The sequence below is a fragment of the Marivivens donghaensis genome, from assembly GCF_011806565.1.
Lineage (GTDB): Bacteria > Pseudomonadota > Alphaproteobacteria > Rhodobacterales > Rhodobacteraceae > Marivivens > Marivivens donghaensis_A.
The window spans coordinates 1-85,062 of the sequence record NZ_JAATOP010000013.1; the positions used below are offsets into that span (position 1 = coordinate 1).

Annotated in this window: 77 protein-coding genes and 1 tRNA gene; 41 read left to right on the forward strand and 37 right to left on the reverse strand. The window is 60.4% G+C overall.

Annotated elements, in window-relative coordinates; all coding sequences use genetic code 11:
* The first annotated feature begins 504 nt into the window (after positions 1–504).
* Genes HCZ30_RS14950 through HCZ30_RS14975 form a run of 6 tightly spaced genes read left to right on the forward strand, consistent with a single transcriptional unit; the run spans position 505 to position 7,026 of the window.
* Entirely contained in the window at positions 505–1,545 is a 1,041-nt protein-coding gene (locus tag HCZ30_RS14950; protein WP_167639116.1) for a rod shape-determining protein, read from the forward strand.
* 14 nt (positions 1,546–1,559) lie between these two features.
* Positions 1,560–2,489 carry a rod shape-determining protein MreC gene (mreC, locus tag HCZ30_RS14955; RefSeq protein ID WP_167639117.1) on the forward strand — a complete coding sequence of 310 codons (930 nt, stop codon included), beginning with the start codon at positions 1,560–1,562 and terminating at the stop codon, positions 2,487–2,489.
* A complete protein-coding gene (locus HCZ30_RS14960; protein WP_167639118.1) occupies positions 2,482–3,021 on the forward strand; it encodes a rod shape-determining protein MreD in 540 nt (179 codons plus the stop codon). Before mreC ends, HCZ30_RS14960 begins: the two co-directional genes overlap by 8 nt.
* A complete protein-coding gene (mrdA, locus tag HCZ30_RS14965; RefSeq protein ID WP_167639119.1) occupies positions 3,018–4,961 on the forward strand; it encodes a penicillin-binding protein 2 in 1,944 nt (647 codons plus the stop codon). The genes HCZ30_RS14960 and mrdA overlap by 4 nt, the downstream gene beginning before the upstream one ends.
* Entirely contained in the window at positions 4,958–6,097 is a 1,140-nt protein-coding gene (gene rodA, locus HCZ30_RS14970) for a rod shape-determining protein RodA (protein ID WP_167639120.1), read from the forward strand. Before mrdA ends, rodA begins: the two co-directional genes overlap by 4 nt.
* Positions 6,097–7,026 (forward strand): 2-hydroxyacid dehydrogenase, encoded by a 930-nt coding sequence (locus tag HCZ30_RS14975; protein WP_167639121.1) that lies wholly within the window; start codon positions 6,097–6,099, stop codon positions 7,024–7,026. Before rodA ends, HCZ30_RS14975 begins: the two co-directional genes overlap by 1 nt.
* On the opposite strand, the gene HCZ30_RS14980 is transcribed toward HCZ30_RS14975, so the two are convergent.
* Both HCZ30_RS14980 and HCZ30_RS14985 read right to left on the reverse strand, forming a co-directional pair.
* A complete protein-coding gene (locus HCZ30_RS14980; protein WP_167639122.1) occupies positions 7,027–7,812 on the reverse strand; it encodes an SseB family protein in 786 nt (261 codons plus the stop codon). It lies immediately after the preceding gene.
* Positions 7,802–8,389, reverse strand: coding sequence for a uracil-DNA glycosylase family protein (locus HCZ30_RS14985; protein WP_167639123.1), 588 nt, complete (start codon positions 8,387–8,389; stop codon positions 7,802–7,804). Before HCZ30_RS14985 ends, HCZ30_RS14980 begins: the two co-directional genes overlap by 11 nt.
* 138 nt (positions 8,390–8,527) lie before the next feature.
* Here HCZ30_RS14985 and HCZ30_RS14990 point away from each other — a divergent pair, with 138 nt between their 5' ends.
* The 5 genes from HCZ30_RS14990 (at position 8,528) to HCZ30_RS15010 (ending at position 13,676) form a co-directional block, all read left to right on the forward strand.
* Positions 8,528–9,796 carry a Na+/H+ antiporter NhaA gene (locus HCZ30_RS14990; protein WP_167639124.1) on the forward strand — a complete coding sequence of 423 codons (1,269 nt, stop codon included), beginning with the start codon at positions 8,528–8,530 and terminating at the stop codon, positions 9,794–9,796.
* 148 nt (positions 9,797–9,944) lie between these two features.
* Entirely contained in the window at positions 9,945–10,604 is a 660-nt protein-coding gene (locus HCZ30_RS14995) for an ABC transporter ATP-binding protein (protein ID WP_167639125.1), read from the forward strand.
* Positions 10,582–12,207 carry a capsule biosynthesis protein gene (locus HCZ30_RS15000; protein ID WP_167639126.1) on the forward strand — a complete coding sequence of 542 codons (1,626 nt, stop codon included), beginning with the start codon at positions 10,582–10,584 and terminating at the stop codon, positions 12,205–12,207. Before HCZ30_RS14995 ends, HCZ30_RS15000 begins: the two co-directional genes overlap by 23 nt.
* Before the next feature lie 59 nt (positions 12,208–12,266).
* Positions 12,267–13,541, forward strand: a complete 1,275-nt coding sequence (locus tag HCZ30_RS15005; RefSeq protein ID WP_167639127.1) for a mechanosensitive ion channel domain-containing protein — start codon at positions 12,267–12,269, stop codon at positions 13,539–13,541.
* Positions 13,542–13,601: 60 nt separating this feature from the next.
* Positions 13,602–13,676, forward strand: a tRNA-Gln gene (locus tag HCZ30_RS15010).
* Positions 13,677–13,747: 71 nt separating this feature from the next.
* Here HCZ30_RS15010 and rlmF read toward each other — a convergent pair.
* Positions 13,748–14,653, reverse strand: coding sequence for a 23S rRNA (adenine(1618)-N(6))-methyltransferase RlmF (rlmF, locus tag HCZ30_RS15015; RefSeq protein ID WP_167639128.1), 906 nt, complete (start codon positions 14,651–14,653; stop codon positions 13,748–13,750).
* A 153-nt stretch (positions 14,654–14,806) separates the two neighbouring features.
* Between rlmF and HCZ30_RS15020 the strand changes: the two genes are divergently transcribed.
* A complete protein-coding gene (locus HCZ30_RS15020; RefSeq protein WP_167639129.1) occupies positions 14,807–15,631 on the forward strand; it encodes a 3-keto-5-aminohexanoate cleavage protein in 825 nt (274 codons plus the stop codon).
* On the opposite strand, the gene HCZ30_RS15025 is transcribed toward HCZ30_RS15020, so the two are convergent.
* From HCZ30_RS15025 to HCZ30_RS15085, 14 genes are all read right to left on the reverse strand, one after another.
* On the reverse strand, positions 15,632–17,230 hold the full coding sequence (locus HCZ30_RS15025; RefSeq protein WP_167639130.1) for an FAD/NAD(P)-binding protein: 1,599 nt from the start codon (positions 17,228–17,230) through the stop codon (positions 15,632–15,634).
* A gap of 59 nt (positions 17,231–17,289) precedes the next feature.
* Entirely contained in the window at positions 17,290–18,255 is a 966-nt protein-coding gene (locus HCZ30_RS15030; RefSeq protein WP_246212865.1) for a DMT family transporter, read from the reverse strand.
* A 142-nt stretch (positions 18,256–18,397) separates the two neighbouring features.
* Positions 18,398–19,192: a 5-deoxy-glucuronate isomerase gene (gene iolB / locus HCZ30_RS15035; protein WP_167639131.1), complete on the reverse strand. Its 795-nt coding sequence runs from the start codon at positions 19,190–19,192 to the stop codon at positions 18,398–18,400.
* 1 nt (position 19,193) lies between these two features.
* A complete protein-coding gene (iolD, locus tag HCZ30_RS15040) occupies positions 19,194–21,047 on the reverse strand; it encodes a 3D-(3,5/4)-trihydroxycyclohexane-1,2-dione acylhydrolase (decyclizing) (protein WP_167639132.1) in 1,854 nt (617 codons plus the stop codon).
* A gap of 11 nt (positions 21,048–21,058) precedes the next feature.
* A complete protein-coding gene (locus HCZ30_RS15045; RefSeq protein ID WP_167639133.1) occupies positions 21,059–22,972 on the reverse strand; it encodes a bifunctional 5-dehydro-2-deoxygluconokinase/5-dehydro-2-deoxyphosphogluconate aldolase in 1,914 nt (637 codons plus the stop codon).
* A gap of 142 nt (positions 22,973–23,114) precedes the next feature.
* The gene (locus HCZ30_RS15050; protein WP_167639134.1) at positions 23,115–23,405 is read right to left on the reverse strand and encodes an antibiotic biosynthesis monooxygenase; all 291 of its coding nucleotides are present in this window, start codon (positions 23,403–23,405) and stop codon (positions 23,115–23,117) included.
* A gap of 39 nt (positions 23,406–23,444) precedes the next feature.
* On the reverse strand, positions 23,445–23,765 hold the full coding sequence (locus HCZ30_RS16780) for a TIM barrel protein (RefSeq protein WP_217703064.1): 321 nt from the start codon (positions 23,763–23,765) through the stop codon (positions 23,445–23,447).
* Positions 23,672–24,388 (reverse strand): sugar phosphate isomerase/epimerase family protein, encoded by a 717-nt coding sequence (locus HCZ30_RS16785; protein ID WP_217703065.1) that lies wholly within the window; start codon positions 24,386–24,388, stop codon positions 23,672–23,674. The genes HCZ30_RS16780 and HCZ30_RS16785 overlap by 94 nt, the downstream gene beginning before the upstream one ends.
* Before the next feature lie 13 nt (positions 24,389–24,401).
* Complete coding sequence (locus HCZ30_RS15060) at positions 24,402–25,427, reverse strand: Gfo/Idh/MocA family oxidoreductase (protein WP_167639135.1); 1,026 nt, start codon at positions 25,425–25,427, stop codon at positions 24,402–24,404.
* Positions 25,428–25,438: 11 nt separating this feature from the next.
* Positions 25,439–26,338 (reverse strand): sugar phosphate isomerase/epimerase family protein, encoded by a 900-nt coding sequence (locus tag HCZ30_RS15065; protein WP_167639136.1) that lies wholly within the window; start codon positions 26,336–26,338, stop codon positions 25,439–25,441.
* 57 nt (positions 26,339–26,395) lie between these two features.
* The gene (locus tag HCZ30_RS15070) at positions 26,396–27,226 is read right to left on the reverse strand and encodes an ATP-binding cassette domain-containing protein (RefSeq protein ID WP_167639137.1); all 831 of its coding nucleotides are present in this window, start codon (positions 27,224–27,226) and stop codon (positions 26,396–26,398) included.
* 4 nt (positions 27,227–27,230) lie between these two features.
* Positions 27,231–28,268, reverse strand: a complete 1,038-nt coding sequence (locus HCZ30_RS15075; protein ID WP_167639138.1) for an ABC transporter permease — start codon at positions 28,266–28,268, stop codon at positions 27,231–27,233.
* 108 nt (positions 28,269–28,376) lie between these two features.
* Positions 28,377–29,135 carry a substrate-binding domain-containing protein gene (locus HCZ30_RS15080; RefSeq protein ID WP_217703068.1) on the reverse strand — a complete coding sequence of 253 codons (759 nt, stop codon included), beginning with the start codon at positions 29,133–29,135 and terminating at the stop codon, positions 28,377–28,379.
* Between the two features lie 208 nt (positions 29,136–29,343).
* Positions 29,344–30,375, reverse strand: coding sequence for a sterol desaturase family protein (locus tag HCZ30_RS15085; protein WP_167639139.1), 1,032 nt, complete (start codon positions 30,373–30,375; stop codon positions 29,344–29,346).
* 201 nt (positions 30,376–30,576) lie between these two features.
* Between HCZ30_RS15085 and HCZ30_RS15090 the strand changes: the two genes are divergently transcribed.
* From HCZ30_RS15090 to HCZ30_RS15130, 10 genes are all read left to right on the forward strand, one after another.
* Complete coding sequence (locus HCZ30_RS15090; RefSeq protein WP_246212867.1) at positions 30,577–31,581, forward strand: LacI family DNA-binding transcriptional regulator; 1,005 nt, start codon at positions 30,577–30,579, stop codon at positions 31,579–31,581.
* A gap of 26 nt (positions 31,582–31,607) precedes the next feature.
* The gene (locus HCZ30_RS15095; RefSeq protein ID WP_167639141.1) at positions 31,608–32,639 is read left to right on the forward strand and encodes a LacI family DNA-binding transcriptional regulator; all 1,032 of its coding nucleotides are present in this window, start codon (positions 31,608–31,610) and stop codon (positions 32,637–32,639) included.
* Between the two features lie 147 nt (positions 32,640–32,786).
* Positions 32,787–33,602 (forward strand): TIM barrel protein, encoded by an 816-nt coding sequence (locus tag HCZ30_RS15100; protein WP_167639142.1) that lies wholly within the window; start codon positions 32,787–32,789, stop codon positions 33,600–33,602.
* Between the two features lie 2 nt (positions 33,603–33,604).
* On the forward strand, positions 33,605–34,378 hold the full coding sequence (locus HCZ30_RS15105) for an SDR family oxidoreductase (protein ID WP_167639143.1): 774 nt from the start codon (positions 33,605–33,607) through the stop codon (positions 34,376–34,378).
* 12 nt (positions 34,379–34,390) lie between these two features.
* On the forward strand, positions 34,391–35,419 hold the full coding sequence (locus tag HCZ30_RS15110) for a Gfo/Idh/MocA family protein (RefSeq protein ID WP_167639144.1): 1,029 nt from the start codon (positions 34,391–34,393) through the stop codon (positions 35,417–35,419).
* A 37-nt stretch (positions 35,420–35,456) separates the two neighbouring features.
* The gene (gene iolG, locus HCZ30_RS15115; protein ID WP_167639145.1) at positions 35,457–36,449 is read left to right on the forward strand and encodes an inositol 2-dehydrogenase; all 993 of its coding nucleotides are present in this window, start codon (positions 35,457–35,459) and stop codon (positions 36,447–36,449) included.
* Between the two features lie 4 nt (positions 36,450–36,453).
* The gene (iolE, locus tag HCZ30_RS15120) at positions 36,454–37,350 is read left to right on the forward strand and encodes a myo-inosose-2 dehydratase (RefSeq protein ID WP_167639146.1); all 897 of its coding nucleotides are present in this window, start codon (positions 36,454–36,456) and stop codon (positions 37,348–37,350) included.
* Between the two features lie 69 nt (positions 37,351–37,419).
* Positions 37,420–37,896: a hypothetical protein gene (locus HCZ30_RS16840; RefSeq protein WP_348640403.1), complete on the forward strand. Its 477-nt coding sequence runs from the start codon at positions 37,420–37,422 to the stop codon at positions 37,894–37,896.
* A gap of 3 nt (positions 37,897–37,899) precedes the next feature.
* A complete protein-coding gene (locus tag HCZ30_RS16845; RefSeq protein WP_348640404.1) occupies positions 37,900–38,193 on the forward strand; it encodes a hypothetical protein in 294 nt (97 codons plus the stop codon).
* A 24-nt stretch (positions 38,194–38,217) separates the two neighbouring features.
* The gene (locus HCZ30_RS15130; protein WP_167639147.1) at positions 38,218–39,321 is read left to right on the forward strand and encodes a Gfo/Idh/MocA family protein; all 1,104 of its coding nucleotides are present in this window, start codon (positions 38,218–38,220) and stop codon (positions 39,319–39,321) included.
* On the opposite strand, the gene HCZ30_RS15135 is transcribed toward HCZ30_RS15130, so the two are convergent.
* Entirely contained in the window at positions 39,272–39,745 is a 474-nt protein-coding gene (locus tag HCZ30_RS15135) for a DUF6653 family protein (protein ID WP_167639148.1), read from the reverse strand. The two genes, HCZ30_RS15130 and HCZ30_RS15135, sit on opposite strands and share 50 nt — an antisense overlap.
* 32 nt (positions 39,746–39,777) lie before the next feature.
* Positions 39,778–40,284 carry a helix-turn-helix transcriptional regulator gene (locus HCZ30_RS15140; RefSeq protein ID WP_167639149.1) on the reverse strand — a complete coding sequence of 169 codons (507 nt, stop codon included), beginning with the start codon at positions 40,282–40,284 and terminating at the stop codon, positions 39,778–39,780.
* Between the two features lie 219 nt (positions 40,285–40,503).
* Here HCZ30_RS15140 and HCZ30_RS15145 point away from each other — a divergent pair, with 219 nt between their 5' ends.
* The 3 genes from HCZ30_RS15145 to HCZ30_RS15155 all read left to right on the forward strand — a co-directional run bounded on the left by HCZ30_RS15145 (position 40,504) and on the right by HCZ30_RS15155 (position 44,238).
* Positions 40,504–41,460 (forward strand): hypothetical protein, encoded by a 957-nt coding sequence (locus tag HCZ30_RS15145; protein WP_167639150.1) that lies wholly within the window; start codon positions 40,504–40,506, stop codon positions 41,458–41,460.
* 169 nt (positions 41,461–41,629) lie between these two features.
* A complete protein-coding gene (locus tag HCZ30_RS15150; protein WP_167639151.1) occupies positions 41,630–42,955 on the forward strand; it encodes a phospholipase D-like domain-containing protein in 1,326 nt (441 codons plus the stop codon).
* 8 nt (positions 42,956–42,963) lie between these two features.
* Positions 42,964–44,238 (forward strand): cation:proton antiporter, encoded by a 1,275-nt coding sequence (locus HCZ30_RS15155; RefSeq protein ID WP_167639152.1) that lies wholly within the window; start codon positions 42,964–42,966, stop codon positions 44,236–44,238.
* Here HCZ30_RS15155 and HCZ30_RS15160 read toward each other — a convergent pair.
* On the reverse strand, positions 44,229–45,188 hold the full coding sequence (locus HCZ30_RS15160) for a DUF2793 domain-containing protein (protein ID WP_167639153.1): 960 nt from the start codon (positions 45,186–45,188) through the stop codon (positions 44,229–44,231). The two genes, HCZ30_RS15155 and HCZ30_RS15160, sit on opposite strands and share 10 nt — an antisense overlap.
* 197 nt (positions 45,189–45,385) lie before the next feature.
* On the opposite strand from HCZ30_RS15160, the gene HCZ30_RS15165 reads away from it, so the two are divergent.
* Entirely contained in the window at positions 45,386–47,512 is a 2,127-nt protein-coding gene (locus HCZ30_RS15165; protein WP_167639154.1) for a calcium-binding protein, read from the forward strand.
* Here HCZ30_RS15165 and HCZ30_RS15170 read toward each other — a convergent pair whose 3' ends face one another.
* The 3 genes from HCZ30_RS15170 to HCZ30_RS15180 form a co-directional block, all read right to left on the reverse strand.
* The gene (locus HCZ30_RS15170) at positions 47,513–48,835 is read right to left on the reverse strand and encodes a hypothetical protein (RefSeq protein ID WP_167639155.1); all 1,323 of its coding nucleotides are present in this window, start codon (positions 48,833–48,835) and stop codon (positions 47,513–47,515) included.
* Between the two features lie 84 nt (positions 48,836–48,919).
* The gene (locus tag HCZ30_RS15175) at positions 48,920–50,038 is read right to left on the reverse strand and encodes a polysaccharide biosynthesis/export family protein (protein WP_167639156.1); all 1,119 of its coding nucleotides are present in this window, start codon (positions 50,036–50,038) and stop codon (positions 48,920–48,922) included.
* A gap of 140 nt (positions 50,039–50,178) precedes the next feature.
* The gene (locus HCZ30_RS15180; protein WP_167639157.1) at positions 50,179–51,396 is read right to left on the reverse strand and encodes a calcium-binding protein; all 1,218 of its coding nucleotides are present in this window, start codon (positions 51,394–51,396) and stop codon (positions 50,179–50,181) included.
* Between the two features lie 169 nt (positions 51,397–51,565).
* Here HCZ30_RS15180 and glf point away from each other — a divergent pair, with 169 nt between their 5' ends.
* Both glf and HCZ30_RS15190 read left to right on the forward strand, forming a co-directional pair.
* Entirely contained in the window at positions 51,566–52,714 is a 1,149-nt protein-coding gene (gene glf, locus HCZ30_RS15185; RefSeq protein WP_167639158.1) for a UDP-galactopyranose mutase, read from the forward strand.
* Positions 52,714–53,685, forward strand: coding sequence for a glycosyltransferase (locus HCZ30_RS15190; protein ID WP_167639159.1), 972 nt, complete (start codon positions 52,714–52,716; stop codon positions 53,683–53,685). Before glf ends, HCZ30_RS15190 begins: the two co-directional genes overlap by 1 nt.
* Here HCZ30_RS15190 and HCZ30_RS15195 read toward each other — a convergent pair whose 3' ends face one another.
* The 4 genes from HCZ30_RS15195 to HCZ30_RS15210 form a co-directional block, all read right to left on the reverse strand.
* Positions 53,686–56,046: an aldehyde dehydrogenase family protein gene (locus tag HCZ30_RS15195; protein WP_167639160.1), complete on the reverse strand. Its 2,361-nt coding sequence runs from the start codon at positions 56,044–56,046 to the stop codon at positions 53,686–53,688.
* Positions 56,047–56,058: 12 nt separating this feature from the next.
* Positions 56,059–57,030: a deoxyribose-phosphate aldolase gene (gene deoC, locus HCZ30_RS15200; RefSeq protein ID WP_175581061.1), complete on the reverse strand. Its 972-nt coding sequence runs from the start codon at positions 57,028–57,030 to the stop codon at positions 56,059–56,061.
* A gap of 40 nt (positions 57,031–57,070) precedes the next feature.
* A complete protein-coding gene (locus tag HCZ30_RS15205) occupies positions 57,071–57,973 on the reverse strand; it encodes a sugar-binding transcriptional regulator (protein ID WP_217703067.1) in 903 nt (300 codons plus the stop codon).
* 283 nt (positions 57,974–58,256) lie between these two features.
* Positions 58,257–58,931: a DUF882 domain-containing protein gene (locus HCZ30_RS15210; protein ID WP_167639162.1), complete on the reverse strand. Its 675-nt coding sequence runs from the start codon at positions 58,929–58,931 to the stop codon at positions 58,257–58,259.
* Between the two features lie 118 nt (positions 58,932–59,049).
* Here HCZ30_RS15210 and ilvD point away from each other — a divergent pair, with 118 nt between their 5' ends.
* Positions 59,050–60,885, forward strand: coding sequence for a dihydroxy-acid dehydratase (gene ilvD / locus HCZ30_RS15215; RefSeq protein WP_167639163.1), 1,836 nt, complete (start codon positions 59,050–59,052; stop codon positions 60,883–60,885).
* A gap of 448 nt (positions 60,886–61,333) precedes the next feature.
* Here ilvD and HCZ30_RS15220 read toward each other — a convergent pair whose 3' ends face one another.
* The 5 genes from HCZ30_RS15220 to HCZ30_RS15240 all read right to left on the reverse strand — a co-directional run bounded on the left by HCZ30_RS15220 (position 61,334) and on the right by HCZ30_RS15240 (position 66,885).
* Entirely contained in the window at positions 61,334–62,347 is a 1,014-nt protein-coding gene (locus HCZ30_RS15220) for an oligopeptide/dipeptide ABC transporter ATP-binding protein (protein ID WP_167639164.1), read from the reverse strand.
* Positions 62,347–63,312: an oligopeptide/dipeptide ABC transporter ATP-binding protein gene (locus HCZ30_RS15225; protein ID WP_167639165.1), complete on the reverse strand. Its 966-nt coding sequence runs from the start codon at positions 63,310–63,312 to the stop codon at positions 62,347–62,349. The genes HCZ30_RS15220 and HCZ30_RS15225 overlap by 1 nt, the downstream gene beginning before the upstream one ends.
* Position 63,313: 1 nt before the next feature.
* Complete coding sequence (locus tag HCZ30_RS15230) at positions 63,314–64,240, reverse strand: ABC transporter permease subunit (RefSeq protein ID WP_167639166.1); 927 nt, start codon at positions 64,238–64,240, stop codon at positions 63,314–63,316.
* A gap of 10 nt (positions 64,241–64,250) precedes the next feature.
* Entirely contained in the window at positions 64,251–65,174 is a 924-nt protein-coding gene (gene oppB, locus HCZ30_RS15235; RefSeq protein ID WP_167639167.1) for an oligopeptide ABC transporter permease OppB, read from the reverse strand.
* Between the two features lie 79 nt (positions 65,175–65,253).
* Complete coding sequence (locus tag HCZ30_RS15240) at positions 65,254–66,885, reverse strand: peptide ABC transporter substrate-binding protein (protein ID WP_167639168.1); 1,632 nt, start codon at positions 66,883–66,885, stop codon at positions 65,254–65,256.
* A gap of 337 nt (positions 66,886–67,222) precedes the next feature.
* On the opposite strand from HCZ30_RS15240, the gene HCZ30_RS15245 reads away from it, so the two are divergent.
* Positions 67,223–68,620, forward strand: a complete 1,398-nt coding sequence (locus HCZ30_RS15245; RefSeq protein WP_167639169.1) for a bifunctional enoyl-CoA hydratase/phosphate acetyltransferase — start codon at positions 67,223–67,225, stop codon at positions 68,618–68,620.
* Positions 68,617–69,771: an acetate/propionate family kinase gene (locus HCZ30_RS15250; RefSeq protein WP_167639170.1), complete on the forward strand. Its 1,155-nt coding sequence runs from the start codon at positions 68,617–68,619 to the stop codon at positions 69,769–69,771. Before HCZ30_RS15245 ends, HCZ30_RS15250 begins: the two co-directional genes overlap by 4 nt.
* Here HCZ30_RS15250 and nikR read toward each other — a convergent pair.
* Positions 69,768–70,241: a nickel-responsive transcriptional regulator NikR gene (gene nikR / locus HCZ30_RS15255; protein ID WP_167639171.1), complete on the reverse strand. Its 474-nt coding sequence runs from the start codon at positions 70,239–70,241 to the stop codon at positions 69,768–69,770. The two genes, HCZ30_RS15250 and nikR, sit on opposite strands and share 4 nt — an antisense overlap.
* A gap of 121 nt (positions 70,242–70,362) precedes the next feature.
* Here nikR and HCZ30_RS15260 point away from each other — a divergent pair, with 121 nt between their 5' ends.
* From HCZ30_RS15260 to aroQ, 4 genes are all read left to right on the forward strand, one after another.
* Positions 70,363–71,109 (forward strand): DUF4198 domain-containing protein, encoded by a 747-nt coding sequence (locus tag HCZ30_RS15260; protein WP_167639172.1) that lies wholly within the window; start codon positions 70,363–70,365, stop codon positions 71,107–71,109.
* Positions 71,109–71,714, forward strand: coding sequence for a cobalt transporter CbiM (cbiM, locus tag HCZ30_RS15265; protein WP_167639173.1), 606 nt, complete (start codon positions 71,109–71,111; stop codon positions 71,712–71,714). Before HCZ30_RS15260 ends, cbiM begins: the two co-directional genes overlap by 1 nt.
* Positions 71,711–72,178, forward strand: coding sequence for a cobalamin biosynthesis protein CbiL (locus HCZ30_RS15270; protein WP_167639174.1), 468 nt, complete (start codon positions 71,711–71,713; stop codon positions 72,176–72,178). Before cbiM ends, HCZ30_RS15270 begins: the two co-directional genes overlap by 4 nt.
* A 63-nt stretch (positions 72,179–72,241) precedes the next feature.
* Positions 72,242–72,679 carry a type II 3-dehydroquinate dehydratase gene (aroQ, locus tag HCZ30_RS15275; RefSeq protein WP_167639175.1) on the forward strand — a complete coding sequence of 146 codons (438 nt, stop codon included), beginning with the start codon at positions 72,242–72,244 and terminating at the stop codon, positions 72,677–72,679.
* 86 nt (positions 72,680–72,765) lie between these two features.
* Here the strand turns inward: aroQ and HCZ30_RS15280 are convergent, their stop codons facing one another.
* The 4 genes from HCZ30_RS15280 to HCZ30_RS15295 form a co-directional block, all read right to left on the reverse strand.
* Positions 72,766–73,713, reverse strand: a complete 948-nt coding sequence (locus tag HCZ30_RS15280) for a D-ribose ABC transporter substrate-binding protein (RefSeq protein ID WP_167639176.1) — start codon at positions 73,711–73,713, stop codon at positions 72,766–72,768.
* A 94-nt stretch (positions 73,714–73,807) separates the two neighbouring features.
* Positions 73,808–74,848, reverse strand: coding sequence for an ABC transporter permease (locus HCZ30_RS15285; RefSeq protein WP_167639177.1), 1,041 nt, complete (start codon positions 74,846–74,848; stop codon positions 73,808–73,810).
* A gap of 22 nt (positions 74,849–74,870) precedes the next feature.
* The gene (locus tag HCZ30_RS15290; protein ID WP_167639178.1) at positions 74,871–76,421 is read right to left on the reverse strand and encodes a sugar ABC transporter ATP-binding protein; all 1,551 of its coding nucleotides are present in this window, start codon (positions 76,419–76,421) and stop codon (positions 74,871–74,873) included.
* Complete coding sequence (locus tag HCZ30_RS15295) at positions 76,421–77,074, reverse strand: DUF2291 family protein (protein ID WP_228069171.1); 654 nt, start codon at positions 77,072–77,074, stop codon at positions 76,421–76,423. Before HCZ30_RS15295 ends, HCZ30_RS15290 begins: the two co-directional genes overlap by 1 nt.
* A 480-nt stretch (positions 77,075–77,554) precedes the next feature.
* On the opposite strand from HCZ30_RS15295, the gene HCZ30_RS15300 reads away from it, so the two are divergent.
* The 6 genes from HCZ30_RS15300 to HCZ30_RS15325 form a co-directional block, all read left to right on the forward strand.
* A complete protein-coding gene (locus HCZ30_RS15300; RefSeq protein WP_348640405.1) occupies positions 77,555–79,117 on the forward strand; it encodes an FGGY-family carbohydrate kinase in 1,563 nt (520 codons plus the stop codon).
* Between the two features lie 44 nt (positions 79,118–79,161).
* Positions 79,162–80,673, forward strand: coding sequence for a glycerol-3-phosphate dehydrogenase (locus HCZ30_RS15305; RefSeq protein WP_167639180.1), 1,512 nt, complete (start codon positions 79,162–79,164; stop codon positions 80,671–80,673).
* Positions 80,674–81,606 (forward strand): sugar phosphate isomerase/epimerase family protein, encoded by a 933-nt coding sequence (locus tag HCZ30_RS15310; protein WP_167639181.1) that lies wholly within the window; start codon positions 80,674–80,676, stop codon positions 81,604–81,606.
* Between the two features lie 15 nt (positions 81,607–81,621).
* The gene (locus HCZ30_RS15315) at positions 81,622–82,749 is read left to right on the forward strand and encodes an iron-containing alcohol dehydrogenase (protein ID WP_432442772.1); all 1,128 of its coding nucleotides are present in this window, start codon (positions 81,622–81,624) and stop codon (positions 82,747–82,749) included.
* Between the two features lie 36 nt (positions 82,750–82,785).
* On the forward strand, positions 82,786–83,736 hold the full coding sequence (locus tag HCZ30_RS15320) for a sugar-binding transcriptional regulator (protein ID WP_175581058.1): 951 nt from the start codon (positions 82,786–82,788) through the stop codon (positions 83,734–83,736).
* Positions 83,737–83,830: 94 nt separating this feature from the next.
* Positions 83,831–85,062 (forward strand): O-acetylhomoserine aminocarboxypropyltransferase/cysteine synthase family protein (locus HCZ30_RS15325; protein WP_167639183.1); only part of this gene is annotated, 1,232 nt, incomplete at its 3' end.

The following is an 85,062-nucleotide window of genomic DNA, read 5'->3' on the forward strand; positions in this document are numbered from 1 at the left end:
CCACCGCGCCCTAACTTGTCGGCGCGCCTCGCCAGTCCTGTCTCTAAATTTCCCGAACCGGCTAGCCTCAGTGGCCGCCCCGTCCGTCCCCGCCGCGCCTCAGCGCCGCCGGTGAGGGGCTATCTATGGATATCCCGTGGGAGCCGCAAGGCCGTTTTCCAACTTTTCTCGATTTTTCTGCACCTGCACCCTCAAGCCCCTTATTTTATGGGGTTTCGAAACAATGAAAACTTGAAGAAAGGTGTTAGGGCTTCGAAGCAGTCCCTCGCTCGAAGCACTTCGAAAGCCCTCGGCGCGGCCATCTCTGACATTATATATATACACCCCGTTTTTCGACATGCGATGAATCGATTCCGAGTGGCCGATTCACCCCTGAATCACCCTTGGCAGAATCGCGCCAAGGTGAATCGCAAGTACCCTTTCGCACAAAAGCCATCCCCCCTATAAAGCCCACGGGCCGAGCAAGAGTCGCTGGCACATCATCTGCAAGCAGGAAGGCGTAATATGGCGGGTATTTTCGGGGGTTTGTTTTCGTCCGACATGGCAATCGACCTGGGGACGGCAAACACGCTTGTCTATGTTCGTGGCCGCGGGATCGTTCTGTCCGAACCATCGGTAGTCGCATATCACGTCAAAGACGGCGTTAAGAAAGTGCTGGCGGTCGGTGAAGACGCAAAACTGATGCTGGGCCGTACGCCTGGTACCATCGAAGCGATCCGCCCGATGCGTGACGGTGTCATCGCCGACTTCGACACTGCGGAAGAGATGATCAAGCACTTCATCCGCAAGGTCCACAAGCGCACCACGTTCTCCAAGCCTAAGATCATCGTCTGCGTTCCGCACGGTGCGACTCCGGTTGAAAAGCGCGCCATCCGTCAATCCGTTCTCTCTGCTGGTGCCCGCCGTGCCGGTCTGATTGCTGAACCGATTGCAGCTGCGATTGGTGCGGGTATGCCGATCACCGATCCGACAGGCTCGATGGTTGTCGACATTGGCGGCGGTACCACTGAGGTGGCCGTTCTGTCGCTCGGCGACATCGTCTATGCCCGCTCGGTTCGCGTTGGCGGTGACCGCATGGACGAAGCCATCGTTAACTATCTGCGCCGTCAGCATAACCTGCTGATCGGTGAATCGACCGCCGAGCGTATCAAGACCTCCATCGGCACCGCACGTATGCCCGACGACGGTCGTGGCGCCTCCATGATGATCCGTGGCCGTGACCTGCTGAATGGCGTTCCCAAAGAAACCGAGATCAGCCAAGCGCAGGTTGCAGAAGCTCTTGCCGAGCCGGTGCAGCAGATTTGCGAAGCCGTGATGACCGCTCTTGAAGCGACCCCGCCGGATCTGGCAGCAGACATCGTCGACCGCGGCGTGATGCTGACGGGTGGTGGCGCGCTGCTTGGCCAGCTTGATCTGGCACTTCGCGAACAGACCGGCCTCGCGATTTCGGTTGCGGACGAGACCCTGAACTGCGTGGCCCTCGGCACCGGCAAAGCGCTCGAATACGAAAAGCAGCTTCGCCACGTTATCGACTACGATAGCTGATCGGGGTCCGGTTCGTGGCCCGCGATAACAATCGTGACGAGACCTACGGGAAGCCGCTTCGGCGGCTTCTTGTGACTTTGCTTGTCGTCGTTCTGGCCGCGACCTTCCTTGTCTGGCGTATCGACAGCCCGCGCGTGGAGCGGATGCGCCTTGCCATTGTCGACCGCATCCTTCCGCCGATGGAGTGGGTGATGGCGCCAGTCACTGGCCTTGCGACTTTGGTGACGAACTTCCAATCTTATCAGCGTCTGGCCGAGCAGAACGCCGACCTGCGACGCGAGCTCCAGCAGATGAAGGCGTGGCGCGAGGCGGCTCTCCAGCTTGAGCAGGAAAACGCGAAGCTACTCGACCTCAACAATGTCGAGCTCGACCCCAAGCTGACATATATCACCGGCATCGTGCAGGCCGATAGCGGCTCGCCGTTCCGCCAGTCGGTGCTGCTGAACGTCGGCCAGCGTGACGGCGTGATCGACGGTTGGGCCGTGATGGACGGCATCGGCCTTGTCGGGCGCATTTCCGGTATCGGTCGCAACACCAGCCGTGTGCTTCTGCTGACCGACACGTCGAGCAATGTGCCGATCATTATCCAACCGTCGGGCCAGCGCGCCGTGCTCAAGGGCGACAACAGCCGCAATCCGTTGATCGAGTTCCTTGAGGACCCCGACCTGGTGCGCCCTGGTGATCGCGTGATCTCGACAGGCGACGGCGGCGTGTTTCCTTCGGACATTCTGGTGGGGCAAGTCGCCCTCGGCTCTGACCGCCGCCTGAGGGTGCGCCTGTCTGCGGACTACGAACGCCTTGAATTCCTGCGTGTTCTGCGCAGTCAGCCGCACGAGATCATCTCGGATCAGGGTGGCCTTCTCGTCACCGATCCGATCATCGAGGAAAGCGAGTTTATTGGGCCGCGGATGCCCGCCCAACCCGCCGTTCGCAACGATGGCTGAGGCCCAGACCACCCGAAGCTGGGGCGGACGCGTCGGCTTTGCACTTCTGGCGGCCGCGATCCTTCTGGCACAGCTTCTGCCGCTTTCGACCCAACCGCCGCAGTGGGCACCGCCAGACTGGCTGCTGCTCATCACCTTGGTCTGGGTGATCCGCCGACCCGACCTCGCGCCGGTTTCGCTGATCGCGGTGATCTTCTTTATCTCCGACATCCTGCTCATGCGCCCGCCTGGTCTGCTCTCGGCCCTCATCGTTTTTGCGTCCGAAATCCTGCGCCGCCGCTCCGCCAACCTTCGTGCCTTGTCGTTCCCTGTCGAGTGGATTGCGGCGACCTCGGCGATTGTCGGGCTGACCCTCGCTTATCGCGTAATCTTGTTCATGATGGTCTTGCCACGCCCGCCTGTTATGCTGACATTCAGCCAGACCGCGACGACCGTGATTGCATATCCTCTGGTCGTACTCGCCGCCTATTTGCTGTTCGGCATCAGTCGGCCTGCGCAGGGTGAAGTGGACATTCTGGGGAAACGGATATGAGGCGACCGCCCAAAGAATCTGCCGAAAGCGCGCGTATTATCGGGCGCCGTGCGCTCGTCGTGGGTGCGTTGCAGCTAGGGTTAGCTGGCAGCCTCTTGATGCGCATGCGCTCCATGCAACTGGAGCAGGCCGAGCAATTCCGCCTGCTTGCGGACGAAAACCGCATCAACGTACATCTTCTGCCACCCGCGCGCGGTCTGATTTTCGATCGCAACGGTGTGCTGCTGGCTGGCAACGAACAATACTACCGCGTGACGATGACCCGCGAGGACGCGGGCGACGTCGAAACCGTGCTGCGCCGCCTTTCAAAGCTTGTCCCGATGACCGAAGAAGAGATTCAGGACGCCATGAAAGAGGTGTCCGAACGCTCGCGCTTTGTCCCCGTAACCATCGTGGATCGCTTGTCTTGGGAAGACATTTCCCGCGTCACCGTCAACGCCCCTGCCCTCCCCGGCATCACTGCCGAGGTCGGCCTGAGCCGGTTCTACCCGCAGGGCGCGGACATGGCGCACGTTGTCGGCTATGTTGGCCCCGTGTCGGACTATGACCTCAGCCGTACCGAAGACCGTGACCCGCTGCTGCAAATCCCGAAATTCCAGATCGGGAAGACCGGCGCAGAGAACAAAATGGAGCAGACGCTCCGCGGTTCTGCCGGTACGCTCCATGTGGAGGTCAACGCCCTTGGCCGTGTCATGCGCGAACTGGATCGCCAAGAAGGCGAGCCGGGTGCCGACATCCAGCTGACCATCGATTCCAAACTCCAGACCTATGTCGAGGCGCGCCTCGAAGGCGAATCCGCTGGCGCAGTGGTGATCGACCTCGAAAAGGGTGACCTTCGCGCCGTTGTGTCCGCGCCGTCGTTCGACCCAAACCTCTTTGTGCGCGGCATTTCGGTCAAGGATTGGACCGATCTGAACGAAAATCCCTACCGGCCGCTGGCAGCCAAAGCCGTGCAGGGCATCTATCCTCCTGGTTCGACGTTCAAGATGATGACCGCGCTTGCTGCGATCGAAGAAGGCGTGCTCGACCCCGAAGAGACAATCTATTGCCGTGGCTACACCGAAGTCTCCGGCACCCGCTTTCACTGCTGGAAGACCGCAGGTCATGGCAACGTAAACCTGCACGACAGCCTCAAGCATTCTTGCGACTGCTATTACTACGAAGTCGGACAGCGCATCGGGATCGACAAAATCTCCGAGATGGCCCAGCGCTTCGGCATCGGCGTGAGGCATGACCTGCCACTTTCCGCCGTCGCCGAGGGGCTCGCACCGACGAAGGAATGGAAACGCCGCGTGCGCGGTGAGGACTGGCGCATCGGTGATACGGTCAACGCTTCCATCGGTCAGGGCGACGTGCTGGCGTCACCGCTCCAGCTCGCCGTTATGGCAGCGCGTCTTGCAACGGGCCGGAATATCACGCCGCGCCTCGTTCACACGGTTGATGGCGTGGAGCAGGGAGCAGATGCGGACCAGCCGATTGGCGTGAACGAGAACTCCCTGCGCCGCATCCGCGCAGCGATGGATGCGGTGTCGAACAACAATCGCGGCACGGCTTACGGCTCGCGGATTTCTGAGGTGTCGATGCGCCTTGCGGGCAAAACGGGCACCAGTCAGGTCCGCCGCATTACCGCCGAAGAACGTGCGCGCGGGGTGACAAGTAACGCCGACCTGCCATGGGAGCGCCGCGACCACGCGCTGTTCGTTTCCTTCGCGCCTGTCGAAAACCCGAGATTTGCCTGCGCTATCGTCGTCGAACATGGCGGCGGCGGCTCTTCGACCGCAGCGCCCATCGCGCGCGATATCATGCTGCAAGCCCTTTACGACGGCCCGCCGCCGCTCGAGGCCTATCCGTCCAACGTGCGCAACCGCATTGAGGAGCAGCAAAAGCGGATCGAGAACCGCATCGCGCCAGGCGCCTATCCGACGAGCGACCGCGCATGAGCCTTCTGGAAAGCAGCTACAAGAATGTCCCGACAGGCATTCGCAAACTGCTCTACGTCAACTGGGCCATTGTCCTTTTGACAATCGCGATCGCCTGCGCGGGCTTTTTGATGCTCTATTCCGTGGCCGGCGGGTCGGTGGAGCCGTGGCTCGATCCACAACTGAACCGCTTCGGTTTCGGCCTGTTTCTGATGATTGCCATCGGAATGGTACCCATCTGGTTCTGGCGCAACGTGTCCGCGGTTGGCTACATCATATCCCTGCTTTTGCTGGTCGCCGTGGAGTTATTCGGCGAGGTTCGCATGGGCGCCCAGCGCTGGATCAACCTCGGTTTTATGGTGCTGCAACCGTCCGAGTTGGCCAAGATTACCTTGGTGATGTTCCTTGCCGCCTATTACGACTGGCTGCCACTGGCGAAGCGTTCGCGCCCACTGTGGATCGCGATCCCGCTTGCGGCGGTACTGGTGCCGACGTTCCTCGTGTTCAAACAGCCTGACCTCGGCACCGCGCTTTTGCTGGCAGTGGGTGGTGGCACCATCATTTGGCTGGCGGGCGTGCATTGGGCGTACTTCGCTGTCGTGGTGAGCGCGGGGATTGGCACGATCTGGGCGGTTTTCGAGTCTAAGGGCACGAGCTGGCAGCTTCTGAAAGACTACCAGTACGACCGGATCAACATCTTCCTCGATCCGTCGCAGGATCCGCTCGGCGCAGGCTATCACATTACGCAGGCCAAGATCGCCTTGGGGTCCGGCGGTGTGACTGGGCGCGGGTTCATGCAGGGAACACAGTCAGGCCTCGACTTCCTGCCCGAAGCGCACACAGACTTTATCTTCACGACCCTCGCCGAGGAGTTCGGCTTTATCGGGGCGACGACGTTGCTCGCGCTCTATCTGCTGCTGATCGGGTTCTGCTTTGCCTCGGCGCTCCAGAACCGCGACCGCTTCAGCTCGCTCCTGACGCTCGGCATTTCAATGACGTTTTTCCTCTATTTCGCCGTCAACATGGCGATGGTCATGGGGCTCGCGCCTGTTGTGGGCGTTCCCCTTCCGCTCGTCAGTTACGGCGGCTCGGCCATGCTCGTCCTGATGGTCGGCTTCGGCCTCGTCCAGAGCGCGCATATTCATAGGCCCAGATAATGACAGTAATTCTCTTCTCCGCCGAAAACCAACTTTGGGATACGTACAGCGAGCTGCTGCTTGATGCGTGCAAGGCGGAGGGGATCGAGGCCGACATCACCCGTGATGCCGATCGGTCGGATGCGGAGTTCATTGTCTATGCACCGAATGACCAGCTCACCGACTTCACGCCCTACACCGATTGCAAAGCTGTCCTGAGCCTATGGGCCGGCGTCGAGCGGATTGTCGGGAACAAAACACTCACCCAGCCGCTGTGCCGACTCGTCGATCCGGGGCTGACGCAGGGCATGGTCGAATGGGTGACGGGTCAGGTGCTGCGCCACCACCTCGGGCTGGACATGTATATCCACGGGACGAAGGGTGCGTGGAAACAGGTCGTGCCGCCGCTTTCGTCTGATCGGCCTGTGACGATCCTTGGCGCGGGTGCACTTGGCGCGGCGTGTGCGCGGTCGCTGACGAACCTTGGCTTTCCCGTGACATGCTGGAGCCGCACGCCCAAGAACCTCGACGGTATCAAAACCGTTGCGGGGATGGAGAATCTGAACAGCGCGCTCGAAAACGCGCATATTCTCGTGCTGCTACTCCCATTGACCGAAGAGACGACCAACCTGCTGAATGACGAGCGCCTTGCGCATCTGCCGACAGGCGCGTTCATCATCAATCCGGGGCGTGGGCCGCTGATCGACGATCAGTCGCTTCTGGCGATGCTCGACACCGGTCACGTCGAACACGCCACGCTGGATGTATTCCGCGTAGAGCCGCTTCCCGCCGAGCATCCCTACTGGACGCACCCGAGCGTCACCGTCACGCCGCACATCGCGAGCGCCACACGGCCTGAAACGGCAGTCAAAAGTATCGCCGCGAATATGCGGCGCGCCTTGGACGGCGAGCCGCTTCTCAACCTCGTCGACCGTAGTCGCGGTTACTGATTACTTCAGCTTCGGCGGCTTGTTCGGGTCCATGCCAGGGTTCGCACCGGGAACATGAGCGTTCTGTTCGGGCTTTGGCAGGTCGAACCGCAGACCGACACGTTCCAGCTGCGCGATGAACGGATTGTCCGAAGCGACAAAGGTCACGTCCAGCATTCCGGCGTCGATGCCCGAGAATGTCAGCGCTTCGGACACGGCGCGGGTCAGCGCAGGTTCGGCGCCTTCCTTCACACCGACAAAGCACAGGATATGCCCGTTGGTACCGTTGTCGTATTTCACGCCGGTCAGGAACGCGACTTCGGCCAGCCCGCCGGCGGTCGCCAGCTTACGGTCGATCCCAGCGATCAGCGTTTCGGGCAGTCCCTTGGGCGCGGTGATCTCGGTCGGGCGGGCGTCGGCCTCTTCGGGCGCATGGGCCAGCGTTTCGACCAACCACTCGATCGCGCTCGGCGGAATGAGGATCGAGGACGGCTGACCGAGGTTCACACCCATGCCGATCCCCTGCCCCTGAAGCATCTGCGCCAGACCGCGACCCGAGATCGATGCGTAGGACGCAAGGCGCTCGGTAAATTCCGCGAGCCGCTCTTCGCGGTCGAAGACCAGCACATACTGGACACCGTCGGCTTCGATGACTTCGGGCATGATGTCGTCATCGCCTTCCGGCTCGCCTGCCAGAAGGAGGAACAGTTCATTGTCCGCGAGGCGCTCGTAAAACCGCAGACGTGCTGCGTCGTCCTCGGGGTTGGCTTCCATCGCGGCGTGAGCGGCGTCGAGTTCAGTCTGCATCCAGTACCTCCTTCACCCGCGTTCGCAATACGGGCAGTAATTCGTCAGTGAACCAAGGGTTCTTCTTGAGCCATGCCGTATTGCGCCAAGACGGATGGGGCAAGGGGATCACGGACGGAAAATGGTCACGCCAACTCTGCACGGCCTGCGTCACGTTCCGCGTTCCGATGTGCCAACGCTGCGCATAACCGCCGATGAGGATCGTCAATCGGAGATCTTTCAGGCTGTCGATCACCGGTGCCCGCCATGTCTCTGCGCAGACCTTTGGCGGCGGCAGGTCGGAGCCCTTCGCGTCATAACCCGGAAAGCAGAACGCCATCGGCACAATAGCAATCAGCGATTTGTCGTAGAACACATCCGGCCCGATCCCGAGCCAGTCCCGCAGCCTGTCGCCCGACGGATCGGCGAACGGCCTGCCCGCTGCATGGACCCGCGCGCCCGGTGCTTGCCCTGCGATCAGGATGCGCGCGGACGGCTCGAACCATACAACCGGACGCGGATGATGGCGGGTTGCGGTTAAGGCAAAACGCTCCGCACAGATCCGGCACGCAGATATTTTTTCCGAAATTCCGTCCATTTCCATTAACATAGCCCACAGCGGAGTGGTGCAAATGGACAATCACAAGCCCAAAGGCGGTAGTCACTCTCTCCGTATCGTTGTGAATGCCGTTCACTTCCTTTATCGCATCGGTGCGTAACCAACGAGGAAAGCTGCATGTACCGCGTCTGGAACTTCGTCACGGAGTACTCGCTCCTACTTATCTTAGGTGCTCTGATTGCCCTTGGTTGGGCAAATATGAACCCTGACTCTTATCACCACTTTGTCGATTACGTACTGATCGACGATTTCTTCATCGGCCACCTCCATGATGATGGACACGGCCATGTCGTTCGCACGCTGACCCTGCACTACTTGGTCAACGACGTGCTGATGGCGTTCTTCTTTGCCATCGCGGCCAAGGAAGTCTGGGAAGCCATCATCCTCAAGGACGGCTCGCTGCGCGGTAAGAAAGCCGCCACCCCGCTGATCGCGACCGCTGGCGGCGTTATTGGTCCGGTTGCCGTCTACCTCGGCCTTGCTGCCATGCTTGGCTCGACCACCTACGACGCTGTCGCAAACGGTTGGGCGATTCCCACCGCGACCGACATTGCGTTCTCGTACCTCGTTGGTCGTCTGGTCTTTGGTGGCGGTCACCCTGCTGTGCGCTTCCTGCTTCTGCTGGCTATTGCCGACGACGCCGTAGGTCTGCTGATCCTCGCGATCTTCTACCCGTCGGGTGAGCTTGCGCCAATCTGGCTGCTGCTCTCGCTGGGCGCTGCTGTTGGCGTGTTCGTTCTGGCGAACTGGCTGCCGCGCTACCTCGACCAAGGCAAGCAGGACCGTCCGAATTCGACTTGGGTTCGCAAGTATCTGTCGTTCTGGCCGTACCTCATCGCAGCCTGCCTCAGCTGGTACGCTTTCCAGCAGTCGGGCATCCACCCTGCTCTGGGTCTGCTGCCGATCGTGCCGACGATCCCGCACGCCGACCGCGCTTTCGGCATCTTCTCGCAAGCAGAAGAGCACCTGCACGACCTGCTCAACGATATCGAGCACGCCCTGAAGCGTCCGGTTGAGATCGTTCTGTTTTTCTTCGGCCTGCTCAATGCTGGCGTCGAGTTCAGCTCGATCGGTGAGCCGACTTGGCTCGTTCTGGCCGGCCTTCTGATCGGTAAGCCGATCGGCGTTCTGATCATGGGCTGGATCGCGGCGAAACCGCTGGGCCTCGGCCTGCCGGAAGGGATGCGCATCATAGACCTGTTCGTAGTCGGCTGCGTTGCGGCTATCGGCTTCACCGTTGCGCTCTTCGTTGCTGCAGTGGCGTTCAAGGACTCGCCTGCGCATGTGCTTGATGCGGCCAAAATGGGGGCGCTCTTCAGCTTCTTTGCCGCGATCATTTCGTTGGTCGTGGGCAAGCTGACCGGCGTCCAGAAGATCAACGACTAAACCTCAAAGGCCCGCTCATTTGCGTGAGCGGGCCTTTTTTGTGGTATATTTTAACCTGCCGTTGCCACATTATAGCTCACATTCTGCGCCATAGTCGTAGAGCAAGCCCGAACAAATGGGCACCAAGAGCAGGACAACACCGCTAGCGATGCTGGAATTCGACAACGTCTCCAAGTCCTTCTGGACTGGGCAACAGCGCAAGGTGATTCTCGACCGCACGTCGTTTCGCGTCGAACTCGGGAATAGCCTCGGTATTCTTGCGCCTAACGGCACCGGCAAAACCACTCTGATCAATATGATGTCCGGCCTCGAAAAACCGGACGAAGGCGAAATCCACCGTAAATGCCGGATTTCATTCCCGCTCGGCTTCATGGGCGGCTTGGTCAACAAACACACGGCCAAGGAAAACACCCGCTATATCGCCCGCATCTACGGTCTGGACCCCGATTATATCGAGGCGTTCTGCCGGTGGCTCTGCGATATCAAGGAATACTTCGACATGCCTGTGGGCGTTTACAGCCAAGGTATGCGCGCGCGTCTGTCCTTTGCCCTGATGCTGGCACTGGATTTCGACATTTACCTGATCGACGAAGGGATGCCCCAGACCACCGACGTGGAATTCAACCGCAAAGCAGGCGGGCTTTTGCGTGAACGGCTCGAAACGACTACAGTCGTGATCGTGTCGCACCAAGCCGAAACGCTCGAGCGGTTTGCAAAATCCGCTGCGGTGATGATGGACGGGCAACTTCATATGTTCGACACTTTGGAAGAGGCGAAGCAGCTTTATGACTACCAAACTAAAGGCTAGAAAGTTTCGCATCCGCAGCGGTGAAACGCTGGGCGGCGCCCGCGCTGCTGCTGTCGATCCCGAAATCGACATCGACGCCGATCCCTCTTCCATCAAACCCGAAACACCCGGCATCGGGACGGACCAGCAGGCCAGCACCGGCTCTGACAGTGATATGGACGCGATCCGCCGCGAGGGCCTGACCGGTCGTCAACTTCGCATGGCGCGCCGCATTGCGCAGAAACACGGGCTGGCTGTGACCTCCGATTTCGACGCCGTGCGCCAGCTTCGTGCGCGCGGTATCGACCCGTTCGAACGCTCCAGCATCCTCGAACTGGTGTCGAGCAGCAACGCGCAGAGCAACCTGCCTGCCACCAGCCCCGAGCCGAGCCAGCAATTGCCGCAGACCGTCCAGCAGCAAAGCCGCGAGGTCGCCCGCCCCGACACCACCGGCGGCCCGCTGTCGGCAGAGCGCCGCGCCAGTGAAATCCAGAAGATCCAGCAGGACATCGTGCGCCGCCGTCGTCGCAAGCTGATGTCGCTATTCGCACGCCTCAGTGTTTTCGTCCTGCTGCCGACGTTTGTGATGGGCGTCTACTACTTCGTTTACGCGACCCCGATGTACGCGACAAAATCCGAATTCGTGATCCAGCAGGCCCAGTCGCAGAGCGGCGCTTCGGGCATTGCGGGCCTGTTCCAAGGCACGTCTTTGGCGACCCAAGCGGACGCGGTCGCCGTGCAGTCCTACCTCACGTCCCGCTCCGCCATGGTGCGTCTGGACGAGGAAGAGGGCTTCAAGGAACACTTTGGCCAAGCGTGGATCGACCCGATCCAGCGCCTGCCGGAGGATGCGTCCAACGAAACCGCCTACAAGGTCTACGAAAACCACGTCAAAATCGGCTATGACCCGACCGAAGGCATCCTGCGGATGGAAGTCATCGCCGCCGATCCGGAGACCAGCCAGCGGTTCTCCGAAGCGCTGATTTCCTACGCCGAAGAGCAGGTCGACCAGCTGACCCAGCGTATGCGCGAAGACCAGATGCGCGGCGCCGACCAAAGCTATGAGAAAGCCGAAGCGCGCCGCGCCGAAGCGCTGGCCCGTCTGCTGCAAATCCAAACCGAGCTTCAGGTTCTCAGCCCCGATAGCGAAGCGCAGCTCGTGCTGACCCAGATCAGCCAGCTTGAGACTCGCCGTCAGGACAAGATCCTCGAACTGTCGTCCCTGCAAAGTGTCGCGCGCCCGAATGAAGCGCGCGTCAACGCCGTACAGAACGAAATCGCGAGCCTCCAGAACTCCATCACCTCGCTGCGGTCCGAACTGACCGAGCAGGCCGATACGGGTGTGTCCCTCGCATCCAAGACTACCGAGCTGCGTACCGCCGAAGAGGACTACCAGTTCCAAGTCGGCCTTGTTCAGCAGGCGCTCACCATGATGGAAACCGCCCGTCTCGAGGCGAACCGTCAGGTGCGTTACCTATCGCTTGGCGTTGAGCCCATTGCGCCGGACGATCCGACCTACCCGCGCGCGTTCGAAAACACGCTCGTATCGCTGCTGATCTTTGCAGGCATCTACCTGATGCTTTCGTTGACGGTTTCGATCCTGCGCGAACAAGTCACGTCGTAAGGCTACCCCTTTAGCTGGGCCGCGCTATGGTTAATCCCGTATTCAACGGGGTTATCTCTATGCGTGTCGTCCTTCTCGTCCTGTCTCTGCTGCTTGCTCCGGTCATCGCCACGGCGCAGGAAACCACAATCGAGACGACGGCAACCGCCAGCGACGACGCCGCCATCGCCAACCGTATCCGCGATATCATCGCAGAGCTTGGCGGCTACGAAGACGTCACGGTTCAGGTCGCAGACGGTATCGTCACGCTTCGTGGCGAGACCACGTCCTCCACACAGATTGCCGACCTCAGCAGCCTGTCGAACCGCGTGCAGGGCGTTGTCGCGGTGAAAAACGAGGTGCTCGAGACCACCGACCTCTCGCGGCGCATCAACCCTGCCTACGAGCGCTTGAAGACCCGCCTCACCCAGATCATCGCAATCCTGCCCTTGGCGCTGATCGCACTGGTGCTGTTCGGGGTCATCGCGCTCATTGGCTATGTAGTCGCCTACCGCACGCGGATATTCGACCGGCTTGCCCCGAACCTCTTCATCGCCGACCTCTACCGTCAGGTGGTTTTCCTGCTGTTTCTGCTCGGCGCGATGGTCATTTCGCTCGACCTGATGAACGCGACCGCGCTGCTATCCACGATCCTCGGCGCCGCAGGCATCATCGGCCTCGCGCTTGGTTTCGCGGTCAAGGACACGGTGGAGAACTACATCGCCTCCGTTCTCCTTTCGATCCGCCAACCGTTCCGCCCGAACGATACGGTCGAAATCAACGGTGACGAGGGCAAGGTCATCCGTCTTACCAGCCGCGCGACGATTCTGCTGTCCTATGACGGCAACCACATTCGCATCCCGAACGCGACGGTCTTTAAAAGCCGCATCGTGAATTATTCGGATAATCCCGCCCGCCGCTTCATGTTCTGCCTGCCTGTGGACCTCAGCGCGAATTTGACCATCGCACAGCAGGTCGCCACGGATGTCCTCGAAGGGCTGGCGTTCACGCTCAAGGACCCCGCCGTACAGGTCTGGATCGACAAGACCACGCCCACCAGCGTGGAGCTTGTCTGCACCGGCTGGATCGATCAGACGATCACTTCGCTGCCCCTCGCCCGCAGTGAGGCTCTGCGACTGGTCAAGAAAGCATTCGAGGAGCGCGAGCTTGATCGCCAGCCGATCGTCCAGCGCGTCCTCATCGAAGACGGCGATGCGCCGGACCTCGTTGAAAACACGACGGAAGACCTTCCGGTAGATACATCGTCCGAGAATTCGCTCGACCGCATCGTCGAGGCCGACCGCACTGAAAACGCCTCCGCCGATCTTTTGTCGAGCAAAGCGCCAAAAGAGTGATTTTTTTTCGAAACGCCCCTTGCGCTCCCCGACAGCTAATTGTAAATCCGCCCTCGCTGCTGGGGTGTAGCCAAGTGGTAAGGCACCGGTTTTTGGTACCGCGCACCGTAGGTTCGAATCCTACCACCCCAGCCAGTAATTCCCGACATCGGAATGCAGACACTTTTCGCTAGACATAGCGAAAGTTACTGGCGTTTGCGCCAGCCCTAGAGGGCCCGCTGTTTCTTCGAATAATAGGTCCACGCCACAAAGCGGCTGGTTTTCTGGCCCTGCGCCATTTCGACGGTCTTTGTCTCGGCAACGCCGGCTTTGCTCAGCAACCTGTCGATGGTCCGCAGATTTTCCTTCTTCGACACCAACGTCGTGAACCACAGGCATTGCTCCGCGAATTCGACGCTCTGTTCGACCATGCGGCCGATGAAACCGATCTCGCCGCCGGGACACCACAGCTCGGCATTCTGGCCGCCGAAGTTCAGCTTGGTGGACGGCTCCTTGCCGAGGTTGCGCCACTTACGCTCGGTCCCCCTGCCCGCTTGTTCAAGCGAGGAGTGGAAGGGCGGGTTGCACATCGTCAGATGGAAAATGTCGCGCGGATGAATGACCCCGCGAAAGATGTTCTTCGGGTTCTTCTGATGCCGCAGACTGATGTTCAGGCCGTTCCGTTCATTGATCTGGCGCGCGGCTTTGATTGACACCTGATCGATGTCGACGCCTGTGAAATCCCATCCGTATTCGTGCTGGCCGATCAGCGGATAGACAAGGCTCGCGCCCGTCCCGATGTCGAGGACCTTGATGTCATCGCCGCCTGGGATGTCCCCTCCATTATCCTCCGCGAGAAGGTCGGCGAGCGAATGGATATAGTCCACACGGCCCGGGATCGGCGGGCAAAGATAGGTGTCAGGGAACTCCCAGAACTTCACGTCATATTGCGCCGAGAGTAGCGCGCGGTTCAGCATCCGCACGGCCTCGGCATTCGCAAAATCAATGGTCATGCCGCCCCGCGGATTGCGGGTCACAAATGGCTCAAGCTCCGGCGTCGCCTCCAACAGGCGCACAAAGTCATACCCGTCCCGATGTTGGTTGCGGGGATGCAGCATGGGCTTGGTCGCCATAGAAAACCTTCGTGTATTCCGCTGAGGGGCTTGATTGATAGTTGCCGACCTTAGTGGGTTCGGAATGCATTAGAAACACCTGCCGTTTCACTTGTCGCTGGTTCCGAACTACGGCACGTTCAAGCAAACGTAGCCGCTGGGAGGGGCGCCCGAATGACGAAACCCTGTATCATTTGTTGTGCCATTACAGGCAGCCTGCCGACCAAGGCGAACAATCCCGCCGTGCCGATCACCGTCGAAGAACAGATCGAAAGCACGCACGAGGCTTTTGAGGCTGGAGCGACGATCGTTCACGCTCACGTCCGCAACGACGACCAGACGCCCTCTTCCGATCCGGAAAAGTTTGCGCGTCTGCAAGAGGGGCTGCTGAAGCACTGCCCCGGTATGATCATCCAGTTTTCGACCGGCGGGCGCTCTGGTGCAGGGACAACGCGCGGCGCGATGCTGCCGCTCAAGCCTGACATGGCGTCATTATCCGTGGGTTCGAACAACTTCCCGACCCGAGTTTATGAAAACCCACCGGATCTGGTGGACTGGCTCGCGTCAGAGATGATGACCTACGGCATCAAGCCCGAGATTGAGGCCTTCGACCTCAGCCACATCATCAAAGCCAAGGATATGATGGACAAAGGTCAGCTAAAGGCGCCGCCCTACGTCCAGTTCGTCATGGGAGTGAAGAACGCGATGCCTGCCGATCGGGACGTGTTCGATTACTACATCCACACCGTCAAACGCCTGTTTGGCGACGATGCGCCGTGGTGCGCCGCCGGTATCGGGGCTCAGCAAATCGTCATCAACGAATGGGCCGTGTCATCGGGCGGTCACGCGCGGACAGGGTTGGAGGACAACGTGCGGATCGACAAGAACACGCTCGCTGCCTCGAATGCGGCGCTGGTGAAACGTGTGGTCGATCTGTGCGACAAATACGAGCGTCCCGTCGCGACGGCCGCGCAGGCGCGCGAAATCCTCGGCCTTTGATCAGGCGATAACGTGGTCGTGCTCTAGAATACCGCTGGAGACCCATTTCCCGAATTGCGCGCTGGCTGTCAGCCCTTGGCAGAACGGAAAACGCCCGAGCAGATACGGCGCGGCGGGAAGATAAAGCCGCCCGCGCCATTGGTCCGTGTCGACCGTAAGCTGATCTGTCACTGGGACTTCCCCGTCAGGCAGGCTCGTTGCGAGACTGGCGAATGACAGATCGCACGCGCCGAGCGATTTCTGACCGCGCGCATCGATGATCACCTTGAACTCGCGAACCTCGCCTTCGGTGGTGGTCACGCGGCTGGCGTTGCCTGTGTTTCTGATCGCGTAGTCGTTGCCGAGGCGCATGATCGTCAGCTTTCCGGCGTCGTGCAAAGCCAACATTCGGCGGATCGACGTGGGCGGTACGGCGGCGTAGTTGTCGATGAAGACACGCGCTAGCGGCTTGAAACGTGCTTGATCGGTAGCGGTCAGGTGGCCCGCGATCTCCTCGAATTTCTCATGCATATCCAGGATCGCGCAGCGCCAAGGGACGGCGTGCTGCTTGGCCGCATTTTCGTCGACCTCGGCAAGGTTGTCTCGCGCCCAGTCGAAGGGGCCGGTTGCCAGACGTGGCTTGAAGTAAGCACCCGCAAAATCTTCGGGAGAGGCCGAGGCGAGGCCCATGCGGTCGAAATACTCCCGATCTTCCAGCTTCATTTCTTGGGTAAAGAGGGCCCACATCCGATCAAGCAAGCCGTCACGCCCCTCGGCCAATGCGTTCTCGACCGCTTCATCGGTCATGACCCGTAGCGGCTTTGGCGGATAGTCGAACCAGAAGTCGGCTTCGGGAAGGATGCCCTGTCGCGACATCATCGTGATGTGCAGACCACCTGTGCGGCTGTTCGGAACGTAAGTCAGGTCGTCACCGTCCTCGGCAAAGTGGCCGTGCTGGCACGCCACGGCGAGGACCGCATCCATACCGCTAAGCGATGTGCCGATGATCCCGACGTCGATGGCCGGAACCTCTTCGTGTGCCAGACGGTCCCAAGGCGAACGGAACCGGCCTGTGCCCTCTTGATCGCTGGGCCAGACGTGGCCGGTCGCGAGGACAACGTGTGTAAAGAACTGATCGGGCACGCCGCTTTCGGCATCGAACACGAGGCGGATCTGGCTGCCTTCGGACACGACATCCTCGACCGCGACGTTTTCATGGATCGCCACCCGATGCCCTTTTTCGCGGGCCGCGTAGATCAGCGCATAAAGCTCGTCGCTGTACCATGACCCCAGCAGGATACGCGGCAGGAACATACGGTCGTGTAGTTCGTCGTGCGTGACACCATAGACTTGCAGCATCTCAGCAGACCGGCTTTGGAGCCATTCGAGATAGGTCTGCGTCAGCGGGGGGATCTCAATGCTGCCAATGTTGGCCAGCATCAACGCCTGCGCCGCATTCGGGCTGTAGGGCATGCCGAAACCGGCAAGCGACTGGGCCTCGAAAATCGTGATCATCTGCTTGACCGGCGATTTGATCAGCTCGGCAAGCGTATAGAGCGCCGTCGGGCCGGAGCCGACAATCGCGATATTCTTGGTCAGTGACGCAGAGGAGACGTTCATGATGTGTCCATGGAGGAGTTACATCAATAAACGCTGCATGGCGGCGAACGTTCCTGCGATCAGCGGTCCTGACGCACCTTGATGGCTTTGGCAGGCTGGTTGGCGCGTCTTTCGCGGTGGAAAATATAGAGGCCCGACGACAGGACCACCGCCGTACCAAGCACAGTCAGCCCATCGGGGACATCACCGAACACGAGGAACCCGATGGCCGTCGCGCCTAGGATTTCGAGGTATTGGAACGGTGCCAGCACGCTCGCCTCGGCCTGACTGAAGGCATAGGCGATCAGCGGGAACGTGGCGGCGGCGAGGATGCCCGAGAGGACGAGGCTCGCCGACAGGCCGACAGTCATCGTGTCGCGCAACGCACCGAGGTCGGATGTGAACATCATGACGGCCACTAAAGTCAGGCAAGTGAACGTGGTCGAGCCGAGCTGGAACGTCAGAGCGGAGCAATTGCGCGTGCCTTTGCGTGTGATGATCATGTTCAACGCGTAGGCCGCCGCGGATACGAGCGGGAGCAGAACCGTAGGTCCGAAGACAGAGAAATTCGGGCGCAGAATAATCAGCACGCCGATCAGACCGACCACAATAGCAGCGTAGCGATGCGGACCAGGCTTTTCACCCAGCATCAAACCCGCCAGTAGCGTGAGCAGCAGCGGCTCGACAAAGAAGATCGCGATGGCCGTGGGGAGCGGAATGGTCTTCAGCGCAGTAATCAGGCTAAGGCTGACAATCGCCACGCAGATGCCCGACGCCGCAGAGGCTTTGGTGAACGGATTGCCGCGTGTCGATTTATTCATCGCGGCGAACGCGATCCACAGAAGGCCCGCTTGGATCACAGACCTGATCGCCGCGATCTGCGACGGCTCGATATAAGCCGTCAGCGTCTTCGTCACCGAGTCGCCGATGGGCAGCAGAACCATCGCGAAAGACATCGCGGCCATGCCTATGAATGTTGACGAATTGCGGCTGGTCGGCTCGGCCATTGCGGACATAGCTTGCTCCACGATGCAACGTCGCTGCATCTCGCGGTCCGGGCGTACAGGACGAATGGTGGGGATAACGGAACGACGCCATCGCCCGCCCCTACTTGCTAGGTGGCGAGGCCGCAGCCTGTCAAGCGTCGGCCCAAAAACAAAACGGCGGAGAAAACTCCGCCGCTCGATCTTAGAACATGTGCTCGACTTCAGGAGCCGGAACGAAGCGCCAGTTCCGGCGCGGGCCTGCCATGACGTTGAGGTAGTACATCTCGAACCCGTGAGGCGCACCGCAGGGGTGGTGACCGCGCGGGACGCAGACCACATCGCCGTCGTAAACAGCCATGGTCTCGTTGAGGCTCAGGTCGTCGGTGTAAACGCGCTGGATGCCCCAACCACCTTCGGCGTTGATGCGGTGGTAGTAGGTTTCCTCGAGGTAGGTGATCCGCGGGAAGTCGTCTTCGTCGTGACGGTGCGACGGGAACGACGACCAGTGACCGGCAGGAGTGAAAACCTCGGTGACTAGCAGGCTGTCGCAGTAGTCTTCGGCTTCCATCGCGATGTTGTTGATGTAACGGGTGTTCACGCCTTCACCGCGCTGGGTCAGTTCGATGCCCTCAGGGCCGATCTTGCGCGCCTCGTGGCCGCCCTTCCCCGGAGCCTGACAGACCGCGATGGTGCAATCGGTGGTTGCGGTCGCTTCCCAGTCCTTGCCGTTCGGAACGTAAAGGCAGTGCGGCGGCGTCTTTTCAAAGACATTCATCCGCTCGCCCAGTTCGCCCCACTCCTTGCCGGCGGCGTTGATGGTCGCTTTACCTTCGACCATCACCAGTATCACCTCGCAGTCTCCCGTCGCTTCACCAACGGTTTCGCCGGCGCGGATGCGGTAGAGAGAGAAACCCACATAGCGCCATCCGGCAGACTGCGGGGTGATTTCGTGCACCTTGCCGTGGGTGCCAAACGGTTTCTTCAGAAGGTCAGCCATATCAGTTCATCCCTGTCTGCGATGCGATCTGCGTGATGTATTCGGCGTAGCGATTACGCTGCTTTTCGCGTGTTGAGGTTTGCGGAACGGCGACGTCCCAGAAATAGCCATGCTCGCCTGCGGTGGTCTCCAGTCCGGTCCCCGGGAAGTCCTTCGCGATGGTGTCGATGACGATCACGGTCGGAATGTTGCGCGAACGGGCGGCCTTGAGTTCGGCTTCCAACTCGTCAGTGCCCGCCGCTTTGACAGCGTGAGCACCCATGGAGCGGGCGTGCATGACGTAGTCGATCTCGGGCTGCACTTCGACGTTGCAGTCGACGTACATGTTGTTGAACGGCTCGCCGCCACAGCCCATCGTTTGCAGGCGGTTGATACAGCCGTAGCCACGGTTGTCGGTCAGCACGACGGTGAACGGAATGCGGCGCATCACGGCGGTCGCTAGTTCTGCGTTCGCCATCATGTAGCTGCCGTCACCGACGAAGCAGATCACGTCACGCTCGGGCGTCGCGAGCTTGATACCCATGGCACCGGCGACTTCGTAGCCCATGCACGAATAGCCATATTCCATGTGATAGCCGCCCTGGCTCGGCTGCCAGAGAAGTTTGAGAGCACCCGGCATGGTACCGGCAGCGCACATGGCGACAGCGGTTTCGTCGGTTGCACGCTGAACGGCACCGATCACCTGACCGTCGGTCGGCGCAGCAGCCTGATCGTCGGGACGTGCGCAGTATGCGTCGACAGCGCGGAGCCAGTCTTCACGCGCTTCGGGGTCGAAAGCGGTGGCTTTGTAGTCACCGAGCTTTTCCGACAGCAGATCGAGTGCGACCTTGGCATCCGCAACGAGGCTCTCCGCGCCATGCTTGGCGGCGTCGTAGCCGTGGATGTTGATCGAAACGAGCTGCGCGTCGTTGCGGAACATGGTCCGCGAGCCGGTGGTAAAGTCCTGGAAACGGGTGCCGACACCGATGACGACATCGGCGCTCGCCGACACGGCGTTCGAAGCGGCCGAACCGTCAACGCCCGAAGCGCCGAAGTTCATCGGATGCGACTGGGCGAGCGCGGACTTGCCCGCCTGCGTCTCGGCGACGGGAATGCCGTGCTTGGCGGCGAAGTCGGCCAGCGTCTGCTCGGCCTGGCTGTAGATCACACCGCCACCGGCGATGATGACGGGGTTCTTGGCCGCTTTGATCGTGGCAGCGACGCGATCGAGTTCATTCGCATCGGGCGCCGGACGGCGGATGTGCCAGACGCGCGGCTCGAAGAACTCTTCGGGGTAATCATAGGCTTCGGCCTGTACGTCCTGACAGAACGACAGCGTTGCGGGGCCGCAGTTCGCCGGATCGGTCATCACGCGCAGCGCACGCGGGAGGGCCGACAGGATGTGCTCGGGGCGGGTGATGCGGTCGAAGTAGCGGCTGACCGGCTTGAAGCAGTCATTGGCCGAGACCGTGCCGTCGTCGAAGTCTTCGACCTGCTGGAGCACCGGATCGGGCTTGCGGTTTGCGAACACGTCGCCAGCCACGATCAGAACCGGCAGACGGTTGACGTGCGCCAGCGCAGCAGCGGTCACAACGTTGGTCGAGCCCGGCCCGACCGACGAAGTCACTGCCATCGCGCGGGTGCGCTTTTTAGCTTTGGCGTAGGCGATAGCGGCGTGGGCCATCGACTGTTCGTTCTGGCCGCGCCACGTCGGGAACACGTCCTGATAGGCGTGCAGCGCCTCGCCGATGCCAGCGACGTTGCCGTGGCCGAAGATCGCCCACATGCCGTCGATAAAGCGTTCGCCGTCTTCGGTCATCTGGACCGAGAGCCATTTGATCATGGCCTGTGCGGCCGTCAGTCGGATCGTGCTCATTGCGGTATTCCTCAGTTCGCGCTGTTCGGGCGGGCCGTTTCGCGGGCCTCGTCCCAGATTGTGCACAGGCGGGTGTAACGGTCGGCCATCTGCTCGATCGCGGCGGCGTCGGACATATCGCCCTTCATCCATGCGCGGGCAGCATCACCGAAGATCGTGCGGCCGACGGCAAAGCCGCGGACCAGCGGATAGGCGGCAGCCACTTCGAAGCTGGCGCGCAGTTCTTCTTCGGGCGCATCAAGGCCCAGAACCACGATACCGCGGGTGTGCGGGTCGTTCTCTTCGATGGCCGCGATGGCGTTCTGCCATGCCGCATCGGTGGTGAACGGCTCCAGCTTCCACCAGTCCGGATAGACGCCGATCTCGTAGAAGCGGCGGATCAGGATCGCGCTGGTCTCGTCATCGACCGGCGCCACTTTGGACGGGATGATCTCCAGCAGGAATTCGAGGCGGTTGCGGCGCGAGGCTTCGAACAGGCGCTTGACGGTGTCTTCCTGCTTTGCCTGCGTCTCCGCGTCGTCGTCGGGGTGGCAGAAGCACAGAACCTTGACCACGTTTTCCTTGGCCCACTGGTTCAGGCCGCCGAAGTCGCTGCCCAGTTCCGGCTCGAGTGTCAGCGGACGCGAGCCCGGCCATTCGGTCGGACGGCCGATCCAGAGGCCCGAGCCCGAAGCCGCGTGAAGCGCGCTGCGGCCGATGCGGTTGTCGCACAGGATGCCGTAGCCGTACTTGCCGTTCTGCACCTTCTCGGCGGCTTTGAGGCAAAGCTCCTTGAACTCGCCGCCACGCTCCAGCGTGTAGCCTTCCATGTCTTCGAGCTGCATGCGGTGATCGAAGGCGAAGACGCGCATCGTGGACCAGTCGCCATGACGGTTGGTCGACCAGTGGATCTGCTCCAGCTCGGGATCGTTGCGCAGGTCTTTTTGCTTGATGCCGCGCTCGAGGAAGAACTCCAGCTCGGTCAGCGACGGATAGGCGGGGGTGCAGCCATGACGGCTGACGGCGAAAGCGCCGCAAGCGTTGGCGTACTTCAGTGCGGTCGGCCAGTCTTCGTCATCGAGCCAGCCCTTCAGCAGACCCGAGAAGAAGCCGTCGCCTGCGCCGAGTACGTTGAACACCTCGATCGGGAAGCCCGGTCCGGTCTGGCCGTCGTCGAGGCTGTCGGGGATCTCGCCTTCGAAAGCGACAGCGCCGGCAGCGCCGCGCTTGCAAACGAGGGTCGCGTTCGACACGGCGCGCACAGCGCGCAGGGCTTCGATGGTGTTGGTCGAGCCACCGGCGATGTGGAACTCTTCTTCAGTGCCGACGATCAGATCGAAGTGATGCAGCGTCGACAGGAGCTTCTCGGTCACCTTCGCGCTCTCGACGAAGCGGCTTTCGCCGTCACCGTGACCAGCCACGCCCCAGAGGTTCGGGCGGTAGTCGATGTCCAGAGCGGTGCGCAACCCGTGCTTGCGCGCCAGTTCCAGCGCCTTCATCACAGCCGCTTCGGTCTTCACGTTCGACAGGTGAGTACCCGTCACGACGATCGAACGCGCCGAGGCGATGAAGTCTTCCTTGATGTCGTCTTCGCAGAGCGCCATGTCCGCGCAGTTCTCGCGGTAGAAGATCAGCGGGAACTGTTCTTCGTCGCGGATGCCGAGGATCACCAGCGCGGTCAGGCGCTCGGGATCGGTCACGACGCCATCGGTGCTGACGCCTTCGCGGGCAAGCTGTTCGAGGATGAAGCGGCCCATATGTTCGTCGCCCACGCGGGTGATCAGACCCGACTTCAGGCCCAGACGTGCCGTGCCGCAAGCAATATTCGTCGGTGAGCCGCCGATGTATTTGTCAAAGGACCCCATGTCCTCAAGACGTCCGCCGATCTGACCGCCGTAAAGGTCAACACCCGCGCGACCGATCGTAATTACATCCAACTTGCTCATCTGTTCCTCCCTGCCCTCAACCCAGAGGTTGCCACGCAGCCGTTTACTTCGCTAGGTGCGATTTGCGATATACTGGATCACAACCTGCGCACCAATTTGTATCATTTCAGCTCACGGCGTCTTTCAAAAACGCCAAAATGGATCACTCGCCAGAGGCGACGTTGATGGTCTCGAACACCAGCTTTTCGTTGAACTGCTCGTGGTAAGCGATGAAGTCCTTGGTGTGCTGCTGTTCCATGTGGAAATCGTGCGCCGCTTGATCGACCCCCGTTTCCACGAATACCAGACGGTCCGGTTTATCCGTGCAGGCAAAGAAATCGTACTGGATGCAACCTTCCTCGGCGCGGGTGGCGGCTTGTGCTTCCGGCGCACGTTCGAGGATCTTGCCGCGCGTACCCGGCAGGCAATCAATCGAAATGATGAACTTGTACACGACAGTGTCGGGCGCGGCACGGAGCCGCGCCGCTCTCCCTTAACGGATGATCGTCGCCTGAAGCGCGCCGATCAAGGACTGGATGCCTGCGTTGGTCGACATGGTGAAATCTTTTATCTCGAGCGAAACCCAATCGTTGTAGCCAAGCATACCAACGACCGAGAAAAACTGTTTCCACCATTGCAGATCGTGACCTGCGCCAACGGCGACGTAGTTCCAAGCGCGGTTGGCCACGTCGGTGACTTCGCGCATTTCCAGCAGACCGTTCACGTCGGCCAGACCGCGCTCGATGCGGGTGTCTTTGCCGTGAACGTGGTGGATGGCATCCCCCAGAGAGCGCGTGCGACGGCGATCGGGCAAGCGCCCTTCCAGAACAGGTGCGAAGGGTCGAGGTTCATGCCGACAATCGGGCCAACTTCGTTACGCAGGCGGAACAGGGTGTCCGGATTCCAGACCAGCATGGCCGAGAAGTTTTCCAGAGCGATCTTCTCGACGCCGACTTTCTTGGCGTGATCGACGATGCCGTGCCAGTACGGGAACGCGCAGTCTTCCCACTGGTAACGGTCGCGCTCGGGCATCTCTGCGGGCCACGACTTGGTGTAGGTCAGCCAGTTCGGAACGGTGTCCTCGGGGGCCGCGGCCGGAAGGCCGGACATGCTAACGATCTTGGTCACACCAATTTCGCCCGCGAGGGTGAAGGTCTCTTCGATTTCCTTGCGGTGCTTGGCACCCAGATGACCCGGATCGAGCGGATTGCCCGAGCAGTTCAGCGCGGCGATCTTCAGACCGCGCGCTTCGATTTCCTTCAGCTTCTGCGACAGCAGGCCCTTGTCGGCCAGCAGTTCGTCAGCGCGGAAGTGCGGAGCCGGCGACCAGCCGCCTCCGGTCATTTCAACACCTTCGACGCCCAGCTCGACGCATTTGTCGAGCATATCGGTGAAGGACATGTCGCCCATCACGTCGGTGCAAATAGAAAGCTTCATCTTCTGTTCCTATTCACTCGGCCGCGACGGCCGGTGCTTCCAAGTAGAGGGCGGGTTTCTTGATCATCTTGAGCGGCTCGTACTGGCCCGATTCAGCGGCGCGGAGCGCAGCGTCGGCAGTCAGGGTCGAGGCGTAACCGTCCCATGCGCTCGGACCGGTGGCAGTGCCTTCGCCAGCGGCGATGATCCACTCGCGGAATTCCTGATCGTAAGCTTCGATAAAGCGCTCGCGCCAGTCTTCCGGCATGGCCTGACGGATGCCGTTGACGTCCGACACAACAGTCGCCGGACGGTTCGGGAGCGACGCAACACCGGTTTCGCCCGAAACTTCGCCACGGATGTCGTAGCCGTAGGTGATCGCGACCGAAATCTCGACGTCCACGATCGCACCGCTTTCCATGTGGAGAAGGACGATCACGGGGTTCTTCAGCTCGCCGCCACCAACGGTGGAGCGGCGGGGATAGCGGACTTCCACACCGACGATCTCGTCCGACAGCAGCCAGCGCGAAATGTCCGCGTCATGAACGAGCGTATCGTTCAGCGGCATGTCCGAGGTGTAGTGCGACGGCACCGACGCGTTGCGGTGGACCGAGTGATACATGAGCGGCGCACCGATCATGGCGCTGTCAACCACTGCCTTCAGACGGCGGTAGTCGGCATCGAAGCGGCGCATGAAACCGACCTGGATCAGGCGCTTGCCGTAGGCAGCTTCGGCCTCGACGATACGGATCGCTGCTTCTTCCGATGTGGTCATCGGCTTTTCGCAGAACACCGGCTTACCGGCGGCAATACAGTCGAGCAGTTGCTCTTCGTGGGCGGGACCCCAAGAGCAGATGACGATCGCATCGACATTGTCGGACTCGATCAGCGCCTTCGGGGTCTCGAAGACCTCGGCACCGTAGGGAGCGGCCTCTTTGGCGCGCTCTACATCGATGTCGTTGACGGCGGTGATTTCGACACCGGAGAGGACTTTCGTCAGGCGGCGGATGTGATCTTGACCGATCATGCCCGTGCCGATGACACCAACTTTCAAAGCCATCACATGCTTCCTTATTTGAAGTATTTGTCGATGTAGCGCTGCATCTCGTTGCGCATGAAGATGCCGGACTCGTCCGCCTTTTCTTCCCATGCGAACACGCAAGCGGTCATGATGCCGTCAAAGCCGATCTCTGCAAGGGTCTTGTAGAAATCATCCCACGGCACTTCGCCCTGACCCATGTTCAGGTGCTGGTGAACGCGCACGGTCGAACCCGGCGGGTTGATGATGTAGCGCAGGCCGCTCGATGCCTTGTGGTTGAAGGTGTCGGCGATGTGGACGTGCGCCAGAACGTCGGCACATTCGCGCAGCATCGCAACGGTGTCGTCACCGAAGTAGAAGGTGTGCGGCGTGCAGTAGAGGAACTTCACGCGGTCCGAATTGACGGTGCGGATCAGGTCGACCAACGGCTGGAGCGTTTCGACCCAGTCTTCGGGGTGCGGTTCGATGTGGATGTTGATGCCTTCACGCTCGAAGATCGGAACCAGCTCGTCCATCGAACGCCACCAAGCGTCTTCGCAGGCTTCGACCATGGAACCCGTGTGGCAGCAGTAGCAGGTGCCTTTGTCGGGGTGCGGGCCACGGCCGAACTCGGAGTTCATGGTGTCCACTTCCAGCTCGACAGCAATCTCGATCGCACGTTTCCAGTGCTTGACGGCCGCCTTGCGCTCGTCCTCGTCATTCGAGGCCCAGCGGTACATCGGCAGCAGCGTAGCGATGCCGACATCCGAGTCCCTCAGAGCTTTCTTGAAGCTCTTCACGCGGTCGGGGAACACGCGGGGAGCTTTGAACCACTCCAGAAAGTCACCACGGGGGCTGAGTTCGATCCAGTCATAGCCGAGCTCTTTGACCTTGCCTGGCAGCTCTTCGAGCGACAGGTGACGGTGCATAAACGGGTCTAGCGCGATTTTCATGCGTCTTCCTCCAGAAATAAGTTGGGTCGCGCCGCCTCCTCAACGGCGCGGACCGGATCAGTCAGCCGAAGCGACTTTGGGCGGGTGACCCTGATGGGAGTCCATGTAGCCCTCGATGCTTGCTTCGAGGTCGGCCATGGCTTCACCGCCCGCCATGAGGTCGGTGATCTCTTCGCGGGTCTTCTCGCCCTTGCGGAAGTCGGCGGCGATGGCGCCGCGGATCAGAACAGCGAAGTGGTCGCCCACGGTCATCGCGTGCATGACCTGATGGGTGATGAAGATCACCGCGAGGCCGCGCTTTTTCGCTTCGTTGACGATGCGCAGAACGTGGGCCGCCTGCTTTACGCCCAGCGCCGCAGTCGGCTCGTCGAGGATCAGAACGCGGGCACCGAAGTACACAGCGCGGGCAATCGCCAGCGACTGGCGCTCACCGCCCGACAGGCCGCCCACGAGGCGGTCACCGTCGGTGATGCGGGTGATGCCCATCTTCTGGACTTCCTCGACGGCGATCCTGTTCGCCTTGTTGCGATCGAAGACCTTGAACGGACCGAAGCCCTTGGTCGGCTCGACGCCCATGAAGAAGTTGCGGCCGACCGACATTAGCGGATAAGTCCCGCCGAACTGGTGCACGGTCGCGATGCCGCGATCGTGAGCGTCGCGCGGACCGTCGAACGTAACAGGCTTGCCGTCGACAAGGATCTCGCCGCGGATCGGTGCGTGCACACCGGCGAGCGTTTTGATGAGGGTCGACTTACCGGCGCCGTTGTCGCCCAGCAGGCAGAGCACTTCGCCTGCGCGGACTTTGAGCGAGATTTCATGGAGAACGTCGATCGGGCCAAAGCTCTTGTCGACATTCTTCAGTTCGATAACAGGTGGGTTGGAAGACACGATCTCAGGCCTTTTTCTTGGAAACGGCGCTGAGCGCCTTTTTGCGGAAGATCTCGTTCATGCCAACGGCGGCAAGAAGCATGATGCCGATGATCAGGCTGGACCAGTTACGGTCGATATCGGTGAAATAGATGCCTTGGCTCACGACGCCGAAGGTCAACGTGCCGAAGAAAATGCCCACGACAGAGCCGAAACCGCCCGTGATCAGTGTACCGCCAACGACGACGCTGACGATGACGTTGAAGATGACGTTGAAGATGATGTTCATGCCGCCCGACACCTGCGCCGAGTTGAACAGGATCGCTTGGCACATGCCGACAAACGTCGCGGCGGTGGCCGACATGATGAACAGACCGATCGTCATCTTGCGGACGGGAATACCTGCGTTACGTGCGGATTCCTTGTCGCCGCCCATGGCGAAAAGCCAGTTGCCGAACGGGCTTTTGTGGACAAAGAACCAGAACACGACAGCGAAGATGATCCACCAGACGATGATGATCTGGTGGCTGGCCGCGACGAGACGGCCAAAGATGAACTTGGACCACTCCGGTGCGTCGAGCGATACGCTGGCCGCGCCCGTCAGAACCTTGGATGCCGACAGGACCACGCCCTGCATCGCGACCAGCGTGCCGAGGGTGATGATCAGCGACGGGATCGTGGTGCGGGTCACCAGCAGGCCGTTCACGAGGCCGACCAGAAGGCCAACGCTCAGACCGCCGAAAATGCCCATCCATGTGGGCAGATCGCAATGGCCGGAAATCAGCGCGGTGGTGAGCGACGCTGCGGGCAGGACGGACCCCACCGACAGATCAAGCTCGCCCGCGATCATCAGAAGGCCGACGGGAAGTGCGATGATGCCGACTTCGGCGGCCATGTTCAGGAAGCTCGACCAACCGGGAGCGCCCATGAAAATCTCGCCGCCCATGCTGGCAAAGAAGATGTAGACGACAATCGTTCCAAGCAACGTCCCTGCTTCGGGACGGCGGATCAGACTGCCGAAGTTGATGGATGAACCACCGGAATTCGTCGTTTCAGATGACATTTCGTTCCCCCAGTGCGCCACGCACTTCATCTTGCCCCAATGCGCGGGCCTTCGTTTTGGACGGGCCGCGCAACGGATTGCGCGGCCCGATTTCGTATCGTGCGGAAATTAGCGGGTGCCCTGCGACGCGCCCGACATGGTCGACTCGATGTTCGACGCATCAACGATGCCAGGACCGGTGACGATTTCGCGGGTCGGGATGCTGAGGCCGTAGTTCACGTAGCCGTTCAGGATCGAAACGGCGTAGTAGCCCTGCTGGTAATCCTGCTGGTCGATTGCGCAGGCCTGCTTGCCGTCGTTGATGTTGGTCAGGATGGCTTCGTCGAAGTTGATACCGCAGAGCGATACAGCGCCTTCTTTGCCAGCCTGAGCGACTGCGGTCACGTTACCCTGTGCGGTTGCGGGCAGCGGCAGGACCGAACCGGTACCACCGGTGCTTTCGATGCCTTCAACGAAGCCGTTGCAGTAGTCTTCGATGTTCGCAGCGCCCGGCAGCGAGTTGATGCAAACGCCGTTCTTGCCACCGTTCGAGCCGAGGTACGCACCGCCAGCAACGCCGGCTTTGTAGTCGACTGCGCCGACGTAGTTCATCGCGCCGAGGCGGTCAGCACCTTCGATGCCGCCAGCGTTGTAGATGACGAGCGGGATGCCTGCTTCGACAACAGCTTCGAATGCGGGGTCCATGGCTTCCGGAACCCAGTCCGGACCGACGATTGCGTCAGCGCCTTGGTCGATGGCCTGACGGATCAGCTCCGCAGCGTCGACGCCGAGGTTGTCGTAGTTCTGCGGACCAAGCCAAGTGACCGAGCCACCCTGTGCTTCGACAACGAGACTGCGTCTTCGGCGCCGCGCTTGACGATCGACCAGAACGGATCGTCCGGCTTACCGCCGATAACGAAGATGTCTGCGGACATCGCGGTGGTCGCCATCATCGCAGTCGTCGCAGTCGTCGCAGCGGCGACAAAAAGGTTGGTCAGTTTCATGTTCAGTATCCTCCAATTTTTCACCGCATCAGCACGGCCCGGACATTTCGTGGTAGTCCCCGAGTCCTCCTCAGTCGTCGGGGGCGTGAGGGTCACGGTGAGGTGGCCCCTCCCGTTCCTTTGGCTCTCAGCTTTTCGCGTTTGACGCGAAAGCGGGCCTTCATCTCTTCGTCGGCTTCCTTGGAGCCGTCGTGCCATGTGCCGAACCAGCGGTCCCACGGCAGCACGCCGTCATCGCAGTAGTTCACCTCGAAGTACTTATGATGAAGGTAGTGGGCGTAGGCGTGGCTCTCGATTGCGCGGCCTTTACCCACTTCGAGCAGATCAAAACCTATACGCCCCACGATTGCTGCGAACGCGGCAAGGTTGAACCGCCACAGCACGAGGAAGGGATGCGAATACAGCGCGAGGTGAAGCGCAACCGTCCCGAAATAGAGCAGCCCTTCGACCGGATGCATCGACAGCGACGACCACGGGCTCGGGTTGATCGAGTTGTGGTGAACCGAATGCACCCACTTGTAGAGAGGCTGCTGGTGGATGAGCCAATGGATGCAGAAGAAGTGCACCTCGTGGATCATCGGGGTGATCAGCGTTAAAACAACGAGGTCGACCCAGCTATCTTCCCATCTCAGCCAGCCGAAGGCGTGGATGACGTTGGCGAAGCAATAGAGAAAGATCACTTCGATCACCGTCCAGATCGGCACGGACATGAACATGCTGCGCACGAAGTTGTCGAGGTTCTGGGATTTGAACCAGAATACGTCAGACGGGTTTTCGGACGGGAACTTGGCGTTGTACTTGAAACGGTTGTCCTGCTTGCGGCGGACGTAGAAGAACAGCTCGATCGAGCCGTACATCGCAAAGATACAAACCGCTTTGGCAGCCAGAAGCAGCGCGAAGCCGGCGAGGCTGAACGTCTGGAAAAGCGCGAGGTTCGGCTGGATCAGCAGGAACCAGGAGGCAAGCGTCATCGCCATGTGAAACGCGTTCCACGGCCACAGATAGGCACGCGCGAACTCACCGAGCATATCGAATTTGCCGGTCCAGAACGGTGCTATATCGAGCGGTTCATTGGGTGCCCAATTGCCGCGCTTGTCGCGCGTGCCGAACTTCAGATCGCCCATGACAAAACACTCCCCACAACCGCCCTGCCGTTCTCCTTAGATGGCCGAGCGAGTGGCAGAGATGGTTGACAGATTGTCGCAAGATCGATCAAGACTGATCCAATCTGTATCAAAATTTGATTTCAATTCACCTCAGGAGGAAGGTGCTTTGGAACTTTTTGAGGGAGGCAAAGGATGGTTTCGCGACCAACGATACGGGATTTGGCTGACGCGGCGGGTGTATCCGTTTCAACGGTAAACAGGGTCATCAACCAGCCAGAATCGGTGCGTCTACCGACACGAAACCGAGTCCTCCATGCGGCTGAGGATATCGGTTTCTATGGCCTCGGCTCGATCGAGACAGCCATCATGAAATCGCGCGAAACGCACACCATCGGCGTGCTTCTCCAGCAGAGCGACCGCGCGTTTTATCGCGGGCTCGGCAACGCTTTGGAACAAATTGCGGAGTCCTATCAGAACGCACGGATTGTGCTGAAATTGGAATATCTCAGCGACCTTAACCCCGAAAACGTCGCCGCCCGCATTCGCAATCTGGGCAACCAGTGCGAAGCGATTGCGGTCGTTGCCGCCGAACATCCCCGCGTCTCGCAGGCTATCAACGACGTCCAAACCACTGACACCCCGGTCATTGCGCTGATCGCGCCTCTCTCCGCCGACGGCGAGGTTGGGTACGTCGGACTCGATTCCTGGAAAGTCGGGCGCACTGCCGCTTGGGGCTTTGACAAGATGTGCCGCGAACAGGGCGAAATTGCCATTCTGGTCGGCAATCCGCGCTACCGGAATCAGGAACTGAACGAGATCGGCTTCCGCTCGTATTTCCGCGAACACGCCTCCGGTTTTACGTTGTTGGAGCCTCTCTCGACCTTCGAAAGCCTTGCGATCGCCAAGGAACTGACGACGGAATTGATCCGCGACCACCCGAACCTGAAAGGTATTTTCGTATCCGGCGGCGGCATTACCGGCGTCCTTGAAGCCATGCGACACGCACCCCACGACCGCGAACTGATCGTCATCGGATATGAACTATTCGAAGCGACGCGCAACGGCCTGATCGACGGCACGATGACGATGTCCATCTGCCATCCGATCTTCCCCTTGGCGCGCCAGACGATCCAAAGCCTGATTGATGCGAAGACCCGCGGTGTGGTCGCGGGTGCGACGACGACCCATCTGAACTTCGAAATTTACACGTCACAAAACATATGACGTAAAAACGTCAGAAAGTGTCATTGATGGCAAACCGCCCGACAATCAAAGACGTAGCTGCGGCCGCTGGCGTCAGCGCAACGACTGTTGATCGCGCCATCAACGGGCGAATGGCCGTACGCAAGGACACCTTGCAGAAGATCGTCGATGCTGCGCACCGCGTTGGCTACCACGGCAAGGGCAGCCTGATGAACCAGCTTGCGGAAAACAAGCCACGCTGCCGGCTTGGCGTCGTGCTGGTGAAGCGTTCGCAGGAGTTCTATCAGAACTTCGCCAAAGAGATCGAAGCGGCCATGGCGACCCAGCATCACGTGCGCGGCGAAGTCGTCATCCGCTATGCCGCTTCGCAGTCCCCCGACGACTTCGCGACGGAGCTTCGCGCGCTGGGCAACACCGTCGATGCCATTGCTTGCGTTGCGATCAACCACCAGAAACTCGACGAGGTCGTGCAAGAGCTGAAGGACAAGGGCGTGCCGGTCGTCGCGCTCCTCAACGACACGGCGCAGGGCATCCGCAAATACTACATCGGCCTTAATAATATGAAAGTTGGGCGTTCAGCGGCGTGGCTTCTGACACACACGATCAGTAAACCGGGTAAGCTGGCGGTGTTCGTCGGCGGCAACCGTTGGCATGGCCATGACCTGCGTGAGGTCGGCTTTCGCTCCTATATCCGCGCCGAAGCGCCGAGCTTTACCGTGCTCGATACGCTCGTAAATCTGGAGACGCGGAAGGTAACATACGAGGCAACGCTCGACCTTCTTCATCGCCATCCCGACCTGACCGGCATCTACGTCGCGGGCGGCGGAATGGAGGGTGCGATCGCTGCGCTGAGAGAAAGCCGCAGGGCCGGAGAAGTCAGTCTGATCGTCAACGAACTCACCCATGAAAGCCGCGCCGCGCTCGCTGATGGCTACGTGCAAATGGTTAATGTCACCCCCCTGCCCGAGCTATGCAGCGAGCTGGTCAAACTGGTGACGGAGACCTTCGACGAAGCATCAGAAGGCGTGCCAGGCCAGCGTTTTCTGGAACCGAGGGTCATTTTGCCGGAGATGATATAATGACGTTTTTACGTCATTATTCCCCACTAAATTTCGTCATGAATGACGCGTTATGTGCCTCGCTAAATTGACCTGACGCAGGCTTCGGCATCACGGTGCCTCTAACAGCGACCGAAAGTGGAGATTCGGACGCTTTTGAAGGACACAATGAAAAAAGTGCTGAACCAGATCACGGTTCCCCATCTCTCGTTCGAAGCTTTCCTCGATCTGGCGGCCCAGCTCGGTTGCATCGGCGTCGAAGCGCGCAATGACATGGACGCGCTGGATCGCCCGCTTTTCGACGATATGGACCCTGCCACGGCAGGCGAGATGATCCGCGCGAAGGGCCTCCGCCTTGTTGGCCTCAGCCAGGTTTATCCGTTCAACGACTGGAACGATGACCGCCGCGCGGAAGTCGCGAAGCTGGTCGAAACCGCAAAGGCCGTTCAAGCCGAAACCATCAGCCTTATCCCGCGCAACGACGGTGTCGGCATTGCGAATGGTGAACGGCAGGCAAACCTGCGGATCGCTCTCAAGGAAATCTATCCGATGCTGGTCGAGGCCGACATGATCGCGCTCGTCGAACCGCTCGGTTTCGGTCGGTCCTCGCTGCGGTCGAAGGCGGAATTGATCGAAACGCTCGACGCGCTTGGCGTTGCGGACCGCTACAAGCTGGTCCACGACACCTTCCATCACACGCTGGCCGAAGGCGGCGCGATCTATCCGGCACAGACGGGCATCGTGCACATCTCGGGCGTGAGCGACCCGTCGCTCACCATCGACGATATGGATGACGCGCATCGCGTTCTGATCGACGAGAACGACCAGCTTGGCAACATTGAGCAGATGCAGGCGTTCATCGACGCGGGCTATGAGGGTGCGTTCTCCTACGAATGCTTCGCGCCGGAAACGCAGCAGCTGAGAAATCACGCGGAAGAAATCGGCAAGTCCTTCGACTACATCGAAGCGCAGCTGAACGCTTGATGATGTCCGAGCTGATCCACCAGAACACAGCCGCGTTGGTCATTGGCGGCACCCAAGGCGTCGGCGAGGCGATGGCGCAACGCCTGATCGCCGAAGGTTGCCGCAAGATCGTCATCACCGGCCGCGATGCCGAAGTGGGTGAGGCGACCGCCCAGCGCATCGGTGCCGATTTCATGCAGGTCGACCTTTCCGACACGGTGGCGGTAATGAAGCTGGTGGATGATGCGGACGCGAAGCTCGGCGGCTTGAACGCGATGGCGATTGCAGGTGCGTCAACCGAGCGGGGTTCGATTCTCAATACGTCAGTCGAGCTTTATGACCGCATGTTCACGATCAACACGCGCTCGCCGTTCTTTGCGATCCAGCGGTTTGCGCAGAATGCCATCGACGCGGGGCGGCCTGCGTCGATCGTCAATATCCTCACGGTTTCGGCGATGGTCGGGCAGAGCTTCCTCAGCCCTTACGCCGCTTCCAAAGGCGCCCTGACGACGATTACCCGCAACGCAGCGCAGGCGCTTCGGCATAACCGCATCCGCGTCAACGGCATCAACTGCGGTTGGATGGACACGCCGGGCGAGCACAAGATTCAACGCGATTTTCACGGAGCCGATGACGATTGGCTCGCAAAAGCAGAAGCAGCGCAGCCGATGGGCACGCTGGTCAAAACGGACACCGTGGCGCGGCAGGCATCGCTGATGCTCAGCCCCGCTTCGGGCGTGATGACCGGCGCCATCGTGGACTTCGACCAGAACGTGGTCGGCGCGCTACCAGAGTAAAAGGACAAGGTTATGAAACTAGGTTTGGTAGGCTACGGATTTGGCGGTCGCGTGTTCCATGCGCCCTATATCGAAGCGGCGGACGGCATCGAAATCGCGGGCGTCGTTGCGCGCTCGGCTGACAAAATCGCCCAGATCAACGAACAGTTCCCCGGCGTGCCGGTCTATGCGAGCCTCGCCGCCATGATTGCGGCGGGCGAGATCGAGGCAGTGACCGTCACCACCCCGCCCGAAACGCACAAGCCGCTCGTCATGGAAGCCATTGAGGCGGGCCTGCACGTGGTCTGCGACAAACCGTTTGCCCCGACGCTGGAAGACGCGAAAGAGATGGTAGAAGCGGCCAAGGCGAAGGGCGTTCTGCTCAACGTGTTCCACAACCGCCGCTGGGACACCGATTTCCGCACTGTGAAAAGCGTGATCGACAGCGGCAAGATCGGCGATGTCTGGCGCGTTCACAACCGCATGGACTTCGACGACTGGGATACGCTGGAGGCTGGTCCGGGCGGCGGTCTGCTGCGCGACCTCGGCAGCCACGTGATCGACCAGATGCTTTACCTCTTCGGCCCTGCTGCTGCGGTGGATGCGCAAGTCGACTACGTTGATCTGCCCGAAGGCAAAACCGACGCCAGCTTCAACGTGCATGTCCGTCACAAGAGCGGTGTGCATTCCTACATCAGCGCGACCAAGATCAATTACTTCACCGAGCGCGAAATCCGCGTCTACGGGTCCGAAGGTTGCTTTGTCGTCAACGGCACCGACGTTCAGGCCCGCCGCGCCATCGCTGGCGAACGGCCGATCAACGACCCCGAAGGCTGGGGCGTCGAGCCCGAAGAGGCGTGGGGCACGCTCTACACCAAGGGCAGCCAAGAAATCGTCCCCTCGGTCCAGTCCAAGATTCAGGATCTCTACACCGAATTCGCCAAGGCCGCCCAATCCGGCGGCACCGGCCCCGTTCCGTCCGAAGGCGCTCTGCACACCGTTCGCATTCTCGATGCGGCGCGTGAGGCTGCGCGCACCGGCCAAACCGTTCTTATCGACTAACACCCATGGCCCGAGCGGCCACTTACAGGAGCTCTAAATGACCGTTCGTTTCGCAATTCTCGGCGCAGGCCGTATCGGGCAAGTCCACGCCCGCGCTGTGTCGTCCATCCCGTCCGCCCAGCTGGTCGCTGTAGCTGAACCCTTCGTCGAAGCCGCACAGCGCGTCGCCGACAAATACGGCTGCGAAATCCGCGAGATCGACGCGATCGCAGCCTCGGACGACATCGACGCCGTTGTCATCTGCACCCCGACCGACACCCACGCCGCCCTGATCGAAAAGTTTGCCAAGGCAGGCAAGGCCGTGTTCTGTGAAAAGCCCGTCGACCTGAACGTCGAACGTGTGAAGCAGGCACTCGCCACCGTCGAAGCCGAAGGCGCGACCCTCATGGTCGGTTTCAACCGCCGTTTCGACCCAGACTTCATGGCGCTGAAAGCCGCTATCGACAGCGGCAAGATCGGCGACGTGGAGATGGTCACCATCACCTCGCGCGATCCGGGCGCGCCGCCAGCGTCGTACATCAAGGTTTCGGGCGGCATCTTCCGCGACATGACCATCCATGACTTCGACGTGGCCCGCTGGCTGCTGGGCGAAGAAGTCACCACCGTCATGGCACGCGGCAGCGTTCTGACCGATCCGGCGATTGGCGAGCTTGGCGACTTCGACAGCGTCAACGTCATCCTGACCACCGCATCGGGCAAGCAGTGCACCATCACCAACTCGCGCCGCGCGACCTACGGCTACGATCAGCGTATGGAAGTGCTTGGCTCGCTGGGTATGGCGCACGCCCAGAACACCCATGAGAACACCGTCGAAGTCGCGGTCGAAGACGGCTACCACAAAGCGCCGCTCCTGAACTTCTTCATGGACCGCTACACCATGGCCTACGCCAACGAGATCGCGGCCTTCGTCGACTCGATCGAGAACGGCACCCCGACCCCGACCACCGGTCTGGACGGTCTGAAGGCGCTGGAGCTTGCCGAGGCGGCTCTGGAAAGCGCCAAGACCGGCAAAGCCGTGTCGCTGGGCTGATCCGATGGTTCAATTCGGCACAAACCCCATCGCTTGGGCAAATGACGACGATCAGTCGATCGGCGCGGACATTCCGACCGAGCGCATCCTCGAAGAAGCCGGTCTTCAGATCGGTTTCGACGGGATCGAGAACGGCCACCGCTGGCCCGAAGATCCGGTCGAATTGCGCGAGACGCTTGGCGCCTACGGCCTCAAGTTCATTTCGGGCTGGTACTCGACCGAGCTTCTGACCCGCTCGCTTGAAGACGAGATCGCGGCCTTCCAGCCGCACCTCGCAAAGCTCAAGGAAAACGGCTGCAAGGTCTGTGTGACGTGTGAAACCTCGAACGCGATCCACTCGGATCCGACCATTCCCGTCAACGACAAGCCCAGCCTGTCCGCAGACGAAATGGCCGCCTTCGGTGCCAAGATCGAAGAGTTCGCCAAGTACATGGAAAGCGAGGGTGTTTCGCTCGCCTACCATCACCACATGGGCACCATCGTTGAATCTCCCGAAGAGATCGACGCGTTCATGGCGGCGACTGGTCCGGCGACGAAGCTGCTGTTCGATGCGGGGCACTGCTTCTTCGGTGGTGGCAATCCCGAAGAGATGCTGGCCAAGCACATCGACCGCGTTGCCCACTTCCACGCCAAGAACGTCCGCCCTGCCGTGGCAGAGCGTGTCCGCAAGGACCGTATGTCGTTCATTCAAGGCGTGATTGCTGGCGCGTTCACCGTTCCCGGCGATCAGGAAGGCGCAGTCGATTTCAAACCGCTCCTCAGCCAATTGGCCGCCAAAGGCTATGATGGCTGGATCGTTATCGAGGCGGAGCAGGACCCGAATGTCCGCAATCCGCTGCTCTACCAGACCCTCGGCCTGGCGACGCTCAAGCGTCTGGCAAAAGAAATCGGTCTGATTTGACCGTCCGGCGCGGCGGCCCCGGCTGCCGTGCCCGCAATACCCGCGACCATCCACATCAGGGAGGATAGAATGGGCTATTTCACCAAAGACGACTGCAAGATCGAAGATTTCGCAGAACTCTGCGAACAGACCCTCGATCCGTTCGCCGTTCCGCAGGCCGACAGGATCGAGAAGAATATCCCGATTTACGACATGGCACGCTTCGGCTCTGCGCTGGGCGATACCGCGCAGCGGCGTAAGCTGATGGCGGAATGGGCAAACGTGCTGGGTAAGACCGCCGGCGTTCTGGTCATCAAGAACAGCTTTGCCGATCTGACCGTGCTGGATGACGCGACCCGCATCTACGAAGAGATCATCGCGGAGGAGAAAGCGGCGAGCGGCGGCGGTGCCGACCACTTTGCCGCTGCGGGCGCGAACGGCCGCGTGTGGAATGCGCTCCAGAAGCTGTGCCTCAAAGACCCCGCAGCCTTTGCCCGCTACCACGCCAACCCGTCCATCGACGCGGTGGCCGAAACGTGGCTCGGACGCGGATACCAGATGACGTAGCAAGTGAACCTCGTCCGTCCGGGCGCGAAGGCACAGCAAGCGCACCGCGACGCCATGGCCCGTGCGCTTTATCCCGCGCTGGCTACTTTGGATCAGTCCAAAGCAGAACAGGATGCCGCGATTGCCGCATGTGCCGAAGGGTACTCGCTCCCGACGAACCTCGACACCGATCCGCCCATCGGTGGCCTCGCGCCCAAAACCCAAGCGGTGATGATGTCGGAAATGCTGGCCGAAGGCGCGTCGCCCGAGGAGTTCAACGGCGCGCTCGACGCCTACATCGCCCGCCGCAAGCCGTAAAACAGAACGCCGGAAGGAAACCCCATGATCAGATACGCCGTCATCGGAGCTGGCTGGATTTCTCAGGAAGCCTTCCTGCCCGGCGTCCACACCACCGACAACTCCGTCGTCACCGCAATCGTGTCGGGCAACACCGAAGCCGCCGAAAAGCTCGCGGCTTTCCATGACGTGCCTTACGTCTGCGGCTACGATGGCTACGATGGCTACGACGATTTGCTCGCGAGCGGCAGGATCGACGCCGTCTACATCGCGCTGCCAAATTCGCTGCACGCGGACTATGCGATCCGTGCCGCCAAGGCGGGCAAACACATCCTCGTCGAAAAGCCGCTGGCGAATACGGTTGAAGAAGCCGAAGCGATGATCGCCGCTGCGCGCGAGGCTGACGTGTTTCTGATGACTGCCTACCGTCTGCACACCGAGCCCGGAAACCTCGATGCGCTGCGCTGCATTCGGGCAGGCGAGATCGGGAAGCCTATCGCCGTGCAGACGAACTTCTGTTTCCAGAATGCTGCCGGAAACAACCGCCTGAAAGCGGAACACCTCGGCGGTGCGTTGCAGGACGCTGGCGTTTACTGCGTCAATGCCGTGCGCCATATCTTTGGCGAAGAACCCACCGAGGCCCGCGCGCAGCACCATTGGCATGATGACGATCCGCGCTTCACCGAAGTGCCCGCGACAACGACCGCCACACTGAACTTCCCCTCGGGCGGTGTTGCGCAGTTTGTCGCCAGCTTTGCCATCCGCGAAACCGCCATGTTCCGCGTGATGGGCACAAAGGGCTGGATCGAACTCGACCCCGGTTTCCGGTTCGAATACGGCACGACGATGCGCGTCGGATATGACAATGAAATCGAGACGACGCTCTTCCCACAAGTCGACCAGTTCGGCGGGCAGACGTCCTATTTTTCTGACTGCATCAAAACGGGCAAAGAGCCGGTGTCCAATGGCGAAGAAGGGCTCGCCGATATGCGCGCACGGATCGCCATTGAGGAAGCCGCCCCCGCAGGCAAGGTCGTTCAGATCGACAGCCCCGCACGTGACCATTATCCCGAAATGAGCATGGAGCGTCGCTGCCCCGTCACCGACCGCCGTCTGGTTCTTCCGAAAGCCGCGCCATATCTCGGCTGACCCAGACCATCCGGTCAAGCAGCCACAGTTTCCCGATCATCGCCGTCACCATGCCGCTTACCGTGAGCGGCAGGTTCAACAGTGCAAGGCCCACGATCATCACCATCGCCCCTGCTCCGCTGAGGCGCGTCAGCCATTTGACGACCGCGACATGATGGGCGAGCGCTGGGTTGGAGGACCGCTCCAGCCAGATGCGTTCGCCGGTGACGCCTTGGCTCATCCAGTTGTCGGTGCGCTCTGGCTTCGGAAAGACGCGCGGGTTGAACAACCCCCAAAGGATCACGAGCGCCACGAGGCCCAGCGCCCACCAGCCGATCCAGACCCTGCTCCACACGGAGAGGCATAATAGCGGGAGGAGTGTGATCCGCGTCCAGCCGCTCCACGGGTTGACGTGACGCTCCCAGACGTCGGGCGTCATGCCCATCACCCGCTCGGCCCGTCCGAACGCGCGGTCGGTCATTTGGCAACCGCCATTTCAGCCATCCGCTGATCCACGACGTCATCGACCAGCATAGACGCGAGTTTCTGGCGGCAGTTCACGTCGCTCTTGCGCAGCACGGTCGAAACTTGGCTCTTTGTGGTGGCCAAGGCGGTGCCCCGCAGATCGGAGATTTCCTGATTGCTGAAACCCTTGATCATGAGCAGCGCGACCTCCTTTTCGCTATCGCTCAGGTGCCATTCTTCGAACCTTGCGTCGATCACCGCACCGATGTCGCCTGACACAGCCCGAAGCCTCAGCTCTAGATCCTTCTCCCTATTCCGGAAGCGATCAAGGCGATCCATAATGCTGTAAATCAGAAAACCGCTCGCTACCGCAGCGAGAATTGCGGAAACGCAGATCAGAACATGGGTCACGCCGTGCGAGGTCCGCGTCAGCAGCAGAAGAGCCTGCACGCCGGCGATATAGACGGCAAAAAACAGCAAAATCGCCGTTTTGGTACTGGTCTTGAGGTTGACGAACACGGTGTCCCTCCTGAAATCCTACACAATCCAGAATTAAAGCGTGCGTTCTATAAGTTGCAATCGAACAAAAGTCGAAGGCAACTCCGCATCCCCGTACAAAACTCGTCATACCTTAGGTGGAAATGCGCACCTTCGGCCGTCGATCATCCCTCTGGCTCATGGGCAGCTTGTCGCACCGATCTTTTGTCCTCCCCATCACCATTTACTTGGGAGGAGGCTATGTCAGCCCACAAGCTACTTGTTACGGCCGCTGCTGCGGCACTCATTTCTACCCCTATTCACCTTCATGCCGATGGCCTTGGAAACGCGATCAAGGATATCGGGGATTCCGTCAGCGAAGGCGTTGGCGACAATGCCGTCGGTGACGCTGTCGACGGTGTCACCAATGGCGCTGGAGATGCCGTCAACGATGTCGGCGATGCCCTGAACGGTGCAGACAACGGCGGTGACGGCGGCCTTGGCGATGGCGTCGATGATGCGCTGGGCAACAATAACACCAGCGGCGCGGTCGACGATGTCGTAGACGAGGTCGGTGACGTCCTCAACGGCGGCAACGAAGACGACGGGTCCGGCGGTGCGTCGGGCGTGGTCGATGACGTGGGCGATGCGCTCAATGGTGGCGACGATGGCGAAGGCGGTCTCGGCGATGCCGTGAATGACGCGGTCGGCGACAACGACGTGGGCAATGGGCTCGACGATGTCGTTGACGGTGTTGGTGACGCCCTGAATGGCGGATCGGGTAGCGGCGGGTCGGGCGGTTCCGGTAATGGTTCCGGCGGTTCCGGCACCGGAGGCGACGGCATGGGTGGCTCGGGTGATGGCACCGGCGGCATGGGCGACGGCACAGGCGACATGAGCGACATGATGGACGACGACAAAACCATCGGCATGGCCCAAGGCTCTGACGTCAACATGGACGAGCTCGTCTGCAACGACGGGGGCAACACGGTCGCTTACCTCGGCTGGCCCGTTCATACCTCCGGCAATGCAGAGGTCGGCACCGTTCACCGCGTGACCCTCGGCGATGGCGGGGTGATTGCCTCCATCCGGTTCGAGACGATCGCATCGGTGACCAACGGCGCCTATTGCGTGACCGTGCCTGGCGGAAACATCCAACCTATGGGTAGCTACATCAGCATCCCGATCACGCTGTCCCAGATCATGGCTGCGCGCTAAGCGAACGCCACTCGCGGAGAGCCCGGCATCCCACGCGGTTGTCGGGCTTTTTGTTTTAGCCTCATGAAAATTTCTCGGCGGATGGTGGCCAGCCATTGCCTTTGCATCGGTCCAATTCATTTCTCCTCATATGACTTTGATCCCTTGGCTCGACACTCATATCGCATTGATGCTGACGTTCCTGGCGGCTGTCGCCACGGCGGCGGCTATCCTACGTCAACGCCGCTCGCCGCGCTCTGCAATGGCGTGGCTCGCGTTCGTCGTGATGATCCCCTACATCGCGGTTCCGCTGTTCATCGCACTGGGTATCCGTCGCCGTGGTCAGCGCCACAGACGCGCGATCAAGGATCTGAGCGGAGAGCCCGGACTTCAGCGGATGCTGCGCGCCTACGACATGCCCGGCCCTGTCGATGGCAACAAGATCGAGTTCCTGCCGACGCCCGAAGTCGCCAAGAAAGCCGTGTTCGACGTTATCGCATCGGCCGAGAAAGACATCGTAGTATCGCTCTACGCGTTGACCCGCGATGAAACGGGCGCAGCATTTGTCCATGCGCTGACCGATGCGGTCAAACGAGGCGTGACGGTCCGGCTTGAGGTCGACGCGTTCGGCAGCCTCAAGCGCCCACGCTCCGCGATCCGCGAATTCAAGAAAGCCGGCGGCCAGTTCCGCCTGTTCGCGCCGCTCATCCACGGACCGATGGGCCAGCCCGTGAACCTGCGCAACCACCGCAAATTGGTGCTCGCCGACGGAAAGCGCCTCTGGGCGGGCGGTCGCAACGTGGGGCGGAGGTATCTTGGCGACTCCCAAAATAGCGATACGTGGGTCGACCTGTCGTTCTACGCGGAAGGCCCGATCACGCACGAATTCGCCCAGCTATTCTGCGAGACTTGGACCCGCTGCGGCGGCAAGATCGAGGATGACTGGCTCAAGAACCTCGGCCCCCATATCGAAAATCCGGGAACGTCTTGCCTGCAACTGATGCCGTCTGGCGCGGACCAGCAGGGCGATGCGCTTCACGATCTGATCGTGCACCTCGTCCACCGCGCCGAGCGCCGTATCTGGATATGCACCCCCTATTTCGTGCCGAGCAGTAGCCTGTTCGAAGCGCTCTCGACTGCGCGCCGCCGCGGTGTCGAGGTGCGCATCACGTTTCCCGAGCGCTCCAACCAGTCGCTCGCCGACCTCGCGCGCGGGCCCTTTGTCAACGAACTCGAAGAGCTTGGGGTCGAGATGAACGTGCTGCGTGGAAAGATGCTCCACGCCAAGGCCATCATTCTGGATGACTATACGTTTGTCGGCTCCGCAAATGTGGACGAACGCAGTCTTCTGGTAAACTATGAGTCCATGGTCATCGCGTGGTCGCAGGAAGATCGGGAGTATCTCGTCGACTGGTACCAGAAACTCGCGGAAAGGGCCGATACGGGATTGAAGCCCGCCTCGAAACCGTGGCGACTGCTGGAAAAAATCGTGAGTCTCGCGGGCCCCGAATTATAAGGGACGCTATGGAAGGCTTCGACTTATTCATCATATCGACCGGTATCATTCTTTACGCATTGATATCGGGCAAAGCCGACAAAAAGTCCTTCACCGGCCCGATTGCCTTCACCGTGTTCGGGCTCGTCGTTGGCGCGGGGCTGCTCGATTTGATCGACATTCCCATCCACAACGAGGCGCTCAACACGCTGGCCGAGATTACGCTGGTCGTCACGCTGTTCTGTGATGCGGCGCGGATTGACGTCACGAAGCTGTCGCGCGAGCATAACCTGCCGATCAAACTACTGGCTCTCGGGCTGCCGATGACGATGGCTCTGGGTGCTGCTGTGGCTTGGGCGATATTCCCTGAAATCGGGATTGGTGCGGCGTTGCTGATCGGGATCGCACTTGCGCCGACCGATGCGGCACTCGGGCAGGCTGTAGTGTCGAACAAGGCGGTCCCCCAACGCATTCGCCAAGCGCTCAACGTCGAAAGCGGGCTGAACGACGGCTTGGCCTATCCGGCGCTTCTGATCGCCGTGTCGATCGCTATCGCAACGTCCGAAGCGCGTGGAGCCTCGGCATGGGTTGCTTTTGTTGCAGCGCAAGTGGTGCTCGGCCCGCTCGTGGGCATCATCATTGGCGGCATTGGAGGGCGATGGGCCGAGAAAAGCGCGGCGTCAGGCGCGATGAACGAGGCGTTCTCGCAGATCATCGTCCTTGGCCTCGCCCTCGCATCCTATAGCGGAGCAGAGATCGTCGGGGGCAATGGCTTCCTCGCTGCTTTCGCGGCAGGTCTCATGATCGCCCGCCGCGCCAAACACATCGTCCGCGAAGCAACCCAGTTCGGAGAGGCCGAGGGGCAACTCCTCGGCCTGATCGTGTTTATCGTTTTCGGCGCTGTGCTTGTGCCCGACGCGTTCAAAAACGGGATGGACTGGCGCATATGGCCCTACGCGATCCTGTCGCTGACCGTCATCCGCATGGCTCCGGTCGCCATTTCGCTGATCGGGTCGGGCCTGAGGCCGAATACGGTCGCGTTCATCGGATGGTTCGGTCCCCGAGGGTTGGCGTCGATCCTGTATGTGCTCCTCCTCCTCGAAGAGAGCGAGATCTCCATGGATGGCGTGATCGTGCAGACGGTCTTTGCCACCGTAATCCTGTCGATCATCGCCCACGGGTTATCTGCTGTGCCCTTCGCCCGCGCTTATGCTGCCTCCACGTCCAAAGATGCAGAGGAAGAAAGCAAACAGGTTCACAGCTTTGCCCACAAATCGACGGGGAAGAAGCGCGTTCAGTCGTGACCGCCGATGAACGAGAGCGAGTAGGTCAGCGATTGGCCCGAACGGTTTTCGATCAGGATCGCGCCGCTTCGCACCGCAACGTTTGTCAGCCCGTCTGCTCCGCTTTGGCCCTGTAGTGCGCTGGCGCCCGCGTTCGCGATGCCCGATGCGACGGACATTGTGATCAGCTCCGGGGAAGTCCCCGTATCGTAAACAAAAATCGCGCTGTGTGGCGCCGACGGATTAAGGCTATCCACTGCGGTAATGAAAACAAAACCCGCCGCGCCGGGCGTCTGCACCACTCCGAGCTGGTCATCAGCCACGGCAACCGACCCCGATGACATGCGTGCGAGCTTGGACCAGCCCGTTGCCGCATCGACGCTGAGGCCCGTGTTCCAGTTTGCGCCGTCGTCGCTCACCTTGATCGCGAAGTCGTCGCTGCCCGTCGTCCCCATCTCGGCCCGCGCGGACCAGCCCGTCTGGAACAAAAGGCTTGCGGTGTCTCCCGCCTCGGACTTGTTAATCTTGAGCTGATGACCGGCCCCTTCATGGGTCAACAGAGTCGAGGGCGCCGAGACAGCCAGTCGGTTCTGCTCATCGGCAGAGGTGTTCACACCTAGCATGTCAGGCGCGGCGATATCGGCCCACGCAGTCCCGTCGAACACGACCTGTCGCGCCCCATCATCCAGCCAACCTTGCCACCCGCGTTGAGGCGTCACAAACAGCCAGCCATTCCCCGACCGACACGCAAGTTTCCCGCCTTGCCCGCTCCAATCGCCCGTCGGCGCGGCGCCCAGCGCGTAGACGGCGCCGTTCTCCACCACAGCAGGCGGATTGAGGGCCTCGACCTCCGCCAGAACAAGCTGTGTGACGTGGTCGAGCACTTCGATAGCCTCATTATGCGTGACGTGTTTTTGCGCCTGCGCGGGCTGGATAAACGGCAGGTTCAGGTTGGTGGATGTGTCGGTCATTGCGGCGATCCTCTGGTTTGTCGCCAAAATGACCCAGAGCCGTTGCGATCCACTTAAGCCACCGTACGCCCTGCGCAAATCTACATAAAAGGCGTCTCAAATCACAGGCTTAGTCCTCTTTACCGCCTCATTCCCGCCCCGCATTTACCGGCGGTCGGATTAAATCTGACTGACATTATCATGCCTGTGGGGGGCAAATGTTGAATTACGAAATTCGCGCCGGTGTTGTGGGCGCAAACGATGCGGGTCACTCGCACATTACTGACCTTGAAGTCGTCAAAATCGGTGGAGACGAATTTCTGTTTTCCACCAATCGCACTGACGGCGGGATCATTATGTGGTCGACGAATTTGCAAGAGATCGGCTACTTCGCCTACTCCGGCACTGACACCGCCGGATCGCAGCCAGATATCACCTATTTCGAAGCTGGCGGACGCGATTACCTGCTCGTAGATGACAACGGCATCAAGGCCGTGGCGATCAGCGAAAACGGCTTTGGCAAGGTCGTCGATCTAGATGCCGATTTCAGTATTTCGGCCACCGCGACGTTCGATACGGTCACACGCGAATTTATCGTTTTCGGCGGAATGGACGATGGGAGCGGCATTGTCCGCCTCAGGATCGACGATGACCTGACACTTACCGGAGAGGCGGTCACATCGGACTATCCCGACACTTTCGCAGGCGGGGTTACTGACCTGCTGCATGTCGGATTGGAGGGCAGCGACTACCTACTGTCCATCGCAAGCGAAGCTCCGGGGATCACAGTCTGGGAAGCTCAAAGGAGCAGCTTTATCAAAAATGCACACACATATAGTACTGATGACGGTTTGTGGATCACAGCCCCTACCGCGTTGGAGACGGTCGACATTGGCGGCGTGACCTATGCGCTGTTGGCTTCGTCGGGCAGCAGTTCCGTCACTGTGATGCAGGTATCCATGGCCGGAGAGCTACTTCTAACAGACCACGTCATCGACGGGTTGGAGACATTCTTCGCGAACACAAGCGCTCTGGCAGTTTGCGAGAGTGGCGAACAGCTTTGGGTGGCGGCGGGCGGCAGCGACGGCGTAACGCTGTTCATTTTAAACGAGGGCCGGCTGTATCTTATCGAGAATTTCAACGGTGTGGAATTTGCCGACTGCTCAGCGCTGGAGATCACGTCAGCCGACGACCAAATCTTAATCTACGCTAGCAGCGCGAGCGGCCTAGGTGTCACGCAAGTCGTCGTCGATACGTCGATGTTCGATGTCACAGTCAACAACGGTGACAAGGGCGGCGATCTCGTACTGGACACCTCGGGGTCCGACACGCTTTCAGGCGGCTCGGGCGAAGACATTTTCGCCCTTTCTGCCGACGGACGGACCGACACGATCAGCGACTTCCAAATCGGGAAGGACCAGATTGATTTAAGCGCATGGGACATGCTGCGATCGGCCGACCAGCTGTCATTCCAGACTGACCAGGATGGGCTGAAACTCGGCTACGGGTACGAGATCCTACTGATAAAGTCGAGCGACGGACACGTCCTGACGCCTTCCGAACTCGCAGGCAGCTTTATCTTCACAACACACCTGTCGTCGGAGCCCATTCCGACACTGCCCACGCCGGTGGACCCTGTGCCTGAACCCCAAGTGGTGTTCGAAGGTTCCGAGGGTCATGATACGCTCATTGGCAATGCGCTTAACAACATCATCAGAGGATTTGATGGCGACGACGTCCTCGCAGGTCTGGACGGACACGACCGCCTGTTCGGCGGCAAGCACTCGGACACACTGAAAGGGGGAAACGGTGACGATAAACTGACCGGAAACGGTGGTGCCGACGTGCTGATCGGTGGCAGCGGGGTGGATACGATCAAGAGCGGCGGCGGTGCGGACTTGGCCAAGGGCGGTGGGCAGAGCGATACGCTTTTCGGCCAGAAAGGAGACGATGTTCTACGTGGGCAAGGCGGCGACGATACGATCTCAGGCGGGTCGGGTGACGACCGTTTGTTTGGCAACAAGGGCAACGACAAGCTTGACGGGAATCAAGGTGCGGACCGCATCTACGGCAATGGCGGCGATGACGTGATCAGCCTCGGGACCCGTGATACTGCGACCGGCGGCAAGGGAAGCGACACGTTTATCTTCACGAAAGGAAATGCCGAAATCACCGACTTTAACCCGCGGCATGATCACCTTGAACTCACTGGATACGAACTCGGCGATCTGTCATTCCATATTACAGATGCAGGGATTTCCATAGATTTCGGCGGGCAGAACGAATTGACGCTCGACGGGGTGTCGAGCGTCAATTCGTTAATTTCATCAATAGATTTCGTCTGATCAGACGATTGTAATGTTGTCCTCAAGTACAGACAGATCGGTCACACCGACAACTTCGAGCGAGTGATCGCCGAGGTCGATCCAAGCGCTTCCGCCATCGATGTAGGCTTGGTCCATCACGTCGTCGACGGTCGCACCTTTGATGCCGAGGTTGCGGGCAACCAGTTCGATGCTGTCGTCGCCGTCTTTAAAGTCGAGAATTTTGTCGTTGCCGGAGCGGAAGACGAACGTGTCATTGCCGCCGCCGCCTTTGTAGAAATCGCGTCCTGCCTGACCGTCGAGGCGATCGTGGCCGCCGTTCCCGAGCAGACGGTCGGTGCCGCTGCCGCCTTCGATGTCATCACGGCCCTTGCCACCGCGCAGCTTGTCCTTGCCGTCGCCGCCATCGATGAAGTCGTTGCCGTTCATACCAGCGATAAGGTTCTTGCCGCTATTGCCATAAAGATCCTCGCCAGCGCGGCCACCCGTCAAATTCAGGTTCGCAACGCCGAGCAAGTGCGCCTCATCAATGCCGCTGTGAAGGTTGGCGGACGCCGAAAGGTAAAGGGCCGAGTTGTCGTAGATATCGGTGACGTAGTCGAGCTTACCGTTGCCGTCGCGCAGGTCCATCGTCAGGCGACCGATCTGGCCATCGCCGTCACCGAAGCGGACATCGACAGCGCGGGACGGATCGACTTCAATTGCATAACCGCCCGCATTTTCTGCACCCTGGCGATCACCATCGGCACGCACCCAGTATTTCCCCTGACCTTCGCCGATCGAGTAGAAACCGTCTTCATCGAGGTCGAGGTAAAACACGCCGGTGACGAAGTAAGTGTCCGCGCTGCTATCAGCGAAATCCTCGGTCACCATCGCCGCGTCGAAACCTTTGAATTCACCGTCAACATAAGAGACGCCGACTTCCGTGAACTTACCATTCATCGTGCCGATGCGGTGCGAGGCACTGGCCCAAAGCGAGTTGTAGAGCTCGTCAGCCAGATAGGTTTGGCTTAGCGTGCCAGCGTATTGCTGAAGGGCAATGTTCTCGCCCCAGCGGCCAAGGTTCTCATAACCAGCATCCTCCATACGATCACCGGGCGTGTTGCCGCCCGGACCGGAGTGGTCACCGTTGAACGTGTCGTTCATCAGCGACCAGACGGTGTAATCGTAGGCCGATTCGTGCAGCAAATCGTTGCTTGCGAGCACCTGTTTTGCGTCGCTGCTGATCGTCCCCGCAGCGAGGCCCTCGTTGACGTCAATGCCCAAGCGTTTGGCCTCTGCCTCGGGATCAAGGCGGGCACGGTTGATCAGTTCAAGGATATACTGTTCGACTGCTGTGAGCATGTTGGTCTCCTCTGGTGTGCAGAGATAGATAACAACTCAAGCAATATTTTTAAACGGAGGTTCTACTTACCCGACAAAAAGTGATCAGAGTCTATTTGCTATACCGATGGCAGAACCGAGAATTCCCATGATTGTACGTGCGGAATTGACGGGGCTTTCGGTCGCGTAGATCAAATCACCCGGTTGGATGTGGAACTGACCGGCGCTGAACAGGCCGTCCGCAGTGGTCAAATCGATAGTGAAAACAACGCGGTTGCGAGTCGGGCCCGTTCCGTTGGCGCGGATCGCGCTGTTCGGATATTCGCGGAGAATCAGGATACCCTTCGGGTTGGCACGGTCGTCGGCAACGCCGCCCACGATTGCGAGAGCTTCGAGCGCGTTGACGTCATCGGTCGGGAATTCGTGGAGCGCCTCGCTACCTGCGGCGCCGAGCGACAGGAAGGTGCGCGAGTCTTTTTCAACGATAACACGATCTCCGCCGCGCACGATCGTATCGAGCGACGGGTCGGCGTAGAGCCGTTCGAGCGAAATCGTGTAGCGGTTCGACCCACGGAACAGCTTGACCTGAGGGTTGTTCAGGTTCGACGGCACACCGCCGCCTAGAGCGATCAGCGATAGGACGGATACGTTGCGGTCTTGCAGCGGATACGAACCCGGAGCGCTGACGCCGCCGACGATATCCGCAGTATTCGCACGGCCCGGCACCACGTCGATTTGCACCTGCGCCGACGGGATGGAGTAGTTGTATTCTTCTTCGATGCGCGAACGTGCGGTCTGCGGGGACATGCCCGACACCTTCATCTCGCCCACGAACGGGAGGAAAATGCGACCTTCAGAGTTCACGCGCATCCGCTCAAGCGATGCCACCTGCTGCCCCGGACCTGTCAGGAGCGAGTTTTCCTCGGCATCCCAGACGGCGATCGACAGAAGATCACCCGGTTCGATGATGATGGACGCGGGCTGCTCGACACGGCTCGGCCAATTGTAGGCGCGCCCGTTGGAGGACGGCCAGCGGGACACAAGTGCTTGGGTCTCACGCGTGATATCAATGACTTCAAAGGGGTATGCGACGACTTCGCCTGCCTGCTGGTCATCTTTAACGGCGAGAACTTCGCCTTCGAAACCTGCGCCGCGCGGCACATCACAGGCAGCAACCGAAAAACAAAGCAGCAGTGCGCTGGAGCGCTTGAGGACAGACGACATAGACCCCCCGGTCATTTCAGGAGCGGGTAACCTCCCGCGGCAGCCTCGTCAAAATACTGAACTTCGCAGGTCGGTCAATGATCCGCTTGCACGCAACAGCATGTCACAGGCGGCCCGAAGGCCGCCCGATGATGGTATTGTCAGTAGTAAAAATCATCAACGACGATGTGACCTTCGAGGTCGGACAAATCACTCACGCCATTGAATGTGATGCTGTCGCCTGCTCCGAAATCGAGCACCACGTAGTCGCCCATATCGACGCCGTTGATGTCGATGAGCGAAGCCACGTCATAGTTATAAGCGGTCACGTTGCCGTTCAGATGCAGCAGATCGTCACCCTTTTTCCCGAAGTCGCGGATGTAGTCGGCACCGTCCCCCAGCGCAAAGAAGAAATCGTCGGTACCAGCGCCGCCAGCGAGGTAGTCATCACCCTCACCGCCGAAAATCCAATCTTGCTGAGCACCGCCGATGATGCGGTCCTTGCCCTCGTCGCCATACAGGTCGTCGTCACCGCCGCCGCCGAGGATTTTGTCATTACCCTCTTCGCCGAACAGGACGTCGTTACCGCCGCGTCCTTTCAGCTTGTCCTTGCCTGCGCTGGCGCTGAACGAGTTCGACTGGTTGTTACCGTTGTAAGTGATGCTGGACTTGGCCGTACCAAGATCATTCATGTCGCCCTTGATTTGCAGGATTTTTTTGCCGCCATCCTTTACCATGACACGGATGTCATCGGCGCCATTTGCAGCACCAAGATAGCCAGCGTCGATCGTATCGCCGTTTACGTTGTACGAGTCCAACAGCTCGAACATCTCAAAGAAATCAAGGTTGTGAGCCGCGCCGAACTTCACCGACGTTGTAAAGTCACCCTGCTTGAGGAAAAATCCGTTATCGCTAAGTTGGACGCTGTTCAGCACTTCGCCGTTGTCGACAACCTTAATGCCCTGCACGGAGTAGTCAGTACCGAAATCGCCGGCACCACGGCTATCGCCGGCACGCATGGCCTCCCAATATTCTCCAGCCGTTGCAGGTAGGTCCCCAGTGATGGTGACCTGCACATCACCGCTGGTTTGAATAATGCGATCAACTGCGCCCTCGAACCCTTCGACGCGCATGATTTCAGTGCCGGTGGTGTTCTTCTTTACCATGAAGAAGGTGGAGCCTTCGTCATACATATTTGCGGTGTACGAAATATTACGAAGTTCGACGCCCCACCATTTTTGATTGTGGACAAATGAGTTCCGATTGTAGTGCAACTGCCATGTGAATTGCTCGATGTCCTGAGCATATTGCATCGTAGGTTCGATCGCCTCATCGAGCGAAAAATCCGCGATTTCGGCGTCTACTTTGATCTTCAGCATGGCGCCAACTCCTCTTTAACGTGCCCCGCAGCGGTTCTCCGCAATGAGCAAACGCTTAACAAGAAGTTAATGCGCAAAGCACAACCTAAATACTCAATTTCCCTACTCTTGTTGCCGCAGGGTGACTGATGAACTACACCGCTACGGAACGCCAATAACGGAGCGGAATATGGGCAAGCGTATCGTGATGGTTGGGGCCGGTTTGTCCGGCGCCGTGATTGGCCGGATGCTGGCTGAAGCGGGCCACAAAATTACCGTCATCGACAGCCGCGACCATGTCGGCGGCAACTGCCATACCCAGCGCGATGAAGATACCGGCGTGATGGTTCACGTCTACGGCCCGCATATTTTCCACACCGATGACGAAGAGGTCTGGAACTACGTCAACAGCTTCACGACCTTCATGCCGTACAAAAACCGCGTGAAGTCGACCGTGGACGGACAGGTCTATTCGCTGCCCGTGAACCTGCACACGATCAACCAGTTTTTCGGCCAGGCGCTGCGCCCCGACGAGGCGCGCGATTTCATCAAGAGTAAGGCCGAAGACATCGCGGAGCCGCAGAACTTCGAAGAGCAGGCGCTCGCGTTCGTGGGGAGCGACCTCTACAAAGCGTTCTTCAAGGGCTACACCGAAAAGCAGTGGGGCTGTTCGCCTACGGAGCTGCCCGCGTCGATCCTCAAGCGCCTGCCGCTGCGTTTTAATTACGACGACAACTACTTCTTCCATAAATTCCAAGGGATGCCGGAGGACGGCTATACCCCAATGATCGCCTCGATCCTCGATCATGCTGGTATCACCGTGAAGCTGGGTGAGATGTTCGATCCCGCGACCGCTGGCGATTGGGACCATGTCTTCTGGTCCGGCCCCCTCGATGGTTTCTTCGGTTACGAACTGGGCCGCCTCGGCTACCGCACGCTGGACTTCAAGGAATTCCGCTATGACGGCGATTATCAGGGCTGCGCAGTGATGAACTACGGCAATGCCGACGTGCCCTACACCCGCATCACCGAGCACAAGCACTTTGCCCCGTGGGAAAGCCACGAGGGTTCGGTTCTGTACGAAGAATACAGCCGCGCCTGCGAGCCGCACGACATCCCCTACTACCCGATCCGTATGGTCGACGAAAAAGCGATGCTCTCGGACTATGTGGCCAAGGCGAACGAGACCACTGGCGTGACCTTCGTCGGTCGCCTCGGCACGTACCGTTACCTCGACATGGACGTCACGATCCGCGAGGCGCTCGACACCGGCCGCGCATTCCTTGCCGCCGAAGAAAAGGGCGAAGCGCTCGGCGCGTTTCTGAAGTCCCCCGTCTAATGCGCGTCGGCGCAGTCATCGTCACGTTCAACCGCGCCGCCAAACTGGTGGAGACGTTGACGCATGTCGTCAGCGAACCGTTTGACCGCATCTGGGTGATCGACAACGCCTCGACCGACAAAACCGCAGAGGTGCTGGCTGCGCAGACCGACCCGCGCCTCGTCGTGATCAGCCTGCCCGATAACACGGGCGGTGCTGGCGGTTTCCATGCAGGCATCGAAGCGGCCCTGAAAGACAACGACACCGATTGGCTCGCGCTCTTCGACGACGACTCTTGGCCAGAGGCCGGTTGCGTCGACAAATTCCGCGAGGTCGCCTCGACCCTACCTGCCGACATCGGCGCCGTCTCGACCGCCGTTCATTATCCAAACGGCAAAATCTGCGAGATGAACCGTCAGGGCTATAACCCGTTCTGGCACCTCAATGTTTTCATCGCCGCGCTGACCAAGCGCAGCAACGGGCGCGGCGGGTTCAAGATCCGCAACGCCGAACTGGAGCCCAGCGCCCTCCCCCGCGAAATCGACAACGCGTCCTTCGTGGGCTTCATGCTCCGCACCGAGGCCGCACGCCGTGACGGCCTGCCCGAAGCCGGTTTGTTCATCTATGGCGACGACGTGCTCTACAGCCTGCATCTGAGGCGGAGGGGCTGGAAAATCCTGCTGCACCCCGCGCTGCGGTTTGTGCACGATTGCGGCACGATGGGCGAAGGCTTCGTCTATCGCCCGCTCTGGAAAATCTACTACCACTGCCGCAACGGCGTCGCGATTGCGCGCATGGCGGCGGGTCCGATCGTGTTTCCGATCGCGCTGGCCTACTACGCGCTGCTGTGGTGGCGTCGCGGGCGGTCATGCCCCGAAGGCATCCGCCCGACCTACTATCATCTGATGTGGGAAGGCCTGAAAGATGGCCTGAAAGGAAAGCGGGGCCGACACGACCCCGCTCACCAGTTGGCTGCCGAAAAGGGCCGCTGATTATTCGCCGTAAGGCACCCAGATGTTTTTCACCTGAGTGGCGCGGGAGAGGAACTCTTTCCCCTGCCCTTGCGCGGACGTCCAATCGCGCGCGCCGCCGTCTTCGGTCCACGTCTGCTTGAGGTTGCCGGCACTTTCGCGCTCGACCATCTCTGCGCCTTCCGCAGTGCCAACGTACCACATACCGGCCACGTCATCGTGCTGCGCCAGCGTCTTGGCCAGATCGTCGCGCGGTCCGGTAATGATGTTCACCACACCAGCCGGAACGTCCGAGGTTTCGAGCACTTGATAGAAGTCGGTCGCGGCCAGCGGGTGGTCTTGCGACGGCACGACGATCACGGCGTTCCCCATCGCAATCGCGGGCATGACCAGCGACACCATCGCAGCCAGCGGGCTGCCGTTCGGACAGGCAACGCCCATCACGCCGAGCGGTTCGTGCATGGCGATGCTGACGTTGTTCGTCTTGGTCTGGTGGACCATGCCGTCGAACTTGTCAGCCTGCGCAGCGTACCAGAAACACCGACGGATCGCGGTTTCGACCTCTGCCTTGGCAGCGCCGTTGTTCATGCCGAAGCTGACCAGACGATCGGTGAATTCCTTGGCGCGGGCCGACAGGTTTTCCGCGATATAATAGAGCACCTGCGCACGGTTATGACCGGTCGCCTTGCCCCATCCGGCGGCCTTGTGCGCAGCCTCGACGGCATTGCGGACATCCTTGCGGCTACCGAGGCCAGCGTGACCGACGGTCTTTTTGCCGCCGTTCACAGCGTAGACATAGCCGCTGTCAGGACGGGCCTGCTTGCCGCCGATGTAGAGCTTGGCCGTACGGTCGATCATGCCGATTTCGGCACCGTCGACAGGAACGGCATTGGGCGCAGCCGGAGCAGCCTCGGGCTTTTTCACCTTCAGTTTCGGCTGTTTGAGGTAAGCAGCCATACCTTCGCGGCCACCCTCGCGACCAAAGCCGCTTTCACGGTAGCCACCGAAGCCTGCGCCCGCATCAAAGACGTTCGTGCAGTTGATCCAGACAACGCCCGCCTTCACCTTTGCCGCGATATCAAGGCAGAGGTTCACGTTCTCGGACCAAATAGACGCGGCAAGGCCGTAGCGGCTGTTGTTCGCGAGCGCGATGGCATCCTTCGGGGTGCGGAAAGTGGTCAGGGTGACGACGGGGCCAAAGATTTCTTCGTTCCACAGAACCGAGGCAGGCGAGACGCCAGTGGCCAGCGTCGGCGGGTAGAAACAGCCTTCCGGCGCTGTGCCTTGGCAAAGGTCGAGACCTTCGCTCGCGCCCTTGTTCACCAGCTCCGCGATGCGGTCGCGCTGGACGGGGTGCACGATGGCGCCGATGTCGGTGTTCTTGTCGAGCGGATCGCCGACGCGAATGGTTTCCATCCGTTTGCGCAGCATCTTTTCGAACTTCGCCGCAACGGCCTCGGCAACGAGGATACGCGAACCGGCGCAGCAAACCTGACCCTGATTGAACCAGATCGCATCGACGACGCCTTCGACAGCCGCATCGAGGTCGGCATCTGCAAAGACGATGAACGGCGACTTGCCACCAAGCTCCAGCGTCAGCGACTTGCCCGAACCGGCAGTCTGCTGGCGGATGATGCGGCCAACGTCGGTCGAGCCGGTGAAGGCGACCTTGTCGATATTCTCGTGGCCGACAACCGCAGCGCCGGTTTCGCCGTCGCCAGTGACGATGTTCAAAACGCCTTTGGGCAGGCCGCACTCTGCCGCGATCTGGGCAAAGGCGAGCGCGGTCAGCGGAGTGTACTCGGCAGGCTTCAGAACCACGGTGTTACCAGCGGCAAGCGCAGGCGCGACTTTCCACGCCAGCATCAGCAGCGGGAAGTTCCACGGGATCACCTGACCGCAAACGCCGACGGCCTCGGCACCGGGGAACTCGTCCTCAGCCAGCTCGGCCCAGCCTGCGTGATGGTAGAAGTGGCGCGCGACGAGCGGGATGTCACCGTCGCGGCTTTCGCGGATCGGCTTGCCGTTGTCGATGGACTCCAGCACGGCAAGGAAGCGCGAGTGCTGCTGAACGTGGCGGGCCAGCGCGTAAAGGTACTTGGCGCGCTCATGGCCCGACAGACCGGCCCATTTCGGCTGGGCCGCACGGGCGGCTTTCACCGCGTCATCGACATCGCTGGCGGAGCCTTGGGACACGCGAGCGATGACATCGCCCGTCGCAGGGTTCTGCACGTCGAAAGTCTCTCCGACCTTGGTGAACGCGCCGTTGATGAAGTGACCGAAGCCGCTTTCGTGCTTGCTCAGCCACTCACGGACGATTTTGCTGTCTTCGGGTGCAGTGCCGTAGTCCATGGTGTTCAGGATCTCTTGGATAGTGGTCATTGGAGGCTCCGATCAGGACATTGCGTGGCGGGAGGACGATGCGTAGCGTCCGGTGACATGGTGTTCGAGCTGGCGTTCGATATCGCCGAGCATCGACGACGCGCCAAAGCGGAAGAGGTGCGGCTCCAGCCATTCGCGGCCCATTTCCTCTTTCATGAGGACCTGCCACGCGATGGCTTCTTTCGCAGCCTTGATGCCGCCGGCGGGCTTGAAGCCGATCTGGTAGCCGGTCGCATCGCCGTAATCGCGGAGCGCACGCACCATCGTCAGGCTGACGGGCAGCGTGGCATTGACGCCTTCTTTGCCGGTCGAGGTCTTGATGAAATCGGCACCCGCTTGCATCGCCACCATCGAAGCGGCGTAGACGTTGCGGAGCGTTTCCAACTCGCCCGTGGCAAGGATCGCCTTCAGGTGCGCCTCACCACAGGCTTCACGCATCGCGGCGATTTCGTCGTATAGCTGGTTCCATTCCTGCTTGAGCGCCATTTCGCGGTTGATAACGATGTCGATTTCGCCCGCACCTTCGCCAACAGCGTACTTGATCTCTTCCAGACGCAGGTTCAGCGGGATGAGGCCAGCGGGGAAGCCCGTTGCAACCGAAGCCACCGGAATGCTCGTGCCTTTCAGCGCTTTCACCGCATGGGGAACCATGGTCGGATAGACGCAAACAGCGCCGACCGTTAGGTCCATATCCGAAAGGCCGAGGCCGTCCATGATATAGGGTGCGATCGGCTGGCGGGCCTTTGCGCAAAGGCGCTGGACCTTGCCTTCGGTATCGTCGCCCGACAGCGTGGTGAGGTCGATCATCCGCACGGCGTTCACGAGCCAAGCCGCCTGATAGACCTTCTTCACCGAACGGCGAGCGCTCAGCGTCGAGGCACGACGCTCTGCGGCACTGCGGTTCACCGCGTGGCCTTCGAACATCGACAGATCGAGCGGCATACCCGGATTGCGGACATGCTCTGCCGCATGGGTCGCGACCATATCGGTCGAAACCACGTGTTCCAGAGCGGTTCTCTGCGTATCAACGGTCATGGAAGTGCTCCATTACATAGGTTGCAGTTTCCTCGTCCGTAACGAGGACATTGACGATACCGGCACGCAATGCGCCCAGTACCACGTTCTGTTTTTCCGCGCCGCTCGACACGCCGATGGCGCGGTCGCGGCTACGAAGGTCGTCGAAGGTCAGGCCGATTGTCCGAGCATCCAGCCCGCCATCCACAATCTGCCCGTTTGTATTGATGAAACGCCCGAGGACATCGCCCACAGCGCCTTCGCTGCAAAGGCGGTCGTGCTCGCCGGGAAGGATATGGCCCGAAGCCAGCAGCGCCGAGGTCTCGACAGCGCCGAACGAGAAGCAAACAGTCTGCGCTATGCGGGAGAGCGACAGCACGTCCGCCACGATCCGGTCCTGTTCAAGCACATCGCGGGTCACGGCAGAGCCGACGATCGCGGGAACGGGCAGCGGGACGAACTGGCCGTCGCCTTTGCGGGCGAAGGTCTCGGCCACGTTGAGGTGCCAGTCCTGCGGCTTGGGCGCGACGGTGCCGTTGATCTGCACGACCTGTACACCCTTGGCCCAGCCTTGCGGCAGCCAACGCGCGACCTGAGACATCGTGCGGCCCCACGACACGCCGACCACGCCCGACAGGTTGCAGGACGCGAGGTACTGACCCGCAGCTTTCGCGACACCTTCGTTCGACACGACAACGGCATCGCGCAGACGGCAAACTTCGCGCAGGGCGGCCTCAAGGTCGGGACGGCGGCGGGAGGGCGGGTTGATCTCGATACGGACCACGCCTTGCTCTTTGGCGTCAGCCAGCAGCTTGCGAACCTGCCAGCGGTTCAGGCCGGTGTGCGAGGCGATCTCGGTCTGGCTGCGATCTTCGATGAACGCCATGCGCGCGGCGGTCACCATCAGGTGCATTCGCAATTCGTCATCAGCAGGGAGGCGTGCCCCCCGCTCTGTATCGGTTTTTGCTGACTGGTTCTGACGCGGCATCTAAATTCACATCTGTGACGTTAAATCACAATTGGCGAAATCTAGGTGAGACTGTCAAGGGCGACGCGGCGTCTAGGTCATTTCTTGCCAGCTGGTAAGAAATGGAAACCTCGTTTATCGCGCCAATTCTAGCGTTTGCAGGACACAAAAAACCGCGCACTCCCAGCGGAATGCGCGGCATCGAAAGTCTGCCGATATCGAAAGAAGCCTAGGCCGCCGTTCCCCAATAGCGGACGCGGCCCGAGTCGATGTGGACGAACGTGGAGTAGCCCCCGACCCCACCGAACCCCAGCTCTTTGGCCATGGCAATCGTGGGGCCGATGCCGACGCCGGGAAGGCTGAAATCCACGGCCTTCGCTTCGATATGGAGCGAGTTTCGCGCCGCCTGCGCACCGCCAGCCCGCAGCGCATCGTTCGTCGCGCGGCTCCGATAGCCGGAGAGGAACCGGATCTGATCGTTGAACCCGTTGCGCCGCGCCGCCTGTTGGATTTGCAAAAGGCCCAGCACAGTGTCTTCTGAAATCGGCTTCACCTCGTTGCGGCGCCAGTCGCGCATAAAGTGGTTCACCTGCCGCAGGGCATTCTGATCAACGCCACTCGCGCTCATTGGACGGACGGCGATGCTTTCTTCGGTGTGCACGTTATACATTGTCAGCTGGGGCGTCCCGACGGCGAAGTCGAAACTGGGCCGCTCACGGGGGATCTCGATGCCAAAGTGGTCGGGCTCCGGCTCCGCATCATAGCGCTCATACATGCTCGCGCCGCTCCCGAGGTCGATCAGTGCGCCATTGCCGCGCGCGAGCAGACCAGCAGCGCCAGCATTCGCGCCCCATCCGCCGCAAGTCGCGGCCATCAAACCCGTGATGAATTTGCGTCGATGCACCCATCGCCCTCCTTTTGCAAAGGCGTGATTGCAAGTGTTGGGCCAAATGTAATGGACGGTCTGTTCTTTCCGTTTGTTGCGCGATATGACTGCGGCTGCGCAACAGATGGATAGCCAGATGCCTTATTATCGTTCCCGCCAATCTACACACGGTCGCAACATGGCCGGTGCTCGCGGCCTTTGGCGCGCGACCGGCATGACCGACGGTGACTTCGGCAAGCCGATTATCGCGGTCGTCAACTCGTTTACCCAGTTCGTGCCCGGTCACGTGCACCTGAAAGACCTTGGTCAGATGGTTGCCCGCGAGATCGAAAAGGCCGGCGGTGTCGCAAAAGAATTCAACACCATCGCTGTCGACGACGGCATCGCGATGGGTCACGACGGTATGCTCTATTCACTCCCGAGCCGCGAGATCATCGCTGACTCGGTCGAGTATATGGTGAATGCCCACTGCGCCGACGCGATGGTCTGCATTTCGAACTGTGACAAGATCACGCCGGGTATGATGATGGCCGCAATGCGCCTCAACATTCCGGTCATCTTCGTTTCGGGCGGCCCGATGGAAGCTGGCAAGGTGACGATCGACGACCTCGAGCACTCGCTCGACCTCGTGGACGCCATGGTTGCCGCAGCCGACGATAAATACACCGACGAAGAAGTCGACGCGATTGAAAAGGCCGCCTGCCCGACCTGTGGTTCGTGCTCGGGCATGTTCACCGCGAACTCGATGAACTGTCTGGCCGAAGCGCTCGGCCTGGCGCTGCCGGGTAACGGCTCGATGCTCGCGACCCACGCTGACCGCAAGGAACTGTTCCTCGAAGCGGGCCGCAAGATCGTCGAGATCACCAAGGCCCACTACGAAGGCGAACAGCCGGGTCTGCTGCCGCGCGACATCGCGACCTTCGAGGCATTCGAGAACGCCATGTCGCTCGACATCGCGATGGGCGGCTCGACCAACACCGTTCTGCACCTTCTGGCGATTGCCCACGAAGGCAAGGTCGACTTCACCATGGCCGACATGGACCGCCTGTCGCGCAAGGTGCCGTGCCTGTCCAAGGTCGCGCCTGCCAAGGCCGACGTTCACATGGAAGACGTCCACCGCGCTGGCGGCATCATGGGCATCCTCGGCGAGCTTCACCGTGGCAACCTGCTGCACGGCGACGTCAGCACCATCCACTCGAACAGCATGTCCGAAGCGATTGCGAAGTGGGATATCATGTCGGCTAACGACGCCGACGTGGACGCCTTCTATCGCGCGGCTCCGGGCGGCGTTCGCACCACCGAGGCGTTCTCGACCCAGAACCGCTACAAAGAACTGGACCGCGACCGTCAGGGCGGCGTCATCCGTTCGGTCGAGCACGCATTCTCGAAGGACGGCGGCCTCGCTGTTCTCTACGGCAACATCGCGCTGGACGGCTGTATCGTGAAGACCGCAGGCGTGGATGACTCGATCCTGAAGTTCACCGGTCCGGCCAAGGTCTTCGAAAGCCAGGATGACGCTGTGAACGGCATTCTGACCAACAAAGTCCAAGCAGGCGAAGTCGTCATCATCCGCTACGAAGGTCCGCGCGGTGGTCCGGGTATGCAGGAAATGCTCTACCCGACCTCGTACCTGAAATCGAAAGGCCTTGGTAAATCCTGTGCGCTTCTGACCGACGGTCGCTTCTCGGGCGGAACCTCGGGTCTGTCGATCGGTCACGTCTCGCCGGAAGCCGAAGAAGGCGGCCTGATCGGCCTCGTCGAAACCGGTGACACCATCGAGATCGACATCCCAAACCGCACTATCAACCTCGCCGTCGACGAAGCCACGCTGGCCGCCCGCCGCGAAGCCAAAGGCCCGCTGCCGTGGAAGCCCGCAGCACCGCGCAAGCGCGCCGTTTCCACCGCGCTCAAAGCCTACGCGCTGCTGGCGTCGTCGGCTGCCAAAGGCGGCGTGCGTATCCTGCCGGAATAATCCGGATTACATGCGAATATCGGGCCGCCCTTCGGGGCGGCCTTTTTCGTTTTTACAGGCCAGAAAAACGAAGCCCCCGCATCGGTCTAGGAACCGAGCAGGGGCTTAGTGGTCAAAAGGTGTCCTCCTCCAAAAACACCGATCGACCGGACTATCAGGGGTTGCAGCGGGCTTGTTCAGCCGCACGCCGCGGTGCCTGCGAGTCGTCATGCGAGGGAGCTTCCCCTAGGTCAAAACGAATGTCAAAGACCTGACGCCGAAACTATACGAAAGAATACAACCTATAGGCAATCGGGTTAGAATATCGTGGGATAAACCAGGATTTTCAAAACCTTGAGTGGTGCACGAGTTTACGCTCACCTACCAATCCGATACGCAACGATAAGTCGCGAGAAATTCGGATGGTGACTGCAACCCTGACGAAACGACCGTCAGGGTTGCTAAGTTCTTATACCGCGAGCGGCATCGCTTCGGCGCTGCGCGCATGGAACGGGCACGCAACTTCGTGCTGGGAACCGATGTGCTCTTTGGCCGGAACCTCGCGGGCACAGCTTTCCTGCGCCATCGGGCAACGGGTGCGGAACACGCAGCCCGAGGGCGGCGACAGCGGCGAGGGAAGCTCGCCTTCAATCACCATACGCGGGCGCGTTTTTTCGAGCTTCGGATCCGGCACCGGAACCGCCGAAATCAGCGCACGGGTGTAGGGGTGCGCAGGGTTCGACACCAGTTCGGACGATGGCGCTTCTTCCATCATCTTGCCAAGGTACATCACCGCGATCCGGTCAGAGATGTGCTTCACCACGCTCAGGTCGTGAGCAATGAAGATCATCGACAGGCCGAGGTCGCGCTGAAGCTCTTTCAGCAGGTTCACCACCTGCGCCTGAACCGACACGTCGAGCGCCGAAACGGGTTCGTCGCAGATCAGCAGACGCGGCTTCACGATCAGCGCGCGGGCAATGCCAATGCGCTGACACTGACCACCCGAAAATTCGTGCGGGTAGCGGTTCACGAGGTTCGGCAGCAGACCGACGCGCTCCATCATCGCTTGGACGCGCTTGCGCACTTCCTTGCGGGACAGCGAACTGTCGTGCGTGACGAGCGGTTCGGCGATGATGTCACCGACGGTCATTCGCGGGTTGAGAGCGGCCAACGGGTCCTGGAAGACCATTTGGATTTCGCTGCCGAGCTTGCGGCGTTGACCGCCAGCGAGCCCTGCGAGCTCCTGCCCTTCGAACTTCACCGAACCGCCAGAAATCGGCGCAAGGCCGATGATCGCGCGGGCAGCGGTCGACTTGCCCGAACCGGACTCGCCGACGAGGCCGAGGCACTCGCCCTCCATCACGTCGAAGCTCATGCCGCCAACAGCGTGGAGCTTGCGCGGCGGCGTCCACGGCCAAGCGCCCGGTTTCGGGACGTCGAAGGTGACGCGTAGGTCGCTAACGTTCAGAATAGCTTTGGACATTATGCTACCTCCTGAAGGTCGGCGTGGCAGGCACGGCAATGGCCGATCTCTTTTTGCAGTACGGGACGGTCGGTCCAGCAACGCTCTTTGACGATCGAACAACGCGGGCTGAACGGGCATCCGGCGGGAAGGCGCGACATGTCCGGCGGCTCGCCTGCAATGGTCTGAAGGACTTCTTCTTCACGGTCGAAGCGCGGAACGGCCTTGAGCAGACCCTTGGTGTAGGGGTGGGTCGGGCGTTCGAACAGATCGGAGGTCGTTGCCTGCTCCATGACCTGACCGCCGTACATGACGAGGGTACGGTCACAGAAACCAGCCACAACACCGAGGTCGTGCGTGATGAGGATGACGCCCGTACCAAAGTCGCGGCGGATGTCACCGAAGAGGTCCATGATCTGCGCCTGAACCGTCACGTCGAGAGCCGTGGTCGGCTCGTCGGCGATGAGCAGCTTCGGACGGCAAAGCAGAGCCATCGCGATCATGATGCGCTGACGCATACCGCCCGAAAACTCGTGCGGGTACATCGTCACGCGGGCCTTCGCATCAGGGATGCGAACGGCGTCAAGCATACGCGCGGCCTCGGCCACGGCTTCCTTCTTGGACATGCCCTCGTGCAGGGTGAGCACTTCGGCCATCTGATCCGAAATCCGCATGTAGGGATTGAGCGAGGTCATCGGGTCCTGAAAGATCATCGCGATCTCGCGGCTGCGGATCTTGTTGAGCTCGCTCGGGCGCATGGTCAGAAGGTTCTTGCCCTTGTAGAGCGCCTCGCCTTCCGCAGCACCGTTGCGGGCCAGCAGGCCCATCGCGGCGAATGCGGTCTGGCTTTTGCCCGAACCGGACTCGCCCACGATCGCCAGTGTTTCGCCTTCGTTGACCGAGAACGACACACCGTTGACCGCGTTGACGATACCGTCGCCGGTGCGGAATTTGACCTTGAGGTCATTGACTTGAAGTAGGGTCATGTCAGCGATCCTTCGGGTCGAGAGCGTCACGCAGACCATCGCCGACAAAGAAGAAGGCGTAGAGCGTGATCAGGAAGAAGAAGAGCGGGAACGCGAGCATCCAGTAGGTGCCGTAGTTCAGCTGGCTCGCACCATCCGAAATCAGCGCACCAAGCGATGTCTGGGGCTCCTGCACACCAAGACCGAGGAAGCTGATGAAGCTTTCGGTGATGATGAGTTCGGGGACCAGAAGGGTCGCGTAAACCACGACGATACCGGCAAGGTTCGGAATGATGTGACGCAGGATGATCTTGATCGGACGGACGCCGCTGGCAATCGCTGCTTCGACGAATTCCTTGTTCTTGATGGTTAGGGTCTGGCCACGGGCAATACGCGCCATGTTCAGCCACGACATCAGGCCGATACCGACGAAAAGCATGGTCGGCGAACGTCCGAAGATCACCAGAAGAAGGATGATCACGAACATGAACGGGATCGCCAGCAGGATGTCGACGATACGCATCATGATGTTGTCGACACGGCCACCGAAGTAACCCGAAATCGCACCGTAAAGGGTGCCAACCACAACAGCTACGATACTGCCGACAACGCCAACGAGGATCGAGATGCGCGTGCCCTGAACGACGCGGACATAGAGGTCGCGTCCTTCTTTTTCGAGGCCGAAGTAGTGCTGGTTTTCCATCGACGGAACACCGAGTTCCTTGATGTTGCCGCGAAGCATAAAGTCCACGTAGTCGGGCTCATGCGGGCTGAGGATCTGGCCGAAAATCGCGAAGAGGAAAATCATCACGAGTACGACGAGCGAAATGACAGCAGCCCTGTTTGCGGCAAAGCGGCCGACTGCGTCGCGCCAAAGGCTGCGGCCTTTGACTTCAGCACGCTGGGGGAGGTCCCCCAGCTGCTCGGGCGAGGTGCGGGATGTTAGCATTCCTGCCTCCTCAATAACGGATTTTCGGGTCGATCCATGCGTAAAGCAGGTCGACGACGAGGTTGAAGACAATGGTCAGCACACCCATCAGGATCGTGATGCCCATCATGACCGAGTAGTCGCGGTTGAAGGCTGCGTTCACGAAGAACTGGCCGATACCGCCGGTCGAGAAGTAGCTGTCCACGATAACCGAGCCGGTGATCATCATCACGAAGGCCGGTCCTAGGTACGACAGCACCGGCAGGATCGCGGGCTTGAGTGCGTGACGGAAGATGATGCGCTTCATCGGCAGACCCTTTGCGCGGGCGGTGCGGATGAAACCTGCGTTCAGCACTTCGAGCATCGATGAACGCGTGATGCGGGCGATGGACGCCATGTAGGACGTCGATAGCGCGATCACGGGCATAACGACAAACTGCCATTCACCACCATTCCAGCCGCCACCCGGCAGCCAGCCGAGCCAAAGGGTAAAGACCAGCACCAGAACCGGCGCCATGACGAAGTTCGGCAGCGACTGAGCGCCGATCGAAACGCCAACGGCGAAGTAGTCGAGGATGCTGTTGTGCTTTACCGCAGCAGCGATACCCAGCGAAACGCCAACGATCACGGCAACGACGAACGACCAGAAGCCGTAGGTCAGCGTGACGGGGAAGCCTTGGGTGATGATGTCCGAAACGGTCCGGTCGCGGTATTTGAACGACGGTCCGAAGTCGAAGTGGAACACAATATTTACGAGATAGTCGTAGATCTGCTTCCAGTAGGGCTGATCCAGACCGTAACGGGCCTCGATGTTTTCGAGCACGTTCGGGGGCAGCGGGCGTTCGGCATTGAACGGACCACCCGGCGCGGCAAACATCAGGATGTATGAGAGAACGACCAGTACGAGAATGGTCGGAATAGCCACCGCTAGCCGGCGGATAATGAAGGCGAACATTCGGTCCTCGCGCTTCGCTTAAACTAGGGCGCACCCCCCACAGGTGGGAGGTGCGCGGTTTCGGTTCTACGTTGAGGAATTATTCTTCCGCTACGCGATAAAGCTGACGCGAGTACCAGGTCTGCTGAACGTTATCCAGCGGCCAACCCTTGATCGTGTCGTCGAGCATGAATGCTGCGGCGTAGTGGTAGATCGGGATCACCGGAGCTTCTTCGTCAACGATTTCTTCGATGCGAGTGTAGTTCTCGGTCGGATCTTCCATGGTCTTGGCTTCTGCGAGCAGCGAGTCGACTTCGTCGTTCATGTAAGCCGCATCGTTGTAGCCCGAGGACGATGCCATCAGGTCGAGGAAGGTCGACGCTTCGTTGTAGTCACCACACCAGCCGGCGCGCGAAACTTCGAAGTCACCGTTGCCGCGTGCTTCGAGGAAGGTCTGCCATTCCATGTTGCCGAGCGTGGTTTCGATGCCGAGCGTCTGCTTCCACATCTGGCTGATGGCGATAGCGATGGTCTTGTGGGCTTCCGAAGTGTTGTAGAGGATCTCTACGGTCAGCGGATTGTCCGAACCATAACCAGCTTCTTCGAGCAGCGCCTTGGCCTTCTCGTTACGCTCTTCCTGAGTCATCGAAGCAGCTTCGACTTCCGGAACTTCGAAGCCAGCGGTTGCACCCGGAGTGAAGGTGTAAGCCGGGATCTGGCCAGCGCCGAGAACGTTCTCGGTGATGATGTCACGGTCAACTGCGAGGCTCAGAGCCTGACGGACGCGAACGTCCTGTGCCCATTCCGGAGCGTCGTCACGCAGGTTGAAGTTGTAGTAGTAGCTGCAGAGTTGAGGAACCGAGACGGCCTGCTCGGGGTATTCCTGCGACAGCGACGGGTACTGACCGGTCGGGATGGTCTCGGTCTTGTCGATCTCGCCAGCCTGCCAGCGGGTCAGAGCCTGGTTTTCGTCGTTGACGACCAGACGGACAACTTCGGTCAGGTGTACGTTTTCTGCGTCCCAGTAGGTGTCCGACTTCACGCGAACCATACGCTCCTGCGGAGTGTACTCGGTCAGGACGTAAGCGCCGTTACCAACGAAGGTTTCCGGGTTCATCCACGATGCGCCGACTTCTTCGACAACGTGCTCGGGAACCGGGAAGGTGGTGGTGTGCGTAACCATTTCCGGGAAGTACGGCAGCGGCTGCGACAGGTGCACAACGAGGGTGTGGTCGTCGGTTGCTTCAACACCGAGGGTGTCGGCTTCAGCTTCGCCAGCGATGATGGACGATGCGTTCTCGACCGACATCAGCTCCATGTACCAAGCGTAGGGCGACGCGGTTTCCGGGTTCGCAACGCGCTTCCATGCGTAAACGAAGTCGCTGGCGGTGACCGGCTCGCCGTCCGACCATACAGCGTCGTCACGGAGGTGGAAGGTGTAGGTCAGCTTATCGTCCGAAACGTCGTACGAGGTCGCAACGCCCGGGATCGGGTTACCTTCGGCGTCCTGGTTCATCAGACCTTCGAAGAGGTCGCGAACAACAGCCGAACCTTCGACGTCTTCAACGAGACCCGGGTCGATCGAGGGCGAGTCGTCGATGGTCTGGTAGGTGAAGGTCTGGTTGTCGGAAAGGGTCATGCCGTCGACCATGTGGTCGTCAGCGAATGCCATGCCAGCAGCGAAAACCAGCGCGGTCGCGGCCGAGGCGTTAAGTACGGTTTTAAGTTTCATAAAGAATGTCTCCCTGTTTCTGCGGTATTCCGCATGTTGGGCCCCGCCAATTTTTTAGGCGGAATGGCCGGATACTTTTGACCAAACGGTCCGTTGGCAAGAGCAGAAATGCGATAATGCCGTAGCGTAATGCGACTTTGGTATAGGCATTGTTCAAAAAAGTATCGCCGCGTCTGCCAATGGTTGAATAGTAGCTATTGGTAATCACATTCCAATAGTACGTCACAGAGTTTTCGGGAAATTCCGCCAACCTGACCCACATCAAGTCATGCGGCGCCCGATACGTGCATGTGTCTACAGCAGCCGCGTCGCAAAACGAGGGGTTCGTGGGCAGAGAATGCATTTGATTAACAAGACGTTCGACGAGATCGAGGTTGGCATGACCGCCGAATTCCGCCGGTTGGTCACTCCCGACGATCTCTATATATTTGCCAACGTTTCCGGCAATTATAACCCGATGCACCTGCCGAAGCTGGACGGTGACGGGGATGGAAATCCGGAAAGTGTCGCTCCAGGAATGTACGTGGCGTCGATGATCTCTGCGGTGCTGGGAACATCCCTTCCCGGCCCCGGAACGGTCTATAAAAAGCAGACTTTGGACTTCATCGATCGCGTTCATGCTGGCGAAGAATTGATCTGCCGCGTGACCGTTACGGACAAGAACGCGGACGGGACTGTGGGTTTTTCCACAGAAATCCGGCGCGCAGAGGATGGCGTGACCGTGCTGAAAGGCACCGCGCTAGTCCAGGCTCCGATAAATCGATTCGACCGTGACGATGTGGATGTCCCCCGTCTGGTCGTCGAGCGGCACCGCCATTTCGATGCTCTTGTCGCACGCGCACGCCCCCTGCCTGACCTTCCGACCGCCGTGGTCTGCCCCGAAGAACCCAAATCGCTCGGCGGCGCACTTTTGGCTTACCGTGAGGGCATCATCATCCCGATCCTGATCGGCGACCCCGAGAAGATCGTTCATGCCGCTGCTGAACTGGGCCAGAGCCTCGACGGGATCGAAGTTCTGCCTGCTGAACACCACAATGCCGGTGCGGTCGCCTGTCAGCTGGTCCACGAGGGCCGCGCGAGCGCGGTCATGAAAGGGCATCTTCATACCGACGAATTGCTGCGCCCGATGCTGGACAAGCAATCGGGCCTGCGGATTGGCAAACGCTTCACCCATGTGTTTGTCATGGATGTGCCCGGAATGCCCGAGCCTGTCATGGTCACGGATGCAGCCATCAATATTGCACCCGACCTACAAACGAAGGTCGACATCGTGCAGAACGCCATCGACCTCGCGATTTCTATCGGACAGGAGACACCGCGCGTCGGCGTTCTGTCCGCGGTCGAGACCGTCAACCCCGCGATCCCGTCCTCGATCGACGGCGCGCTTCTGTCGAAGATGGCAGAGCGCGGCCAGATCAAGGGCGGCCTCGTCGACGGTCCTCTCGCGATGGACAACGCCGTCGATATCGGTGCCGCGCGGACCAAGGGGCTGAAAGGCGACGTTGCAGGACATGCCAATATCCTCGTGGTGCCCGACATCGACGCGGGCAACATGTTGGCGAAGCAGCTCGCTTTTATCAGTCACGCCGAGGGTGCCGGGCTTGTATTAGGCGCCCGCGTTCCGGTCATCCTCAACAGCCGCGCGGACAGTTCGATGTCGCGCCTCGCGTCCTGCGCTGTCGCGGCGCTCCACCATGCGCGGATGAACTGCATCAAACCGGATGTGCTGGTATGAGCGCGATCCTGACGCTGAACGCGGGGTCTTCGTCGCTCAAGTTTTCGGTTTACCAGATGGAGGGCGACACGCCCCTCGTCACAGGCAAGGTCGACAGCATCGGCCCGAACGGCGTGCTGTCGCTGAAAACGGCGAACGGAGCGATCACGCCCGCTGATGGCAGTCTAGTCAACCACTCGGATGCCTTGGCGACCGTCCTGAAGTCGCTCAAACTCACGCTGGAAGACCGCGAGATTGCCGTCGTCGGGCACCGCGTTGTCCATGGCGGCCTCAACTACGACAAACCCGCGCTCATCAACGAAACGCTGATCGAAGAGCTGACCGCGCTCGAACCGTTTGCACCGTTGCACCAGCCGCATAACCTCGCTGGCATCCGTGCCGCGCAAGCCGCGTTTCCGCAAGCCGCGCAGGTCGCATGTTTCGACACCGCGTTCCATCGCCACCACCCCTATGTGAACGACACTTTTGCCCTGCCCCGCAGCTACTATGACAAGGGGGTCCGCCGGTACGGATTTCACGGGCTGAGCTATGACTACATCTCGCGCAAGTTGGCAGAGGTCGCCCCGACCCTCGCCGCGGGCCGCGTTGCCATTGCCCACCTCGGGAACGGCGCGTCCATGTGCGCGGTCCACAACGGCAAGTCGGTCGCCTCGACCATGGGTTTCTCGGCGCTCGACGGCCTGCCGATGGGCACACGTTGCGGGCAGCTTGATGCGGGCGTCGTGCTGTACCTGATGCAGCAGGAAGGCATGTCCGCAGACGAGATCGAAACGATGCTCTATACCCGCTCCGGCCTTCTCGGCCTCTCGGGGATTTCCAACGACATGCGGACGTTGGAGCGCAGCGACGCACCCGAGGCCGCGCAGGCTATCGACTACTTTATCTTCCGCGCCCAGCGCGAGGTTGGCGCGATGGCGGCAGCTATGGGAGGGATCGATGCGCTCGTGTTTTCGGGCGGGATCGGAGAGAACTCTGCCACCATCCGCGCCCGCATCTGCGAGCGGATGGCGTGGATGGGGATCGAAATCGACCACTCCCGCAACGATGACAACGCTCAAGTCATCTCGTCCGAGATGGCGCGCACAACGGTCATGGTTATCCCGACGAACGAAGAACTGGTGATCGCCCGCGCGGCCCGCGCCTTCGCTTAGAACGTGCTCTGCACCTTGGTGTGCGTATGCGAATGCGGCTCGCCTTCGTTGTGGACGTGGCGCACCTCTGACTCCGTGACTGGCACCAGACCGATCGACCCGTGCATGACGCCGCGCTCAAGGAACAGCGCGTCCGCATAGCTCGCCACATCAACTACGCGGCCCTTCATCACGGCAACTTCCAGCGTCGTCGAATGATCGAGCGGTACCGAAAGCGCAGCAACGGTCTGATCGTGGCGGTCCAGGCGGCTTTGCGGGACGCGCGCGGCGAGGTTGCGCACGGAGAGATCGACAGCGCAGCTCACCACGCCATAGCAGCGCGCATCACCCGGCGCATCGGGACGCTGCGCAAGGCCGCTCCGGATCAGATCGCGGATCGCTTCGGAACGGTTGGCGGCCCCGCTCTGCGCCATATAGGCGTCGAGTTCTTCTGCCAGTTCGTCGTCAAGCGTGATCGTAGTCCGCTGCATGGGGTGCTCCTCAGTTCCTTATGACAGCGATACCCGATCAAACTTCGCAAAGAAAGTTCTGCAACGGGTTGAACTTGGAGGCGCGTATGATATTTCTGCGATAATTTCATACGAGGCACTTATGCGACTTCAGGCAATCATCATTTCCGCCATTCTGGCGACACCCGCAGCGGCACACTTTCAGGAAATCATTCCGTCCGATGACGTGATGACCAGTGTCGGCGACGTGACGCTGGACCTGAGCTTCACCCACCCGTTCGAAGGCGGCCCGTTGATGCCCATCGAAAAGCCGGTGCAGGTCGGAATGATTCACGGCGATCAGGTTGCCGATCTGACAGGCCAGCTTGAGGAAGTAGCGGGCGGACAATGGTCCGTGACCCAGACCCTGAACGAAGCGGGCACCGCGCTGTTTTACGTCGTGCCGCAGCCTTACTGGGAGCCCGCAGAGGGCAAGTTCATCGTCCACTACGCCAAATCCATCGTCGATGTCGGTCCGACCGGCGAGGGCTGGGACGCTGAGGTCGGCCTGCCGGTCGAGATCATGCCGCTCACCCGCCCGAGCGGCCTTTGGGCAGGCAACAGTTTTATAGGCGTGGTGTTGCAGGACGGCGAACCCGCACCGTTCGCGGAGATCGAGGTCGAGTTCGTGAATGACGGCTCGATTGCCGCTCCGAACGACGCGTTCATCACTCAGGTTCTTAAAGCGGATTCCAACGGCACCTTTACCTACGCGATGCCTTTTGCGGGTTGGTACGGTTTCGCCGCGCTGATCGAAGGGCCGGACACCATGACATCTCCGGACGGAAACGAAGTCCCTGTCGAACTGGGCGGACTTATCTGGATCAAGACAACGGAGGCCGCAGAGTAATGGCACATATCCCCGACGGTGTTCTTTCGGCTCCGGTTCTGATCGGCGGCGCAGTGCTTGCGGCAGGCGGGATCGTCTGGGCGCTGCGGAGCCTCGACGATGCGGCCATCCCCAAAGCGGGCATCATGGCGGCGGTGTTCTTCGCGGGCTCCCTGCTGGCCGTGCCGATCGGACCGAGCACCGTTCACCTCATTTTTGCTGGGCTGATGGGTATCCTGCTCGGGCCGGTGACCTTTGCGGCGGTCCTTGTCGCGCTTCTGCTCCAAGCGTCGATGTTCGGCTTTGGCGGCATCACAACGCTCGGCATCAACTCCTTCAACATCGCGGCCCCTGCTGTGCTGGCCGGTCTGATCGCACGCCCCATCCTTGCGCGCACGGTTTCCACAACGATGCGCACCATCGTCGCAGCTTGCGCAGGTGGCGGCGCCATCGCGGGCACGGCTCTGCTCGTGTCGCTGTCGTTCGCACTGTCGGGTTCCGAATACACTCCCATCGCGTCGGTGATGGCCGTCACCTACATCCCCCTCGGCATCGTCGAGGCGGCGATCACCGCAGCGACCATCGGTTTCCTGTCGCGGGTCCAGCCCAGCGCATTGCCTGCATGAAACGGATCGCCTGCGCCATTGCTGTGACGCTGATGCTCGGGACTGCTGCGCAGGCCCATAAGCTCGGCGTTTTCGCGACGGCAGAGGGCGACACGATTACCGGCTACGGCTTCTTTGTCGGCGGCGGCAATCCGGCTCATGTACCTTGGACGGCGACCTCCAACGGGAATGAAATCGCAGCGGGCGAGACCGATGACGAAGGACGGTTCGCATTCGACCGCACGACTGAAGCCGCCATCGAAATCACGATCGACACCGAAGAAGGTCACATCGCCTTCGCCACCGTCGATGCCGCGACAACTGAACCCGACATTACCGCCCAGATCGAGCGAGCCATCCAGCCGCTTCGTGAAGACATCCTGCGCCTCGAGAACCGTTTGAGGTTCATGGACATCCTGTCTGCCGTGTTCCTGATCATCGGACTAACGGGTATGGCGCTTTGGGCGCGTGGGCGGAATAAATAGTGCGCCCGCTTGTCCACTGACGCACCATCAGGCACCTTACGGCAAACAATAAGCCGAGGCCCCATGTCGCGTCACATCTACATTCTGAACGGTCCGAACCTCAACCTGCTGGGCAAGCGCCAGCCGGATATCTACGGGCATGACACCCTTGAGGACGTGGAGCGCAACTGCCGCGCTGTACTGGCCGAGGGGTTTGATCTGTCGCTGCTTCAGTCGAACTGGGAAGGCCAGATCATCGACTGGATCCACGAGGCGCGCGAAAAGGCTTGCGGCATCGTCATCAATCCCGGTGCGTTCACCCATACCTCCGTGGCGATCCTCGATGCGCTCAACACGTTCGAAGGTCCGGTGATGGAGGTCCATATCTCCAATGTCCACCAGCGCGAGAGCTTCCGTCACCACTCGTATATCTCGCTGCGCGCCAACGGCGTGATCGCGGGTCTGGGCATCGAAGGCTACGAGGCCGCCACCCGCCGCATTTGCAGCATCGTCGGCGCCTGATCCAAAAGACATCGCTACAAACGAAACGAGCCGCACCTTTCGGTGCGGCTCTTCTGTGTCCTGCTAAGAAACACAGAGGGAGATGATTACTCCGACAGAACGAACGGCGCGGTGTAAGCGTCGACGTTGTCCGGGGTGATCAGGAGGCAGTCGAACAGCTGCTTTTCTTCTTCAACCAGCTTCTCGCCGGTGTTGATGAAGTGGTCAGCCTGACGAACAGCTTCTTCTGCGAAGACAGCAACCGGCTGGAGAACGGTGTAAGCCAGTTCGCCTGCTTTGATCGCGTCAACTGCGTCCGGCGAACCGTCGAAGCCGCCGACGATAACGCCGTCCATCTTGCCTGCTTCTTTCAGAGCAGCGATCGCACCGAGAGCCATTTCGTCGTTACCGGCGATGACAGCGGTGATGCCGTCGTTAGCCTGGATGAGCGACTGCATCTTGTTGAAGCCCTGGGTACGGTCCCAGTTTGCAACTTCTTCAGCCAGCTTGTTCAGGTCCGGGTACTGCGAGATCACGGTCTCGTAGCCGTTCGAACGGGTCGCAGCGTTGTTGTCCGACGGGTTGCCGAAGAATTCGACGTAGTCGCCTTCGCCGCCAGTCAGTTCAACCCACTGGATCGCACCCAGAGCAGCACCCTGAGCGTTGTTCGAAACGAGCTGAGCCTGAGCCAGACCGGATTCGTTGATTTCAGCGTTTACGAGGAAGACGGGGATGCCTGCGTCGACAGCTTTGCGAACTGCACCAACCGAACCGTCAGCGTTTGCCGGGTCGAGGATGATGGCAGCAGCGCCGTTGGTGATCGCGGTGTCGACGAGGGTCGACTCGGTGTTGGTGTCACCCTTGTGCGCAGCAACGGTTGCTTCGTAGCCCAGCTCTTCTGCGGTTGCCTTGGCGACTTCGCCTTCGGTGAACCAGTAGGGGTTTGCCGGGTCGTTGACGATGATCGAAATCAGGCCGTCAGCAGAAGCAGCACCCGCCATGAGCGGCATTACAGCGACAGCGGCGAGAAGTGCGCGTTTGGTGATTTTGGTCATTCTGGTGGTCTCCCATTGGGTTTTAGATGCCGATTTCCGGCGTTTGATCCTCGGGCGGGGTCTCCTCTCCCCGCGCCGTGGAATTCGGTTTCGATCAGCGGCGTTTCGCTCCGCCGTACTGGATCGAGTTGAGGAGCACGGCGAGCACGATGACTGCACCGGTAAACACGGTCTGCCAGTAGGAGGACACGCCGATGATGACGAGGCCGTCCGACAGGAAGCCGATGACGAAGGCACCGAGCATGGTGCCGAGAATTCCGCCCCGGCCGCCGGTAAGCGCCGCACCACCGATCACGACCGCGGCAATCGCCGTCAGTTCGTAGGTGGTACCAGCGGTCGGACCGGCCGAGGTCAGCTGCGAGCTCAGAACCAGGCCTGCGATGGAGGCACAGATACCCGAGAGCACGTAGACGGTGATCTTTACGCGAGCTGTCGGCACACCCGAAAGTTCTGCAGCGCGTTCGTTACCACCGGAGGAATAGAGCCAGCGACCGAAGGCGGTGCGGGTCAGGACCAGACCGGTCAGAACCGCGACGATCGCGAGGATGATGACGCCGACGGGCACGTTGGCGATACGGTTGAAGCCCAGCCAGTCGAAGCCGGTGTTACCCAGTTCGGCTTTGCCGCCGAGGTTGTTGTAGGTCAGGCCGTTGGTCATCAGAAGCGCAGCACCGCGAGCCACGTAGAGCGAACCGAGGGTCGCAACGAAGGCAGGCACGTTGAAGCGCGAGATCAGGATGCCGTTGATCAAGCCTACGAAAGCACCGAGCGTGAGGGTCAGGATCACTACGGCCCAGACGGGCGGGTAAAGGATGACGCCCATCGACTCCAGCTCGACGCCCTGCATCAGCCAACCGGCGAAGACGCCCGACAGACCCAGAACCGAACCGACCGAGAGGTCGATACCGCCGTTCAGGATCACCAGCAGCATACCGATTGCCAGCAGGCCGAAGATGGCCACGTGATTCGACATGATGAGGAAGTTGTTGAGCGAGAAATAGTTGTCCGAAAGGAACGAGAAAATCGCAATGATGGCAATCAGGGCAAAGAAAGCACGACCTTCAAGAAGCATCTTGCCGATGCTGACGTTGCTCTTCTTTCCCGGCGCATTTGCAGAGGCAGTGGTATCCGCCATGTTGTGGACTCCTTGCAGTCTATCAGGCGACCAATGACTCGCCCGAGGCGGCCATGATTGCTTCTTTTGTTGTGTCGTGGCTGAACTCGGCAGAAATCTGACCGCGGCGCATCACGATGATACGGTGCGCGATGGACAGGCATTCGGTGACTTCAGAAGTGGTGTAGACGACGGCGAGACCCTGTTTGGCCCGCTCCGCCAGCAATTTGAAAACTTCGGCCTTCGCACCGATGTCGATACCGCGGCTCGGTTCATCGAGCATGATCACGGTCGGATCGGTCACGAGCATCTTGCCGATGACAACCTTCTGCTGGTTGCCGCCCGACAGCGAACCGATCGCAGCGTGCGGACCGTCGGTTTTGACGGTCACATCGCGGATCGATTCCTCGATGATCTGGTCTTCGGCCTTGTGGTTCGTGAAAAGGCCCTTGGTAAAGTTGCCGATGGACGACAGCGACAGGTTCTTGCCCACGGTCATGGTCTGAACAAGGCCGTCACGCTGACGATCTTCGGGAACCAGAACGAGGCCCGCATTGATGCGGTCCGCGATGCTGAGACCCGAAATGTCGTGGCCGTGCAGTTTGACGCTGCCTTCGGTGTTCTTCAGGCGGCCAGCAGCACACTCCATCAGTTCGGTACGACCGGCACCCATCAGGCCATAGATACAGACGATTTCGCCCGCTTTGACTTCGAGGTCCATGTGGTCGACCGCGAGGCCGACACCGGTGTGCGACGGAACGCAGAGGTTTTCGATCGAAAGCGCGGGCGCACCGAATTCGTAGCCCTGCGGCGGGGAGCCGAGGTCGAAGTTCTCGCCGACCATATTGAAGACGATCCACTCGAGGTCGATTTCGCTGCGCGGTGCATAGGCGGTCATGTTGCCGTCACGCAGAACCACGGCGTGGTCGGTGATGGTGAGCGCCTCTTCGAGGTGGTGCGAGATGTAAACGATCGAAACGCCGCGCGCCTTGAGGTCATGGATGACCTTGAACAGCACTTCGACTTCCGAAGCGGACAAAGCCGAGGTCGGCTCGTCCATGATCAGGATGCGTGCGTCGACTGACAGCGCGCGTGCGATCTCGACGATCTGCTGCTGACCGAGGCGCAGGTCCTCGACCTTGGCCAGAGGGTCGATGTCCTCTTCCAGTTCTTCGAGCAGTTTGCGGGTCTGGCGCTCTTCTTCTGCGAAATCGACGCCGAACTTGCCGCGGATTTCGCGGCCCATGAAGATATTGTCGCGCACGGTCATGTTCGGCGCGAGCGACAGCTCCTGGTGAATGATGCAGATACCGCGCTCTTGCGCATCGGTGGTCGAGTCCAGCTCGACAGGCTCGCCGTCGAGGATAATGGTACCCGTGGACGGCTTCTGAACGCCCGACAGGATCTTCATCAGCGTGGATTTTCCAGCGCCGTTCTCACCGAACAGCGTGGTGACCTGACCGCGGTGGACGTCGAAGTTCACACCCTTCAGTGCGCGAACGGCACCAAAGGATTTGGTCACGTCACGCGCAGCGAGCACAACCTGGCTCTCCGGCTTTGCGTGCGGCGCTTCGTTGTGGATCGGAGCCTGCATCACTGCACCTCGAGAGCAACCGGCGTAATCAGCCAGTTCTTCGGGTTGATGAGAGTGAATGCGCCGGTGACTTCGACGGTCTTGCCGGTCAGGTTCTCGCGGTCGAGGTCGGAAAGAGCTTCGGCAGCCATCGCGCGGTTTATGCCCGAGCCAGCGTCCTGATATTCGATCTGGTTGGTGAACTCACCAAAGACAATATCACCCGGCATGTCGCGCAGGTCAGTGCCGTTGATCGCCGGACCGGTCTGGACACGGATACGGACTCCTTCCGGCATACCGTCGACGTTCAGGTCATAGATGCCCGAGCGGCCTTCGCCCAAAGTGCCGGTCGCAGTGACGGGCATGATACCACCGATCGCGGTCTTGGTGCCGTATGCTTCGATCGCAGCGTTTTTGTCTGCGGCCAGCTCGTTGGCCAAGGTCACGGCATCGGGTGCGCGTTCAACAATAAGGTCGCGGATGCGGGGGAACTGTTCGGCACCGTAGCTGTCCGGATTAAATGCCTGTGCGCGGCCGTCTTCTTCGGAACCGATCTGCACAACCTTGGTATCAATCGCGATCGCGCCGATGACAACAACAGCGACAAGCGGAAGCAGCCAGCTTGTCATCGGCTTCTTCGGTTTGACCTGCTTGCTAGTGTCCATCATGGCCATACTAATGAGCCCCCTTCCATGCCACGCACCAACAACGGCCCGCAGCGTTATCCACTTGCGCGATAGTCGCGCACTACGTTCGTGGAACAATCCGACCTATGCGGATGAGCCACCTAAAATTTTCGGAGATAACCGCGGACTGGCCGCGACTTATGTCCTCCCCTGAATTTCCGCCAGCACGATCCTCCATCGATTCTGCTAACGAAAACATTGCATTGCAGCCATCTGACTGCTCGCCTTTCATCAAACCATAGGTGAAAAAAATTACGTTGTCTGCAAAAAAATTCGGACGACCGGAATTTTTTGTGTTACCAACATTTCCAGAAAGACGCGGATTTTCGGCTTGTGTGAGGACAACCGACGCCGCGCTTGGGCGAATACGGATTACCCGTATCTATAGAATAGGACGCCCGAGCAACCGAGGAGGAGTGGAGGCCGCGAATCATCCTGTGGCCACCACAGAAGGAGGACAAATTGAGCGTGAAACGCGACATCATCGTCGGCATCGACGCTGGTACGTCTGTGATTAAGGCCGTGGCCTTTGATCTCGCAGGGAACCAGATCGCGGCTTCTGCCGTCCGTAATAAATACACGATGGGAGCCGATGGTTCGGCGACCCAATCGCTGGGTCAGACGTGGGAAGACTGCGCCACTGCGCTGCGCGGCCTTACCGGCAAAATCGAAGAATTCTCCGAGCGCGTCGCCGCCGTTGCCGTCACCGCCCAAGGCGATGGCACCTGGCTGATCGACGAGGCGGGCAAGCCCGTATGTGACGCTTGGCTTTGGCTCGATGCCCGAGCGGCCCCGACGGTCGAAGCGATTGCCGACGGTCCGACCGAACGCGCCCGCTTCGAGGCGACCGGCACCGGCCTGAACACCTGCCAGCAGGGTTCGCAATTGGCGCATATGGATCGCCACCACCCTGAAATACTGGACCGCACCGCGACGGCATTCCACTGCAAGGACTGGCTTTTCTTCAACCTGACCGGCGTTCGGGCGACTGACCCTTCTGAGGCCAGCTTCACATTCGGCGATTTCCGCAACCGCGAATACAGCGACACAGTGATCGAGGCTCTGGGCCTGTCCCACCGCCGCGATCTGCTGCCGCAAATCGTTGACGGCGCGCAGCAGACGTTCCCGCTGTCCGCGGCCGCTGCCGAAGAAACAGGCCTGCCTGAAGGCACGCCCGTCTCGCTGGGCTACGTCGATATGGTGATGACCGCGCTTGGCGCTGGTGTTCATACCGCAGGCACCGCTGGCGCTGCTTGTTCGACCATCGGCTCGACCGGCGTTCATATGCGCTCGGTCGACTCGAGTGACGTTCACCTGAACGCCGAGGGCACCGGATACGTCATCTGCCTGCCGATTCCTGATCGCGTCACGCAGGTGCAGACCAACATGGCTGCGACGCTGAACCTCGACTGGGCGCTGGCGATGGCCGAAGACCTGATCGCGGAGATGGGTGAACGTCCGTCGCATTCGGACCTCGTGGCACGCATCGACAACTGGATGGCGAAATCCCAAGCGGGCCGTCTGGTTTATCACCCCTACATTTCCGAAGCTGGCGAGCGCGGCCCGTTCGTGGACGCCGACGCCCGTGCGAGCTTCATCGGCCTCAACGCCGGCCACCGTTTCCCCGACATCGTGCGCGCCGTGATCGAAAGCCTCGGCATGGCGGCACGTGATTGCTACAGCGCGATGGGCGAAATGCCGACCGAGCTTCGTCTGACCGGCGGCGCGGCACGTTCCGCATCGCTGCGCGCGGTGCTGGCTGCTGCTCTGAACACCCCCGTCCGCGTATCGTTCCGCGAAGAAGCGGGCGCCGCTGGCTGCGCCATGATGGCTGCTGTTGCGATCGGCGCCTACCCGTCGATGGAAGACTGCATCGCGGAATGGACTACGCCGCTGCTGGGCGAAGCCGAGCAGCCCGACCAGTCGCTGGTCGAAACCTACAACACTCTTTTTGAAACCTATCGCCAGTCGCGCGAAGCGCTCGAACCGGTCTGGCACCGGCTCGCTGCTCAGCGTGACGCAAAGGCTTAATCCTCCAAAGCGTGGCCATCCGGCCCGTGTCGAAAGGCAATAAAATGACCGTTATTCAGGAAGTAGATCTTTTTGTCATCGGCGGCGGCATCAACGGTGCCGGTTTTGCGCGCGACGCTGCAGGTCGCGGACTGAAAGTCGCCATGTGTGAAAAGGACGACCTCGCCGAAGGGACGTCGTCGCGCTCGGGCAAGCTTGTCCACGGTGGCCTGCGCTACCTCGAATATTATGAATTCCGTCTTGTCCGCGAAGCGCTGATCGAACGCGAAGTGCTGCTGAACGCCGCGCCGCACATCATCTGGCCGCTGCGCTTCGTACTCCCGCATTCGCCGCAAGACCGCCCCGCTTGGCTCGTCCGTCTGGGCCTGTTCATGTACGACCACCTCGGCGGCCGTAAGAAACTGCCGGGTACCCGCACGCTGAACCTCCGCCGCGATCCCGAAGGCGCGCCGATCATGGATCAGTACAAGCGCGGCTTTGAATATTCGGATTGCTGGGTGGACGATGCCCGCCTCGTGACGCTGAATGCTCTGGACGCAGCGCAGCGCGGCGCGACAATCCTGACCCGCTCGCCCGCCGTCACCGCTCGCCGTGAAGATGGCAAGTGGCACGTGACCACGCAGAACACCATTACCGGCGAGAAGCGCGAATTCCTCGCCAAGGTTCTAGTCAACGCTGCCGGCCCGTGGGTTACCGACGTTCTGACCCGCGTTGCCGGTGCCAATTCCAGCCGCAACGTCCGCCTCGTCAAAGGTTCGCACATCATCGTCAAGAAGTTCTGGGAAGGCCCGCACAGCTACCTCGTCCAGAACCACGACAAGCGTGTGATCTTCATCAACGCCTACGAAGGCGACAAGGCTCTGATCGGCACGACTGACATCGCTTACGAAGGCCGCGCTGAAGACGTGACCTGTGAAGACCGCGAGATCGAGTATCTGCTCGATTGCGTGAACCGCTACTTCAAGGAAAAGCTCCGTAAAGAAGACGTGCTGGAGACATTCTCGGGCGTGCGTCCGCTGTTTGACGACGGCAAGGGCAACCCCTCGGCTGTGACCCGCGACTACGTGTTCGACCTCGACGAGACTGGCGGCGCACCGCTGCTGAACATCTTCGGCGGAAAGATCACCACGTTCCGAGAACTGGCAGAGCGCGGTATGCACCGCATCGCCAAGTTCTTCCCGAACATGAAAGGCGACTGGACCGCTGACGCCGTCCTCCCTGGCGGCGACATGGAAAACGCCGACTACGATCTGTTCCGCGAGACCATCAAGGCAAAGTATCCGTGGATGCCGCGCGAGCTGCGTGAATACTACGGTCGCCGCTACGGTACGCTGGTCGATAAGATCGTCGGAAGCGCCACGTCGCTCGAAGGTCTGGGCCGTCACTTCGGTGGCTTCCTCTATGAGGCCGAAGCCCGTTACCTCGTGGCCAATGAATGGGCCATGACCGCCGAGGACATTCTCTGGCGCCGTACAAAACACCGACTGAACCTCTCGGATGCCCAGCAGGCTGCGTTCGAGGAGTGGTTCGTCTCCAACTCTGCCGAGGCCGCATAAATGGCACTTTCCCTCTCTCTCAATACCAATCCGTTGGTAAACCGTTTTGCGGACCCGGCAGACCTTATTGAGACCACGGCGCGCGACCTGCGCATCCGTGATCTCCAGCTAACGCACGAGTTCATCAATCCCAGCTGGCAGGCTCCGGTAATCCGCCGCCTGACCCGCGAGATGGACCTTGCCTGTCAGCGCACAGGTGTGCGTTGTACGTCCGGCATGACCGGCCCTTACGGCCGTCTGAACCACTTCGGCCACCCCGATCCCGATGTGCGTCAGTACTATGTTGACTGGTTCAAGACCTTCGCTGACATCATTGGTGATCTCGGCGGCAAATCAGTCGGCACGCAGTTCGCGATCTTCACCTACAAGGACTACGACGATCCCGCCCGCCGCGAAGAGCTGATCAACATCGCCATCGATTGCTGGGCCGAAGTTGCCGAACACGCGAAGGGCGCCGGTCTCGACTATGTCTACTGGGAGCCGATGTCCGTTGGCCGCGAATTCGGTGAAACGATTGCCGAGTGCATGAAACTTCAGGACCGTCTGACCGCTGCGGATATGGCGATCCCGATGTGGATGATGGCCGATATCGACCACGGTGACGTCACCTCGTCGAACCCCGACGATACCGATCCCTACGCTTGGGCGCGCGCTGTGCCGAAGGTCAGCCCGATCATCCACATCAAACAGTCGATGATGGACAAATCCGGCCACCGCCCGTTTACCGCAGAGTTCAACGCCAAGGGCGCGATCCAGCCCGAGCCGCTGCTGAAGGCATTTGCCGAAGGCGGCGCGGAAGACAACGAAATCTGCCTTGAGCTGTCCTTCAAGGAACGCGAGCCGAACGACCGTCAGGTCATTCCCGCCATCGCGGAGAGCATTGCATTCTGGGCTCCGCACATCGACACGGGTGCAAACGACCTCAAGATCTGAAGGACACATATGGACATCCCTGCATTCGCCTTCGCTACTGCTAACGAAATCGTCTTCGGGCGGGGAAAGGCGCGGCAATCTCCTCCACGGATCGCCTCATTGGGGCGGTCCGTTTTTGTTGTGACGGGCCAGAATGCGGCACGAAACGAATGGCTTTTTGATGCGCTGAGAGCCGAGGGCTGCGAGGTCCGTACGTTTTCGGTCGCGAAGGAGCCTGACGTTGAGACCATTCTGGCCGGCGTCGCAGCCGCTAAAGGGTGCGATGTTGTTGTCGCAATCGGCGGCGGTGCTGTCATCGACGCAGGTAAGGCGATTGCCGCGATCGTACCCGCCAGCCGCGATCTGATGGACCATCTCGAAGTCGTCGGCAAAGGCTTACCGCTCGACAACCCTCCCCTGCCCTTTGTCGCGATGCCGACAACCTCGGGCACCGGCGCCGAAGTCACGAAGAACGCCGTGATCGACGTGCCAGAACACAAGCGCAAGGTCAGCCTGCGCGACAACCGGATGCTCGCAGACCTCGCGATCATCGACCCTGCCTTGACGGATAACTGTCCGAAGGCGATCACGCTGGCCTCCGGCCTCGACGCGATCACGCAGGTTATCGAGCCTTACATCTGCACACGCGCGAACCCGATGACGGACGCGCTATGCAGCGATGCGATTCCGCGCGGGCTGAAGGCGATCCAAACACTGATGGAGCGCGAAGACACCGCCGCGCGCGACGACATGGCGCTGGTCAGCCTGTTCGGCGGCCTCGCTTTGGCCAACGCGGGCCTCGGCGTCGTTCACGGGCTTGCGGGGCCGCTGGGCGGGCTGACGGGCGCACCTCACGGTGCGATCTGCGGCGCTCTGCTGCCGCATGGCCTCGCCACAAACCTGAGTGCCGATCCCGACAATCAACGCATCGCCGAGGTGATCCGGTGGATCGCCGATGCGTTCGGCACGACCGAACAGAACGCGCTCGGCGCACTGACAGATTGGTCGCGGGCCAACGGGCTGAAAGGGCTGGACGATATGGGCATCTCGCAAGGGGCGCGCGAGGCCGCCGCAAAAGCTACCGAAACGTCATCTTCAATGAAGGCCAACCCCGTACGACTAACGTATGAGCAATTGATAGCCCTTATGGAAAATGCACGCTAAAGCATTCTGACTGAGCGAACGGGAGGATACACAGTGATGGCCAAAGAACGTCAGATCTCGGACAACGAGCACAGCCTCGCGATCCGTGCCGCGTGGCTGCACTATGTCGGAGGCCTCACGCAGGCTGCGGTTGCCAAACGCCTCGGTGTGCCGTCGGTCAAAGCGCATCGCCTGATATCGAAGGCTGTTGCCGAAGGCGCTGTCAAAGTGTCGATCGACGGCGACATTGTCGAATGCATTGAGCTCGAAGAACAGCTCTGCAAAAAGTTCAACCTTCAGAGCTGTGACATCGCGCCCGACCTCGGCGAAGACGGAATGCCAATTCGCGCCCTTTCGCTCGCTGGCGCATCCCGCCTGCGCCGTTGGCTCGAAGCGGGCAAGCACGACATGATCGGCATCGGCCATGGACGGACGCTGGCTGCCGCAGTGCGCGCCATGCCGAATTTCGAAACCAAGGAACTGCGCTTCGTCTCGCTGCTCGGCGGCCTGACCCGTAATTTCTCCGCCAACCCGCACGACGTGATGCACCTTCTGGCCGAGAAAACAGGCGCACGCGCCTACGTCATGCCTGTACCGTTCTTCGCCAATACGGCGCACGACCGTCAGGTGCTGCTTTCACAAAATGGCGTTCGTGAGGTGTTCGAACTGGCCGAGAATTCATCGCTCAAGATTGTCGGCGTCGGCACGGTCGATACAGACACCCAGTTGGTCAATTCCGGCATGATCGAACAGGACGAGATCACCCAGATCGCCAATGCCGGAGCGGCAGGCGAACTTCTCGGCCACTTCTTTGCCGAAGACGGATCGGTGCTGGAAACGACCCTCACCTCTCGTACGCTTGCTGTGTCGATGGAGAAGGGCAAAACCGACCGCATTGTCGCGCTGGCTGGCGGGCCGTCTAAGGTCAAGGCGATCAGGGCTGTCCTGCGCTCCGGTCGCCTGTCCGGCCTCATCACCGACGAACAGACCGCGCGGGCGCTGCTGTAAGCTTAACCTATACAAATGCTTTTCGGCCCGATTGGCGTTGCGTGACTGTAAGACGCTCGACTAGTCTCCCCCTGTAACGAGGAGGACGCATACAATGACCGACAAACCCATGGGCCTGCAAACACTTGCCATTCACGCAGGCGCCGAACCCGATCCCGCCACTGGCGCACGTCAGGTTCCGATTTATCAATCCACATCATACGTTTTCAAAGATGCCGACCACGCCGCGCGTTTGTTCAACCTCGAAGAGGTCGGCTACATCTATTCACGCCTGACCAACCCGACCGTGAACGCCCTTGCCGCGCGTGTCGCGGCCCTCGAAGGCGGCGCAGGAGCGGTCTGCTGTTCGTCAGGCCACGCGGCGCAGATCATGGCGCTCTTCCCGCTGATGTGTCCCGGCTGCAACGTTGTGTCCTCGTCGCGCCTCTATGGCGGCACGATCACGCAGTTCAGCCAGACGATCCGCCGCTTCGGGTGGGAGGCCAAGTTCGTCGACACCGACGACCTTGATGCCGTCAAAGCTGCGATCGACGAGAATACGCGCGCTATTTTCTGCGAAACCATCGCCAACCCCGGCGGCTACGTCACCGACCTCGATGCAATGGCGAAGATCGCTGACGAGGCTGGCGTTCCGCTCATTGTGGACAATACAACGGCTACGCCCTTCCTCTGCCGCCCGATCGAACACGGCGCGACACTTGTCGTCCATTCGGCCACCAAATACCTGACCGGTAACGGCACGGTCACGGGCGGCGTGGTTGTCGACTCCGGCAAATTCGACTGGTCCGCGTCGGACAAGTTCCCGTCCCTCTCGCAGCCCGAACCTGCCTATCACGGCTTGAACTTCCATGGCGCACTCGGAGCCATGGCCTTCACATTCCACTCCATCGCAGTTGGCCTTCGCGACCTTGGCATGACGATGAACCCGCAGGGTGCACACTATACGCTGATGGGCATCGAGACGCTCGGCCTACGAATGGAGCGCCACGTACAGAACGCAAAAGCGGTCGCCGAATGGCTCGAGAACGATCCTCGCGTTGAAGGTGTGACTTACGCCGGACTGGAGAGTTCGCTGTCTTACGAGCGCGGCCAACGGATCGTCCCGAACGGCGCTGGTGCGTTGTTCACGGTTGCAGTCAAAGGCGGATACGATGCCTGCGTAAAGCTGGTGGACAGTCTGAAGCTGTTCAGCCACGTCGCAAACCTCGGCGACACACGTAGCCTCATCATCCACCCTGCCTCCACCACCCACCGTCAGCTGGACGAAGAGCAGCAGGTTAAGGCTGGAGCTGGTCCGAACGTTGTGCGGATTTCGATCGGGATTGA

Bases quoted from the DNA above. Each gene is read 5' to 3' on its own strand.
- iolD (WP_167639132.1), bottom strand. From the start codon at position 21,047: ATGAGCACGATCCGACTGACGGCCGCACAGGCCATGATCAAATGGCTC.
- oppB (WP_167639167.1), bottom strand. From the start codon at position 65,174: ATGTTCGCCTTCATTATCCGCCGGCTAGCGGTGGCTATTCCGACCATT.
- glf (WP_167639158.1), top strand. From the start codon at position 51,566: ATGGGCAAGCGTATCGTGATGGTTGGGGCCGGTTTGTCCGGCGCCGTG.
- deoC (WP_175581061.1), bottom strand. From the start codon at position 57,030: ATGGTCGCGACCCATGCGGCAGAGCATGTCCGCAATCCGGGTATGCCG.
- HCZ30_RS15280 (WP_167639176.1), bottom strand. From the start codon at position 73,713: ATGACCAAAATCACCAAACGCGCACTTCTCGCCGCTGTCGCTGTAATG.
- HCZ30_RS15205 (WP_217703067.1), bottom strand. From the start codon at position 57,973: ATGCACCTGATGGTGACCGCCGCGCGCATGGCGTTCATCGAAGATCGC.
- HCZ30_RS15100 (WP_167639142.1), top strand. From the start codon at position 32,787: ATGAAAAAAGTGCTGAACCAGATCACGGTTCCCCATCTCTCGTTCGAA.
- iolB (WP_167639131.1), bottom strand. From the start codon at position 19,192: ATGGCTGACCTTCTGAAGAAACCGTTTGGCACCCACGGCAAGGTGCAC.
- HCZ30_RS15075 (WP_167639138.1), bottom strand. From the start codon at position 28,268: ATGTCATCTGAAACGACGAATTCCGGTGGTTCATCCATCAACTTCGGC.
- HCZ30_RS15045 (WP_167639133.1), bottom strand. From the start codon at position 22,972: ATGAGCAAGTTGGATGTAATTACGATCGGTCGCGCGGGTGTTGACCTT.
- nikR (WP_167639171.1), bottom strand. From the start codon at position 70,241: ATGCAGCGGACTACGATCACGCTTGACGACGAACTGGCAGAAGAACTC.
- HCZ30_RS15165 (WP_167639154.1), top strand. From the start codon at position 45,386: ATGTTGAATTACGAAATTCGCGCCGGTGTTGTGGGCGCAAACGATGCG.
- HCZ30_RS15130 (WP_167639147.1), top strand. From the start codon at position 38,218: ATGATCAGATACGCCGTCATCGGAGCTGGCTGGATTTCTCAGGAAGCC.
- ilvD (WP_167639163.1), top strand. From the start codon at position 59,050: ATGCCTTATTATCGTTCCCGCCAATCTACACACGGTCGCAACATGGCC.
- HCZ30_RS15105 (WP_167639143.1), top strand. From the start codon at position 33,605: ATGTCCGAGCTGATCCACCAGAACACAGCCGCGTTGGTCATTGGCGGC.
- HCZ30_RS15225 (WP_167639165.1), bottom strand. From the start codon at position 63,312: ATGACCCTACTTCAAGTCAATGACCTCAAGGTCAAATTCCGCACCGGC.
- rodA (WP_167639120.1), top strand. From the start codon at position 4,958: ATGAGCCTTCTGGAAAGCAGCTACAAGAATGTCCCGACAGGCATTCGC.
- HCZ30_RS15095 (WP_167639141.1), top strand. From the start codon at position 31,608: ATGGCAAACCGCCCGACAATCAAAGACGTAGCTGCGGCCGCTGGCGTC.
- HCZ30_RS15290 (WP_167639178.1), bottom strand. From the start codon at position 76,421: ATGCAGGCTCCGATCCACAACGAAGCGCCGCACGCAAAGCCGGAGAGC.
- HCZ30_RS15190 (WP_167639159.1), top strand. From the start codon at position 52,714: ATGCGCGTCGGCGCAGTCATCGTCACGTTCAACCGCGCCGCCAAACTG.
- HCZ30_RS15160 (WP_167639153.1), bottom strand. From the start codon at position 45,188: ATGACCGACACATCCACCAACCTGAACCTGCCGTTTATCCAGCCCGCG.
- HCZ30_RS15240 (WP_167639168.1), bottom strand. From the start codon at position 66,885: ATGAAACTTAAAACCGTACTTAACGCCTCGGCCGCGACCGCGCTGGTT.
- aroQ (WP_167639175.1), top strand. From the start codon at position 72,242: ATGTCGCGTCACATCTACATTCTGAACGGTCCGAACCTCAACCTGCTG.
- HCZ30_RS15170 (WP_167639155.1), bottom strand. From the start codon at position 48,835: ATGCTCACAGCAGTCGAACAGTATATCCTTGAACTGATCAACCGTGCC.
- HCZ30_RS15085 (WP_167639139.1), bottom strand. From the start codon at position 30,375: ATGGGCGATCTGAAGTTCGGCACGCGCGACAAGCGCGGCAATTGGGCA.
- HCZ30_RS15285 (WP_167639177.1), bottom strand. From the start codon at position 74,848: ATGGCGGATACCACTGCCTCTGCAAATGCGCCGGGAAAGAAGAGCAAC.
- HCZ30_RS15250 (WP_167639170.1), top strand. From the start codon at position 68,617: ATGAGCGCGATCCTGACGCTGAACGCGGGGTCTTCGTCGCTCAAGTTT.
- HCZ30_RS15220 (WP_167639164.1), bottom strand. From the start codon at position 62,347: ATGTCCAAAGCTATTCTGAACGTTAGCGACCTACGCGTCACCTTCGAC.
- HCZ30_RS15025 (WP_167639130.1), bottom strand. From the start codon at position 17,230: ATGAACGTCTCCTCTGCGTCACTGACCAAGAATATCGCGATTGTCGGC.
- HCZ30_RS15135 (WP_167639148.1), bottom strand. From the start codon at position 39,745: ATGGGCATGACGCCCGACGTCTGGGAGCGTCACGTCAACCCGTGGAGC.
- HCZ30_RS15000 (WP_167639126.1), top strand. From the start codon at position 10,582: ATGACTACCAAACTAAAGGCTAGAAAGTTTCGCATCCGCAGCGGTGAA.
- HCZ30_RS14950 (WP_167639116.1), top strand. From the start codon at position 505: ATGGCGGGTATTTTCGGGGGTTTGTTTTCGTCCGACATGGCAATCGAC.
- HCZ30_RS16840 (WP_348640403.1), top strand. From the start codon at position 37,420: ATGGGCTATTTCACCAAAGACGACTGCAAGATCGAAGATTTCGCAGAA.
- HCZ30_RS15230 (WP_167639166.1), bottom strand. From the start codon at position 64,240: ATGCTAACATCCCGCACCTCGCCCGAGCAGCTGGGGGACCTCCCCCAG.
- HCZ30_RS15245 (WP_167639169.1), top strand. From the start codon at position 67,223: ATGCATTTGATTAACAAGACGTTCGACGAGATCGAGGTTGGCATGACC.
- HCZ30_RS14960 (WP_167639118.1), top strand. From the start codon at position 2,482: ATGGCTGAGGCCCAGACCACCCGAAGCTGGGGCGGACGCGTCGGCTTT.
- HCZ30_RS15295 (WP_228069171.1), bottom strand. From the start codon at position 77,074: ATGGCCATGATGGACACTAGCAAGCAGGTCAAACCGAAGAAGCCGATG.
- HCZ30_RS15110 (WP_167639144.1), top strand. From the start codon at position 34,391: ATGAAACTAGGTTTGGTAGGCTACGGATTTGGCGGTCGCGTGTTCCAT.
- HCZ30_RS15145 (WP_167639150.1), top strand. From the start codon at position 40,504: ATGTCAGCCCACAAGCTACTTGTTACGGCCGCTGCTGCGGCACTCATT.
- mrdA (WP_167639119.1), top strand. From the start codon at position 3,018: ATGAGGCGACCGCCCAAAGAATCTGCCGAAAGCGCGCGTATTATCGGG.
- rlmF (WP_167639128.1), bottom strand. From the start codon at position 14,653: ATGGCGACCAAGCCCATGCTGCATCCCCGCAACCAACATCGGGACGGG.
- HCZ30_RS15060 (WP_167639135.1), bottom strand. From the start codon at position 25,427: ATGGCTTTGAAAGTTGGTGTCATCGGCACGGGCATGATCGGTCAAGAT.
- iolG (WP_167639145.1), top strand. From the start codon at position 35,457: ATGACCGTTCGTTTCGCAATTCTCGGCGCAGGCCGTATCGGGCAAGTC.
- HCZ30_RS14980 (WP_167639122.1), bottom strand. From the start codon at position 7,812: ATGCAGACTGAACTCGACGCCGCTCACGCCGCGATGGAAGCCAACCCC.
- HCZ30_RS15260 (WP_167639172.1), top strand. From the start codon at position 70,363: ATGCGACTTCAGGCAATCATCATTTCCGCCATTCTGGCGACACCCGCA.
- HCZ30_RS14975 (WP_167639121.1), top strand. From the start codon at position 6,097: ATGACAGTAATTCTCTTCTCCGCCGAAAACCAACTTTGGGATACGTAC.
- HCZ30_RS15005 (WP_167639127.1), top strand. From the start codon at position 12,267: ATGCGTGTCGTCCTTCTCGTCCTGTCTCTGCTGCTTGCTCCGGTCATC.
- HCZ30_RS15150 (WP_167639151.1), top strand. From the start codon at position 41,630: ATGCTGACGTTCCTGGCGGCTGTCGCCACGGCGGCGGCTATCCTACGT.
- iolE (WP_167639146.1), top strand. From the start codon at position 36,454: ATGGTTCAATTCGGCACAAACCCCATCGCTTGGGCAAATGACGACGAT.
- HCZ30_RS15195 (WP_167639160.1), bottom strand. From the start codon at position 56,046: ATGACCACTATCCAAGAGATCCTGAACACCATGGACTACGGCACTGCA.
- HCZ30_RS15310 (WP_167639181.1), top strand. From the start codon at position 80,674: ATGGCACTTTCCCTCTCTCTCAATACCAATCCGTTGGTAAACCGTTTT.
- HCZ30_RS16785 (WP_217703065.1), bottom strand. From the start codon at position 24,388: ATGAAGCTTTCTATTTGCACCGACGTGATGGGCGACATGTCCTTCACC.
- HCZ30_RS15030 (WP_246212865.1), bottom strand. From the start codon at position 18,255: ATGCAGCGACGTTGCATCGTGGAGCAAGCTATGTCCGCAATGGCCGAG.
- HCZ30_RS15270 (WP_167639174.1), top strand. From the start codon at position 71,711: ATGAAACGGATCGCCTGCGCCATTGCTGTGACGCTGATGCTCGGGACT.
- HCZ30_RS14990 (WP_167639124.1), top strand. From the start codon at position 8,528: ATGTACCGCGTCTGGAACTTCGTCACGGAGTACTCGCTCCTACTTATC.
- HCZ30_RS15320 (WP_175581058.1), top strand. From the start codon at position 82,786: ATGGCCAAAGAACGTCAGATCTCGGACAACGAGCACAGCCTCGCGATC.
- HCZ30_RS15020 (WP_167639129.1), top strand. From the start codon at position 14,807: ATGACGAAACCCTGTATCATTTGTTGTGCCATTACAGGCAGCCTGCCG.
- HCZ30_RS15155 (WP_167639152.1), top strand. From the start codon at position 42,964: ATGGAAGGCTTCGACTTATTCATCATATCGACCGGTATCATTCTTTAC.
- HCZ30_RS15065 (WP_167639136.1), bottom strand. From the start codon at position 26,338: ATGAAAATCGCGCTAGACCCGTTTATGCACCGTCACCTGTCGCTCGAA.
- HCZ30_RS14985 (WP_167639123.1), bottom strand. From the start codon at position 8,389: ATGGACGGAATTTCGGAAAAAATATCTGCGTGCCGGATCTGTGCGGAG.
- HCZ30_RS14995 (WP_167639125.1), top strand. From the start codon at position 9,945: ATGCTGGAATTCGACAACGTCTCCAAGTCCTTCTGGACTGGGCAACAG.
- HCZ30_RS15175 (WP_167639156.1), bottom strand. From the start codon at position 50,038: ATGTCGTCTGTCCTCAAGCGCTCCAGCGCACTGCTGCTTTGTTTTTCG.
- HCZ30_RS15180 (WP_167639157.1), bottom strand. From the start codon at position 51,396: ATGCTGAAGATCAAAGTAGACGCCGAAATCGCGGATTTTTCGCTCGAT.
- HCZ30_RS15305 (WP_167639180.1), top strand. From the start codon at position 79,162: ATGACCGTTATTCAGGAAGTAGATCTTTTTGTCATCGGCGGCGGCATC.
- cbiM (WP_167639173.1), top strand. From the start codon at position 71,109: ATGGCACATATCCCCGACGGTGTTCTTTCGGCTCCGGTTCTGATCGGC.